General features: G+C 48.4%; 86 protein-coding genes, 6 tRNA genes, 1 rRNA gene and 4 pseudogenes. 83 read left to right on the top strand and 14 right to left on the bottom strand.

What is annotated here, in order from left to right; all coding sequences use genetic code 11:
• Positions 1-12: 12 nt before the first annotated feature.
• Positions 13-774 carry a response regulator transcription factor gene (locus M3194_RS21150; protein WP_285889429.1) on the bottom strand — a complete coding sequence of 254 codons (762 nt, stop codon included), beginning with the start codon at positions 772-774 and terminating at the stop codon, positions 13-15.
• A gap of 260 nt (positions 775-1,034) precedes the next feature.
• On the opposite strand from M3194_RS21150, the gene M3194_RS21145 reads away from it, so the two are divergent.
• The 18 genes from M3194_RS21145 to M3194_RS21060 all read left to right on the top strand — a co-directional run bounded on the left by M3194_RS21145 (position 1,035) and on the right by M3194_RS21060 (position 30,600).
• Complete coding sequence (locus M3194_RS21145) at positions 1,035-2,438, top strand: extracellular solute-binding protein (RefSeq protein ID WP_251656067.1); 1,404 nt, start codon at positions 1,035-1,037, stop codon at positions 2,436-2,438.
• 91 nt (positions 2,439-2,529) lie between these two features.
• On the top strand, positions 2,530-5,430 hold the full coding sequence (locus M3194_RS21140; RefSeq protein ID WP_251656066.1) for an extracellular solute-binding protein: 2,901 nt from the start codon (positions 2,530-2,532) through the stop codon (positions 5,428-5,430).
• 17 nt (positions 5,431-5,447) lie between these two features.
• On the top strand, positions 5,448-6,419 hold the full coding sequence (locus tag M3194_RS21135) for a carbohydrate ABC transporter permease (RefSeq protein WP_251656065.1): 972 nt from the start codon (positions 5,448-5,450) through the stop codon (positions 6,417-6,419).
• Positions 6,420-6,447: 28 nt separating this feature from the next.
• Complete coding sequence (locus tag M3194_RS21130) at positions 6,448-7,293, top strand: carbohydrate ABC transporter permease (protein ID WP_251656064.1); 846 nt, start codon at positions 6,448-6,450, stop codon at positions 7,291-7,293.
• Between the two features lie 16 nt (positions 7,294-7,309).
• Positions 7,310-8,773: a hypothetical protein gene (locus M3194_RS21125; protein ID WP_251656063.1), complete on the top strand. Its 1,464-nt coding sequence runs from the start codon at positions 7,310-7,312 to the stop codon at positions 8,771-8,773.
• Entirely contained in the window at positions 8,745-9,380 is a 636-nt protein-coding gene (locus M3194_RS21120) for a YIP1 family protein (RefSeq protein ID WP_251656062.1), read from the top strand. The genes M3194_RS21125 and M3194_RS21120 overlap by 29 nt, the downstream gene beginning before the upstream one ends.
• 16 nt (positions 9,381-9,396) lie before the next feature.
• Positions 9,397-11,943, top strand: a complete 2,547-nt coding sequence (locus M3194_RS21115) for a DUF5696 domain-containing protein (protein ID WP_251656061.1) — start codon at positions 9,397-9,399, stop codon at positions 11,941-11,943.
• A complete protein-coding gene (locus M3194_RS21110) occupies positions 11,940-12,854 on the top strand; it encodes a carbohydrate ABC transporter permease (RefSeq protein WP_251656060.1) in 915 nt (304 codons plus the stop codon). The genes M3194_RS21115 and M3194_RS21110 overlap by 4 nt, the downstream gene beginning before the upstream one ends.
• Positions 12,855-12,870: 16 nt before the next feature.
• Positions 12,871-13,815: a carbohydrate ABC transporter permease gene (locus tag M3194_RS21105; RefSeq protein ID WP_251656211.1), complete on the top strand. Its 945-nt coding sequence runs from the start codon at positions 12,871-12,873 to the stop codon at positions 13,813-13,815.
• A gap of 84 nt (positions 13,816-13,899) precedes the next feature.
• Positions 13,900-15,093: an endo-1,4-beta-xylanase gene (locus tag M3194_RS21100; protein ID WP_251656059.1), complete on the top strand. Its 1,194-nt coding sequence runs from the start codon at positions 13,900-13,902 to the stop codon at positions 15,091-15,093.
• A gap of 20 nt (positions 15,094-15,113) precedes the next feature.
• Complete coding sequence (locus M3194_RS21095) at positions 15,114-16,331, top strand: SGNH/GDSL hydrolase family protein (protein WP_311291548.1); 1,218 nt, start codon at positions 15,114-15,116, stop codon at positions 16,329-16,331.
• A 234-nt stretch (positions 16,332-16,565) separates the two neighbouring features.
• Positions 16,566-18,362: a cache domain-containing sensor histidine kinase gene (locus M3194_RS21090; RefSeq protein WP_251656058.1), complete on the top strand. Its 1,797-nt coding sequence runs from the start codon at positions 16,566-16,568 to the stop codon at positions 18,360-18,362.
• Positions 18,363-18,378: 16 nt separating this feature from the next.
• The gene (locus tag M3194_RS21085) at positions 18,379-19,989 is read left to right on the top strand and encodes a response regulator (protein WP_251656057.1); all 1,611 of its coding nucleotides are present in this window, start codon (positions 18,379-18,381) and stop codon (positions 19,987-19,989) included.
• A gap of 207 nt (positions 19,990-20,196) precedes the next feature.
• Positions 20,197-21,564, top strand: a complete 1,368-nt coding sequence (locus M3194_RS21080) for an ABC transporter substrate-binding protein (RefSeq protein WP_251656056.1) — start codon at positions 20,197-20,199, stop codon at positions 21,562-21,564.
• A gap of 78 nt (positions 21,565-21,642) precedes the next feature.
• Positions 21,643-22,527: a carbohydrate ABC transporter permease gene (locus M3194_RS21075; protein ID WP_251656055.1), complete on the top strand. Its 885-nt coding sequence runs from the start codon at positions 21,643-21,645 to the stop codon at positions 22,525-22,527.
• Positions 22,528-22,618: 91 nt separating this feature from the next.
• Positions 22,619-23,356: a carbohydrate ABC transporter permease gene (locus tag M3194_RS21070; protein ID WP_251656054.1), complete on the top strand. Its 738-nt coding sequence runs from the start codon at positions 22,619-22,621 to the stop codon at positions 23,354-23,356.
• Between the two features lie 140 nt (positions 23,357-23,496).
• A complete protein-coding gene (locus M3194_RS21065; RefSeq protein ID WP_251656053.1) occupies positions 23,497-28,731 on the top strand; it encodes a cohesin domain-containing protein in 5,235 nt (1,744 codons plus the stop codon).
• Between the two features lie 96 nt (positions 28,732-28,827).
• The gene (locus M3194_RS21060; RefSeq protein WP_251656052.1) at positions 28,828-30,600 is read left to right on the top strand and encodes an S-layer homology domain-containing protein; all 1,773 of its coding nucleotides are present in this window, start codon (positions 28,828-28,830) and stop codon (positions 30,598-30,600) included.
• Between the two features lie 349 nt (positions 30,601-30,949).
• On the opposite strand, the gene M3194_RS21055 is transcribed toward M3194_RS21060, so the two are convergent.
• Positions 30,950-31,156, bottom strand: a complete 207-nt coding sequence (locus tag M3194_RS21055; protein ID WP_251656051.1) for a winged helix-turn-helix domain-containing protein — start codon at positions 31,154-31,156, stop codon at positions 30,950-30,952.
• 400 nt (positions 31,157-31,556) lie between these two features.
• Between M3194_RS21055 and M3194_RS21050 the strand changes: the two genes are divergently transcribed.
• Complete coding sequence (locus M3194_RS21050) at positions 31,557-32,198, top strand: response regulator (RefSeq protein ID WP_251656050.1); 642 nt, start codon at positions 31,557-31,559, stop codon at positions 32,196-32,198.
• Between the two features lie 243 nt (positions 32,199-32,441).
• Here the strand turns inward: M3194_RS21050 and M3194_RS21045 are convergent, their stop codons facing one another.
• Complete coding sequence (locus tag M3194_RS21045; RefSeq protein WP_251656049.1) at positions 32,442-32,639, bottom strand: winged helix-turn-helix transcriptional regulator; 198 nt, start codon at positions 32,637-32,639, stop codon at positions 32,442-32,444.
• Between the two features lie 37 nt (positions 32,640-32,676).
• Between M3194_RS21045 and M3194_RS21040 the strand changes: the two are divergent.
• From M3194_RS21040 to M3194_RS20990, 11 genes and pseudogenes are all read left to right on the top strand, one after another.
• A pseudogene (locus M3194_RS21040) lies at positions 32,677-32,928 on the top strand (nitroreductase family protein); the annotation flags it as partial.
• 199 nt (positions 32,929-33,127) lie between these two features.
• On the top strand, positions 33,128-33,619 hold the full coding sequence (locus tag M3194_RS21035; protein WP_251656048.1) for a MarR family winged helix-turn-helix transcriptional regulator: 492 nt from the start codon (positions 33,128-33,130) through the stop codon (positions 33,617-33,619).
• Between the two features lie 39 nt (positions 33,620-33,658).
• Positions 33,659-34,708, top strand: a complete 1,050-nt coding sequence (locus tag M3194_RS21030; protein ID WP_251656047.1) for an LLM class flavin-dependent oxidoreductase — start codon at positions 33,659-33,661, stop codon at positions 34,706-34,708.
• A 50-nt stretch (positions 34,709-34,758) separates the two neighbouring features.
• Positions 34,759-35,112, top strand: coding sequence for a DoxX family protein (locus M3194_RS21025; protein WP_251656046.1), 354 nt, complete (start codon positions 34,759-34,761; stop codon positions 35,110-35,112).
• A 693-nt stretch (positions 35,113-35,805) separates the two neighbouring features.
• Positions 35,806-37,107 carry an acetamidase/formamidase family protein gene (locus M3194_RS21020; protein WP_251656045.1) on the top strand — a complete coding sequence of 434 codons (1,302 nt, stop codon included), beginning with the start codon at positions 35,806-35,808 and terminating at the stop codon, positions 37,105-37,107.
• 212 nt (positions 37,108-37,319) lie between these two features.
• Positions 37,320-45,617, top strand: coding sequence for a glycoside hydrolase family 94 protein (locus M3194_RS21015; RefSeq protein ID WP_251656044.1), 8,298 nt, complete (start codon positions 37,320-37,322; stop codon positions 45,615-45,617).
• A 524-nt stretch (positions 45,618-46,141) separates the two neighbouring features.
• Positions 46,142-46,606 carry an MEKHLA domain-containing protein gene (locus tag M3194_RS21010; protein WP_251656043.1) on the top strand — a complete coding sequence of 155 codons (465 nt, stop codon included), beginning with the start codon at positions 46,142-46,144 and terminating at the stop codon, positions 46,604-46,606.
• A 79-nt stretch (positions 46,607-46,685) separates the two neighbouring features.
• Entirely contained in the window at positions 46,686-47,504 is an 819-nt protein-coding gene (locus tag M3194_RS21005; protein ID WP_251656042.1) for a C39 family peptidase, read from the top strand.
• A 258-nt stretch (positions 47,505-47,762) separates the two neighbouring features.
• Complete coding sequence (locus tag M3194_RS21000) at positions 47,763-49,694, top strand: fructose-1,6-bisphosphatase (protein WP_251656041.1); 1,932 nt, start codon at positions 47,763-47,765, stop codon at positions 49,692-49,694.
• A 267-nt stretch (positions 49,695-49,961) separates the two neighbouring features.
• A complete protein-coding gene (locus M3194_RS20995) occupies positions 49,962-50,792 on the top strand; it encodes a PPK2 family polyphosphate kinase (protein WP_251656040.1) in 831 nt (276 codons plus the stop codon).
• A 371-nt stretch (positions 50,793-51,163) separates the two neighbouring features.
• A complete protein-coding gene (locus M3194_RS20990) occupies positions 51,164-51,700 on the top strand; it encodes a P-loop nucleotide/nucleoside kinase family protein (RefSeq protein WP_251656039.1) in 537 nt (178 codons plus the stop codon).
• 71 nt (positions 51,701-51,771) lie between these two features.
• Here the strand turns inward: M3194_RS20990 and M3194_RS20985 are convergent, their stop codons facing one another.
• From M3194_RS20985 to M3194_RS20975, 3 genes are all read right to left on the bottom strand, one after another.
• Entirely contained in the window at positions 51,772-52,188 is a 417-nt protein-coding gene (locus M3194_RS20985; RefSeq protein ID WP_251656038.1) for a VOC family protein, read from the bottom strand.
• 367 nt (positions 52,189-52,555) lie between these two features.
• Positions 52,556-52,852 (bottom strand): hypothetical protein, encoded by a 297-nt coding sequence (locus M3194_RS20980; protein ID WP_251656037.1) that lies wholly within the window; start codon positions 52,850-52,852, stop codon positions 52,556-52,558.
• A 20-nt stretch (positions 52,853-52,872) separates the two neighbouring features.
• Positions 52,873-53,040, bottom strand: coding sequence for a hypothetical protein (locus M3194_RS20975; RefSeq protein WP_251656036.1), 168 nt, complete (start codon positions 53,038-53,040; stop codon positions 52,873-52,875).
• A gap of 310 nt (positions 53,041-53,350) precedes the next feature.
• Here M3194_RS20975 and M3194_RS20970 point away from each other — a divergent pair, with 310 nt between their 5' ends.
• The 20 genes from M3194_RS20970 (at position 53,351) to M3194_RS20875 (ending at position 70,806) form a co-directional block, all read left to right on the top strand.
• The gene (locus tag M3194_RS20970; protein ID WP_251656035.1) at positions 53,351-54,325 is read left to right on the top strand and encodes a hypothetical protein; all 975 of its coding nucleotides are present in this window, start codon (positions 53,351-53,353) and stop codon (positions 54,323-54,325) included.
• A complete protein-coding gene (locus M3194_RS20965; protein WP_251656034.1) occupies positions 54,322-57,354 on the top strand; it encodes a DEAD/DEAH box helicase in 3,033 nt (1,010 codons plus the stop codon). Before M3194_RS20970 ends, M3194_RS20965 begins: the two co-directional genes overlap by 4 nt.
• A gap of 389 nt (positions 57,355-57,743) precedes the next feature.
• Complete coding sequence (locus M3194_RS20960; protein ID WP_251656033.1) at positions 57,744-58,238, top strand: DUF6756 family protein; 495 nt, start codon at positions 57,744-57,746, stop codon at positions 58,236-58,238.
• A gap of 74 nt (positions 58,239-58,312) precedes the next feature.
• Positions 58,313-58,807: an SMI1/KNR4 family protein gene (locus M3194_RS20955; protein ID WP_251656210.1), complete on the top strand. Its 495-nt coding sequence runs from the start codon at positions 58,313-58,315 to the stop codon at positions 58,805-58,807.
• 62 nt (positions 58,808-58,869) lie between these two features.
• Positions 58,870-59,346, top strand: a complete 477-nt coding sequence (locus tag M3194_RS20950) for a hypothetical protein (protein WP_251656209.1) — start codon at positions 58,870-58,872, stop codon at positions 59,344-59,346.
• Between the two features lie 1,261 nt (positions 59,347-60,607).
• Positions 60,608-61,450, top strand: a complete 843-nt coding sequence (locus tag M3194_RS20945) for a stalk domain-containing protein (RefSeq protein WP_251656032.1) — start codon at positions 60,608-60,610, stop codon at positions 61,448-61,450.
• Between the two features lie 618 nt (positions 61,451-62,068).
• On the top strand, positions 62,069-62,494 hold the full coding sequence (locus M3194_RS20940; RefSeq protein ID WP_251656031.1) for a PH domain-containing protein: 426 nt from the start codon (positions 62,069-62,071) through the stop codon (positions 62,492-62,494).
• A gap of 551 nt (positions 62,495-63,045) precedes the next feature.
• Positions 63,046-64,002 (top strand): peptide-methionine (S)-S-oxide reductase MsrA, encoded by a 957-nt coding sequence (msrA, locus tag M3194_RS20935; RefSeq protein ID WP_251656030.1) that lies wholly within the window; start codon positions 63,046-63,048, stop codon positions 64,000-64,002.
• A gap of 138 nt (positions 64,003-64,140) precedes the next feature.
• Positions 64,141-65,139, top strand: coding sequence for a phosphotransferase enzyme family protein (locus M3194_RS20930; protein WP_251656029.1), 999 nt, complete (start codon positions 64,141-64,143; stop codon positions 65,137-65,139).
• 134 nt (positions 65,140-65,273) lie between these two features.
• Positions 65,274-65,468: a hypothetical protein gene (locus M3194_RS20925; RefSeq protein ID WP_251656028.1), complete on the top strand. Its 195-nt coding sequence runs from the start codon at positions 65,274-65,276 to the stop codon at positions 65,466-65,468.
• Positions 65,469-66,063: 595 nt separating this feature from the next.
• A complete protein-coding gene (gene murB / locus M3194_RS20920; RefSeq protein ID WP_285889420.1) occupies positions 66,064-66,981 on the top strand; it encodes a UDP-N-acetylmuramate dehydrogenase in 918 nt (305 codons plus the stop codon).
• 1,136 nt (positions 66,982-68,117) lie between these two features.
• Positions 68,118-68,194: transfer RNA gene (locus tag M3194_RS20915), tRNA-Glu, on the top strand.
• Between the two features lie 5 nt (positions 68,195-68,199).
• Positions 68,200-68,275 (top strand) — tRNA-Phe (locus M3194_RS20910).
• A gap of 2 nt (positions 68,276-68,277) precedes the next feature.
• Positions 68,278-68,352, top strand: a tRNA-His gene (locus M3194_RS20905).
• Positions 68,353-68,356: 4 nt separating this feature from the next.
• Positions 68,357-68,430, top strand: a tRNA-Gln gene (locus M3194_RS20900).
• Between the two features lie 95 nt (positions 68,431-68,525).
• Positions 68,526-68,600 (top strand) — tRNA-Lys (locus tag M3194_RS20895).
• 90 nt (positions 68,601-68,690) lie between these two features.
• Positions 68,691-68,767 (top strand) — tRNA-Pro (locus M3194_RS20890).
• Positions 68,768-68,818: 51 nt separating this feature from the next.
• A complete protein-coding gene (locus M3194_RS20885) occupies positions 68,819-69,001 on the top strand; it encodes a hypothetical protein (RefSeq protein WP_251656027.1) in 183 nt (60 codons plus the stop codon).
• Between the two features lie 170 nt (positions 69,002-69,171).
• The gene (locus M3194_RS20880; protein ID WP_251656026.1) at positions 69,172-69,855 is read left to right on the top strand and encodes a ribonuclease H-like YkuK family protein; all 684 of its coding nucleotides are present in this window, start codon (positions 69,172-69,174) and stop codon (positions 69,853-69,855) included.
• A gap of 375 nt (positions 69,856-70,230) precedes the next feature.
• Complete coding sequence (locus M3194_RS20875) at positions 70,231-70,806, top strand: hypothetical protein (protein WP_251656025.1); 576 nt, start codon at positions 70,231-70,233, stop codon at positions 70,804-70,806.
• 89 nt (positions 70,807-70,895) lie between these two features.
• On the opposite strand, the gene M3194_RS20870 is transcribed toward M3194_RS20875, so the two are convergent.
• The gene (locus tag M3194_RS20870) at positions 70,896-71,165 is read right to left on the bottom strand and encodes a hypothetical protein (RefSeq protein WP_251656024.1); all 270 of its coding nucleotides are present in this window, start codon (positions 71,163-71,165) and stop codon (positions 70,896-70,898) included.
• 354 nt (positions 71,166-71,519) lie between these two features.
• On the opposite strand from M3194_RS20870, the gene M3194_RS20865 reads away from it, so the two are divergent.
• The 3 genes from M3194_RS20865 to M3194_RS20855 all read left to right on the top strand — a co-directional run bounded on the left by M3194_RS20865 (position 71,520) and on the right by M3194_RS20855 (position 74,602).
• On the top strand, positions 71,520-72,269 hold the full coding sequence (locus M3194_RS20865) for an isoprenyl transferase (RefSeq protein WP_251656023.1): 750 nt from the start codon (positions 71,520-71,522) through the stop codon (positions 72,267-72,269).
• Positions 72,270-72,637: 368 nt separating this feature from the next.
• Positions 72,638-73,738, top strand: coding sequence for a Gfo/Idh/MocA family protein (locus M3194_RS20860; RefSeq protein ID WP_251656022.1), 1,101 nt, complete (start codon positions 72,638-72,640; stop codon positions 73,736-73,738).
• A 561-nt stretch (positions 73,739-74,299) separates the two neighbouring features.
• Entirely contained in the window at positions 74,300-74,602 is a 303-nt protein-coding gene (locus M3194_RS20855) for a hypothetical protein (RefSeq protein ID WP_251656021.1), read from the top strand.
• A gap of 426 nt (positions 74,603-75,028) precedes the next feature.
• Here M3194_RS20855 and M3194_RS20850 read toward each other — a convergent pair whose 3' ends face one another.
• Positions 75,029-77,431, bottom strand: a complete 2,403-nt coding sequence (locus M3194_RS20850; RefSeq protein WP_251656020.1) for a carbohydrate-binding protein — start codon at positions 77,429-77,431, stop codon at positions 75,029-75,031.
• Positions 77,432-77,499: 68 nt separating this feature from the next.
• Positions 77,500-78,546 carry a glycoside hydrolase family 19 protein gene (locus M3194_RS20845; RefSeq protein WP_251656019.1) on the bottom strand — a complete coding sequence of 349 codons (1,047 nt, stop codon included), beginning with the start codon at positions 78,544-78,546 and terminating at the stop codon, positions 77,500-77,502.
• 411 nt (positions 78,547-78,957) lie between these two features.
• On the opposite strand from M3194_RS20845, the gene M3194_RS20840 reads away from it, so the two are divergent.
• The 19 genes and pseudogenes from M3194_RS20840 (at position 78,958) to M3194_RS31700 (ending at position 98,684) form a co-directional block, all read left to right on the top strand.
• A complete protein-coding gene (locus M3194_RS20840) occupies positions 78,958-79,818 on the top strand; it encodes a LysR family transcriptional regulator (protein ID WP_251656018.1) in 861 nt (286 codons plus the stop codon).
• Positions 79,819-80,105: 287 nt separating this feature from the next.
• Positions 80,106-80,297 (top strand): annotated as a pseudogene (locus M3194_RS20835) (helix-turn-helix domain-containing protein); the annotation flags it as partial.
• A 63-nt stretch (positions 80,298-80,360) separates the two neighbouring features.
• Positions 80,361-81,467, top strand: coding sequence for an MEKHLA domain-containing protein (locus M3194_RS20830; RefSeq protein ID WP_251656207.1), 1,107 nt, complete (start codon positions 80,361-80,363; stop codon positions 81,465-81,467).
• A 97-nt stretch (positions 81,468-81,564) separates the two neighbouring features.
• Entirely contained in the window at positions 81,565-82,326 is a 762-nt protein-coding gene (locus M3194_RS20825; RefSeq protein ID WP_251656017.1) for a GNAT family N-acetyltransferase, read from the top strand.
• A gap of 241 nt (positions 82,327-82,567) precedes the next feature.
• Positions 82,568-83,401 carry a GNAT family N-acetyltransferase gene (locus tag M3194_RS20820; protein ID WP_251656016.1) on the top strand — a complete coding sequence of 278 codons (834 nt, stop codon included), beginning with the start codon at positions 82,568-82,570 and terminating at the stop codon, positions 83,399-83,401.
• Positions 83,402-83,459: 58 nt separating this feature from the next.
• Positions 83,460-88,010, top strand: coding sequence for a discoidin domain-containing protein (locus M3194_RS20815; RefSeq protein ID WP_251656015.1), 4,551 nt, complete (start codon positions 83,460-83,462; stop codon positions 88,008-88,010).
• Positions 88,011-88,037: 27 nt separating this feature from the next.
• Positions 88,038-88,298 (top strand): hypothetical protein, encoded by a 261-nt coding sequence (locus M3194_RS20810; protein ID WP_251656014.1) that lies wholly within the window; start codon positions 88,038-88,040, stop codon positions 88,296-88,298.
• A 29-nt stretch (positions 88,299-88,327) separates the two neighbouring features.
• Positions 88,328-88,467 (top strand): annotated as a pseudogene (locus M3194_RS31705) (peptidase M20); the annotation flags it as partial.
• A 245-nt stretch (positions 88,468-88,712) separates the two neighbouring features.
• Positions 88,713-88,901 (top strand): hypothetical protein, encoded by a 189-nt coding sequence (locus M3194_RS20805; RefSeq protein ID WP_251656013.1) that lies wholly within the window; start codon positions 88,713-88,715, stop codon positions 88,899-88,901.
• Positions 88,902-89,226: 325 nt separating this feature from the next.
• The gene (locus M3194_RS20800; RefSeq protein ID WP_251656012.1) at positions 89,227-91,215 is read left to right on the top strand and encodes an ABC transporter substrate-binding protein; all 1,989 of its coding nucleotides are present in this window, start codon (positions 89,227-89,229) and stop codon (positions 91,213-91,215) included.
• 120 nt (positions 91,216-91,335) lie between these two features.
• The gene (locus tag M3194_RS20795; RefSeq protein WP_251656011.1) at positions 91,336-92,334 is read left to right on the top strand and encodes an ABC transporter permease; all 999 of its coding nucleotides are present in this window, start codon (positions 91,336-91,338) and stop codon (positions 92,332-92,334) included.
• Positions 92,335-92,337: 3 nt separating this feature from the next.
• Positions 92,338-93,474, top strand: coding sequence for an ABC transporter permease (locus tag M3194_RS20790; RefSeq protein WP_251656010.1), 1,137 nt, complete (start codon positions 92,338-92,340; stop codon positions 93,472-93,474).
• A 33-nt stretch (positions 93,475-93,507) separates the two neighbouring features.
• Positions 93,508-94,551, top strand: a complete 1,044-nt coding sequence (locus tag M3194_RS20785) for an ABC transporter ATP-binding protein (RefSeq protein WP_285889417.1) — start codon at positions 93,508-93,510, stop codon at positions 94,549-94,551.
• A 2-nt stretch (positions 94,552-94,553) separates the two neighbouring features.
• A complete protein-coding gene (locus M3194_RS20780; RefSeq protein ID WP_251656009.1) occupies positions 94,554-95,591 on the top strand; it encodes an ABC transporter ATP-binding protein in 1,038 nt (345 codons plus the stop codon).
• Positions 95,563-96,138: an HAD family hydrolase gene (locus M3194_RS20775; RefSeq protein ID WP_251656008.1), complete on the top strand. Its 576-nt coding sequence runs from the start codon at positions 95,563-95,565 to the stop codon at positions 96,136-96,138. The genes M3194_RS20780 and M3194_RS20775 overlap by 29 nt, the downstream gene beginning before the upstream one ends.
• Positions 96,101-97,201: a LacI family DNA-binding transcriptional regulator gene (locus M3194_RS20770; protein WP_251656007.1), complete on the top strand. Its 1,101-nt coding sequence runs from the start codon at positions 96,101-96,103 to the stop codon at positions 97,199-97,201. The genes M3194_RS20775 and M3194_RS20770 overlap by 38 nt, the downstream gene beginning before the upstream one ends.
• The gene (locus tag M3194_RS20765; protein WP_251656006.1) at positions 97,198-97,560 is read left to right on the top strand and encodes a glycerophosphodiester phosphodiesterase; all 363 of its coding nucleotides are present in this window, start codon (positions 97,198-97,200) and stop codon (positions 97,558-97,560) included. Before M3194_RS20770 ends, M3194_RS20765 begins: the two co-directional genes overlap by 4 nt.
• 191 nt (positions 97,561-97,751) lie before the next feature.
• Positions 97,752-98,099 carry a VOC family protein gene (locus M3194_RS20760; RefSeq protein ID WP_251656005.1) on the top strand — a complete coding sequence of 116 codons (348 nt, stop codon included), beginning with the start codon at positions 97,752-97,754 and terminating at the stop codon, positions 98,097-98,099.
• Between the two features lie 102 nt (positions 98,100-98,201).
• Positions 98,202-98,684 carry a CBO0543 family protein gene (locus M3194_RS31700; RefSeq protein ID WP_397334371.1) on the top strand — a complete coding sequence of 161 codons (483 nt, stop codon included), beginning with the start codon at positions 98,202-98,204 and terminating at the stop codon, positions 98,682-98,684.
• Between the two features lie 50 nt (positions 98,685-98,734).
• Here M3194_RS31700 and M3194_RS20755 read toward each other — a convergent pair whose 3' ends face one another.
• Positions 98,735-99,643, bottom strand: a complete 909-nt coding sequence (locus M3194_RS20755; RefSeq protein ID WP_251656004.1) for an AraC family transcriptional regulator — start codon at positions 99,641-99,643, stop codon at positions 98,735-98,737.
• 125 nt (positions 99,644-99,768) lie between these two features.
• On the opposite strand from M3194_RS20755, the gene M3194_RS20750 reads away from it, so the two are divergent.
• From M3194_RS20750 to M3194_RS20725, 6 genes and pseudogenes are all read left to right on the top strand, one after another.
• On the top strand, positions 99,769-100,596 hold the full coding sequence (locus tag M3194_RS20750; protein WP_251656003.1) for a phytanoyl-CoA dioxygenase family protein: 828 nt from the start codon (positions 99,769-99,771) through the stop codon (positions 100,594-100,596).
• 1,391 nt (positions 100,597-101,987) lie between these two features.
• Positions 101,988-103,745, top strand: a complete 1,758-nt coding sequence (locus M3194_RS20745; RefSeq protein WP_251656002.1) for an ABC transporter ATP-binding protein — start codon at positions 101,988-101,990, stop codon at positions 103,743-103,745.
• Positions 103,742-105,535 (top strand): ABC transporter ATP-binding protein, encoded by a 1,794-nt coding sequence (locus M3194_RS20740; RefSeq protein ID WP_251656001.1) that lies wholly within the window; start codon positions 103,742-103,744, stop codon positions 105,533-105,535. Before M3194_RS20745 ends, M3194_RS20740 begins: the two co-directional genes overlap by 4 nt.
• Before the next feature lie 103 nt (positions 105,536-105,638).
• Positions 105,639-105,854, top strand: coding sequence for an NUDIX domain-containing protein (locus M3194_RS20735; RefSeq protein ID WP_251656205.1), 216 nt, complete (start codon positions 105,639-105,641; stop codon positions 105,852-105,854).
• A 368-nt stretch (positions 105,855-106,222) separates the two neighbouring features.
• Positions 106,223-106,552 (top strand): annotated as a pseudogene (locus M3194_RS20730) (carbohydrate ABC transporter permease); the annotation flags it as partial.
• 126 nt (positions 106,553-106,678) lie between these two features.
• Entirely contained in the window at positions 106,679-107,104 is a 426-nt protein-coding gene (locus tag M3194_RS20725) for an NUDIX hydrolase (RefSeq protein WP_251656000.1), read from the top strand.
• Positions 107,105-107,170: 66 nt separating this feature from the next.
• Here M3194_RS20725 and M3194_RS20720 read toward each other — a convergent pair whose 3' ends face one another.
• Entirely contained in the window at positions 107,171-108,457 is a 1,287-nt protein-coding gene (locus M3194_RS20720) for a galactokinase (protein WP_251655999.1), read from the bottom strand.
• A 254-nt stretch (positions 108,458-108,711) separates the two neighbouring features.
• On the opposite strand from M3194_RS20720, the gene M3194_RS20715 reads away from it, so the two are divergent.
• On the top strand, positions 108,712-109,845 hold the full coding sequence (locus tag M3194_RS20715; protein WP_251655998.1) for a serine hydrolase domain-containing protein: 1,134 nt from the start codon (positions 108,712-108,714) through the stop codon (positions 109,843-109,845).
• 151 nt (positions 109,846-109,996) lie between these two features.
• On the opposite strand, the gene M3194_RS20710 is transcribed toward M3194_RS20715, so the two are convergent.
• The 3 genes from M3194_RS20710 to M3194_RS20700 form a co-directional block, all read right to left on the bottom strand.
• A complete protein-coding gene (locus M3194_RS20710; RefSeq protein WP_251655997.1) occupies positions 109,997-110,587 on the bottom strand; it encodes a YjgB family protein in 591 nt (196 codons plus the stop codon).
• A gap of 453 nt (positions 110,588-111,040) precedes the next feature.
• Positions 111,041-112,174 (bottom strand): DNA polymerase III subunit beta, encoded by a 1,134-nt coding sequence (gene dnaN, locus M3194_RS20705; protein ID WP_251655996.1) that lies wholly within the window; start codon positions 112,172-112,174, stop codon positions 111,041-111,043.
• Positions 112,175-112,190: 16 nt separating this feature from the next.
• Positions 112,191-112,433, bottom strand: coding sequence for a ribbon-helix-helix domain-containing protein (locus M3194_RS20700; RefSeq protein ID WP_251655995.1), 243 nt, complete (start codon positions 112,431-112,433; stop codon positions 112,191-112,193).
• A gap of 177 nt (positions 112,434-112,610) precedes the next feature.
• Here M3194_RS20700 and M3194_RS20695 point away from each other — a divergent pair, with 177 nt between their 5' ends.
• The 4 genes from M3194_RS20695 to M3194_RS20680 form a co-directional block, all read left to right on the top strand.
• Positions 112,611-113,522 (top strand): serine hydrolase domain-containing protein, encoded by a 912-nt coding sequence (locus M3194_RS20695; protein ID WP_251655994.1) that lies wholly within the window; start codon positions 112,611-112,613, stop codon positions 113,520-113,522.
• A 39-nt stretch (positions 113,523-113,561) separates the two neighbouring features.
• Positions 113,562-113,990, top strand: a complete 429-nt coding sequence (locus tag M3194_RS20690; RefSeq protein ID WP_251655993.1) for a GNAT family N-acetyltransferase — start codon at positions 113,562-113,564, stop codon at positions 113,988-113,990.
• Positions 113,991-114,107: 117 nt separating this feature from the next.
• A complete protein-coding gene (locus M3194_RS20685) occupies positions 114,108-114,695 on the top strand; it encodes a hypothetical protein (RefSeq protein ID WP_251655992.1) in 588 nt (195 codons plus the stop codon).
• 435 nt (positions 114,696-115,130) lie between these two features.
• Positions 115,131-115,343, top strand: a 16S ribosomal RNA gene (locus M3194_RS20680); the annotation flags it as partial.

Here is a 115,343-nt window from a genome sequence, read left to right as displayed (position 1 = left end):
GCTTACCTAAACTCAGTCGATAAGGAGCGCAACGACCGAGCTTTGCTTGCGGTATTCATTGGCGCTGGCGCCGGTGTACTCCTTGAACTTTTTATAGAACCAGTCGATTTCGGTATAGCCGACTTCATTGGCAATCTCATAGATTCTCATATCCGTCTTCTCCAGAAGAAGCTTGGCTTTCTCCATCCGCTGCTGGAGCAGGTATTCGTTAAATGACATATTTTCCTGCTCTTTAAATTTCTGGCCAAGATAAGCGCAGTTAAAATGCAGCATGCCGGATATTTTTTTGAGCGTAATGTTTTGATGGAGATGCTCTTGGACGTATTGCTTGACGAGATCAATAATCGGCGGGTTATGATGCTTTTTCTTTTCATAGCGAAACGTGAACGGCTGCAGGTGAAGGGGGCGGGCATCAAGCTCTTCCTTCACCTTATTCATGCTTGCTCCCAGAACCTCCGGCCGCACCGGATTCAGAATGTAATCGCTTACTTGAAAGGCTATCGCTTGCCGAAGCAGCTCGAAATCATGGCTGCCTCGCAATAGAATAATAGGGATCCGGCTATGCGTCCGGATGCGTTCGCATAGCTTCATTCCGCTGGCTTGCGAATGTTTGAGATCTATCAGAATAAGGTCGGCATTATAGTTATTCAGAATAACTTCGTCGTCAGAGACCGCATCGGCACGAAACACGAAGCCACACTGCTCCCATGGAATCATAAGTCTGATTTCTTCTCTCGAGTCATTGTCAGAATGAACAAGCAAAGCTCTATACATAAAATCGTACCTCGCTTTCTGTGGGATTGTCTCTGACGATTCATGGTTTTTATTATTGTTCATTATCACGACGGGTGACAATGTGCAATTCTTTATCGATCATCCATTTGTTTACTTCTTGGCCAACCGGTCGTCCGAGAGACCGCGTCATTCCTGGAAACCTATAAATTGACAGGTCATTGACCTATTTAGAGGCAGGTTGTTGGGCAGAAATGTAAGCGCTACACTTTTCCCTGTAAACCAATTTAGGGGGGACCAATGTGCGAGTGAGAAAGACGGTTATGATGCTTTCGACATTGATGTTAGCTGCTTCTTTAACGGCATGCAGCGGCGGCAGCGGCAACAGTAACGGCAACGGAAACGGTAATGGTAATGGCGGAAGTACCGATGCTCCCGCAAGCAACAACGCAGCTGCGAGCAATGCGGCAGCATCCAACAATGCGGGCAATGCCGAAGAGGATGCCTCTTCACCGGAGATGGATTTCGACATGGGAGGCAGAACGATCAAGGTCGTATCCTGGTGGGACATGACCATCGGAGAGGATAATCCGGACAATATCGAGCGCAAAAAGAACCTGGAGGAGCTTGAAAAGAAGCACAACTTCAAAATGGAATACGTCGCGATCGATTACGGCGAATACCAGCAAAAAGTCGTTGCCTCCTTGCTTGCGGGCGAACCAATTGGCGATATCGTGAGATTGGGCAAAAACTATACGATTCCGGCTTTGGTCCAACAGGATCTTTTATGGCCGGTTGACGAATACACGAAAAACACAAAGGTGTTCAATCCGAAGGCTTCCGAATTCATGTCTTATAATGGCCGCGGTTACGCCTTTTCAGAGGGTCAAGGCAATTTGATTACCGGCATTTTCTATAACCGCACCCTGCTGAGCAAGCTTGGCATCAAATCTCCTCAGGAATATGTAAGCGAGGATAACTGGAACTGGGAAACCTTTGCGCAGGTAGCCAAGGAAGCAAACAAGGATACCAACAACGACGGCAAGCTGGATACGTGGGGACTTGCGTCGGCCGGCTTTATGGATCCCGCTCTGGTCTCCAATGAAGCGAGTCTGACCACTGAAGATAAGCAAAATCTCGATGATCCAAAAACCGTCGAGGTATTTAACTTCTTGTCCAAGCTGGCAACCGAGAAGGTGGCTCGTCCAACGGAGGGCGGAGACTGGACGGAACCGGGACAATTTTTCCGCCAAGGCAATACGCTCATGTATGCCGGAGCCATGTATGAGATCGGCGGCTTGAAAACGGATATGAAGGATTACGATATCGGCTTTGTTCCGTTCCCTAAAGGCCCTAGCGCAACCGCGTACCATTCGTCGGAAGCCGCATTCCAGGCCTTGACCATTCCGAAGAGCGTTGAGAATCCGGATCAGCTCATCTATATCTGGGAAAAAATCAACGACATCGACTCCATCTACGATTATGCGGATCAAGCGATGCTTGAGAGCAACTTCACGGACGAGAACGATATCCAAAACGCGCGTGACGCAGGCGCGGGCATGCTGGTGCTTGACAGCGCTACGTTCCCGAAATTCCCTTACTACGAAATGATCGGCGAGCTGACCGCGGGCAATTCGGTATCTACCGTGATTGACACCTATAAAGCGCAGGCTCAGTCCGCTATCGACGAGGTTTATAAGAAGTAACAATTGAAGCTCAAGGGCGGTCCCCATTTGAACGCTCATAATGGGGACTGTTGCTGAAAGCGAAATCTCTTGCCGCAGGAGGGGAGAAGAGTTGAGCAACAAAAGAAGAAAGCGCTACGGAATTGCCATACTGGTTGTGCTCGTATTTTTTTTGTCCATCTGGGCGTTCTACCCTTCGGGTCAGCCGAATAACGGACGCGCTCAGGCGATGGGCGGGTTTCAGGCCATTACCGATTCCGACAATAAAGGCGGCTATAACGATTATCTGAAGGGTTACATGGATGATGACAGACCATCCAAGATCATCCGGATCGAAGGCGAGAGCTTCGCGGATACCGTGGGCGAAGGCTTTGAAGTAGCCGATCGTCCGGAGGGCTTGGAGGGGAAGGCGGTCATTACACCGGACGCGGGTTCCATCAGCTGGGATGTTCCCGTGGACCAAGCGGGCTTGTATAATCTCCGAATTCATTACTACCCGATTGAGGGCAAAAGCTCCGCTATTGAACGCAAGCTATTCATAAATGGCGCGCTGCCTTTTACGGGGGCCGAGGATTTGCTGTTTGACCGGTTATGGGGCAACCGCGATGCCGCAATCAAGCGGGACGACCGGGGCAATGATCTGCGTCCAAGACAGGTTGAGAAGCCGGCGTGGCAGCTAAAGCCATTTATGGACAGCGAAGGCTATTACGAGGAGCCCTATTTGTTTCATTTTGACCAAGGCATGCAGAAGCTTACGCTTGCGGCTTCGCGGGAGCCGATGGCAATCGACTATATCGAGCTGTACCAGGAGAAGACGGTCAAGTCCTATGAGGACGTCAAGAAGGAATATGAAGCGGAAGGCCTGAAGCCTGCCAAGAATCAATCTCTCCTGATTCAGGCTGAGGACGCTGCGCTTAAATCGTCCCCTACGCTTTATCCGCTATCCGACAAATCAAGCCCTGCGGTTATGCCTTATCATGTGTCGAAGATCAGGATTAACGCCATTGGCGGCGTGAACTGGAAGCTGCCTGGGCAGTGGCTGGAGTGGGAAGTGGATGTGAAGGAAGACGGATTGTATCAAATCGCATTAAAAAGAAAACAGGATCAGCTCCGAGGCGTGTACAGCACGCGCAGTCTTATGATTGACGGCGAATATCCGTTTAAGGAAATGAAGCAGATTCCGTTTAATTTCGGTATGGATTGGAAAATGGACGTGATGGGCGGAACGGAGCCCTATTTATTCCATTTAACCAAAGGCAAGCATACGCTTCGTCTGTCCGTATCCCTAGGCGAGATCGCTCCGCTGCTACAGACGATTGAATCCAGCGTCCTGCAGCTTAATGAAATATACAGGAAGATACTGATCATCACTTCTAATTCGCCAGATCCCTATCGCGATTATCAGCTCGAGAAGAGGATTCCGGAGATGACGGAGGTATTCAAAACGCAAGCCGCTACGATAAAAAGCGTGGCCGATTATCTTGAACAGTCCACAGGCGAACAAAGCGATAAGGTCGCGGTGCTTCATACCATGGTGAACCAGCTTGAAGAAATGGCTGCCAAGCCGGAAACGGTGGCCAAACGGCTGACCGCCTTTAAAACCAATGTTGGCGGACTTGGCACATGGATTTTGAACGTGCGCGTTCAGCCACTGACCTTGGATTATTTGATTGTATCCTCGCCGGACGCAGAGCTGCCAAGAGCTCGCGCAACGTTTGGGCAAAAGGTCAAGCATGAGCTTGGAGGTCTCCTCGCTTCGTATACGGAAGACTATGACAGCATTGGCAATACGAAGCAAAGCGATAAATCGATTACGGTGTGGATTACGACCGGCAGAGACCAGGCACAAGTATTAAAAAGCCTGATTGATGAAAGCTTTACGCCGGAATCCAATATTTCCGTCAAGCTGAGGCTTGTTCCGGGCAATATCTTGCTTCCCGCAACCTTGGCCGACGAAGGACCTGATGTGGCCATGCAAATTGGAGAGGACGTGCCGGTCAATTATGCGATGAGGAAAGCGGCGGCGGATTTAACCGGGTTTTCCGATTTCAAGGAAGTGGCCTCGAGGTTCAACGAGAGCGCGCTGGTACCTTACGAATTCGGAAGCGGGATTTACGCCCTGCCGGAGCAGCAGACCTTTCCGATGCTGTTCTACAGGAAGGACGTGCTGGAGGAGATCGGATTAAAGCCACCTCAAACTTGGCAGGACGTCTATAACATGATTTCCGTGCTGCAAAAGCATAATATGGAGTTTTTCCTGCCGATCGACGACGTAACGAACAACGCGACTCTTATTCCGAATGCCACCTACTCCATGATGCTCTACCAGAACAACGGAAAGTTTTATACGGATGACGATAAGAAGAGCGCCCTTGACTCCGACATTTCAATGGAGGTTTTCAAGAAATGGACGCAGTTTTATACCAATTATAAATTCCCGCTAAAGGCGGATTTTCCGAACCGGTTCCGTACCGGCGAAATGCCTATCGGCATTGCGGATTACACGACCTACAACAATTTGACGGTTATGGCTCCCGAAATCAAGGGACTGTGGGATTTCACGGTGGTACCCGGAACGGAAATGCCAGGCGGCGAGGTGAATCATGCGGTCGCCAGCCATACAACCGCGGTGATGATGCTGGAGAATGCGAAGGATAAAGACGCTTCATGGGCGTTTATGAAATGGTGGACCAGCAAGGATACGCAAATTGCGTTCGGACGCGAGATGGAGGGGCTGCTTGGTGAAGCCGCGCGTTACCCGACGGCAAATATCGAAGCGCTGGAAGAGCTGCCATGGCCGGTGAAGGATTATCAAAATCTGGATACCCAGTGGCAATGGGTCAAGGGCATACCGCAAATTCCGGGCGGCTATTTCACGGGGCGCCATTTGGATAACGCTTTCCGTAAAGTCGTGAACGGCAATGAGAATCCTCGCGAAGCGTTATCGGATTATATCTTGTATATCAATGACGAAATCGCGATAAAACGAAAAGAATTCAAATTGCCAAACTAGCCTGGGGGTGAAATCCAATGCCTGAAACCAATCATACCGTATCCGTACCCGTTCCCGCGCCTGATCTCATCCGTCAGCCGGTCAAGGTATCCAAATGGTCTCAAACGTTCAATGAGATCAAACGAAGCAAGCATTATTATGTTTTGATGAGTCCGTATTTGATTATTTTTACCTTATTTACGATTATTCCGGTCGTCTTTTCGATCTGTCTCAGCTTCTTCTATTTCAATATGCTTGAATTTCCGAGATTCGTGGGATGGGACAATTATTCCAGGCTGTTTCTGAATGACGACGTGTTTATGATTGCTTTGCGCAATACCTTTATGTTCGCCGTAATCACGGGGCCCGTCAGTTATTTCGCCTGCTTCTTGTTTGCCTGGATTATTAACGAACTGTCTCCAAAAGTCCGGGCGGTCATGACCTTGATCTTTTACGCGCCGTCGATTTCGGGAAATGTGTATTTCATTTGGCTGATTGTATTTTCCGGCGACCGTTACGGCTATTTGAACGGATTCCTGATTAAATTCGGATTTATATTGGAGCCGATCCAGTGGCTGACGAATGAAAATTATATTCTGACCATCGTCATTATCGTGCAGTTATGGCTCAGTCTGGGTACCAGCTTTCTGGCCTTTATAGCAGGACTTCAGACCATCGATAAGTCATTGGTAGAAGCGGGGACCGTGGACGGCATACGCAACCGGTGGCAGGAGCTGTGGTTCATTACGCTTCCGTCGATGAGACCTCAGTTGTTATTCGGCGCGGTCCTGCAAATTACGGCTTCCTTTGCCGTCGCGGATGTTTCAATTGCGTTAGCCGGTTTCCCAAGCGTGAACTATGCCGCTCATACCATCGTTACGCATCTGATGGATTACGGCACCATCCGCTTTGAAATGGGCTATGCTTCCGCGATTGCCACCGTATTGTTCCTGATCATGGTGGGGGCTAACAAGCTGACCCAGAAGCTTCTTAGAAAGGTCGGTGAGTGAGTTGAACAGTTGGACAGCAGCCTTCCGCATGCAGAAAAAGCTTAATCGTTCGTTTACCGTCAGCTTCCTGTTATTCCTGCTCCTTGCCGTTTTTGGCTTGTTTATGGCTATACCGCTCGTATATGCCATCAATAATGCCTTTAAACCGCTTGATGAGCTGTTTATCTTTCCGCCGCGGATTATGGTCAATAATCCGACGATGGATAACTTCTTTGACCTGTTTGCCCTAATGGGAAATTCCTGGGTCCCGCTGTCCCGGTATATTTCAAATACGCTGGTTATTACGCTGGTGGGAACCTTTGGGCATATACTTTTTGCGTCCGCCGCGGCTTATCCGCTGGCCAAACATAAATTTCCGGGCTCCCAGATCGTATTTTCGGCAGTGGTCTTGTCCCTGATGTTCTCCGGTACGGTTACGGCGATTCCGAACTACATGGTCATGTCCTGGCTCGGCTGGATTAATACGCATTTATCGATTATTATTCCATCCCTCGCTTTTCCGCTGGGGCTATTCCTGATGAAGCAGTTCATGGAACAGATTCCCGATGCGCTGGTGGAGGCGGCCAAGATCGACGGGGCCAGCGAATACCGGATCTATTGGCAGATCGTGATGCCTAACGTAAAGCCGGCCTGGCTGACTCTTATGATTCTGCAATTTCCGATGCTGTGGGGCTCTGACGGGGGCAACTTTATTTACAGCGAGAACCTGAAGACTCTTCACTATGCGCTTGGTCAAATCGCGCTTGGGGGAATTGCGAGGGCAGGGGTTGGCGCCGCCGTTGCGCTTATTCTGATGGTTGTTCCAATTACTCTCTTTATCATCTCTCAGAGCAGTGTCATTCAGACGATGGCAACCTCAGGGATGAAAGAGTAGAAGGGAGTCCTGCTTGATGAAAATACAGAAGAAATTAAGCCTGCTCCTTGCCCTGTCCTTTCTGTTGGGCTTAAGCGCAGGGGGCAATAAGGTAATGGCCGCGGATGGCGCGGAATCCTACAATTATTCGTATTGGGGGTTAACGACCGCTGCGCCGGCCGCTTACCAGGCTAACGGCTTGTGGAACGGCGAAAGCACGGGGGCCGGCGCTTTTAAAGAACCAGGCGATTTCCACGTAACGGGAGACAAGCAAATATACGTTCTCGATTCCGGACATAACCGCATTGTTGTGCTTGACGAGAAGCTGCAGCCTGTGCAAACGATCCGTTCGTTTGCGCGCGACGGGAAAGAGGAGACGTTCAACAATCCGCAGGGACTGTTCGTCACGGACAGCAAGGAGCTTGTGGTAGCGGACACCGGCAATAAACGGATCGTTCAGCTGGATCGGAATAACAAGCTGGTAAAGGTAATCGATGCTCCCAAATCCGATTTGCTCTCCGAGAAATTCGATTTTCAGCCGGTCCGCGTCGTCGTCGATAAAGCGCAGCGGATATACGTTATGTCGGCCGGAGTTTACGACGGGTTTATGGAGTTTAGTCCCGATGGCACCTTTACCTCGTTTGTCGGGGCGAACCGGGTATCCTTTAATCCCACCGATTACTTATGGAAGATGCTGTCGACCAAAGCGCAGCGAAGCCAGATGGTGATGTTCACGCCTACCGAGTTCACGAATCTGGACATCGATCAAGAGGGCTTTATCTACGCCACGAATGGCCAAGACAGCGGAAATGTCAAAAAGCTGAATGCCCAGGGCAATGATATTTTGCGGAGGAACGGCTATTTCGCCCCGGAAGGCGATATCCGCTACATGAGCGCGACCGGTCCGTCACGGCTGATCGACATTGACGTAGGCGACAGCGAGATGTATTCCATCCTCGACGGCAAGCGCGGCCGGGTCTTCACTTATGACGGAGACGGCCATTTGCTGTACGTGTTTGGCGGGCTTGGCAATCAAATGGGACAGTTTAATACGCCAGTTGCCATAGAGCGGCTTGGCGATGAATTCCTTGTTCTGGATAAAGCGCTCGGCGAAATCACGGTATTTGAGACCACCGAATACGGCCGCACGCTTAATGAGGCGGTAAGAGCCTATTACAATGGCGATGAGAATAAAGCTTATGAGCTGTATCAAGAAACGATCAGCATGAATGCCAATCTGGAATTTGCCTATGCGGGCATAGGCAAAGCGCTGCTGCGGCAGGGCGATTATCGCGAGGCCATGAAATATTTCAAGAAAAGCATGGACCAGAAGGGGTATTCCAAGGCGTTCCTGCTCTATCGGAAGGAAGTGCTGCGAGAGTACTTCCCGGGCATTATGACGGGAATGGTGCTGCTTATTATCTGTTGGTTCGGAGTCGGCAAATACCGGAAACGGAGAGGAGGGAAAAAGGTTGCCTTCATTAAGCAGAGAGCTGTATAAATATCCGCTGTATCTCATTTTTCACCCGTTTAACGGCTTCTGGGAGTTAAAGTATGAGCGCAGCCGGAAGCTGAATTTGATCATCTCCTTCTCCATTTTGTTTCTGCTGATCGTGATGAAAATCACGCAGACGCAATACAGCGGATTCGTCGTCCGCATCGTATATCCGGACAGTATCAACAGTTTCATGGAATGCTTGTACGTGGTTGTGCCCGTCCTGTTCTGGTGCATTGCCAACTGGTCGCTGACCACTCTGATGGACGGGGAGGGCAAATTTGTCGATATCTTTACCTCGACCTGCTTTGCCCTGGTGCCTCTGCTCATTATTCAGCTGCCTTGGATCGGTCTGAGCAACCTGATTTCGCTCGAAGAAGCGTCCTTCTATCATTTTTTTAACAGCGTTTCCGTCATGTGGTGTGCGTATCTCCTGTTTGTCGGCAATATGACCGTGCAGCAATATTCGCCGTCAAAGACGATCGGGACGATTCTTCTCACCGTTGCGGCAATGGCTTTTATGGCGTTCTTATGTTTATTGTTCTTTAGTTTAATACAGCAGATGGTTGCTTTCGTACAGGTCATACACCAAGAAATCGTGCTCAGGCGTTAGGGAGGAGGCTCTTAATATGAATAAGACAAGAATAAGCCTGCTGACCGGGTGCTGTCTGGTTGCGATGATGCTTGCCGGATGCTCGGATTCCCTAGCAGGCAAGCAGACGGATGAAGCCGAACAAGCGATGACGGCATTCGCGAAGGGCAAAGCCTTAAGCGCGTCCTTCTCGGACTCCCGCCTAACGGATATGAAAGGGGTAGCGGAGAATGAGCTGCTTCGTTTATTCGCGGATGAACAGACCGGCGCAATTGCCGTACTAGACAAGAAAAGCGGGGATATTTGGCGCAGCAATCCTCCGGACGGCAGCGAGGATCCCATTGCCGCAGGCGTGAACAAGGATTTGCTGTCGTCCCAGATCAAGCTGGATTTCTATAACAGCTTCGGACAGCTGAATTCGATTAATTCCTATACGGACAGCGTGATGAACAAACAGATCCATATGGAGAAGCTTCCTAATGGGCTGCGCGTGACTTATCAATTCGGCAAGGTGGAAAAGACGCTCGAGGACATGCCCAAGATGATCGGCACGGCGCGGTTTGAGGCATTAAGCAAAAAGCTGGACAAAACCGGGCAGCGCGCATTAAAAATCGCTTACAAAGAAAACAAGGAAAAGACGGCTTACGAAAGAAACGACAGCGCGTTAAACGGGCTTCAGCTGGACCGGGCATTAAAAGCCATCGAAGCGGCCGGTTATACGGAGGAAGACCTTAAGGAGGATATGGAGGAGCTGCATTTCTCCCAGGAGAAAACCGCGCCGAGAATTTTTACAGCAGCCATTGCGTACACCCTCGACGGCAGCAGTCTTGTTGCTTCGGTTCCCGTGGCAGATATTCAGTATCCCGAAGAGTATCCGGTCAACAGCGTATCCTTCCTTAATTTCTTCGGAGCTGGCGGAACGGAAGAGAAAGGATCGATGCTGGTTCCGGACGGCTCCGGTGCATTGATTACCTTCAACAGCGGGAAGACCCGCTACCCGTCCTATCAGCAGGTTGTCTACGGGCAGGACAATACGATGGCAAGAACGGAGGATGCCGCAAGGGAAGAGGCGGTTCGGCTTCCGGTATTCGGCATTCTTAGAGGGAACAGCGCATTCCTCGGCGTTATTGAGCAAGGGGAATCCGTTGCGACGATTAACGCGGACATCAGCGGCCGATTGAACAGCTATAATTACGTTTATCCCAGCTTTAATGTCATCAATAAAGGCCAGGTGACGCTGGATGCGAACGGCCAGCAGCGATCGCTTCCCAAGTTCCAGGAAAATCCGATGAAGTCCGATTTCGTAGTCCGGTATGCCTTCCTAAGCGGAGAAGATGCCAGCTATCAGGGAATGGCGAATTATTACCGGGAGTATTTGATGCAAAACAAAGCTCTTCCCGCTCGGCATAAGGGTTCGGAGAAGGATGATATACCTTTCTATCTGCAGCTGGATGGCAGTATTTCCGACAGGAAGCATTTCATCGGCATCCCTTACAGGGCTCTTGAACCCTTAACGACCTTCAGCGAGGCAAAGGATATCGTGAATCAAATGAACCAGCTGGATGTTCATCATATTAAGCTGAAGTACGCGGGCTGGTTTAACGGCGGGCTTGATCATAAAGTACCCCGCACGATTTCCGTTGACGACGAGATTGGCGGAAGCAAAGGGCTGAAAGAGTTCGTATCGTTTGCTGCCGCGAGCGGCGTCACCCTATTTCCGGATGTAGCCGTGCTGACGGCCAACACCGGCTCCGATTTTAACGAATCCAAGTCCGCATCCAGAACGCTTAGAGGGGATCCGGCGGTACAGTATCCTGTAGATCTGGCTTTAAACCGGCGCGACATCTCCAAATCGCCGTCTTATATCGTATCGCCGCGGCTTGTCGAAAGCTATGTGGATTCGGCTTTGAAGGGTCTCGGCAAATACGACGTACAGGGCATTTCGGTGCGGGATCTCGCGGATCAGTTGAACAGCGATTACCGGAAGCATAATCAAATCGATCGGACGGAATCCGAGCAGATCTCCGAAGCGGCTCTTGGTAAGCTGCAAAGCTATCAGGTAATGGGCAACGGCGGCAACGCCTACGCTCTAGCCTATCTATCGGACATTACGAACGCGCCGATGGGCAACAGCGGCTTTAAGCTGGAGGATGAAGAAATCCCGTTCTATCAAATGGTTGTTCGCGGCAACGTGGAGTATACGGGTGCGCCTTACAATCTGTCGAATTATACGAATGAGAAGCAGTACGTTCTGAAATCTCTGGAATATGGCGCCAACGTTTATTTCGAATGGATCTATGAACCGAACTACGCGATCAAGGACACGGATCATAACGAATTGTACGCCGTGAACTATAAGCTGTGGATGGATAAGGCGGCAAGCATGTATCAGGAAATTAACAAGGTGCTGAAGAACGTCCGGAACGAGCCGATTACCGGTCACGAGAAGCTGCAGGCCGGCGTGTATAAGACGGTATACGGCAATGGCATGTATGTCATTGTCAACTATAACGGCTCTCAAGTAAATGCGGACGGCAGGACGATTGAGGCCGAGAGCTACGTGACAGGTGGTGGACCATTTTGAAACCGATAATAAAGCTCGGCATGAAGCACCGTACGTATGCGGAGCAAAAGGCGCTGCTGGGATTTCTGTTTGTGCTGCCTTGGCTGCTTGGGTTTATCTTTTTCTTTGTTACTCCCTTGATTAATTCGTTCCGGTATAGCCTAAGCAAGATTGAAGCGAATTCATCGGGCATCAAAACCAGCTATATCGGCTTTGAAAACTATATCAACGCGTTAACCGTAAATACGAGCTTTAACCGTACCTTGACGGAGTCCATCATCGACATGGTCGTTAACGTCCCGCTAATCGTGATTTTTAGCTTGTTCCTGGCGGTTCTCCTGAATCAGAAGTTTATCGGCCGCTCGATTGCCCGCTCGATCTTCTTCCTGCCCGTTATTCTGGCTTCGGGGGTAATCATGACGCTGGAGACCTCCAGTCTGGTTCAAGCGGTTAACGATCAGAACCAGGGCTCCGGCGGCGCCATTCATGCGCTGGGAGCCTATGAGTTGGCGGGTCTCATGGAGGCCGCGGGCGTGAGCGAAAGCATCGTGAACTATTTGACTGGCGCTGTGGAACGAATCTACCAGATCGTCAGTCAATCCGGCGTGCAGATTCTGATCTTCCTGGCCGGGATACAGACGATTTCCCCGCAGCTGTACGAAGCCTCCAAGATGGAAGGGGCGACGGGCTACGAGGCTTTCTGGAAGATTACCTTCCCGATGGTCAGCCCGCTTATTCTCGTCAATATGATCTATACCATTATCGATTCTTTCTCGAGAAACGAGATGACGGATTTGATCAAAGAGACGGGCTTTACCAATTTCGATTTTGGACTAAGCTCGGCCATGGCTTGGCTTTATTTTGTATCGATCATGCTCATCCTGCTTATTAGCTCGTATATCGTTTCGAAGAAGGTCTTCTACCAAGAATAGAAAGCGGGTGAATCCGTTGATCCTAGCCCGATTGTTATCGGTTGAAAGCTGGAAGCGCTGGCTTTGGTCTTTTGTTAGACTTGTCCTGATAGCCGGACTATCATTTGTTATCCTATTTCCGATTATTCAGAAGATATCTACCGCGATAAAAGCAAAAACCGATCTCTATTCGCCGATTGTCGTTTGGATACCGGAGCATTATTCCCTTGAAAACTTTAAGAACGCCATATCCATTATGGATTACTGGAAAACGCTGCTTAATACGTTTACTTTGTCGGCGACAACGACGATCCTGACCGCCATTTCCTGCGCGCTTGCGGGATATGCCTTTGCAAGACTGAAATTCAAAGGGAGCAACCTGCTGTTTGCGGGCGTCATTCTGACCATTATGGTACCGCCGACAACGATCCTGATTCCGATGTACCTGAATCTGAAGGATTTTACTCTGATGGGCTTGATCCCTCTTATTACGGGAAAATCCGTTAATCTATTAAATTCGTATTGGCCGTTTATCCTCACGTCCATTACGGCGAATTCCTTAAAGGCCGGATTATATATCTTTATTTTCCGCCAGTTCTTCCGCGGAATACCGCGGGAGGTGGAGGAAGCCGCTTATATGGACGGGGCAAGCGTTGGTCAGACGTTCCTGCGGATTATGCTGCCGAACGCGGTTCCATCCATTATTACGGTATTGCTGTTCTCTTTTGTCTGGCAGTGGAACGACAGCTTCTTTACGACAACTTATCTGACCTCGAGCAATGTCATGTCAACGCAGCTGGCTTCCTTGCCTTACAACCTTTCTATTATTCTCGGCAACGACGCCTCCGCGAAGGATCCGTTCTATTTGAGCATGGTGCAGGATACGGGGATTCTGCTGGCGATTCTTCCTCTTATTATTTTGTATCTGTTCGTGCAGAGATACTTCGTCGAAAGCATTGAGCGAACGGGACTTGTCGGGTAATAGATTGTTATCAAGGCGATAAGAGCTGCCTCTATCCGCGGTGAGGGTAGAGGTTTTCTCATTTCAATAGAAAGCAGGTTGAATATGCATCCCTATCGAAAGAGTTCTACGATTATATTTTCCGTAACCGTTCTGGCAGCGGTCGTTCTGATGCTTGTATTGAGCAAAGCCGAACAACCGGCAGGGACTGCCGAAGCTCCCGCCCATTCCGCGGAGCAAGCCGCATCGCCTTCGGTACAAACGGATATACCGTCGCTGGCGGATTCGTACAAGGAAGACTTTGCAATCGGAGCTGCGCTTGAGCCGGACCAAACGGGCGGATTGCCGGCCGATCTCATGAAGAAGCATGTCAATATGATCGTCGCGGAAAATGCGATGAAGCCTGCTTCCATTCAACCCGCAGAGGGACAATTCAATTGGGACCAGGCCGATCGCATCGTTGCTTTCGCCAAATCGAGCCGCATGGCTGTCCGCTTCCATACGCTCGTATGGCACAGTCAGGTACCGGACTGGTTCTTTTTGGACGCTGACGGGAAGCCGATGACAGACGAGACGGATGCCAAGAAGCGGGAAGCAAACAAGATGCTACTGCTCGGCCGTCTGGATGCTCATATCCGGGCCGTCGTCGGGCGGTACAAGGATGACATTACTTATTGGGATGTCGTCAACGAAGTCATCGAGCCGGCAGATCCAGACGGCATGCGAAACAGCAGCTGGTATAAAATCACGGGGACGGACTATATCGCAACAGCCTTCCGCGCCGCGCGGGAAGCAGGAGGGCCGGGAATTAAGCTGTATATCAACGACTATGGGACGGATGATCCCAGAAAGCGGGACCGCCTGTATGAGTTGGTGAAAGAGATGTTGGATAAAGGCGTTCCCATTGACGGCGTTGGCCATCAGACCCACATCAGCATTTATAGCCCGTCCATTTTGAATATTGTGGATTCCATGAAGATGTTCAAGGAGCTGGGGCTGGACAACCAGATTACCGAGCTTGATATGAGCATCTACAACTGGAACGATCGAACCGACTACGGTGATCAAGTGCCGGAAGAGATTTTACGGAAGCAAGCTGAACGTTTCAAGGAATTGTTCGAAGCGCTCCGGTCAAACAAAGGACTTGTCAGCGCCGTTGTATTCTGGGGAATTGCGGATAGTCATACCTGGCTCAGCACCTTTCCGATCGCGCGAACGGAAGCTCCGCTTCTATTCGACAAGCAGCTCCAGGCAAAGCCGGCATTTTGGGCAATTGTGGATCCGTCAAAGCTTAAATAACGTAACGGGAGGGAATAAGCATGAAGGAGAAAATAAAGGCGACCGTTGGGACCGTTGATTATTACTCGGAGAATTATAGAGAGATGATTGCTAGGTCGCTGCTAGACAAAGGCAACAATAAAAGACTCAAAGCAGCTATTGCCAAAGCCAAGAAAGGCGACGATGTTACGCTTGCCTTCATCGGCGGCTCCATCACGCATGGGGCGGGAGCGGATCCCCTTCACACGGGCTGTTACGCTTACCGCACGTATGAAGCCTTCAAAGAAAGATTCGGAATAAACGGCGGCGATCATATCCGCTTCATCAAGGCGGGAGTTGGAGGCACGCCTTCCGAGCTGGGGATGATTCGATATGACCGAGATGTTTGCCGAGACGGCGCGGCTCAGCCGGATATTGTAGTCATCGAGTTCGCTGTCAACGACGCCGATGATGAGACGAAAGGCGTTTGTTACGAGAGCCTCGTATTGAAAGCTCTTGCCTCGGGCAGCGAACCGGCCGTTGTTCTGCTGTTCAGCGTGTTTGAGAACGATTGGAATTTGCAGGACCGTCTTTCTCTTGTCGGCAAGCATTACGGGCTGCCTATGGTCAGCGTGAAGGATGCGGTGACAGAACAGTTTTACAAGTCTCCGGAAGAAGGCCAAGTCATTGCCAAAGAGTCATTTTTCAGCGATATTTATCATCCGACCAATGCGGGGCACACCATCATGGCCGATTGTTTAAGCTGGCTTTTCTCGGAAACCGACCGCGACGAAATAAAGCAAGTGGATATAAACCTTAATAAGCCTCCCGTGTTCGGCAATGATTTCGTTAATGTTCGACTGCTGGACCGGAATCATAATCGGGAGCTGGCCGGGATCACGGAAGGGAGCTTTCATGAGGCCGATACTGATCTGCAGTTCGCGGAAGTGGATGACCATCCATATGGCACGCCACAGTTTCCTTTCAATTGGATGCGTACACCGGAAAGCGGCAGCGAGAGCTTCATGATGAAGATTCATAGCAAAAGCCTGCTCCTTATCTATAAAAATTCCGGAGGCGATGATTTCGGAAACGCGGAGGTCTGGGTTGACGGAAAGCTTGCGAGATTGGCGGAAGCTCACGCCGTCCGGTGGACGCGCTGCCATGCCGTTATTTTGTACCGGGAGCTTGAGGCAAGAGAGCATGCGGTGGAAATCAAAATGGCGGCAGGACAGGAGAACAAGCGGTTTACGATACTGGGCTTCGGTTTTGTTCAGTAACAGGTGCATGGTATTGAATAGTATTCGAAGGACGGCGGCGGAATACATTCCTGCGCTGTCCTTTTTTACCTAAATAAATCGTGACTTGCAAATATTTCATGCTATTCTTAATAGTACATCCCCACACAAATATCTACTTGTTATGCGTTATTTCTACGCACTCCACAACTTTTTACATCATGCTTGTTTCACAATCATTCTTGTCTTATTAAAGAGAAAGGAAGTAATCGCGAGATGAAGGGTTTCTCGAAGTATATAGGCGGGATTTCCATTAAAAATAAAATATTCATATCGAATATTTTAATCATTGTCGTATTTATTTCCACCCAATCGATCTTTGCCAACACGATTTCGCAGAAGGCCATTATTGAGAAAGCAACAAATAACTCGTCCCGGGAGCTTGTGCTCATCAAAAACAATCTTCAAACCTTGCTATCCTCCATTGAAGACTATTCCAAAATTCTGGCCAGCGATTACCGATTGCAGAACGCCCTCTATTACGATTACTTAATAAATAACGAACCCTATGCAGTCAAGCCGGTTGAAGGCTTAAATCACCTTTCGATGAATAAAACCTTATCGGAGACGATCAGCAACATTGTGGAGCCCAACACCAAAATCAAAGCGGTCAGCATCCTTACCTCCAATCAACATTGGGTGGATGTTGGATTTGCGGACAACGCCTACGCTTCACGTGTATTCGGTTACGGTTACGGGGCAGATGACCGGACTTATTTGCCCATTTGGACAGGCTTGATCAAGTTCAGATTCTTATACGAAGGGGAAGACAACGTATTTGCGGTTTCCAAAACGGTTATTCACAAGGATACCGGGAAAACGATCGGCCGAATTTTTTTGTACGTGAAAGAAACGACCATCGCTTCCATTTACGAGGAAGGGAAAAATAAGGGCGGTGAATTTTATATCATCGATTCTGACGGGAGAGTTATTTCCGCGCAGAATAAAGCGATGTTATACCGGAATTTCAAGGAAGCCGCCTCCATAAGCATCCCCGAAGACGGTAAAGACGCAAGCTTCACGCAAGGCAGCGGAAGTCAGGAAATGCTGATACTCACCCACCGCTTCGAACCGCTCAATTGGACGATTGTAAGCGCTATCCCCATGGGTGAAATTACTTCGGAGCGAAAGGAAATCAATCAATTGATAATCGGGATCGGCGCAGCGTGCTTGCTGCTGGCATTAATGGTCTCCTTCCTATTGTCGCGATCGATTACCCGCCCCATCTTCCGGCTTGCCAAGACAATGAGAGAAATCCGGACCGGGAAGATGCAAGTCAGAAGCTCGTACCAATCAACGGACGAGATCGGATATTTAAGCGAGGGCTTCAATAATTTAATGGATCGCATTGAAGGGCTTATTGCCGAGAACGTCGAGAAACAAAGGACAAAGGCCGAGATCGAGTTTAAATTGCTGCAATCGCAAGTGAAACCTCACTTTTTGTACAATACGGTGGAAACGATTATTTCGCTCATTAAGCTGGGGTTGGGAAAGCAGGCCATAACGGCGGCCCAATACATGGCTAATTTCTATAAGATCTCGTTAAGCAAAGGCAGCGATATTATATCCATCGGCGAAGAGATGCGTTTAACGGAAAGCTATTTGGAAATTCAGCAGCTGCGTTACGTGGAATACATGGCTTATACGATGGAAATCGACGATGAAATATTGAATTATTCCATACCGAAGCTGACCCTGCAGCCCATCGTGGAGAATGCCATCTATCACGGGTTGAAGCTCAAAACGGAAAAAGGCATCATTCGCATTACCGGAAGGCGTAGCGGCAACACGGTGGAAATCGAAATTTACGATAACGGGGCTGGCATGCAGAAGAATCAAACCCAGGCGATCATGGCAGGATCCGGCGCTCCCGATGAAGCCGGCGGTTTCGGGATCAGAAGCGTATCCAATCGGATCCGAATGCTGTACGGAGACAGATACGGACTGCAAGTTGAAAGCGAATACGGCGTTTACACGAAAATTATCATCATTCTGCCTCTTCGTCATCAATAGAACTGGAGGAAAGAACATGTACAAAGTGCTTATCGTCGATGACGAATATTACTTCAGGCAAGCCTTGAAGATTTCGCTGCCATGGAGTGAGCTGGGCTTTCAAATCGCGGGGGAAGCCAAAAACGGGGCGGAAGCGCTGGAGCTGATGCCCGAGGTGGAGCCGGATGTCGTATTGGTCGATATGAATATGCCGATCATGGACGGTTTGGAATTTATACATAAGGCCAAGGAAATTGGCGGGAAAACAAAATTCCTAGTGTTATCGGGACACAGCGAATTCGCGTATGCCAGACAGGCCGTGCAGCTTGGCGTCTTTAATTACGTGCTGAAACCCATTAACGAAGAAGAGCTCCAAGGCTCCTTGCTGGCTATGAAGGAGCTGATACGAACGGAGCGCAGGGGCGAGCTTGAGTTGGACGATTTAAGAAAGCAGGCAAGCGAAGGCTTGTCCGTCAGGAAGGAGCAGGTTCTGAACGGCTGGCTGCGCGGCAGCGGCCAAGATACCTCTGAATCTGAACGGGATCAACTAAGAGAAATGGGAATAAAGCTGGAAGGCATGCATTATCGGGCGGTTGTCGTTGATCTGGATCCAAGCGAGGATCGGAATTACGAGGACAGTAGTATGCCGATACGCCAAGCCAAGATGCAAGAGATTGCTCAACGCCATATGCAAAGCTGGTTTCCGTGCGCTTGCTGTCACGATCAAGACGCGCGTCTAGTTCTGATCATCGGATCGCCTGAAGGAGATTTCAACGGCCTCGAAACGATCTGCGAACGGATTCGATTAAACATACAGAACGACTTGGCGAGTACGGTAACGATTGGTTTAGGGAATGGCCGCGAATCGTTCAGGTCTATCTCGGCGTCATACAAAGAAGCGTTAATTGCCTTGAAGAATCGGTTTGTATGGGGCGGCAACAAGGTGTTCGTACATTCCTTGCTGGCGGAAACCGAGATAAAAGCCGGATTGTTCTCGGTGGAAAAAAGAAGCGGCTTGCTGATGTTCATGAGAGTCGGAAATTTGTCCGAGACGGAAGAGTGGCTCTCTCGTTTTTTTCAAGATGCCCGCGTTCAAAAGGCTTCCATGGAAATGCTGCTTCTCGCGGGAATCGAAATCGTATCCACCTGCCTTGAATTTTTGGCCGAAGGATCGCAAAGCTTCGAGGATGTCTTCCGAGATACGACGCAGCCCGATATGATCCAGCACGTTCAGCGGATGAAAACCATCAGCGAGCTGGAGGACTGGATACGTACTACGATTCTGAGAGCCATGGATCATGTGCATAGCCGCAAAACCAATAGAGCCGTCAAAGTCATAGAGGAGGTTAAAACGTACATTTCGAGGCACTACGGCAATGAGGAATTGCGAATCGAAGATATCGCGAGAAGCGTTCATATGAATTACAATCATCTTTGCTTCGTGTTCAAAAAGGAAACGACCTCTACGATCAACGACTACCTGACGGAAGTACGGATCATGAAAGCAAAAGAGCTGTTTGATCAAGGAGAGAAGGTTATCCAAAGCGTAGCGAACAAGGTGGGATACGCGGACGCCAACTATTTCAGCAAATGCTTCAAAAAGCAGATGGGAATCACGCCTAGCAAATACGTGAATCAAATCCGATAGTCTATACTTCCGTGCAGGCGTTCGAGGAAAGTGAAAACTTTACCTCTATCGTCTATTTTTTTGCCGATAATTTTACTGCCGGCCCGAGAATACTCTCTGTACGAAATGTAGAAAGATTCGTAAAATTAGCTCAAGGTTAAGGTTGGTACCGCTTACAACGGCAAGAATTAACCGATATCCGTTTCGACAAATAGGGGAGGTAAAACAATGGTAACGAAGACAAAGGCAGCGGCCATGATCCTTATGGCAAGTACACTACTGGTTTCATCGGCATGCGGCAGCGGGAACAACACAAATGCCAGCAAGCCGTCCAACAATCCGTCGCCCTCGGCAGCAAGCACGGAAGATAATAAGGAGACTGCGGCGCCGGACGGCAAAAAAATCAAAATGAGAGTCATAACGATTACGACGGACGAGAACCGCAATAACATCATGGAAAAATTCATCAAGCCTAACATTGCCGCAGCGCTTCCCAATCTTGAAGTGGAGTTTGAACCAGGCGGCGGCGGCGAGGATATGGCAAACAAATTGAAGACTTTGAATTCATCCGGGGATATGCCCGACGTATTCTGGAGCGATGCGGGCTACTTTACCCCGCTGAAGAACACGGGCAGCATTCTGGATCTGACGCCTTATATTTCCAAAGACGGCTTTATAGACAAATATGCGGTGCCGGATGCGCTAAAGCATGTCGATAACGGAATTTACAGCTTATCCTCCGGAGCCGACACGTATTTCACCCCCGTTATCTTCTACCATAAAGACATGTTTGAGGAAGCGGGAGTTAAAGTGCCTACCACCTTTGATGAGCTGATTCAAATCTCGAAGACGCTTAAGAGCAAGGGCATGGTTCCGGCCGTGACTCCAGGCAAGGACGGATGGGGGCCGAAGCTCTTCATGCTGCAGCAAATGATTCAAATCGGGGACCCGCAGGCGATGGCGGACCTCGTCAGCAACAAAACGGACTTTGCCAATCCATCCGTCAAGGAAGGAGCGGCCCGCATAGAGACGATGGTCAAGGAAGGCGTGTTTCCAGACGGCATTGCCAACTTGGATTACGGTCCGGCGATGGAGATGTTTACGTCCAAAAAGGCGGCAATGCTAATGATGTTTACATGGGAGCTGCCGAATCTGGCAAAAGACGAAACGGTTGATTTCTTCCCGTTCCCAAGCGCGAGCGACAAGTATGATCCTGCGCAGACCGTACAGTTCTGGGGTTCACCGGTTAACGGCTATGCGGTAAACGGCAAAACCGAGCACCCGGAAGAAGCCGTCAAGCTTGCCGAATTCCTGGCCATGGCGGATGCGCTATACTTTGAAACTACGGGAGCGCCAATATCCTTGCAGACCGGCAATCAAGCAAATAACAGAAGCCCGCTCATGCAGAAGTTCGTGGATTGGTATAATCCGATTCCTAATAAAATCGCGTCCTTTGCTCTTAATTCGATAGATGCGAGAACCTCTGCCGAAGTGTCTACGCAAGGAGCGAACCTATTGACGGGCGAATACGCTGCCGAAGATTTCAATGCCGCGATGAACAAGATTTGGGCCGAGAATACGTGGTTTAAAGAGTAAAAAAAGAGGCGATAACGCTAAATCCCCTTCGGCTGAACCCGGGGGGATTTAGACACAAAATAAACGGTGGAGAGAGCGATGAACAAGTACTTTAGCACCAAAATTTCCATATTTGTGTTTGCTGCCCCGGCCTTGCTGCTATTTACCGTATTCTGCGTATACCCCTTGCTGCCGGAGATCTGGATGAGCTTGCATAAGCATGACGGGTTTCAAAATTTGGGTTTTGTCGGATTGGATAATTACATGGACGTGATGGCTTCGCCGTCGTTTTGGACCGCACATAAAAATACGTATCTTATTGTAGCCATCTCCTTATTGCTTGGGCTGCCTCTATCCATGATGCTATCGCTTTTTATGGATGCCCAAACCCCAAGGTTTCGTCGATTCTTCAAGACGGCGGCGATGTTCCCCGCGATCTTGTCGGTCACGGTGGTTGCCCAGATCTGGCTGGCATTCTACGAACCGAATTGGGGATTGTTTAACAGCATACTCGATTCGCTTGGTCTGAGCTCCTGGACGCATTCGTGGTTGACGGAAAAGAAAACGGTCATGCCCAGCATCGGGCTGACATTTCTGTGGCAATATATTGGTCTCAACGCGATGCTGTTTTATACGGGAATCAAGACCATTCCCAAAAGCTACTATGAAGCGGCCTTGATCGACGGCGCCAACTTTGTGCAGGTTAGCTTGCGAATTACGATCCCCTTGCTGCAGAATGTCATCAAATACGTACTTATTCTGTCTACGTTAGGCTCGATGGCTTTCTATTCGCATGTGCGAGTCATGACGGCGGGAGGCCCGGGCGACACATCGAGGACGGTCATCTACCAGATGTATTATACGGCATTCGATACTTCCGAGTTCGGCAAAGGCACCGCAATCGCCGTTATCTTTATTCTGGAATGCCTATTGATCTCCTTTGTCATCCAAAGGTACGTAGCCAGGGAAAAACTAGAGTTTTAAGCGAGGGGGGAGTCTTCTGAAAGTATTAAGTCGGGTGTTTTGGGTAGCCGTCGGGTGCACGTTTTTGTTTCCCTTGTACTGGATGGTAACGATGTCGGTAAAGTCCAAAAGCGAAGCTTACGAGAATCCTTTTGGCATACCGTCTTCCTTGGATTGGCTGAACTTCAGCGAAGCGTTGTCCAAATATCATTTTTATACGTATTTCGAGAACAGCTTGATCTATACGGCAGGCACCATTGTCTTAACGTTGGCAGCGGGAAGCATGCTTGCTTATTGTCTCAGCCGCATGGAGTGGAAATTCAATTCCGCGATGCTGTTCTATGTATCGATGGGTTTAATCGTCCCGATCGAGGTCGTCGTTATTCCGTTATTCCAGCTGGTTAAAGCTCTGCATATCAAGAATAGCTATTTAGGTCTTATCTTGCCGTATTCCGGCTTTGCCATCGCTTCCTGCGTGCTGATGCTGTATGCCTTTCTCCGTTCGTTGCCCAAGGAGCTCGAGGAAGCGGCATGCATAGACGGAGCGAATGTCTATCAAACGTATATAAGAATCATATTCCCAATCGTGATGCCGGCGCTGGTGACGCAATGCGTCCTTATCTTCATTCGGATATGGAACGAATTCCCGCTAGCTTTTATTATTGCATCCAAGGACCAGTTCCGACCGCTTACCGTGGGATTGCTAGGTTTCTTTGTCAACGTGGGAGTGACGGATTGGGGGTTGATCGGCGCGAGCATGCTGCTGTCGAGCCTGCCTATGATCATCGTATATTTGGTAGGCAACGAGAAGATCGAAAATGCTTTGACTGCGGGGGCTATTTTGAAGTAAACACGAAGAAAGAGGAGGGGTCATGGTTCAATAAACGAAATGCATTTATTTATTGATAAATAAAAAGTGGAAGCATGTACTCTACCGCTCAGGCTTATGCAGTTATGTGTAGTTTATTTTACTTACATCCAAGGAGGTTTATGGAAGTGAGAAAAAGAGCATTCATTTGGCTTATGACTTTCGTAATGGTATTTTCCATGCTGCCACTTTCAAATTCGGTAGTCTCGGCTGACAGTACGCCAAGTACGACGATCTATGTGGCCGCTAGCGGCAATGATAACACGGGTGACGGAACAAAAGAAAAGCCGTACAAAACGGTTGCCAAGGCAAAAGAAGTCGTAAGGACGCTGCCTAAGACCGGCGGCGATATCGTCGTTCAAATTGCGGATGGATTTTATTCGCTTGATGAAACCTTGACTTTTAGCAAGGAGGATTCCGGAAGCGCAAGCAGCACGGTTCGTTATGAAGCGGCACCGGGTGCGAAGCCGGTAATCAGCGGTGGCGAAATGCTGGAAAAAGGCGTATGGACAGAAGCGGTTGGCCTTACCCAGACGGGTGGCTTAAAGGCGTATAAAACGACTCTTAACCGGAACGAAAAGCTGCGAGCGATCTATGTAAACGATAAGCGCGCCAACATGACGCTTAGCCCGCAAATCGTTTCGGCTAACAGAACCGTTACCGGAACCCCCACGGTCAGCTTTACTTCGGCAGATAACCCTTGGGCGTGGCAGAACGGCAGCAATATCCGGGCGGGTATCGTATTTGATGCCAGCGTAGGTCTGACGACGGAAACGAAAAACCCCCAAAACATCGAAGCCGAAAGCATGGGCGGCTCCACCGCCAGATGGGCGAGACCCTTCGTCACCTTCGCGTCGATCGAACAGGCGCCGGCAGCGAGCAACAAACCAGGCGGCATCATGCTCCGGTTCCAGATGCCGTATGGGGCGATATCGCAGTCTTTGAGTAATAACACGCAATACAATCCAGGCAACAATCAAGTTATCCGCAATGCTTTCGAGTTCTTCAACAAACGCGGAGATTTCTATTTCGACCAGGCGGAAAGCACGCTCTATTACATCCCGCTTGTTGGCGAGGACATCAATACCGCCGACGTCGTCATTCCAAAGCTTGAGACGGTTCTCGACATAAGAGGAATTCCGGTAGGAGACCGGTTGAATCCTATTGAGGGCTCGGATGACGGACGCGTCGAGAACGTAACCTTTAACGGGCTGACTTTTGCCCATACGGACTACAAACTGTTTGAATTGACGGGCACCTATACCCTTAGCGACGGAACCGGTCCGGTAACGACCAGCTCCCGCGGCTACGCATCCGTACAAGGCTCAATCGTGAACAAAGTTTACTTCCCGAGCAGCATCAACTGGCATGAGACATTCTACCGAGGATACGACATACCGCCTGCGGTCGTTATGATCAACGCGGCGAGGAACATTAAGGTACTGAACGGCGAGATCGGGCTTGCCGGCTTTAACGGCATTCACGTGGAAAACGATGTCAAGGATATCGAAGTTACGGGCAACTATATCGTGGATACGCTCGCTTCCGGCATCGTAATCGGACATCCCCAGCATATCTATGAGAACGATGAGCCGATTAAGCAGGAATCCAGCGTTTCGGTCTCTGGCACGCCGATAAGGAACTGGGCCGGCGTTAATAAGGAAAAGTTTGCGGCGGGTACGGAAGCCGTACCGGAGAATATTTACATCACCAATAACTTTTTGTACAGAACGTGCTACGGATTCCCTGGCGCCAACGCGCTAGCCTCTTTCTACACAACGAACATGCAGGTCCTGCACAACTACATTTATGACACCACTTACGGCGCCATGAGCATCGGCTGGGGCTGGGACGAGTATGACGGGTTCGGCTTTACGGCCCAAGGTACGAACAAGACCGGCGGCCCTTACCATGGTACGCACGAAACGAGCATCGCAAGGTCTCCAGTCATTTCAACAACCTCGAGAAATAACAAAATAAACTATAACCGGATAGAGGAAATTTGCACGGTAGTAAACGACTCCGGAGCCATTTACTCGCTGGGACGCCAAGGCGATCCGGGCAATTTGCCGGGCGGAGGAACGTGGGACACCGTCAACAATTTGACTAACGACCCCGTCACCGACAAGAATAGCAACTGGAATCCCGACAACTGGACGAATTTCACCGAGATGAACTACAACTTCCTTAACCCGAATCCAACGGATAAACCTACAACCTCCAACAACTGGACAAACGGATTCCATCCCGACGAAGGCAGCACGTTCATCAAAATGCTTGGCAACGTCGTGCAGTCTAAGCTCTCCCATGCCGCAGGACAAAGCCGTCTTTTTGAATTTAACAACTGGAAGCGCAAGAGTGATATGATTGCCGCCCAAGGCTACGTGGACGGGAATAACAACCAGAATGGCGCTCCTAGGATTATTAACGACAATTACAAAAGCGAAGCCCGCATTTGGCCGGTTAAGGGCAACGAAATCGTTCTGAATTCGGGCCTTACGAACGAATACGCCCATATGATCCCAAGAAGCCTCATTTCCGATACCGAGTTTGAGCTGGCTTCCAACGTCATCATGGGTAAAGGCGAAAAGCTGAACCGCAGAGGTCTGCTAAATGCCGAGGACACGGTCTGGCTCGCGCCTGCGAACACAACGGTCTTCAACGAAGGCAATAAGATGACTAAAGCTGCCGGCAACGAAAAGTCAATCAAAGCTCCGTCTGCCGCGGGTGAATACAAACTCTATATCCAATACGGAGACGGCAGAAATACGGCCACTTCCAAGTATACGGTATACGTCGATCAGAACGCGTCGGCGATCAATGTGACGGATGGGGAAAATTACGAAGTTTCAGCGGTAAGGCCTCTTGAACTGACTTTGAGCAAAGACTACACCTATACGCTGAGCGGCAATCCCGTTATGAGCGGGTACAAAATCGCCACCGAAGGAAGCTGGACCTTGATCGCCAGCACGCCGACGGAGCCGAATTCCATCATCGTCAACTTTACCACGACCGTATCGGTGGCCAACAGGCTGCTCCCGGCGGATGTATCGGTAGCTCCTGGCGGGCAAGTGAGATTTGCTCTCGATTTGGATGACTCGACTAAAAAGATATGGATATCCTCGTCGAGCGGCGGACATTTCGACGGAGGTGACGATGAAACCGTAGCTTCCGGCGACATGCTCGGTATGACAGCGCCAATGCTGCCTGGTCCGTACATTATTTACGTACTGGCGGCAGACGGCGAAGTATTGAGTCAGTCGCACGCTCGCGTTGTGGTGAGCGACAAGACGCCTGCCGATATTCCTAGAAACGGTCTTGATTTATGGCTAAAAGCCGATGAAGGCGTGGAAAAAGATAGCAGCGGCAACGTAACCGGATGGACCAATATGGGAAGCGTCCCGGCAAAGCTTGTCCCGGCGAACGTTCCCGGCAGCGGCGGCGATAATCTTGGAACACCAACCGGCAACCCTGCTTTAAAGAAGGATGTATACGACTATGTGGAATTCGCCGCGAACTCAAGACCGCTGAAAGCTGCGGGCTTTAAAGATTATAACGGCAGCACGCAGATGACGATATACACGCTTGTTAGACCAACAACCACTGCCAACAACTCCAGCGACCAAAATGGCCTTGTCTATTTCGGATTAAACGAGGCTTACCAAACATGGGCTGCCAACGACGGCTGGAGCGGCATTAATCTCGGCGTGGGAACAAACCGAGTTAACATCCGTTTTGGTAACGCGGATGGAAGCGTATCGGGCGGCGGGCAGCAAATTGCGACAACGGCAACGGACGGCCTGGTCAGCGTTCGTGCTCAGCTAGACGGAACCAACAGAGCCGTTTACGTAGATAACAACGTCATCGGTACCCCTGGGACCAATGCCAAGGCGCTTACAGGGAACAAATCTGATCTTGGCGTAGGCTACTCGATGGCGGCCGCAACTCCTTACCGCTTCATGGGCAGAGTCGCACAGATTCTGATCTACGACAGGGTGCTGACAGCTGACGAAATTTCGAAAGTAGAAGCTTACTTTAACGAAGTCAAAGCCGGTCGCGGCGGTTCCGCGAACCCTATTACCCCGGTAGCGGTCGACAAAACGCTGCTGACCTCCTTCATAGGGACTGTCAACAACCTGGACGATACGATTTATACACTCGATTCATGGAACACTTTTGCAAGCGCTTTAAGCGAGGCTCAAGCTGCCGTTGCGAATAGCGGAATCGGGCAGGAAGCAGCGGACAATTCCTATTACGCGCTGCGCAGCGCCTTCAAAGCGCTTCAACTGGCCGAGGAGCTGGAGATTTCCGGCGAAGCCGGCGCGACCTCCATTGCGACGAAAGACGGCACGCTGCAAATGCTCGCAAGAGTGCCCGTCGTTTGGTCGGTAACCGCAGAGGACGGTTCGGAGACCACTGCGGCGATCATCAGCGAGACGGGATTGCTGTCGGCCAAAAAGAACGGCGTCGTGAAAGTAACGGCGAAAGCCGTCGGCTCCAGCTTGAGCGGCAGCGCGCTGATTACAATCAGCGGTCAAGAAGGCGCGCTGCTGAGCGGACCGGCTTCCGTTGTATCCGGGGAAGCATTCAAATTAAACTTTGGCTTGAACAACTTGACGTCGGACGTTTATGCAATCGATCTGACCGTTCGTTACGACCCTGCGAAGGTGGAATACGTGTCGGGGATCTCTCTGGTAGACGGGTTCTCGATCGTGCTTGACCAGGCAGGCACTTCGGGCGGCGAAGCCAACATCCGATTCCTTGCGGCAGGCGCGGGCCAGGCCATTTCCAATACCGATAAACTGCTCGAGCTGAGCTTCAAGGCCAAAACCGCCGATGCGACTGTTGAGCTTAACGCCATCACGGTCGAAAACGTAATCATCTCGGACGGCGTCACAGAAACGCCGGTAAGCTCGACCAGCCATAATGTCACGATCGAGGTTACCGACAAGACGGCTCTGAGAGCGGCCATTGCCACGGCCGACAGCCGTTTGACCGCTGCGATAGAAGGTTCGTTCCTTGGACAATATGCGTCCGGATCGAAAGCATTGCTGCAAACGAAGCTTGCTGCAGCCAACGCCTCACTAGCCGATCCAACCCTGTCCCAGGCAGGAATTGAAGAAGCGGTAACGCAGTTAACGGCTGCAATATCCGAATTCGACGGATCGTTAAAAACGCTGTCCGGAGCAAGCGCGTTGACCATCGGAGATTTGGCGGTCATCGGAAGATATTACGGGCAGAGCAACGCGGACGTCAACTGGCCGCTGTACAAGGCGCTCGGCATTACAACGCCGCGTCCGATCGGGGTGCAGGATCTGGCGGCGGTCGCTTACCGCATCATGGGAAATCCGCAGTAAACGAATCTGGTCCATCATTTAACGATAGGCAAATTAGTTCGGGAGGAGGCGCTTATGCGCCTTCCTCCCCTATCCATTTGGAAAGGATGTTGGCGAATGATACATACAAAAAGGAGATCTGCGCTGAGAAAGATCCAATTCGTCTGCTTAAGTCTACTGCTAACCAGCTCGATTCTATTAGGCGGGTTTTCCTTTGCGGCTGATGTCGCTTACGCCGCTCCGTCGTACACGCTTTCCGTTTCGAACAATGAGCCGGTCACCGGCCGTGAAGTGAGAGTTCAAGTGATCGGCCAGGAGCTGTCCGATGTGTACGCGACGGAGCTTCAAGCAACGTTCGACACCGATCATTTGCGATTCAAAAGCGCATCCAGCGACCGATTCGACTATGCCGTTGCGCCTGCCGTAAAAGGCAGCCAAATTGTATTGGCGTTTACGAAAGTCGGACCGATATCCGGAGAGTCCGGAACGGTCGTGCTGGCTGAAATGGTATTTGAGGCAACGGCATTGGGAAGCGGAACGGTCGAGCTGAAAAAAGTAAAAACCGTGGACAGCGCAATGAACGTCGCCGATCACGACGCGAACGCGATTGCGAGCTTGAAGGTGGTTGCTGCGCCGAACGATCCGGGCCCGGGCACCAATCCGGGAAGCAATGGAGGCTCCGGAGGTGATACGCCTGCCGTCATTACCGAAGAAGGCGGCAAAATCGTGATCAAGCCGACGCCAAAAGTCGACGGCTCAACGGGCCGGGTCGCATGGAAAATCGACGAATCGACCTGGTTGAAGGCTGTCGCCAAGGCGACGGCAGCGGGCGGGGGACTCAAAAAGATTCAATTGGCATTAACCGCGGTGCCAGACAGCACCTCTCACGCGTTGGAACTGCCTGCTGTGGCATTTAGTGCTTCCGCCGAGGTCGTGCAAATCGAAATTTCCACGCCGCTCAGCACGGTAACGGTGCCAAGCAACATGTTCTTGGGCGGCAAGCTGTCTTCGGGCGATATCGAATTTCTCATCCAGGAAGCCAACATCGGAGGGTTGGACGAAAAACTGCGCGCCAAAATCGGCGATCGTCCCGTTATCGATTTGAGCGTTCGCAGCGGCGGACAGGAGATTTCATGGAGCAATCCGAACGCGCCGGCAACGATCAGCATCCCTTATAGTCCGACAGCGGAGGAAAAGGCAAATCCCGAGCATATTACGGTCTGGTCTATTGACGGGCAAGGAAACGCGATCGCGGTACCAAGCGGCCGATACGATGCGGCGACAGGGTCTGTGTTGCTCCAGGCCACGCATTTCGGCAAATTTGCCGTCGTATTTGTGCAAAAGACGTTCGATGACCTGGGCAAATTCGCTTGGGCCAATTCGGCCATTGAGGTGATGGCTTCCAAAGGGATCGTAAGCGGCGTTTCCGCGACCGAATATCGGCCGGGGGCTTCCGTGAGCCGTGCGGATTTTGCGTTGCTGCTCGTCAGAACGATGGGCCTGCAGGGGGCGAAGGGCGAGGCGTTTTCGGATGTGTCGGATAACGCCTATTATGCCGAAGCGGTAGCTGTTTTGCGCGGCATGGGCATCGCCACCGGCACTGGCGACAATCTGTTCCGTCCAAACGATGCCATTTCGAGGCAGGATATGATGGTACTGATCGCCAAAGCGCTCTCATATGTGAAGAAAGCCGTACCTGCGCCTGCGGAACCTTTAAGCGGCTTCACGGATGCCGGCAGCATCGCCGGTTATGCCAAGGACAGCGTTGCCGGACTGATTCATGCGGGTTTGGTAACCGGCGCGAATCAGAGCATTAATCCAAATGCTTGGACGACGCGGGCGGAAACGGCCGTGTTGATGCATCGCTTGTACAATTATTTTTATAAGTAAGCACGGTGTTTACCGACTTCGTAACGCTATAAAATGAACGGTAACGATTGTTAAGTAGGACGCTTCTGGTCTAATACCAGAAGCGTCCTATTCATTTTATCTCATCTATTGAATGTTTGACGGTCAATAAAATTCTACTCTTGTTGCATCCGTCTATTTGCTTCGACTAATTTGTCTTGCATTTCATTATCCTCTCGTACAAGCTTAGCGCCATTTAACATGACGTAAGCGCCACCGCATAGAAATAGTCCTCCTAAAATAAACCAATACAGCATTTCGATTGCCCCTATCGCTAGTTGGTATTATACGGGGTCACGCAGAATATATCCGATACCCCATATGGTTTGAATCATGTTGCGTGAAACTGCTCCTCCTTCCACACCACATGAAATAACTGCTCCTTCATTAATACAACATTGGGATTACTAGCCATGTATGAGAGCAATTCATATTCCTTCAGCGAGAAATGAACAGGTTTACGGTCCGCAAGAATTCTATGCGCGGATGGTTCAATAATCAGATGAGAAAGCTTAATTAATTTCCTGTCTCTGGTCATTAAATCGTTAGTTCTCCTAGCCTTGTAGCGTCTTATGATTGCTTGGATGCGTAGTTATCACGAGCAACAATGAGAATTTATGTTTCGGATTTTAACAAATAGTTAATCACTTCCTTGTCCTTGCGTACCTGCATAATCATTATGCGAAACAAATCAAAAAACAAGAATAACTCAATAGGGCTATATAAATGGAGGGATGTTACAGACCTTTGAACAATAGAAGCACTCACCGTAAACTGGAACTGAACAATTCATAAGATTCAAATTATGTTCAAATTATCGGACCTGCTTTAGCTCTATCGAGTCATGTGAAGCTCTTCAAAGTCGGGCACAATGATAGTTATATAAGTTGTAATGAGTAGAGTTGATTGATTAGAAGAGTGGAGGTTCATCAAGAACAATGACGCAGCCAATACGTGTATTAATAGTAGATGATCACAGTCATGCACGTGAGGGAATGAAGGTCATTTTAAGTTCAAATCCCATCTTTGAGTTAGTTGGGGAGGCGGAGAACGGCGTGGAAGCTATTCAACTCACAGACATATGGATGCCGGATTTAATTCTAATGGATATTAACATGAAAGGTATGGATGGGTTAGATGCTACGAAGGCCATTAAGTCTCGTTTTCCCTACGTTAAGATTGTTATGGTTACGGTATCAGATGATATCACGCATTTATTCGAAGCCTTAAAAAAAGGGGCGCAGGGCTATTTGCTCAAAAATTTATATCCCGGAGCTTGGCATGAGTATTTAATAGCAGTCATTTTTGACGAAGCACCGTTATCCAAAGAACTAGCGCTGCGTATTCTGCAAGAATTCGCCCACAAGGATACTCCCAGAGTATTCAGCGATCCATTAACGCCAAGAGAACAAGAAATATTACGCTGGGTTGCCCGTGGAGCTTCCAATCGTGAGATCGCAGATAATTTGAGCATTTCCGAACATACCGTTAAGAATCACTTGAAAAATATATTACAAAAGCTGCATATGGATAACCGCGTTCAATTAGCAAGGTATGCGTATGAACAGGGGTATAAATAAAAGGGGATATGAATGATTATGAAGAGGACTCGAGCCATTGTGCTAATGGCTATTGACGACTATTACGTATCCTTAGTAAAGGTGAAGGCGGGATGCCTTCCTTTGAAAAACGATTAAGTGAGGAACAATTAGATGCGCTAGCTGTTTGGTTAGCATCTAAAAAATAATAGTAGTTATTATTTCAAACAGGCAACCGCCAAAATGGTTGCCTGTTTGAAGTTTCCCAAGGCATTCTTGATTTGGTTATTTTGCTGAGGAGGCTGACGCCGATTGGTTTTGGTGCTTTTTGTATTCCTCTCCCCACAACATGACGGAGTCTAGAATGGGTTTGAGCTGCAAGCCGATATCGCTCAATGCATATTCAACCTTTGGCGGTATTTGGGAATAGACGGTTCGCTCTACAATGCCGTAATCCTCCAGTATTCGCAGCTGTTTGGTCAATGTAGCATGTGTAATGTCTGGAAATAAGCGTTGAATTTCATTGCAAGCCTATATTGCATTAGGCAATATGATGACAGCTGCAGCGTTAATCGGCATTGATTCATGCCCAATTGAGGGATTTGATTATGTGGAAGTTGATCGCAAGCTGGCAGATGAAGACCTGCTGGAGAACGGAAACTTTCAAAGTGCTGTTATGATGGCCTTAGGCTACCGGCAAGAAGAACAGATTCAGATGACGAACAAGAATAATGAGCTCATTTTAGTTAGATGCCTAAGATTCAGCAGTTGAATGATTCCAGAATGACAGAAACAGCTCATGGATATCAGCAACCGTTATTTAATAGATAGAGGTTAAAATGTAGAAGAGAGCCGGCGAAATTTTTCGCCGGCTCATTTTATAGGTTGACATATTAATATCCTATAATTAGAATAACTAGTACTAGGATATTATTTTTAAATAGATAAAGTAGATAGGAGGTTGAGGGTTGTTGACAGATCGTGATGCCGATGGAATGGAGCTTGATTTAAAGCTGATACGAGTACTAAGAAACATGGTGAAAGAATTATATACGAGCTTGGAGCAGGACATTGACACCTACGGCCTCAGTATAGAAACCTTTCAAATTTTGGAGCTTCTCTATCATAAAGGGCCACAGCCTATTCAGAAAATTAGCGACACTTTCTCAATACCAAGCGGAAGTATCACCTACGTTGTAGATAAGCTTGAGAAGAAGGGGCTCGTGGAACGGCTTCCTATCCCAGGTGACCGTCGAAAAACTAATGTTACGTTAACGAGTGAGGGGAGGAGCTATTTTGATAACATCTTCCCCAACCATGCTCGATTGATCTCTGACAATTTATCCTTTGCTACGGGAGAAGAGAAGCTCGAGCTTATACGCGTGTTGAAGAAAATTGGTTATGGAATTAAAAATCGTGAAGGTCCTGCAACTACTGAGGAATCCGATCCTAAAAGAAAATAATTTCTACTAGATAATGTTACTAACAAGGAGGACTTAATCATGGAAATAGGTGTTGATACTTTTGTCGAAACGACTCCGGATGCTCACACGGGAGAAGTGATCAGTCATGCTGAGCGATTGCGTCAGGTTGTAGAGGAAATTGTTCTTGCGGATCAGGTAGGGCTAGATATATTTGGGGTCGGAGAGCATCATCGCAAGGAATTTGGGGATTCTGCTACCGCCGTCATTTTAGCGGCAGCGGCGCCAATGACTAAAAGGATCCGTTTGACGAGCTCGGTAACCGTACTTTCTGCTGCAGATCCTGTCCGCTTATTCCAGCAATTTGCCACGCTTGATGGTTTATCGAACGGACGAGCTGAGATTATCGCGGGTCGAGGCTCTATGGTTGATGCGTTCCCGCTGTTTGGTTATGATTTAAAAGATTATGACCAGCTTTATGAAGAGAAATTAGAGCTCTTGTTAAAGTTGAGGGAATCAGAGAAAGTGACTTGGAAAGGAGGGTTCCGACCAGCCTTTACGAACCTCGGCGTATACCCTCGTCCTGTGCAAAGCCGTTTGCCCGTATGGATTGGCAGCGGAGGAAGTCCGGAGTCGGTTATCCGGGCCGGTGAACTTGGATTGCCGCTTGTCCTGGCGATTATTGGCGGGAGCCCATTGCGATTCGCACCGCTCGTACCACTTTATAAAAAGGCTGCGGCACTTGCGGGACATGATGTATCAAAATTAAAAATAGCCGTGCATTCACTTGGCTATGTTGGCGAAAGCAATTCGCTTGCGGTCGAGAAGTATTTTCCGTCTACCCAAGCCTCGTTTAATTATTTTGCGAGAGAGCGCGGTTGGGGCCAATATACCCGTTCACAATTCGATGACAGCCGCACCTTGGAGGGCGCATTGTATGTCGGAGACTCCGAAACGGTAGCCAATAAAATTATTTTCATGAGCAAGCACTTAGGATTTACGCGATTCTTCCTGCATTTGCCCGTTGGTACGATGCCGCATGAGGATGTATTGAAGGCGATAGAGCTGTTAGGCAAGGAAGTAGCTCCGCGAGTTCGCGAAGAGGTCGCCAAATGGGACGGCAATAAGTAAGAACAAGAGTAATTAATATATTTACGGAGAGAAACAAGGGAGAGAAAGTCATGCAAATTTCGTCCATTATTCTTCAGGCTATTTTAGGTTTAGGCTTCCTTATGTTCGGGTTTATGAAATTTCGGTCACAACAAATGGTTGAAGGTTTCCAGCATTATGGATATCCCGGCTGGTTTAGAATTCTGACAGGAATTATAGAAGTCATTTCCGCGATATTGGTTATTGCGGGCATTTGGAATGAAACATTAGCCGCCTGGGGCAGTTTAATTATTATTGTTACGATGCTTGGGGCCATCTTCACGCATCTGAGAATTAATGACAGTATGAAGCAGATGACGATGCCTATCTTATTATTCCTTATCGGCGTGGCTGTATTTCTGATTAATATCGATTATTTAATCTAACAAACAAGAGCTGCATGATTTGTAAAAATTTATAAATATAAACGTAAATGACAAAATTATATTCGGGAGCTGCCTCATGGCAACTCCCTTTTTATTTTCGAAACTTTCAATTAGTTGCCCAGATGCTAATCTACCGTGTAGTTCCGGTTTCCGTGAGATTGACCTGAACGTTCATACCGACCTTCATTAGGGGATATTTGCGCATCCAGTCTTCTTCATTCCAATTTTGTTGTGTTCGAATTGTTTTTTTAGAATGCGGAGATATTCATCTGTATAATTTCCTTAAATTCTCTTATTTTACAGTTAAACGAAAATCAGAGGATTCCCTAAATTCCTCCCCCTGTTTAGGGATTGCATTCATGCGAAATACTTCCTTTAACTTCAACTTTTTGTACCCAAATCAAAATAGCAGGTAATAATTACAGGTTATATTGTTCTGTTTTTCCTCAGCATTTATGCAGAAATTTTCGCATCATTGCGGCGTAAACGTCAGATGCTCGGGAATAGCTTACTCGTGAAAGGAATAGTAATAAGTAGATTTGCAGTAAACGCAGGTCTCCAATAAATGTGTCTTGTATCCCGTCGCCGGTCCGATTAAAATGAGCTCACGGAGGAAAGATGAAAGCGCAACCATTTCTTCCGTCATCAATAGGCTAAACCAATCTTTTAATAGATAGGGGAGACATAAAGCCAATGAAGAAAGCCGTAGACACTTTGTTCGTGAATACCTACACAGATGGCGTATTGGATCCGGCAAAACCGATGTTAGGTCCCGTGAGAGACGGCGGATACATCGTTGCCAATACGGCGCCAGGATGCTGGGGGCCGATGATTACGCCCGGACTTAAAGGCGGTCATGAGGTAACGACCCCGATATTCGTGGAAGGCGCGGAAGTGGGCGACGCAATCGTCATCAAAATTAAATCGATCCAAGTCACCTCGATCGCCACAGCTTCGGGGAACGACAAGCCGATTGAAGGCCGCTTCCTTGGGGATCCATTCGTAGCGGGAAAATGTCCTTCCTGCGGCACTTTGAATCCCGACAGCGTCATAGAAGGCATTGGACAAGAAGCGGTCCGATGCGCATTCTGCGGCGCCGATATTACGCCTTTCCACTTCACGAATGCCTATACGATGACTTTCGACGATCAAGGGCAGGTTGGCGTCACGGTCCCTAAGGAAGCCGCCGAGAAAATCGCCCGGGGCGGGCATCATTATATGCAAATACCTGAAGGATCCATCCAGAACCCGATCGTCACGTTTGCGCCGCATGATCTAGTCGGCGTTGTCTCGCGTATGCGGCCATTTATCGGCCAATTGGGTACTACGCCATCCAAAGCGATACCGGACTCGCACAATGCCGGCGATTTCGGCTCATTTCTGATCGGGGCACCACACGCGTATGCGGTAACCCAGGAAGAGCTGGACGAGCACCGCACGGATGGTCACCTGGATAACAGCCGCGTTCGCGCTGGCGCTACATTGATATGCCCGGTCAAGGTACCCGGCGGCGGCGTTTACTTAGGCGACGTTCATGCGATGCAGGGTGACGGTGAAATTGCCGGCCATACGGCAGACGTCTCCGCAATCGTACATCTTCAGGTCAAGGTGCTGAAGAACGCTCAGCTCGAGGGGCCAATTCTGCTGCCGAACGAAGAGGATCTGCCGTACACGGCCAAGCCTCTTTCCACCTCCGAGAAGCGTTCGGCTGCTGTGCTTGCTGCCCAGTGGGGCATGAAGGAAGTTGAAGCCTCCTTACCGCTGTCAGTCGTGGGCTCGGGTCCGAATTTGAATGCGGCAACCGATAACGGTCTATCCCGCGCTGCCAAGCTGTTCAACGTAACGGTGCCTGAAATCATGAACCGTGCCACGATTGCCGGCTCGATTGAGATCGCCCGCCATCCGGGCGTCGTCACCGTAACCTTCCAAGCGCCGCGGCATTATCTGGAACAGGCGAAGCTTGCTGAGATCGTGGAGGAGCAATACGGAGAGTAAAAGTGTCTTAGAATAGTATTTTCAGGCTTGAAAACTACCAGATGCCGGCTCTAAAAGGCATCTGGTTTTTTGTCGTTCGGGAATAAGTTGAAAGGAATCATATATAAAAGCCCTCTAAAATGGCAATGATTAGATGGTCCAAGCTTTCTGAAAGAACCGGACGAAAAGTACGTTTGCTAAATTCTAACCTATTTCTTCCGGAGGAACCATTCATGCCTACCACAACTGAACAACTCAGAGAGCGCGCGCACGAGCTAGCGCTCCAGCAACAGATCAAGTCCGCTGCCGGCCGGTCAGGTTATATAAAAAGACAAATAGAAACCGACACATCCAGTATCCGAGCTCTCGTCGGTTTACTGCAGGACGCGCCAGTCGGCTGCGGTCAGCAAGCCGAGGAATGGCTGTTAGACAATGCGGAGTTCATCGAGGAACAAGTACTGAACGTGAAGCTGCATCTGTCGGAGTCAGCGCTTATCCATGTGCCTCGACTGCGTGGAGAAGAACGATTGCGTATCCACGCGCTTTGTTTGGAATATTTGGAACAAGTGGACGGTATTCTTGACGAGCGAACGCTGCTGGCTTTCCTTAACGCATATCAGGAAATATCCGCACTAACGCTGGCCGAGACCCGGTTGATTCCGGTCATGCTCAAGGTATCGCTTATTGGAAAGATCGCAGAAACCATGGCATTGGTCCGGGAAAGGCGGGAAGTATGCAGTCAGGTGCAGCAGCTGTTAAAGCAGATAGAACCGGCCAGACTAAACGCCGAAACGATTGGCACGCTACTTGAGCAAGCGGGTCAGATCCAGCCGTTGTCCGGTCCATGGGCCGCGCATCTTATTAGCCATCTGCGGGAATGGTCGGGCGATTCGGATGCCGTACGCGAATGGCTCGTTTGCACATACGAGAACGGCTCGGATGATCTTGACCGAATTGTCACGTACGAAGCCAAGCTCCAAGTTGTCTATCAGGTAAAAGCAGGCAACCTCATTACGAGCCTGCGCAGCAACGAACGCAGGAACTGGGAGGAGCTGTTCGAGGAGATCAGTCTGCTCGACCGCACCATGCGCGAGGATGTGACGGGACTATACCCCCGCCTGGATACATCCAGCAGGAATGGGATCTTAAATCGGATCGCGGATATTGCCAGACGCCTGCGAGTACCGGAGAGTCTCGTTGCTGCCCAATCGCTCGCGCTTGCGAAGGATGCTTATGAACACGGCTCCGCGAATCCGTTACGGATAGAGAACAAAGCTACGGGAGAAGAGCAGCCGCAAGAAGAGCTAGGCCGTCAAGCATTTGCTGCCTATTACGTATTTGAGCCGGCAGGCGTAACCCGCTTGATTCAAGCGTTGAAAAAGTGCAGCCAGCCGCGGACGATGCCGCTTAAGGGCTTAGTCAGAAGCGCGCCCACGAACTATTTCTCCTCTTGGCTGGCGCTGTTCATGCTGCTGCTGGTCGCCGCGGCAGCTTGGGTCATCGATTGGAATTCCCTATCGACCGCAGGCCTTGCGGCGGTCATTCTTGCTCTTCTGTTCCCCATAAGCGAGTGGGTGATGACTGGCCTAAACTTTGGGATTGAGCGAATCTGTCGGGTCAAGCCGCTGCTGCGGTTCGACTATTCGAGCGGGATTGAGGCGGAAGCTGCGACAATGGTTGTCATACCGGCTATATGGTCGACGGTCCAAGAAGTGGAGGAGCTTGCCGATCGGCTCGAGATCCACTATCTAGGCAATCGGGACCCGAATATTCATTACGCGTTGCTCGGCGATTTCGCCGATGCGAGAGAAGAAAGCCTTCCGTCGGACGAATTGCTTATCGCCGCGGTCAAAGCCCGTATCGACCGCTTGAACCGCATGTACAGAGACAGTGGCACAACCTTTCATTACTACCAACGATCCAGACAGTGGAACTCCGGCGAAGGCGTGTTCATGGGCTGGGAACGAAAAAGGGGTAAGCTGGTCGAGTTCGTGAATTTGTTGCGCGGCAGCGGAGAAACCAGCTATACGGTAACGCATGGCGACCGTAAGGTCCTGCCCGATATTCGCTACATCATCACTTTGGATGCCGACACCCAGCTTCCGATCGGAAGCGCGCAGCGGCTGATCGGCACGCTGCATTTTCCCTACAACCGGCCTCGCTTAAACAAGGCGGGTTCTCGGGTAGTGGAAGGATACGGCGTCCTGCAGCCCCGTATCGGCACCAGCCACGAATCGGCCATGCGCTCTCGGCTGGCTCATTTCTGGTCCGATCCGGGCATCGATCCTTATGCTTTTGCGGTCTCCGATCCGTACCAAGACGCGTTCGGTACCGGCATCTTTACGGGGAAAGGGATTTTCGACGTCAACGTTTTCGCACAATTGCTTGGCGAGCGCATTCCGGACAATACCGTGCTTAGCCATGATTTGCTCGAAGGCGGATTTCTGCGGGCGGCGCTCGTGTCCGACATTGAGTTAATCGAAGAGCATCCGTCCACCTTTCTATCTTTCCAAAAACGGATGCATCGATGGGTTCGAGGGGATTGGCAGCTCCTGTGCTGGCTCCGTACCAGTCTGTGCGACCGGCGGGGAGATCTGCGGCCGATTGATCTGTCTCTGCTCACAAGGTGGCAGATCATCGACAACCTGCGGCGGAGCTTACTGCCTATTGCGATGTTCGTGCTGTTCGCGCTGGCCGTGACCATATTGCCCGGTTACCCGGCGCGCTGGCTTGCATTCTTGTTCCTTACTCTGCTGCTGCCCTTGATCAGGCAGCTTGCCATTATGAATTCGGCGGGAACGCAACCAAAGCACATGTTGTCGACACTGGTAATGGCGGGCATCGGATTCTGGACGCTTCCGTTTCAGACAGCCGTGTTGCTGGACGCCATCGTCAAGACGCTTTACCGCATGGCCATTAGCAAGCGCAGGATGCTGGAATGGACCAGCTTCTCGCAGACGGAACGCAGCCAAGCTCAAGCGCAGCGCCGCATGATGATTCTTGGCGGCAGAGGGGGCTTCTTCCTGATCCTGCTGTTCGCGGCCGTGGTTGTCCTGCAGCCGATCAGTGCTCTTCTGTGGTTTGGGCTGGCCCTTTGTCTCTTCTGGGTGCTTGCCCCGGTTGCGGTACGCTGGCTTGATCAACCCGTTCTCAAGCCGGAGCCGCCGCTTGAAGCCGGTGACGCGGAGCGGATGCGCATCTTGGCGAAGGAGATTTGGCAGTTCTACGAGGACTTTGCGGGGAAAGAGGATCACTTTCTTCCGCCGGACAACGTGCAGATCGAACCTGCGAACGGCGTTGCGCACAGAACATCGCCTACCAATATCGGGTTCCTGCTAACGGCAGCCTTGGCCGCGAGAGAGCTGGATTTCATCACAACGCCGATGCTCGTGGAACGGCTTGAGCGTACAGTAGGCGTGATCGAGCGGATGGAGAAGTGGAACGGCCATTTGTACAATTGGTACGACACCTCAACGCTGGAGCTGCTTCGTCCGGCCTATGTCTCGACGGTGGATTCCGGCAATTTCGTGGCCAGCCTGATGACGGTTAAGCAGGGGCTGATTCGCTGGCTTCAGAAGGACGGGTGGGGCAAAGGTTCCCGTCGGCGCGGGCAAGCTCAATTAGCGGCCGTCGGCACGGAGTTTGCCGTCGAACTGGACCGCACTCATCCGGAGGAAATCTACGGCGCGCGACAAGCTACCCCGCCTGTCAAGCCAGATGAGCCGTCGCATGCAACGACCGGTTGGATCGTCAATGGTTATGAACTTGTCGACCGTTTGGAACGACTGATCGTCTCGACAGATTTCGGGCAGCTCTACGACGACAAGGCTAGGCTGTTCGTGCTCGGCTACCATGCCGATTCGGGTCAAAAGGAAACGATTCTCTACGATTTGCTCGCATCGGAAGCACGGCAAACAAGCTTCGTTGCCATTGCGCTCGGTCAAATTTCGGTCTCCCACTGGCTGGCGCTTGGCCGCACGGCCAAGCTGCAGGGCGGGCACGCGACGCTGATTTCTTGGTCCGGCACGATGTTTGAATACATGATGCCTTGGCTGATCATGCGAACATATCCGGGTACGGTATGGGACAGTACCTACCGCGGCGTCGTGCAGCGTCAGATCGCGTACGCCACGGGACGAAGCGTGCCCTTTGGCATTTCGGAATCAGGCTATTATGCGTACGACTATCAGCTGAATTACCAATATCGCGCATTTGGCGTGCCGGGGCTAGGATTCAAGCGCGGGCTTGAGGAAGACACGGTCATAGCGCCGTATGCCACGATCATGGCGCTTCCGTTCGCGCTGCGCGAAGGACTGCAAAACTTGGAGCGCTTGGATCAGCTCGGCATGCGAGGAGAATACGGCTATTACGAGGCCATCGACTTCACCGCTCACCGTATGCCGCAGGGGGAGAGCCACAAGATTATCCGCAGTTTCATGGCGCATCACCAAGGCATGAGCCTGCTTACGCTTGCCAACATGCTGGTGCCGTCTTGCATGATCAACTACTTTCATGCCGATAAACGCGTTCAGGCCGCCGAGCTGCTGCTGATCGAGCGGATTCCGCAGAAGACGGCGCTCCTCAATCGGGAATTGCCGGGCAGGTCGCGTAGCGGCGGCGTAACCAAGTTGCAGCAGAACGACCCGCTGCGCGAATTCGCGGAGGTGCCGGCGCCTTTGCCTGAGGCGAACGTTCATGGGAACGGTTCGCTGACGACAGTCCTGACGGAAACGGGCAGCGGCTTCATCCGGTATAACGGGCTGGATTTGACGCGCTGGCGGGAAGATCCGGTGATGGATCCTTGGGGCAGCTTCATCTATGTTCGGGACGTGGAGAAGAATGTCAGTTGGTCCCCAACTTACTTGCCATGCCGCAAGAAGGCGGAGCGGGTGAGCGTGCAGTTTCGTAAGGAGCGGACGACGTTCCTCCGCGAGGATGACGGGCTGCAGACGAAGCTGGAGGTGACCGTATCGACCGAGCATAATGCGGAAGTGCGCCGGCTGACGTTGACCAACACGACGCAGGAGGCCCTAATTATCGAAATAACGACGTACATGGAACTAGCCATGGCGGCGCACAACGCGGACAAGGCTCATCCCTCCTTTACGAAGCTTTTCGTTCAAACGGAGTTTGCTTCGGAGGCGCAATGTCTGCTAGCCCGCAAACGCCCGCGTAATGATGACGAGACGCCCCTTTGGGCTTTTCACACGCTTCGGGTTGACGAGGAGCAAGGAGCAGCCGAATTCGAGACTGACCGCGCAGCGTTTATCGGCAGAGGGCATACGCTTGCCAATCCGCGCGGACTGACTGCCCGGCTAGGCGGTACCTTCGGTGCCGTTGCCGATCCGGCGTTTATCATGCGTAAGCGAGTGCATGTAGAGCCGGGCAAGCAGATCAGCCTGACAGCCGTGACCGGTGCAGCCGAGAGCAAAAAACAGGCGCTTGAAATCATTTCGCAGCTGTCGTCCGCCGAGCAGGCGGAACGAACCTTCCAGATGGCATGGACGCGAAGCCAAATCGATCTGCAGCATTTACGCATCAGCGAGCAGGATGCGTCCGCTTACCAGCTGCTGGCCGGACGGATCCTGTTCGCATCGCCGCTTCGGCCAGAGCAGGAAACAAGCATCTCCGCGAATAGGAAAGGGCAGCCGGGCTTATGGGCGCATGGCGTCTCCGGCGACAGGCCGATCGCGTTGGTAAGCGTCTCAGAGACGTCAAGCCTGCCATTCATGAATAAACTCCTTGTCGGCTACGAATATTTGCGCCGGAAAGGGCTTAGCTTTGATCTCGTGATTTGGAACGAGTCCTCTGGCGGTTATCAGCAGGAGCTTCGCGAAGCGCTGCTGCGGATGATCGAGCAGAACGTGCATAACGTTAACAATGGCGCCGGCGTTCATATCGTCGCGGCATCCGAGCAGTCGGATGAGGACAAGTTCCTCTTGTTCGCCGCGGCGCGGCTGCTGCTGCATGCGGAAGGAGCAAGTCTAAGAGCACAGCTCCTGCCTCGCGAGTCCGGGAGCGAGCAATTACCCGAACTGGTGCCCATTGCGCCGACGAACCTTTATTCCGACAAGCCTTCGCGGGACGAGGGCACGGGTCTGTTCTTCAACGGATACGGTGGATTCTCGGCGGATGGAAGCGAGTACCGGATTGTGCTTCGCAACGGGCAGCATCTGCCCGCTCCTTGGATCAACGTGGTTGCAAACGAGAATTTCGGCTTCTTGGCTTCCGAGCTGTACACCGGGCAAACCTGGTGGAGCAACAGCCGAGAGTGCAAGCTAACGCCTTGGTCCAACGATCCCGCACTGGATCCGCCTGGCGAAGCTGTCTATATTCGGGATGAAGGGAGCGGCGAATATTGGGGCCTGACGCCATCTCGTAAGCTGGACTCGAAGACGGTGTATACCGTATCTCACGGACAAGGCTATTCGCGCTACGAGCACGAGAGTCATGGTCTGTCGCATGAGATGACGGTGTTTGTCCCTCTGAACGATCCCGTTAAGATCATTCGGCTGCGTTTGACGAATGATACGAGCGACATACGGAAACTGTCCGTGACCTACTACGCCGAGTGGGTTATCGGTGTGAATCGGGAAGAGAACGCCTCGAACATCGTTACGGAATGGGATCCGGAGCATCATGTCCTGCTTGCACGAAACACCTATCAGGAGACGTTCCGCAAGGCGACGCCATTCCTTGCCATGCATCCGCGGACATTAGAAGCCAGCCAATCCTGGACGGGAAGCCGGTTGTCATTCATCGGTCGTGACGGTGACTTGGAAGATCCGGCCGCAATGCGCAAAACACATCTTTCGGGAGAGACGGGACCTGTACATGATGCCTGCGGAGCAATTCAAGGCGTCGTATCGCTCGAACCCGGCGAGGAGGGCGTTGTCTATATTCTGCTTGGCTGCGGCGATTCCCGTGATTCCTCGACTAAGCTGGCCCAAAAGTACAGCGAAGCGGACGCCTGCGAACAGGCTTATCAGGATGCGCGCGCCTTCTGGAAAGACATAAACGGCACGATCCAAGTTGCTACGCCTTCGGCCGAAATGGATATCATGCTGAACAACTGGCTGCTCTATCAGTCATTGTCCTGCCGGATGTGGGCTCGTACGGCGTTCTATCAGGCGGGAGGCGCCTTCGGGTTCCGGGATCAGCTTCAGGATTCTTTGTCCATGCTGCATGTCCGGCCGGAAATGACAAGGGCGCAGATCATTCGCCATGCCTCGCACCAGTATCGCGAAGGGGATGTACAGCATTGGTGGCACGAAGAGACGCACCGGGGTATCCGCACGAGATTTTCGGATGATCTGCTTTGGCTGCCATATGCTGTTGTCCGGTATGTGGAGCAAACGGAGGATGAGAGCATTTTAACGGAAATGGCTCCTTTCCTGCAGAGTGAGCTCCTGAAGGAAGACGAGCACGAACGCTACGAAGAGACGGTTCTGTCGGAGGAGAACGGGACGATACTCGAGCACTGCTTCCGCGCGATTGATCGGGCGCTTCGCTTCGGCGAACACGGATTGCCGCTTATGGGAATTGGGGATTGGAACGACGGAATGAGCAATATCGGTCCTCTTGGGCGCGGCGAGAGCGTATGGCTGGGCTGGTTCCTGGGCGAAGTCCTGAGCGGCATTGCCGGAATCTGCGAGCGGTATGGCGAGCCGAGTCGCGCTGAACGTTACCTGAGCGCGCGAAGCAAGCTTGCGAAAGACATGCAGGAAGCAGCCTGGGACGGAAATTGGTACCGCCGCGCGTTCACCGACTCCGGAGAGTGGCTCGGATCCGTTCGCAATGCGGAATGCCGCATTGACGCTATCGCCCAATCCTGGTCGGTTATATCCGGGATGGCGCCGAAGGAACGCGCGCTTCAGGCGATGCACTCCTTCGACAGGGAGCTGGTCGATAGACATCTTGCCGTCGCGCATATTTTGACGCCTCCATTTGACAAGACCAAGCCTAGCCCGGGATATATCCAAGCTTATCCGCCGGGCATTCGGGAAAATGGAGGTCAATATACGCATGGTGTCATCTGGAGCATTGTAGCGTGGAGCATACTCGGGGATGGGGACAAGGCTTTCGAGCTGTTCCATATGTTCAACCCGATCACGCACACAAAGTCCTCGTTTGACGCCCGCACCTACGTCGGGGAGCCCTACGCGATGTCGGCCGACGTCTATACGGAACAGCCGCATCGCGGACATGCGGGCTGGACGTGGTACACCGGCGCCGCGGGCTGGATGTACCAAGCGGGAATCGAGTGGATAATAGGACTGAAGAGAAGGGGAGAAAAGCTTCTGATCCAGCCCTGCATCCCTGCGGAATGGCCGGAATTTACCGTTACGTATACGTACAAACATACGGCGTACCGAATCATCGTCCGCAATCCGTCGCGCAAATCCGGCGGCTGCACAACGTTGAGGATCGACGGAAAAGAAACCGAGCTCAGCATGAATCTTATGGGCGAAATCCCGTTTATCACGCTGGAGGACGACCAATTGGAGCATGTGGTTGAACTGACTTTATAGCTCGTTTGCAGGGATTATGGATATGCCGGCATTCACAAGCGAATGATGTAAGGAAAAGGCCGCATTCTTGCGGCCTTTTTCTTGTTACGGGCGTGGTGTAGCGCAGAGCTTAATTCTTAAAAATAATTCAATTAGAATTCGAAGGCGGCCGGTGACAATTGGCTGCCTTTTCATATTTGCATTTCAAGCGAATTTTGCGAAATTCCATAAATTATATAATCAAATTTATATTTACCTTATTATTTTGTGATTTGTTGTCCATGTCATTAAATCTTACACTAATTACACGGTTAATATATATAACTTCTGATAGATAAGAGGTGATGCGCGTTTTCAATTCTAAGATTTTTGATGAATAAAAAAGGAGAGGTACCTTTTATGAAGATCGTTGCAATCGGAGGGGACACGCATTGGTGGTCTATCTCTGATCTGCATCGTTTTATGGCCGACACGGCCTTACGAAAATAACTATCCTACATCAACGCGAGTATCTACCATCGAATCAATTGGATAGGAGAACGAAAATGAAACTTACCGGAATTGGGGCGACAAACGAACATGCCCGCTTAATCATCGAAAGCTACGAGCGCTTAACCGGAAAGAAGCTTATAGAAGGAGAAGAAGCAGTGCCAGGCAAGGAATTGGAATGGCTGTATCAATTGCCTTTCGTCGTATTGTCTCACGGACGGGAGCCGGATCCGGTACTAAATTTCGGCAACCTGACAGCTCAGAAGCTGTGGGAGATGGATTGGGCTACGTTTACGGACACGCCATCGCGATTGACGGCCGAACCGATGGAACGGGGGGAACGTGACCGCTTTCTGAGAATTGTCGATGAGCAAGGTTTCGTCGACAATTACACCGGTATTCGGATTTCCAGCACCGGCATTAGATTTTATATTGTGAATGCGACCGTATGGAATCTCATCGACGAGAATGGGAATAACCATGGACAAGCTGCTACGTTCCAAGAGCACAAGTATATTTAAATACGATTTTCTAAACGGGAAATGGACATTATGGTGATCCGCAATGGAACAAGTTAATAACCGAGGGGAAAAGATAATAATGGCAACTAAACTCATAACAACCTTGTCGCTTAATCCATCCGTCGTCGACCCTAACGTTATGGCCATGCAGAAGCGGCTTAATGCGCTGGGATATACGGACTCTACCGGGAAAGCTCTTACGACGGACGGCCGTTTTGGACCCGGTACTTTGTATGCTGTAAATGCCTTCAAAACGAACAACAATCTGGGCAATACGGGTCTTGCTGCCGGCGAAATCGGTGACCAATCCTGGCAGGCGTTGTTTTCCGATGCAGCGGTTAAATCGGGTGCAGGCAAAAAAACACTGGTATATTTCAGTCAGGAAGATCCTAAATGGGCTGGAATCCTGTACTCCACGCATGACGACAAAACTCAAACAATAGGAACGTCGGCTTGCGGACCCACGTCCGCGGCTATGGCCATCTCTGCTTTAACTGATGACACCGTGCTTCCCCCTGTAGCGGCTGATTACGCTGTGAAGCACGGATACCGCACCTACAATGACGGTACGGCGTGGGGCTTTTTCGCTGATTTCTGCAAACTCCATGGGTTAAAGTGCCAGCAGACCGGAAGCTTTGATGTTGTGAAAGCAGCATTGCAAGAGGATGTCATGGCGATCGCTACGATGGGTCCCGGACACTTTACGGGCGGCGGACATTATGTCTTGATAGTGGGCAAGTCCGGAGCAGACTTCGAAGTATATGATCCTAATCCTGACAACACAAAGTATGGACCGGACGGGTTGATTAATCAGGGAGTGCGCAATGACGGGAAGGTCGTAGCGAAGGAATCGGTATTCCGAAAAGAAGCGAAGCAGTATTGGATCATTAGCAAGTAGTCAGCTGGCTGCCTCCAACTAAGCGAAGAATGGACGGGACACGCGGGTTGAATTAGCCTGATGCTATGTCACAAAAAAGATGACTTCTCTGTTCTATGAGGAGTCATCTTTTTTGTATTCCTCCCTGGAAATGTACGCTTTATTAAAGCTAACGGATAGCGCGGGAAGTTTCAGTTATAATAGCTGTTAGTAAGTGAATCAAGGGAAACCCGGAGAACACATGTATACATAACCATAGCCTTGAAGGAGGACATCTGTTTGGATGCGCAGTTTCTAGATTTATTGGCCCTGAAATACGACACGGAAGAAAAGGTTGTAACAGAAATCATCAACCTTGAAGCGATCAACAATCTTCCCAAGGGAACCGAGCACTTTGTTAGTGATTTGCATGGGGAATTTCAAGCATTTCAGCATGTGCTTAGGAACGGTTCGGGTACCGTCAAAGAGAAAATCAAAGCCTTGTTCCGCGAGCTTTGGACGGATCATGAAATCAATGATTTTGCGGCATTAGTGTATTACCCGGAAGAAAAAATTCAGCTGGTTAAAGGAGAACTGTGCAATAAACAAGAGTTGAACCGATGGTACAGACAAACGATTGAACATATGCTTAAGCTCATATCTTATGCTTCCTCCAAATATACTCGCTCTAAATTGCGCAATGCTCTGCCGGAGCAGTTTGTATATATTGTAGAGGAGCTTTTGTACAAGACGGATTCGACCAACAATAAGGACCCTTATTATGAGGAAATATATCGGCAAATTATCTCCTTGGGTCAGGCGGACAAGCTTATTATCGGGCTTGCTTATACGACCCAGCGCCTGGTGGTTGACCATCTTCACGTGGTGGGGGATATCTATGACCGGGGGCCGGAACCCGATAAAATTATGGATACCTTGATCAACTACCATTCTGTAGACATTCAGTGGGGGAATCATGATGTCCTGTGGATAGGCGCCTATGCGGGTTCTCTCGTCTGTCTTGCGAATATTATCCGAATCTGCGCCAGATACGACAATCTGGACATCATCGAAGACGTATACGGCATCAATCTTCGCCCACTGCTGACCTTGGCGGAGAAATACTACGATGACAATCCGGCCTTTAGACCGAAGCTGCAGAGTGACCATAATGGTTCGGAGCAGGAAATTCTTCAAATCACGAAAATTCATCAAGCCATTGCCATGATCCAGTTTAAGCTTGAAATCCCGATTATCAAGAGACGCCCGTACTTTAATATGTCTGAACGGCTATTGCTTGAGCAGATCGATTACGACAAATCTGAAATCAAGATCGGAGGAAAAACGTACCGACTGGAAAACACCTGCTTCGCAACCGTAAATCCGCGGCAGCCCGAACAATTGCTGGAGGAAGAACAGCAGGTGATGGAAAAGCTGCTGTTCTCCGTTCAGCATTCCGAAAAGCTTGCCAGACATATGAATTTTCTTATGAAGAAGGGCAGCCTTTATTTGAAATATAACGGGAATTTGTTGTTTCACGGCTGTATTCCCTTGGATGAAGAGGGAAACATGGAAGAAATGCAGATCGAAGACAAGACGTATTCGGGTCGCAAGCTTCTTGATGTTTTGGAGCAATATTTACGTTACGCCTTTGCGCATCCGGAAGAGACGGACGATCTGGCTACGGATATGGTATGGTACATATGGACCGGGGAATGTTCCTCGCTCTTTGGTAAGAAAGAAATGACTACCTTTGAACGGTACTTTATCCTAGATAAAGAAATCTATAAGGAGAGAAAAAATCCGTATTACCAAATGCGCGAAAATGAGGAGATCTGCCGAAAAATTCTGCAGGAGTTCGATATGAATCCGGATCATGGACATATCATTAACGGCCATACGCCGGTTAAAGAGATTCGCGGAGAGAATCCCGTTAAGGCAAACGGGAAAATGGTTGTCATTGACGGCGGCTTCTCCAAAGCCTATCAATCCACAACGGGGATCGCCGGATATACCTTGTTGTATAATTCCTTTGGGATGCAGCTGGTTGCCCATCAGAAATTTAATTCAAAAGAAGAAGTGTTATATAACGGAACGGACGTATTGTCTGTAAAGAGGCTGGTGGACAAGGAGCTGAAGCGGAAGCTGGTGAGGGAAACCAATGTCGGGGAGAAGCTGCTGCAGAAAATTTCAAATTTGAAAAATCTTTTGGAATATCGCTACATGAAATGAACCAACTGCTGCCAGCGGCGTGACGCTAAAGATCAGAGGGAAAGTAGAAATATTCATTAAAATCCGCGAATTGCGCGGATTTTTTGTTTTTAGGATGATAACAACCCGCAGAATACCTACGACCAGATTGTGGGATAATGATCTATAAAAAATGCATCCACAAGGATTCATTTTCAAGGTTATTCGGAAAACTAATCGAATTGCAGGGTTTTGATGCTAACGTCTCGAATATTTCCCGAGAATTAAGAGTGTCTGAGGAGGTGTCCCATGTTGAAAAACTATAGGCTGACCAAAGCAGTCAAACGCGGGTTGAGCCATTTCGATCCGAACGATACAGGCGGCTTTGTAAGCAAAGAAGAGATTCAAGATGAGTTTGAACACATGGAACGGAAGCTTCGCAATCTGCAGGAAAAGTTGTTTGCCTCGAAGACGAATGCCGTGCTCGTGTTGTTCCAAGGGATGGATTGCAGCGGGAAGGACGGCGTCATCAAGAAGGTACTTTCCAATCTGAATCCCCAGGGCTTTCGAGCGGAGAGCTTTAAGAAACCGACACTTGAAGAGTCTGCTCATGACTTCTTATGGAGAACGCATAAGGTTGTCCCTGCCAAAGGCCATATTTCCGCATTTAATCGTTCTTATTATGAAGAGGTGTTAATTACCCGGGTGCACGGCTTGATAAAGGACGAGGAAGCATCAATTCGGATGAAGCATATACGTCATTTCGAGAAGCTTCTAACGAATAATGGCGTCTTGCTGATCAAAATTTTCCTGCATATTTCGCCTGAATTTCAGCTCGAGAAAATCCGCGAACGGCTGAGCAACCCGGAGAAGCTATGGAAATTCGATCCAAGCGATCTGAGCGAGCGGCAATACTGGAATTCATACATTGAGGCATACGAAGATGCCTTCCGGTGTACGGCAACCAATCATGCTCCGTGGCATATCGTCCCGGCCAATGAACGATGGTTCCGCGATTACTTGGTGCTCCGGATTATCTTAAGTTCCCTGGAGAAGTTGGAGCTCTCATATCCAGAGCCGGACATCGAGACACAAAAGCTACTGGAGCAACTTCAAGTTAACGACCCCTTGTCCAAATAGTTGGAGGGCTTGGAAAATCAATACGCTGACGGGAACGATAGATCGATATATACAGAGGCAGCCGGAAAACGGCTGCCTTTTGATTTAAGACAGTTTTCCATCTTGTGATAGAATATGGAAGATTAATTAATGGTGATTTCTGGGTGCGGTACACGGTATTACGAGCGTTTCGATCGGTTTGTTTTCACTAATAGCGTGCTCTCAGTAACCCGGCCATAGCCGTTCATTTTGCCCTTTGGGGGCTTGAAAACACAGGAAATCAACAGGGTTGATTCATGATTTAATGAAATATTCATTAGTGCTAACCGTAAGCGATAGTGCATTCGCGGTTACCTCGGAGCAACGGGGCCACTTAACTATGGGAGAAGTCTATGTCAAAAATCATTTTATTTAGAGGGAAGTCTGCAACTGGAAAATCAACATTATCGAATGAGATCAGTAGGAGACTGAAGTTGGTCGTACTGCATAAGGACGATCTTTATGATGCATCTGCTTGTGTTGTCCAAGAACATAGTTCAAGAAACAAATTATGCTTTGACTTCCTATTTAGACTGTTACAAACAGTAATTGACTCCGATGCAAGCATCATTCTTGATTTCGGTTTTAATAATAATGACGATGTACTGGGTTTAGACCAATGGGTGAAGGAAAAAGGGGGAGAGTTAAAGATCATTCATTGTATATGTAGTGATGAAACAATTTGGTCAAAACGTCTGGTTGAACGTAGTGAAAATCCCTTGCCAAATCAATTAATTACGAATTTATCCGATCTAAACGAATATTACAGAAATTTACCAACCTTTTTTCTCGAAAATGAATTGGTCCTGGATACGGTTAATGAATTAGAATCACTGATTGACCAAGCCGAGAAGTTTATCCTTGCGGGTCCTGAAAGAATGAATATCTGAGTCTAATGAAAAAGAGATGGCGTCACAAGACACCATCCCTGCGTATGATGAAACGAACAATCTCAAAATCCTTATCCCTGCGGGATCGCACTTTCATCCATAAAGCCGATTTCCCATTGATGACCGTCTAGGTCCAGGAAGCTTCTCTGATACATGAAGCCGAGATCTTGTGTATCTTTTGCAATATTGCCACCTGCTTCAACTGCGCTGTTAACTAACTTGTCCACTTTTTCGCGGCTCTCGACCATCAATGCAATTAAGACTTCGGTCGTTTTGGATGCATCGGAAATCTCTTTGTTGGTGAAGGTCTTAAAATATTCTTCAACCAACAACATAGCGTTAATATTTTCTCCGATGACCATACAGGTTGCTTTGTCGTCAGTAAAGTTTGGGTTGAATTCAAAACCTACCGCGGTGAAAAACTCCATGGATTTCTGCAGGTCTTTTACTGGAAAATTAACAAACATACTTTTGGCTGTTTCTGCCATTCCGATCACCTCAAGTACACAGTAGCATTATGATAAATTAAATGTCAAATCATTTGGAATATTGTTGTACCTTGAGTGTTTCTAGTGCTAACTCGCCATTTTTCTAAAAGTTTTAGACAGTCTAATAGAAGGGGAATATCACAAGAGTATGCAGCATTGGTGAATCAGAAAGTGGTAAGTCACGGATACCTTGCTGCGTAAAGCTGTCGTACGACAAGAGCATCAACACAACGGAAGTCGTCAGCCAGAGACAAGAACCTCTGTTAGTAAAACAACGATTAGTTTGTCCAGTTTGATCCGTTGGAGAACGTACGGCCGAATTTTTAGGAGTTCGGGTTCGCGGGTGGAATAGCTGGTATAATAGAGTTTAAGAATACATAACGATGTAACCGGGAGTAAACGGATTATGGAATTGGACTACATGCTGGATGACGGAGCGTGGCGGCTGCTGCTGGAGGGTGTCGCCGCGCGCTTTGACGAACTGACAATCATACGGGGGTTTCAATACTATAAACAGGGACGGGTCGAGGAACTGGCGCTCCGCGATGACGGCGTGCATGTGGACGCGCGCGTCAAGGATAACCGAATGTACGACGTCGCCGTCGATCTGAATGATCTTGCGGCGAGCGAATGCGCCTGCTCCGCAAACCGCGCCTGCACGCACATGGCCGCTGCCCTGATGCGCTACGCGGAGCTGTGCGGCCGGCCAATCCAGTCGCTTGCTAACGCGCGGAGTGCCTTGAAGAGCACGTCCCCCGGCAGCAAGCCTGGCACGGCGTCGGACAACGGACGCGGCGGTACCCGCGCCGGCACCGAAGGAGCAGCCGCGAAAATGCCATTTCCGGCTGGCAACGTTGGCGAAGACGCGAATTACAGCGCTGCACCGACGGCCCCTCGTCCCGACCGGCCGATCTTAACGGAGGGGGAGTTGACCGAGCTCCCCGTGGTCAAATGGCATGAGCGGTTCCAGGCGCGCCGAGGACCGGCTCACCTGCACCTCCGCACGGCGCAGGAGGCAGGCGAGCTGCTCGCCGACCTGCAGGCGATGCGGCCCGCGCTGCCATGGGCGCTGGAGCAATTGTTCACGCTCCATGCTCTGCTGTTCGTGATGGAGCGGATAGTCAAGCCGGACCATACGGACTGGCGCCAATCGGGCCTGTTCATGGGTTACCATACTCAGCTCGCGCTGGACGGGTTGCGCGGCCAGGCGCTGAGCCTGCTAGAGGACAAGCTGGCGCTGGCAGGCGACAGTTCGGCGTACTGGGACCGGCTGATGGAGACGGCAGATTTCCTCCGAGAGCGCATGCTGACCGAGGATAAGACGCTTGGCTGCTTCGCGACGCTCTATGCTTCGCTGTGGCTGCAATGGCTCAGTCCTGGCTCGGCAGGAAATGCCTTGCTGTACGAGGAGGAACTGCGAAAGCTGGAGGCTGCGGAAGCGGAGCTCGGCCCGACCCTGTCGCGACAGCCGTGGACGCTGGCGCAATGCCTGCTTCTGCTCTACCTGGCGCGAGACTCGGAAGCGCTGGCGCTGCTCGCCCGTGGCGGGAGCAAGCTGATACTGAAGCCGGAGCATCTCGCGCCGCTGCTAAGCGTCCTAGAGCGGTCAAAGCAATGGGCGCGGCTGCGCGATTGGCTCGCGGAGACCGGCCCGCTGCTCGCCGGCTTACGCGGCGAAGAACTAGCTCTTTACGGTGACTATTGGGCGGCTGTCGTAACGCAGATGCCGGAGGCAGAGCCGGCGATGTGGCTTACGCTTCAAGCGATGCTGCCGTATTCGCGCACTATATATGAGGACGCGTTGGCGGCGCACGGCAGGTGGGATCGCTGGATAGACCTGCAGATGTGTATGGGCCAGGATCCGCTGTCGTTTCGCGTGACAGCGCTGAAGCCGGTCGAGAAGGAAGCGCCGGAGCTGCTGCTGCCTTTCTATCATCAAGCGGTGGAACGATACGTGCTGCAAAAGAACCGAGACGGCTATAAAGCGGCGACTAAGCTTCTGAAACGGCTTGCCAAGCTGTACGCGCGGCTGAAGCGTGACGAGCGATGGGAGCAGTTCCTCGCCTTGTTCGCGAGCAGGAACAGCCGGCTGCGGGCGCTGCAGGAAGAGCTGCGCAAAGGAGGATTGCTGTCATGAACGCATACGCCGATACGCTCACGATTCAAGCGAGCCTGACCGAACAGGGGGACGCCCTAATCTTCGGCGTGGACGCCTCCGGCTACGCGCCAGGGCTGCTCGTCAAACAGCGGCTGTTCGCGCGGCACGAGCCGTCGTATTACGGCACGGAGCTCGAGATCGAGAAGCTGCGGGACGAGCTGGAGCTCATCGTGCTGCCTGCGGAGATGGTCGTGCCGTTCTTCGCCGATCCCGGACTGCTGCCGATGCACATGACCTGGCGGCTCGAAGGCGACGCTGCACGGCTCGCCGCGCTTGCCCCGGCGCTGGAGCGCTGCGTCGCGGAGCGCAGGTTCATCCCGAGCTTCGAGGCCAACAAGTCCGGGAAGCTGAGGTGGACCTGGGAAGCAGAGGCACTCGACGCGAAGACCCGTTTGGAGCTTCGCGCGCTCAAGGACGAACCGGGCGGTTGGAATGATGAAGTCCATAACGCGGATGATTCGGACACTGCCTTTCAGGCCAGCCTTGCTGCCGCGTTCTCCGCGACTGTGTTTCAGCGCCATTACGGCACGGAAGAAGCCGCCGGGGATCTGCGACGGGACTTTCCGCTGCTGTTCGCCCGCGACCGAGCCGCGGTGACCGCGGGCCTAGATGAGCGCGGCTGGCTCGTTGCAGTCGGCTGGAAGGCTGACATGCTGCCGTTCCGGCCGCTCCTTCAATTGCTGGAGCCGGAGGACGCCGAAGCCGGCGGCTGGCACCTCGTGCTCCTGCTGCAAGATAAGCTTGATCCGGCGAAGCTCGCGCCAATTCGTTTGGCAGCGGACGGCGAAGCTTCCGGAACCTGGCCTTCCGGCTGGACGCCGCACGTTCGCGAGCGCTCCGCGGCCTGGCTTGCGCATCTGCGGGCAAGCCTGCCCGCGGACCGTCTGGCCGGCAGTCCCACGGATGTGCTGAACGCTCCGCTGTCGGATGACGACGCGTGGCGCTTCTTAACCGCGGCCAGCCAGCGCCTTTTGACCGCTGGCTGGCAGGTGCTGCTGCCCGCCTGGTGGGAAGAGGCGAGCCGCAAAAAGCCTCGCCTGCGCGCGAAGGTTCGCCCCGGCGAGGATGAAGGGAAAAGCTCGGGCGGGGGACGGTCCTACTTCGGCCTCGACGCGCTGATCGAATTCGACTGGCGCGTATCCATAGGAGACACGGACCTCAGCGAAGCAGAGTTCCGGGAGCTGGTTGCCCGCGGCGAGCGGCTCGTGCAGTTCCGCGGCCAATGGGTACCGCTTGATCCCGCCCTGCTGGCGCAGATCCGCAAGGCGATGGCTGGCGTCGATCCGCGGCGCGGTCTGTCCTTCCAGGACTTGCTTCAGCTTCAATTACGAAGTAATCGTGGCTTCTTCACGACGGCTGCAGCGGGCAAGGATGGGGAAGGCGGCGCAGCGGAGAATGGTGAGGACGACGGAGAGCTGGAGGTGGACGTCGAGCTCAATGCCCACCTGTCGACGCTCATGGGGCAGCTGACGCAGCAGACGGATTGGCCGTCAGTTCCCGTGCCCCAAGCGCTCCATGCGGAGCTGCGGAATTATCAGCGCGACGGCTTCTCGTGGCTTGCGTTTTTGCGCCGGTTTGGGCTCGGCGCCGTTCTGGCCGACGATATGGGACTAGGCAAGACGATTCAGTTCATCACGTATTTGCTGCACGTCGCCGAGGAAGCGGCCGCGAACGGAGAACGACGTCCAGCCCTGCTGATCTGCCCGACCTCGGTGCTCGGCAACTGGCAGAAGGAGGTTCGCCGCTTCGCGCCGTCGCTGCGCATCCTGCTCCACTATGGCGGCAAGCGGCTCGGCAGCGACGCGTTCTATGAGGAAGCTGCTAAATCCGATCTCGTACTGACCTCGTACGCGACGTCGACGCTGGACCAAGAGCTGCTCGGCAGTTATACGTGGTCGGCGATTTGCCTCGACGAGGCGCAGAACATCAAGAATGCCGGCACGAAGCAGGCCATGGCGGTCAAGAGCTTCCCCGCGCGACATCGCATCGCTCTTACGGGCACGCCGATCGAGAACAAGCTCGCAGAGCTGTGGTCGATCTATGATTTTACTAATCCGGGCTATCTTGGCACCGCACGAGTCTTCGCCGAGAGGTTTGGCCAAGCGATCGAACGCGAACGCGACGAGAAGCGGACGCAGGAGCTGCAACGGCTCGTGAAGCCGTTCATGCTCCGGCGCAAAAAGAAGGATCCGAACATTATGCTGGACTTGCCGGAGAAGAACGAGATGAAGACGTATATCCATCTCACCGGTGAGCAGAGCGCGCTTTACGAGCAGACCGTCAAGGAGCTGATGGACGAGGTCAAGAAGCTGGAAGGCATTCAGCGCAAAGGCGCGATCCTCTCCGCATTGACGCGGCTGAAGCAGCTATGCGACCATCCCGTGCTGTTCACGAAGGAAGCCGTGCCGGTGCCGGAGGACGAGCGCGAGGAAGCCGCCGAATCGGCGATGCTCATCGGAAGATCCGCGAAGCTGGAACGGCTGCTCGACCTCGTGAAGGAGCTGCGCGAGGAGGGCGAGCGCTGCCTGATCTTCACGCAGTACATCGGCATGGGCGAAATGCTGCAACGCGTGCTCGGCCGGGAGCTTGGTGAGCCCGTCCTGTACCTGCACGGCGGCTCCTCTAAGACGGCGCGCGACCGGATGATCGAGCAATTCCAATCCAGGGAGCTGCCTGCCGATGAGCAGCCGAACGTGTTCATCCTGTCGATCAAGGCAGGCGGAGTCGGGCTTAATCTGACTGCGGCGAACCACGTTTTCCATTTCGACCGCTGGTGGAACCCCGCCGTGGAGAACCAGGCGACGGACCGCGCCTACCGGATGGGCCAGACGCGCGACGTGCAGGTGCACAAGTTCATCTCGCTCGGCACGCTGGAGGAGCGGATCGACGAGATGCTCGAGAGCAAGCAGCAGCTGAGCGACGACGTTATCACGAGCTCGGAAGGCTGGATTACGGAGCTGTCGACGGACGCATTGCGCGACCTGTTCACGCTGCGGCGCGATTGGTAAGGAGGAAACGGCTGACGCAGGAAAGCAAGCCCTGTACGAGCCGCACGAGCGCTTTTCACTACGGTGATTAGTACGGTTATCTAATCAAAGCTTACAGCTCCTCCGTTGAAAAGATTCGCTTCAGTAATAAAGGAAGGTCTGCCGTTCAATGCAATTGATCCTTAGATCTTTATGCTAGCGGAGAAAAATGATTAAGAACAGTATGATAGCAGCCGTGCATGTGAACTGCACCTCCATTGTTAGTCGTGTCTAACAAATGGGGTGCAGTTCAATGAAGTACGGCTGCTTTTTGTTGAACGAAGGGCAGTTTAACGTAATGATTGACCCTTAAAGGTTACCTAGTTTGTGGTAAAATACAGGAAAAAGTGACAGACGGGGATGGTTTCAAAATGGACCACTTATCTATCCGAGATGAAATAGGAGCACTAATTAAATCACAAAAAAATCATGAGTACTTTACTGAAGTAAACAAGAATTGGTGGAAACCTGTTATCCAAAAAATAGAGGAGAGGTTCATTAAGAAACAATGCCATACAAATAGTTTGCATTGGGGTTGGTTGAGACTTAAGGAGCCACAGCATTTACTTAGACTTGTTGATCCATCGGAAAAATATATAGAGTACTTTGTTGGTGATGATAGGTTATGGTTTATTGTAGAGGACTATAAAGATAAAATGTGGCTATATGAAGGAGATACTAATTTCATAATAAAGAAGGTTATACCTCAACTTATGCATCTAAGGGAGTATTATTTAGTTTCCAAAAAATACGAATGGTTATTATGCGTTAGCCATCATGATATTGTGTATGGAACAGGTTTTGAGGTAGTAAATAAAATGAAACAATTTGAGCAAGAGAACTCAGAAGAAATTATTAGAGATTAATTGTTTTTGTGTTAAAGAACTAGGAGATTAAGCAATCGGGAAACGAGAGTAGAACAAGAGAGGAATGATGAGGTCTGAATGACATAGATGCCTTATTAAGACAAATAGCTAGCTCACCCCACTGTAAAGTTGAACCCGCAAAAGGTATACCAGAAACGGAAGGTAACAGCCTCCCAGCTGATCTAAAACATTTTTATGAACTTTGCGGCGGTATAAAGCTTTTTGATAACAAGGATTATGAATGCCATATCGTACCTCCTCTCGAGTTCGTATTATCTAATCCGGTCATTGTGGGAGAACAAGTTGAGGAAGACATTTCATCCAGTTGGTACATAGTGGCTCATGATGGAAATGGCGATTACATTTCAATTGATTTGCATCCGAATCGATTAGGAAAATGTTACGATAGTTTTTGGGATACACATGCAGTTGTGGGAGACTGTCCTGTAATAGCCAGAACATTCACTGAATTGCTTAATCGATTGGTTCAAAATAATGGTGAACATTGGTATTGGCTGAGAGAGGATTTTCAATCGCTCGGAGATGCTTATGATGACACTGGGCTTTAAGCTATCGGGAACTTTAGTTCAGAACAGTAAATGGCAGTGAATCGGCGGATCAGTTGCCAAAAGTGGGTGCAGGCTTGGAAATAAACAAAATGGAAGTAATAAAAATGAAAAGTAAATATTGCGACAATGAGCACTACTGTATAGTAGTTGACGGGAACCCTCTTGATTCTTTACTTCAATCTATTAATTCAGAGGAGGATTACGAAGGCTTGATCCCAACTATTTTAGATTGGATAGATGAACCTAGAGAAAAGTCTCTTGTCTTAAGTCGATATAGATCACCGGAACAGATTGTAATGCTCCCAATATTAATGTGTCCAGATGACTGTGATCTATGGTGTACTTTGGTTGTTGTAGAGGTTGTAAAAGAAGGCAGCTTCATCAAGTGGAACAGAATTGGATTAGACAGAAGTACTAGAGAGGAATTAATCAATGGCTATGAGTGCATAGGAACAAGAGTCGATTGGTTTGCCGATTTTCAAAGCATGACATTTAAACAAGATGAGTACTACGCTCAGCTAAAAAAGTTACTGCACTAACGGGATACGTAAGTTGAACTTTCGTTTCGTAAGCTAGGAGAGGTATTCGTGGATTTGGAACTAGGTAAACACTACAGGATCATTTTCTTGAATGGAACGAAGATAGTTGGTGAACTTACTTATATAAAACGGCAAGGTATTGAAATATATTCACTTTGGATTGATATAGGAAGACAACCTGTGTACATTTCTTATTGTGACGTTAAGGAGACTGTACAAATTGATAATTATGAAAATGAGTCAAGGCATTAAGCTATAGGAGAACATTAGTTTAAACAAAGACCGACAGTAGATCAGAGATCCGCAGCCGGTTTTTTGTTGAAGTAAAGGACAGGGTAGTTCCAATATGTGGTATTATCAATTCGGTATAAATATATATTGAACTATTTAAAAATTAAGGGAGTGAAAATCTGCTGAATACCCTGAACAAAAGTAAATCGCAAAAGGTTAGCTATTTTATTTTTAGTATTTTAGTAGGTTATTTTATTGTACCTTTATTACTCTTTTGTCTTTTAAGCTCATCAGATTCGGGTTTTATAGGTGAGTATAATTTGAGGAATGCTTTAATCTATGGATTCTCTGCGCTTGTATTAATGATTGTATTTTATTTAACCCTTAGAAGTTTGGCGAAAATTAACAAGAATCTTTCATACTATAGCATTGGTGTAGTTATCTTGACTATATAGTTAGTAACAGGGATTCAAATATACATAAGTCATTATTTTTTTATCTATAGAAAAAATCAGAAGGTGACTTAACTAGTTCAGAATTATTTGAACTGATCGATAAACTATCTTTATGAATCAAGTATTAAAGTAGAAACAAAAGATTTGAAATCTTTTATATTTTTTGGTTGGAGCAAAATCAAAAGGGTTATTGAGTGTACGCCTTATTAAATATGCGAGAAAGTTAACTTTATTAGATATATTTCAGGAGAATATTAGATGAGCTCATTCCGGCACAGGAATTTCGAGATTCAACTAACGGGTAGTTTAGTCCCAATTAAAGGGAAATGGATTTTAATAACGAATAATACTGTAGATTGATATAAGGTGCTTATTAAGTGTGGGGAATTTCCTATGTGACTATGGCAATCTACTCTCATCTGTACATAGAAACTAAATGATAGACTGAAAAATAAAGATGAAGACTGAAGACTAGGAAACAAAGTTGTACCTGAGAAATTAAATTATTACACTGTTCATGCTCCATAAACTTACGCTAATCCGGTACACCATAAATCAACTGGGAAGTGATATTGTTGAAATCTTTAATCATTAAAGGGATATTAATTGCTATATTTTCTTTTCTTTATATGCCTTCAGAAACAACTTTCGCCTCCGATTCAAAGGAAACGTCCATAAGAATCATCGTTAATGAAACGGCCATCGTTTTTTGCGACGCGAAACCTTTCTATGATAAAAACGGCAGGGTGCAGGTTCCGCTCCGTTTTGTAAGTGAGGCGATGGGGGCCAAAGTACAATGGGACGGCATAACAAGGAAAGTAACTGTCACTTTAGGTGGGGATCAAATTGAATTGAGTATTGGCAAGCAGTCATACACCTTAAACGGACAGCAATTTCAAATGGATACTTCTTCAATAGTGAATGATGGTACAACGTTTGTACCGATTCGGTTTGTTGGCCAAGCTTTAGGAGCATTGGTAACCTTTGATACTTTGCATAATACGATACATATTGAAACTGCCAACCATGATGAAAACCATGAGCAAATATCTATAAATGAAGATGGGAAATCAATCTACAATGGATTTATAATTGATTTGGAACCAGACTCGAAGTTACTTGTAAGTAAAGGTCTCTACGATACTTATGGCAGCGAATATACGCTACTGAATATTGAGGTAACATTTAATAAAATGGATACCGATACAGACTACAAAAAGCAATATAAAGATGTCGAAGAGATCCTGTTGCAGAAGGTGGATTCAGAAGTAGTGGCCGCAGTGATGAAATATCTTAGTGCAAAGTCAACTGCTGAGGACGTGCTTCCCCCTAAAGAATTTAAGGATACTAATTATAAGGTTATTGTTTCGTCAAGAATGATAGATGACAATATAAACATTTTTGTTTTTAAGAATTAATTCTATTAGACCTGTTCCTAAACGAAACGACGATGTGATTCAACTAACGGAAGACGTTAGTTCAAATAAATGACTAGGAAAAGGCTGCCGGTACTGATCGGCAGCTTCTTTACGCTAAAAGGGTAGTTACCGCAACTATCCATATATTTGAATCGCAATAAGTTTGGAGGTGGTACCACTGTTTTACAACATGACTAAACGGTTATCGTATTTCATAATAATAATCGGAATAATGTTGATTATCTTCGGGTTGTGGCAATACATGCCAAGGTCAATATCATCAGAGACACCAGATAGTGTATTTATGTCAATAATTGCGAAAAGAGTAGCATTTCCTATTATGGGTCTCATATTAACTGTTATTGGTTATACGTTTTTGAAATTTGTTCGTGAAAATGAAGAACAAACGCAATTGCTTAGAAATGAGCTAATTCGGTTAACAAAAGTAGTTGAACAAATACAGAGGAAGCCATAACTTACAAATTACTCAGTAGCAAAAGCTACGCTAACGGCAGACGTTAAAAGAGGAGTTAGGAAGGGTACTTATAGAAGAAAGAGAATAGAACATGAGTCACTTATCATTTTCAATACAATTTTACAATATCTGGAGGTATTTTAATGGGGATTTTCAATGGTTTTTTAGGGAATTACTCTGAAGTTTCTGTACAAGAGTTGCAAAATCAATATGGGGCTTATCTGATGCCTGACGAGAAAATATTAATGGGCTTTAAGTTAGTACGAGATGCATTTGTGTTTACGGATGACAGGTTAATGCTTATTGATCATCAAGGTGTTACTGGCAAGAAAACAAGAGTAGCATCCATTAACTTGAATGCTATTTATGAAGTAACATTGGAAACTGGGGGAACTGGTTTTGACGATAGTGAAATTACCATTCATTATATTAGCTCACCATACTATAAAACGAACAATGTCCAAACCTCACATTATAAATTTGAATTTGGAAAGAAATTTAACGTTCAACCGATATATGTAACTTTACTGTCAATCGCTCATGAGAATAATAAACGTTTAAATGGATAACAAGTCGTATCAGGCCAACCAGAGAATTCTGGTTGGCCTTCTTTAAAGTGCACAGCTCCTTAGACATTTGACTCGGGTATTTCGCCGTAAAGTAATGGGTAGTTATGAAGAATATCTTATGTAAGTGAAGATGGGGGAGCTATGTGGAAGACGAATGGTTTTGCCCAGCGGTAAAAGCTCATGGCTTATGTTGGAAATATTTCTTCGCTGGACGTGGCGGACCCACAGATACTTCAGACAAATTACGAGAATGGATTAAACGAACGGGGGCTTTCAAGGATTTAGATGAATTCCAAGCGGTTTGCGAAGCTTGCGAGGATGTAAAACCGCTATTCTCATTGGGCACTTCTGCAATAGCGCGGACCCATCAATGCAAGTTGGCAAGAACTTGATCTCATTTCACACAGAACATACAATGTGTCTAATAAGTACGGCAGAAATAGTGGTATGAGAATGAGTCACTGCTATGTCGGGGTCAGAACCACAAAGCGACTCCTAGTACAGAATGGCCAAATCCTTCGATAATCTATATTGGTGGTGTATAAGTAATAATGGATAACTCAAATCAGAGGACAGAGATCGCTACATTTGCAGGAGGCTGTTTCTGGTGCATGGTGCAGCCGTTCGACAAACTTCCCGGGATTGTTTCTGTTGTTTCCGGTTATACAGGTGGGCATACCATAAATCCGACTTACGAAGAAGTCGGTACGGAAACGACAGGACATGTCGAAGCTGTTCAAATTGCATTTCAGCCTGAGTTGTTTCCTTATGAGCGACTGCTTGATATTTATTGGCAGCTAATTGATCCCACTGATCACGGCGGACAATTCGGGGACCGTGGCTCATCATACCGAACTGCGATATTTGTACATAATGAAGCACAGCGAAAGAAGGCAGAATCCTCTAAGCAAGCATTGAAGAAGAGCAAACGATTCAAGAAGCCTATTTTGACCGAGATCATACCTGCGATGCAATTCTTTCCTGCAGAGGATGTGCATCAGGATTATTACAATACGCACCGAAGATCCTACAATTTGTATCATGACGGCAGCGGACGAAAAGAATTCTTCGAACGAAGTTGGAATACGAAGAAAGACAAGGATCAACTGCGACAGCAGTTAACGGAGCTGCAATATAACGTTACGCAGAATAGGGAGACAGAGCCTGCGTTTCAGAACACATATTGGAATAACGAACGTGAGGGGCTTTATGTCGATGTCATAAACGGCGATCCGTTGTTCAGCTCCAGAGACAAGTACGATGCGAGAACCGGCTGGCCGACCTTCTCAAAGCCCATCGAAGAGGGCTGGATTCGAAAAGAACCCGATCTAAGTAACGGTAAGGTCCGAACGGCGCTTTGCGGTCGAATATCCAAATCGTTTTTGGGCCACTTAGTCCAAGATAGTAACCAGCCTCAATACCGCATCAATTCCGCTTCTTTACGCTTTATTCCGGTAGAACAATTGGAGACGGAAGGGTATGGCCGCTATGTGCCCTATTTTACATAAACAACATCAAACAAGTACGCAAAACGACCATTGTCGGACGACAAGAACATATATACAACGAAATTTAATGAGGATATTGATCTAACGAGAGCCAAGAGATGAATATACATCTCCATTTAATCGTTGAAAGGATAGCACATGACTAAAGAATTAAATGAGCATTGGGCAGCGGAGATCGCGGCGCATCTTAGGGATCGGTTCGGACTATCCGTAAGAGAAATAGTGCCTATCCATAAGGGCTGGCTCAATGTGAAGTGGAAGATGGTAACCGGTGATGAACCGATATTTGTGAAGTATTACCATCCGGATCGCTACAAGCTGCATACGCATCCTGAAAGAAGAAGTGCAATCGAGAAGACACTTCAATTACAGCAAGGGTTGAGCATAGCCGGAATACCATGCCCAGGGGTTTATTCATACAACGCGCAGTTCATTCAGGAAACTCGATCGGGGTTATTTTATACGGTGCTTGATTGGGTGGATGGTCATAACGCTCAAGCAGGATACTTAAATTCAGCTCAAATGTATGAATTAGGCATGGCAACCGGGCGAATGCATAATTGGCTGCGATTCATTCCACCTTTGAATAAACCAGCTTGGAGGCCGGACAGAGAGGCCTATTTGCGTGAGTGGCAAGAGAATTGGGACAAGGCGCAAGAGGCGGGAGATCGAATAGTATGTGAGTGGCTTATACGTTCAGAGGCCATTGTGACTACATTGGATTTTCGTATATTCGATCCATGTCCGACCGGATGGTTGCATGGGGATTTATGGGTAGATAACCTATTGCTGCACGAGCACGGATTGGTTGGAATTGTTGATTTTGACCGTATGACGATGGCTTATCCGGAAATTGATGTGGCCCGTGCCATCTTATCAGGTTCATTGCGGGACGGTCAGATCCAGATAGAGTCTGCTCGAGCTTTTATGGATGGATACCGCAGCCATTCAGAAATTCCGGGAGGCGTGCTCACCCGGGCTATGCGCATGCTTTATTTGCTTGAATCAATTTGGTGGCTACGTACGGAGGTTCGTGCTGAAAGTGAACTTCGAGGATTACTAGGTCGGTTTATCCATGAAATTCATTGGGTCGAAAATAATTGGAGAACGCTTTCGGAGCAATTAGATTCATTGTGATCATTTCATTAACGGGAGATGTTAGTTGAGAACTAAATGGCAGCTGATCCGTGATTCTCCCGCTTTACTAATACAAAAGGGATATTCTCCAAATCCGTATTTGAAAGGCATGCAGGTTAATTACGCAGGAAGCGTTGATTTTAGCCGCGCATATTTTGAATGAACAACAAGGGAGCCAGGCAATTGTCTGGTTCCCAATTTTGCCGGGTGAGATTGGATTAGTATTGCTTGGAGGAGCTACTTTCGGCTTGCTTTTGTACATTGCAATTGGCATTTCAAATTTGAATAAAGCACAATCTTCATCTCCGAAAAGCGACAAAGAGTTGTAAGTGCTTTTTAAAGTGTTAAGCTTCCTCGAAATGATTAAATTTCCTCACTCAGACTCTCGTTGGGGAACTGAGTATGCATAAATAAATCTTATCTAACAGAACTAATCAATTCATGAAACCATTAATAAATAGATAATAAGGTTTGGCAATTGTATGGTGTATCGAATATAATATTAAGGCCCAAAACTAAATAAACTAAAAATGTTAGCTGCCTTTAAGGCGGCTTCATTTCATTAACGAGAAGGATATTTCAATAATATGGTAAGTTCAGTTATTAGTATCTTCCGCTTACTGAGCTCGTTCATGAGTGATAATGTAGAGTATAAAGGATTGTGGGGTAAGGCATAAGTTATTTCAAACTTTAGACGAATACAAAGGCTGATCATCCTTTCTTCACAAATAAGAGAGGCCTTGAGTATAAAGAAATAAAAAAGAGTAAATCAATTGCTTTGACGATTGTTCTTTAAAAGACGGCAGACGTCTGAAATTCTTCACTGATCTCGGAATTCCGCGCGTGCGCATATACATAAAGCATCCCCGTTGACCATACCTGTGGGAAGCTGGGGATTTTTCTAGAAATAAGGGAGAGAAAATAATGAATATGAAGCAAATCATACATCAGTTGATTCCACAAGCCACTGTCACATGCAACGAGTCGTTACAGCCTTACACGTACACCAGAACGGGAGGACCTGCGGAAATACTGATTAAACCAAGCACGTATGAAGACATCGAGAAAATCGTTATATTTGCATCCAGTCATAAAATCCCGCTTACGATTCTAGGGAATGGCTCTAATGTCATTGTAAGAGACGGGGGAATTAAAGGTATCGTTCTCCTATTAACAACCTTGCAGGAAATAAAGAAAGAAGATGATAAGATTATCGCTCAAGCCGGCGTGCCAATTATTGAGGTATCTCGCTACGCACTTGATCAAGGCTTAACTGGATTGGAGTTCTGCTGTGGTGTGCCCGGGACCGTAGGCGGTGCGATATTTATGAACGCCGGTTGTTATGGGGGGGAGATGAGGGATGTTGTAGAGAGCGTTCTCGTCATCAACTCAGAAGGAGTTCTTCAACGACTCACAAACGACATGCTGGAATTCGATTATCGGAAGAGTTGCATCTCCAAGCATAACTATATCGTGTTGGAAGCTGTATTTCAGCTGCGTCCAGGCATAAAGTTAGAGATTGAACGGAAAATGGAGGAGCTAACCCGTCTAAGGGAAGAAAAGCAACCTCTTGAATTCCCGTCATGTGGAAGTGTATTCAAACGTCCTCCTGGCCATTTTGCAGGGCAATTGATTCAAGAAAGTGGTTTGAAAGGGGAAATGATCGGCGGTGTGCAGGTATCGACTAAGCATGCCGGCTTTATGGTTAACGTGAATGAAGGTACAGCAACAGACTATATCCGGTTAATCGAACGGGTTAAAACGAAGGTGCACGAGAAATTTAATATATCGTTAGAGCCAGAGGTTAGAATTATCGGAGAGTCATTGGAAGAACAAATTTGATATTCATCGCTTAGAAATACGAGAGGGATTTAATAATAAATTATTTTCATCGTTGACGACAAGAAAATCAATGGTTTATTATGTCATTATCACAGAAGCGAGAAGAAAGGAGACGGTTGGAGATGATTAACAAACCAATTTATTCATTTGCGGAATTGGAACCACAGTGGAACTCTGATTTAGGTTGCCACTTTATTTCCTGTAATCATATGCACCATCCGTCATCAGATCCTTTCTTTGAGGGAATGTAGTTTCCTGATTAACTGCAGGAATACGTATATATCCTTCGGACGATAGGGCTGCTGCGGCAGTCTTTTTTTGTCTCGATAGTTTGTCTGTATCGAGCAGAAAAAGGCTAGAAGCTAGGTAGCCCTTATTATTTTTTAACTAATGAAAGTTAATCATTTGAAAAAATACAAAAAAGTGGTTGACAGAGGATTTTGAAGGTGTTATCCTGAGTAACATCAAGAGGCAAACAAAATTTCGTTTAGAAAGGAAGGTGTAGGGACATGAAAAAGTTTTTCGAACAGCTCCAATCAATCTTTAATCCAATGGCGTTATCAAATAATGAGCTCAAACCGTGGGACGGCATTCAATATTCCTATCACCAACTTCATAAACGAAGTCTTTGCATACGCTTAGGACGATCCAACAGGTTGTGTTTCACATCCTAGCTGGCGGTCAGTCTATATAGTGATTATGTGAAGACTACTTGTTGCCAAGTGGTCTTTTTCTATGCCTGAATGGCAATAGGAAAGGATCTAGGTAGAGCAGTCTTTTTTTTATCCATGAATGCGAATGTATGTTTGCAATTATGAAGAATCCCAATGGCTGCTTTAAGAGATGCAGGATTTAACAATTGAAAGGGAAAGGGTGAAGAAAATGAAAAGTCTGGACATTGCAGTTCAACCGAAAAAACAATGGTTCAATCATCAAGAGAGAATTACGGTGCTCTTTAGTTTCTTATACCCAATAACCCTTTTAGAGGTAGTCGATACACGTTTCATCGAATGAATCCACCGGAAAGTTAAATGGTAGGTTATTTCGAGACATTATTGAAACGTTTATGGGCTACCAAGTTTCCGGCCATTCCATCTTAAGCTGATGGATTCCGGTGATAAGGCAGCTTTTTTTATGGCGCATTCGGCAAGTGGTTAAGCCACAGGACTTTCACTCCTGCATTCGTCGGGTTCGAATCCCACATGCGTCACCAAATTCGGTTGGATAGCTCAGCAGGTAGAGCGATGGCTTGAAAAGCCATGCGTCAGTGGTTTGATTCCACTTCCAACCACCATGGAGGTCATGGCGAAATGGCCAAGGCGACGGGTTGTGGCCCCGTTATCGCCGGTTCGATTCCGGTTGATCTCCCCAATATTGCCCCTTAGCCAAGCGGTAAGGCAGCGGTCTTTGACTCCGCGATCTCAGGTTCGAGTCCTGAAGGGGTAGCCAACCCACAGCTGTGATTGGAATGCAGACAGATCGCACTTAAAACGCGATGTCCTTAGGACGTGAGGGTTCAAGTCCCTCCAGCTGCACCATCATACGGGCTCGTAGCTCAGCGGTAGAGCAACCGACTCTTAATCGGAAGGTCGAAGGTTCAATCCCTTCCGGGCCTACCAATATGGAATAGCTATGGATAGGAAGTATCAGATAGGCTGCTGATTGGGTAGCTGACAGATTAATGGGTAGCACCCAATCCTATCCGCCATAGGGATGTAGCTCAATTTGGGAGAGCACGTGGTTTGGGACCATGAGGTCGCAGGTTCAAGTCCTGTCATCCCTACCATAAATAATACCGAGAGAATCAAAAAAACATAAACAAAAAGGAGCTCATTTAATGGCAAAGAGTAATGCAAAGAAGAATAGAGAAAGACTGGTTAAGCAAGGAAAGCTCGATCCCTCAGTGCTGCGTGGCAGTTGGCACGGCGTTAACCACCAGATGAAAGTAATCCCAAATAAGAAGAAGAACGTCAAACCTCTAGATTATGATTACAATCGAGCCTACAATCTCCTTGCGTAGTAGCCCGGCAGGAAATAGGTACATGTAACGCTAGGCTGTTCGTTATTGTAAGTTGGATTGTAGTCGTAGCCGAGGAGTTTAGGCGATGATTACTTAAGAAATATTTTTCACTATGGAGCTATTGGTAAAAGAACTCGTATGTCTTCCTCCAGTATCGGGGCATAGTTCAGATGGCCGGTAACGGCGTGGGGGTTCAAATCCCTCTATCCCCACCAAAAACTCAAAATAGAAAGGAAGAAACCTACCTTGCGTTACAGGTGAACCTTATGAAAAGACCAAGAAAATTTGCATTGCTTCATGAAATGAAATTCCGGAATGTTTCCCATACGAATCTTCGTCTTGATGACGTGTTCGATCGTATCAAGGATTTTATGACCGCAGATCCCGGGAGAGCTTATAATCTATTCATTGGGACGGATGCACAAGTACACAGAGGCTATACGAAGTTTATCACTTCAATCACCATTCACCGGTTGGGAAATGGGGCATGGTTCTGCTACCGCCAAGTCATAATTCCAAGAGAGATCAAATCTCTGCAAGAGAAGCTCAGTAAGGAAACTCAGCTCAGCCAAGAAATCGCGGCGTATTTTGATGGTGCAAAGCGAGAAACACTCGAGGATATTGTGATCCCACACATCTACCATGGATCAAATTTTGAATTTTATGTAGATATCGATGCAGGTACCGATGAAGTGGAAAATAAAACATCGAAGTATGTGGCTGAGATGGTCGGGAGAGTGGAAGCAATGGGATTGTCTGCGCGGGTTAAGCCTGAAGCCGTAGGTGCTTCTGCCGTTTCTAATCGATATACCAAAACGCCGTATCGCGGTTCCGTCATGCCGGCATTTGGATGAACCGATAAACAACTTATTCTCATCCATATGGGGAATAGGTTGTTTTTCATTATGCGCAAAAAAATACCTTCTTCTATACCGATCAGGGAGCGGGTTCAATGTATTTAATAGGAGAGATTTCGGAATGGCTTCCGTTCTCCTGTAGATACTTTACACAATGGAAATGAAATAAGGAACTATCTAATATTGAGAACTGATTTTTTTATGGCTAGCTAATGTTTGATCTTCATATTTCGTTCCTCGTATAATAAATACATGAAGGCTTTAATCCACCCAATCTTTTGGAGTTGGCTCGGGATGATGACCAATCTACTAATCTATTAATAAGATTCGATTTATCGTATATAAATTACATAATATGGAGAGGGTAGTAAATTGAATAAAAAGACTGTAAGTATGACTGCTATTATTCTTACGTTCGGTTTGGTGTTTCTTTATCTTGTCCTTGGCTTATATAGATATGATAATTTGAATCAGACCCCAGTGAAAATAAATAGAATTACAGGTGAAACATGGCTTTTGAGTGATGCCGGTGTTTGGATGAACCATAATGCTATAGAGGAACAGAAGAAAGCAAATGAAGAAGCAGATGTAAAAATGAAGGATATTCCTAAAATATCTTTAATTCCACTTATTGAAAATCTAGATATCTATCCTACTGATAGTCAAAGCGTAAAGGCTAGAAAAGTCCAAAATAACATTATTTACGTTGGTGAAGGGGCAACGGCAACAATAGATGCTGCTGTACAAAAACTAGATATTTGGTGGGACAACTATAATATCGATACTATAAGGATAACAATAAACGGTCGGGATTTGGGAGCTAGTGAAACAACGATAGATGGAAATTATTTTTATTCGAATGTGGAATTCAATAGCGGTGTTAATCAAATTGTAATACAAACCTCTCGCGGCACATATAAGTATTTCGTCAAATATGATGACATATAGGAATCATCCAGGAGCAGCTTGCCACCAATGGCAGGTTGCTTTCTTTTTGTTGGGAAAGGCTACCCTATAGGCAAGTCTTATTTTTGTTTCTATAAAGCGTTTGCCACAATTGCACCCAATATAAAGGTCATCATGGCCACTCCAATCCATACGCCAAGGAACCGGTAGCGAACACCTTGCCGTCTGTAGTTAATGATGTTCACGATGCAATAAAGGACGATTGTGAAGAATATAGCTGATATGCCGATTTTGGCTGCCCGTTCAGGATTATCGAAAAGAAGGCAAAAGCCGATGATTACTGAAGTAATAAGAGCACCAAAGCCAGCAAAGCGGAAAGGGGATTTATTAGAAACCTGCATGATTATTTTCTCCTATCTTGTTATATGGGATAGACATAATTAGATTGATGTCGGATGACAAAAACATTGTAACATTGTCAAGCTATATAGATTGTTGCTTTTTTAATTTATGTTATCGATTCTTGTCAAAATGAAATGAAGAACATTGTAACAATCCCGAGAAGATCATTCATTGGCCAACTGCAGACAACAAAAGCAGTGACAGTTTTATTAGACTAAGTGGGCTATTGCTCAGCAACATGACAGTAGCGGAGCATTATGTACGGCTGTTTTTTGTTGTGCTAAGGGCAGCTGAGTTCCAATATGTGGTATTATTATATCTATTAAGCTAAGGCTTTTTAAGGAGGATTTAGCGTGAATTGGTTAAAATTGAAACGTGGAGTAAGAAATAACCTTAACAATAAAATAGACTGGAATGACAATATTCCGAAACACATTGCAATCATGATGGATGGGAATGGGCGATGGGCAAGCCGTAAGGGATTACCGAGGTCTGCTGGTCATTACGCTGGAATGCAAGCAATGCGTAAAACAATAAGCATATGTCATAAAATCGGAATCCATACTTTAACGTTATATGCTTTTTCAACCGAAAACTGGAAACGACCTAAAGATGAAGTTGAATATATTATTAGTTTGGTGAATGTATTTGCACAAGAGAAAAATATTCGTGACTTGATTGAGAACAACATAAGGGTCGATTTTATTGGAGATATATCTAAATTTCCTGAAGAAACGCAGCAAGCTATGAATAGTGTCTCAAATCAAACTCAGGGGAACACTGGACTCCAAGTTTTTTTTGCAATGAATTACGGAGGGAAAAGCGACATACTTCAAGCTGTAAAATTTATAGTGATCACAAAGAAGTCAGATGAAATAACCGAAGAGCTCTTTGAACAGTTTCTCTATACTAGACAAAATCCTTCTCCCGATCTGCTTATTAGAACAAGCGGGGAGAAAAGGCTAAGTAATTTTTTACTTTGGCAGTCCGCCTATTCAGAACTCTGGTTCACTAACGAAATGTGGCCAGACTTTAATGAGGAACTTCTATTTACTGCAATTTTGGATTATCAAAATCGAATGAAGAGAAGTAAAGTGTTATAAGCATCATTATAACAACCGTCCGCTGTCTCTCGATATAGTCCCACGAGTTGCATTAAAGAGAGAGAGGATTATATGAAAATCCTAAAAGAGTTTAGTAATGTAGCTATTTGGTTAATGCTCTTTCTTATTTTTTTGTTTTTTTTATTTTTAACTATTGCTTCAATAATCCTGGCTATCTATTCATTCCAGAGTGATATATAAAGCATGAATGGTTAGAACTAAGTGCAGCTTTGGTGAATTTGGGTTACCGTAATATAAATGAGGATTGGGATAACATGATCCATTAATGCTAAGTGTAGGCGGACGTTATAAGAAGTTAGGGACTCGATGTTAATCGAAGCTAATATTTGCTTAAGGCGGTGAAATTGATGGGAAAACCTATAAAATTCAGCATCATAGGCGGTGGAAGCTTCCGAGCACAATATTTTCTTAGAATTGCGCAGGCCCTTCCAGAGCAATTTTGCGTTAGCGGAATGGTAATTCGTGATGAAAGCAAAGGCAAGTACATGGAAGAGTTGTGGAAAGTGACTTCTTACCGGACGCTGGATCAGCTTTTGGCAAATGAACAACCGGACTTTGTTGTACTATCAATCCCTGCATCTGCCGCTATCGATTATATGCTGCAACTGGCAGAACGAGGAATTCCAGTACTTACGGAAACGCCGCCTGCACCTAACCTGGAAGGTTTATTGCAGCTGCACGAGAAGCTTACCCTTCAAGGCGCGCGAATTCAAGTCGCCGAACAATACCAGTATCATCCTATACAGGAAGCTCGACATGAGATTATTAAGTCCGGACAGTTAGGCAAGGTTAACCAAGTAACCGTATCTATATCTCATTTATATCATGCGGTTAGCTTAATTCGGAAAATGTTAGGAGTTCGATTTGAAGAAGTCACCATAAAGGGAATGAGGTTTGAGTCCGATTGGGTCGCGGGACCGAATCGGAGCGGTGAGCCTACAGAAGATAAATTAATTAAGTCAGAGAGAGATTTGGCTTGGCTGGATTTTGGCGGAAAGCTGGGGATTTATGATTTCACCAAGGATCAGCATCGTTCATGGACCCGTTCGAACCATTTATGCGTGCGGGGGGAGCGGGGAGAAATATTCGATAATCGGATTAGCATACAAGATCCTTCTTGCACGCAGATACAAATGGATTTAAAGCGAATCAATAAAGGTGAGTATGAGAACGCGGAAGGTTACTTCCTTAAAGGAATCATGGCTGGAGAACGATGGGTATACGAAAATCCCTGCATGCCTGCAAGGCTCTATGACGATGAAATTGCAATTGCAGTTTGTTTGAAAAAGATGGCGGTGTATGCCGAAGGAGGGCCTGGATTTTATGGTCTTCCGGAAGCTTCACAGGATCACTATATTGGACTGCTGATTGATCAGGCTATTAGAACGGGGGAGACAGTAGTATCCATTCGACAACCATGGGCCGATTTAAAATCACAATTTTCCTAAGTATACAGAACGACAGCAACCACACATTAGACAGCACCCCAAATGTTAGACATGACTAACAATGGAGGTGCTGTTTTTTAACTTATTACAGTAAATGTTCAATCTCTGCTAACCCATTTTATAGTGATCAGAATCACAAATTTCACAAAGTCATGAACCGATAAACTATGTAGGAGAACACAATACACAACCCGAATGAAACAACAGAGAGAGGTCTGTTCTGATTCCATGTCCTAAATCCATTAGCAATATACAATATTATAAGTGAACAAAGCGAGATATAAACATTTCTCCAAATGATTATCGATAGAAGTACAGCTAAAGCAGTTAAACAATATATAACTGTGAACCAAAGTGGATACTTCGAGAAGTATTTTTTTATCATCTTCTCCTCCATAATCTGTAATTTTGTAATTAACATAGCACATGAGCCCCAGATAAAATAGCCACCATCGATAATTTTTTCTTTTTCTTAATTAATAGTGGTTTATACTATGGTTATTGGTGAACTACAATAAATAAGAAGTCTAAAACATACTTCAAAATGAGGTAATGAGAGAAATGCAAACAAACGTATGGATTCCGATATCAAACATAAGCGACGCTGAAAAAATATGGAGCGGTACAAGGATAAGATTATTTAATGTTGGATTAAATGTGACAAATAAAGAGAACGACTATTATGATTATCTCGTATCGTACATCTACGATAATGATGATCTTCTGCAGTTAACGAACTTATCTCAAGGCAAAGCCGGGAATATTTTATGTGTGATTCCAAAAGATAAGCCAAATCATTATTCAATGGGTAAATCATTAAAGGAAATGGTGGGCTTAGAAAATACTTATGTGTGCTTTGAGTAGAAAGATATGAAAGAATATATTATCTCAAAATGCGTGGCCGATAATTAATTGCTCCCGCTTTTTGTAAGTGGTCCGAAGCTTAATTTAGTAATGTGATTCTATTTGAATGAAGGATGGTATCCGTGAAGAAAAACTTAGGAATACCCATTTATTTGCTTATCATCTCAGTCATTATAGCAAGACAAGCCATTATGGATTACCGCCATGATAGATTTGGGTTTACTTTAGGAGTTTTAGCTAACTTTTCCTTGCTGATTTTTTCGGCATTCCTTATTCTCTCGAATCGAAAAAAGACGATGGGCTAGTTGAAATAGATATAGTGGCTAGGAACGTTTATCGGGAATACTTGGAGAATTTAACTCAAAAATAAACCGCCTTCATGACGAAGGCGGTTTATTGCGTCTTCAATACCGACACGTTAGGCTTTTATTTTCTTACAAGCTCGAAATCGTCAAACGCTGCCCAGTTGCCGGCATTAGCGTCGCTCCAGACACCGATCTCAATTCGGCCATTAGTTACATTGATGGTATCAATCGTGTATCTCGTATAATTGACGACGGGATGGCTTCCGATAACCGCTTGAACCTCCGCGGCGCCATAATTTTTCGCATACAGATGGAGAGCCTTATGTCCGCCGCCTGATCTGGCCCATACGCTGACGGAATAGACTCCGTTTGGCACGGCCAGTGATTGAGACGTAAGCTGCTGATACGATCCAGCGCCCCAATGAGTCAGCTTATAGCTGCCCGTGCGCGGTTTGTCTTCATCCGCTTTACACGCTAATTCGGCACCGCTATGCCATTCCGTCCAACCCTCCAAATGACCGGTTTCAAATCCAGGATTCTTTATCAAATTTGTCGGCTGCTGAGTTGCGGGCTGTTGATTCGTAAATTGAATCCAATTCAGATTAAATCCCGGTCCTGCGGCGTAAGCACGCAACGTCTTCTGACCTGCGCTGAGACTTACTTCGCCGCTCACGATCTTCCATTCTTGCCATCCTCCCGTATTAGGAACGGGTATTGTGCTTAATACGGTATCGCCTAATTTCAGCTGGAGAGATCCGGTATTGACTTGACTCGCGACACTTAGCTCTACCTTATAAGTCCCTGCAGCAGCTACATGCACGGCGTAATCCATCCAATCTCCTGCTTCAATCCATCCAACATTTAATCCACCGCCGGCATCCTTCGTGTTCTCCAGCTGCACGCCGCTCATTGCGCTGTATTGTTCAGCCTCTATCCTGCCAGGAATAGGCTTATAGTTAACGGCGGTTATTCCGCCGATTCTCTTCAACTTCTGATCCAAATACAGCGATTGCGGAGAGAGATTTCCTCCTGTTCCTATGCCCTCCACAAAATCCTGCGGCGCGGATCGCTCCGAAGAAGGTACATTGAATTCTACGCCGCTGGCTGCGCCGCGGGTGCCAATCACATAACCTCGGCCGAATTGTTTGGATTTCACAATAGCCGACTGCCCGGGGGCATAAGCGACGCCGTTTGTATTCCATATGGCCGATTGCGATGTGGTCCAGCCATGCTCCACGGTTCCGTAAGGCCGGTAGATCGCTTCAATATAATCCCCGTTCAGGGTCATATTGTCGAGAAGATTCGCCATGCTTAAATACATATGGAAGTCTGTCGCCAGCCGCGGTTTGTTTGATGTACAGTCATAAATGACATTGCCGCTGGTCCACATATATTGGAACGTAAAGTTATGTCTGCCGAGGGTAGCTGCGGCATGCTGTACCAAATTATCTTCGCCCTGCATTAAGTAGAGATACCCGTTCCCGCCTTCTCCCTTATACTGCGGCTTCTGAAAATGGGTGTTCTGAACCGTTACCGCTCGGGACTGATACAATACGATCCCGTGAGAGAGCAAATGGACATCACTCGTGTTGGAAGAAGGCTTGAAGCTGTCCACCTCGTGAATCCAGCTGTTTTTCACATATGAAAAACCAATCGCTTTAGAGGCATGCACCTCATAGGCAGAGGTTCCCGCCTTCTTATAATCCAGATCTCCCCAAGTGGAGCCAGCGTGTTGCTTCATGCCGATGGATAATTGCTCAATCCCGATCTCCGACAGCATTTCTCCAACTTTGAACACCCTTGCCTTGTCTCTTGTCTTGAGAGAATAACGGATTGGAATATCTACCGTAAGCGTACCCGCTGCCGTGTCGATTGCCGTGATTTTGCGGTAGAAGGCGGGTCCTTTAACAGCTGCAGCGTTCCACTTGCCCGACATCCCATGTTCAGCAATGAAAGCATCCGTAGCATCGGAATGCAGTACGATAAAATCATTCGCGTTATACCCGCTGACGCTGCTTACAGGAATAACGGTCGCCATAGGATTTACGTCGCTTCGGATAGGCGTCGGCGCGTTAGTGGGGGTTAGCCAGTCAGCGGAGTGGGCGGGAGCTACGCGAATGATCGATTTCTCCCGCATATTTGTTGCGTCATTGTAAATGAAAGTTGCGGTTTTGCCGGCCCCCCGCAGAACGACATTGTTATTTTTAATCCACAGCGCACTTGAGCTTGTCCCTTGCGGGTGAACGCGGTATGTACCTGCGGGTAAATAAACGATACCTCCGCCTGCAGCGCCTGCCGCATTGATCGCATTCTGGATGGCTGCCGTCGAGTCTGCTTTTCCGCTGGGGTCTGCTCCGTATTGCGTTACGACATTATGGACGGAGCCGGGAGGCGTTGATGGAATCTGCTTTTCACCTCTCCAATAACCGGCATAGGAAAAGTCTTGAAGAAAGCTTCCTTGGGTATCTTTATAGCCGGGTGTCCAATTCTCCGGATATAGTGAGCTTCGCCATGTTTGAGCCATTGCTGGACCTCTTTCTCTTGCCATTCAGCAAGCAAGATTTAATCGTATATCGTTGATAGGATAGGGGATTAGCAAGAAAGATGATTGCCTGGACTTACGCCGAGGATGGCGCAAATTTTCTTGTACTGCTCAACTCGGTTAGGCACCGCGCCGCCGCCTCCGCGGTTACACTCCAATGCTCCGTTAATGGTACGAATGGTTTCACCGAATCCTTTTGATTGAACCATAGCATTATGGCAGGTCATCGTGCCGGCACCGGTCTGGGTATTCCAGAACCACAATGCTGTCTTCATCGCAACGGAAGGGTCCTGCGCAACTAGATCCGGATTTGACAGCAGCGGAAGGCCAAGTGCCTCGCCAGCGGCTCCATAATTGTAGTTCCAGCTGATCTGCAAGGGACCGCGGCCATAATATTGCTTGCCGGGAACGACTTTATATTTGCTGTTATAGTCGAAATAGTGGTTGTAGTTCGCCTTGTTCGCTTCAACGATGTGGTACAGTCCGCCTGTCTCGTGATGAATGTTGGCGAGGAAGGCAGCGGCTTCTTGACGTTCAATCGTATGGCCGCCCGTTTTGGCGAAAGCAGGGTAAGCGCTGGTAGCAGCCACTAATCCGGCATAAGTGTAGAAACGGTTGCGGCCGGGGAAGATTTGATTGAATTGCTGTTCAGTAACTACGAATCCGTTAGAAGGCTGCGCTGGAGGGCTTGCCGGAGTTTGATTTTGCTGAGCGGTTATAATAAATTCTTCCCAGCCCGAAGCTGCAGGCCTATTCGCATAAAGAACGCCATCCTCGTTCAGATCGGCGCATACGTACAGATTGTTAGCCACTGCTTGCAGGGCAATCTTTCCATTGCCGCGATCAATTCTCTTGAATTTCTCCCAAGCTTGAATCGTTGTTGCTCTTGCAATCAGCTTCGTCTTTTCATTCAAATCAGCCGTAACGTATTTGTTATTGGCAGAGGACAGGAAAGAGATCGTACCATCGGAATTGCTAATTACGTTAAAGGTTTCCCATCCCTTAGCCGCTGTCCGATTAGCTATTAGCGGGCTAGCTCCTTGATCTTCGGCTGAGACATAGTTGTTGCTGAATGCGGATTTTATGACAGATAACATGATTTTACCTCCTAAATAGTGGAATGAAAGAATTGCATCATCGAATGAATTGTAGGTTCAGAAATTCTTTTATACAAATAATGAAATAATAAATTATTTATCATTAAATTTATAAGTGAGGAATTTCACTGTATCTTAATATCCTATTTAAGGAATATATATTTCGAGTAAGTCAATATTCCTAATAAAAACATAGTTACATTAGGAAAAGTTGGCATATTATCTATTCTGATGTAGGCCAATAGGTATGGAGGGGCTAAAACTCCGACGTTTGGTTCATTTTTGGAATATGAAATGAATACATCGGATGTAACTGAGGGAATTCTAAGAAAATGCCGATTCGTATTTGTAGTCGTACGGTTTATTTGCGTAGTTGAGAATATGGAAAAGTTATGAGGGATGAATATGAGAATGGAATGGTTGGAGGCCTTTCGGCAAACTGCGGAGTTGAAGAGTTTGACCAAAGCGAGCGAATCCTTACATATTAGTCAACCTGCATTAAGCAAGCAAATCCGCAATTTGGAGATTGAACTGGGAGCCCAATTATTAACCCGTTCGTCCATCGGAGTGACTTTAACTCCGGCTGGCCAGATTTTGTTTGAAAGAAGCAAAAATATCATTAACGAAATGAATGTAACCAAGCGAGAAATAGCCCTTATTCAAGACGAAGGAAAAGTTGATCTAACGATTGGTTCTTGGCCAAGTATCGCAACGATATTTCTCCCCATGCGAATCGCTGGCAATCAGCAGTCAAAGCCCAAATTGGACGTAAAAACCCGTGTGTTTTATTGTTTTTACGATTTATTGACTAATTTGGACAACGGCATTCTCGACGCCGCCTTATTTGATGATAGAGGAGTGAAGCATTCCTATTACACGGAGCCGGTATTTACGGAAAAGTTTTTTTTATTTGTTAATGTAAAGCACCCTGTTTTCGGAGACAAAGAGGAAGTAAGGTTTGATGAGATTAAGAATGAAACCTTTGTGATGCTGCCCGAAGGCTGTGATGTAAGGATGCTGGTGGAGGATGAATTTACCGCAAGAAATGGAACGCTGAACATCTCGTTAGAGATCGAGTTGGGGCAAAGCATTCTAGGTTATATCCATGCCGGTTTGGGAATTTCCATATTGCCTGAAATCTTTATTATCCAGATGAAGGACACCATAAAAGCCATCCCTATTACGGATTTTGGAATCATGCGTCAAATCTCCGTTATTACCCGAGAAAAATCCATTAGCAAACAGCTGCTGGGCTTTATTTTTAACCAGTAAGCATGGAGTCATTCTTCGCTTCGGCAATCCCAAATTAAATGTGATCGTAACTTCCCCTAAAGCTAAACCTCTTAAACTATCGTTCAACCAGGCTGCAGCCTCATAACCATTTGTTATACCCCGCCTAACATAACGCTAGTACAATCCCCAGCTATGCAATGTTACAGTAAAGCTACTATTAAAGGGATATAAATAGATTTCATAAAAAATTTTATCAATCCTTCATGATTTCCTAATTTGTTGGATATGTGAGAGAACCTTACAATTAAATTTATTATGAATTATTGATGGAAGGAGTAGTTATGGTTGATTTTGAATGGTACCGAAGCTTTATTGCCATTTATAAACACAATTCGGTTTCAGAGGCTGCCAAGACCCGGATCATGACTCAGCCGGCGATGAGCCAGCATCTCGCCTCGCTTGAAGCCAGAGTTGGCGAACAACTGTTCTCTCGAACTTCACGAAAATTAGTTCCAACCGAGCGCGGTAAGCAGCTCTATTCTCATCTTGCCCCTCATATAGAGGCCCTAGAGGAGAAAACGATGGAATTAAAACATAATTTGTCTCCACTAATGAACACGATAAAAATCGGCACAATGCCGGAGTTGTTTACGGAGAAAGTGATGGCTTCATTGTCTCAGATGGAATTTCATACCGTCTCCTATTTTGGCGATGCCGAACAATTGTTGGAGCTGCTGAAAGAAGATCGCGTGGATATCATTCTAACGAGCAAGAAATTTGTGACGCCAGGCATTGAGTATGTGCGGTTTATGCAGGAAAGCTTTGTCGTTGTTGCCCCATATGAAACCGTTGTGCCGGATTTTACTCATTTGAAGGATATGGAGTGCTGGCTCTCGGAGCAACGATGGATTAGCTATGGTCTCGAACTGCCTATTATTAGAAAGTACTGGAAAGAATTTTTCAAGAAAGGCCCGCTGATTAATCCCGTGCATGTTATACCAAGCTTGCCCTTAATATTAAGAGCGATTGAGGAAGGGGCGGGAATAAGCTTGCTTCCCACCTATATGCTGAAGAATCAGAAGGTGAAAAAGCCTAGGTGGAAATTCGTTTTTGAACACATGACCGTACATAACGATCTGTTGATTGGAATCAAATCCAAGCATAAGCACGTTCCGGTCATTAATGAATTCATTAAATGTCTATGCGAGCAAAACAAGCACAAGATCAAAGAGCTTACCGGAATCGGAGCAACAAACGAGTATGCTCAATTAATCATAGATAGCTACGAGCGTTTAACGGGGAAGATGCTCTTAGGTGAGAAGGCGATGCCAGGCAAGGAATTTGATCAGCTGTATCACGCCGGGCTTGTCGTTCTGACTCATGGGCGGGAAGCGGATCCTGTTCTTCATTTTGGCAATCTTGCGGCCCAGGAACTGTGGGAAATGGATTGGAGCACTTTTATCGGGACTCCGTCTAGATGGACGACCGAGCCGGTGGAGAGGGAGGAGCGCGAGCGCTTCCTTAGCCTTGCAGGTGATAACGGCTTTATCGATAATTATACGGGAATCCGGATCTCCAGCACGGGGCGAAGATTTTACGTGATCGAGGCTACGGTGTGGAATCTAATCGACGAGAAAGGCAATAATCATGGGCAAGCTGCCGCTTTTCGAAAATACCGATACGTTTAATTAAGATAAACCTTTGGCGAATCTCTAGCATCGGTATCCATAGATTGCAATTTTTTTATGAACAAGGAGAATGCTTTTGACTAGTAACAGGAAACAATTGATTGTCGATAATTATATTCATGCTTATGAGAAGCTGAGCAAGTGGAGCGGGTTGTTCTCATTCGTTCAAACCGAACGCATTCAGCGTTGCGAATCCCCTATTTCATTTGGTCTAATTAATAGCGTATTAACCTATAAACGTTCAGAAACCAAAGATCCAGTGGAAGAAGTTAAAGAAATTGAAGATGCATATGCCAAGCAAGGAATGAAGCTCCATTGGTTGACTTATTCCCATGAACCTGATGAACTCGTTGAAAAGGCTTTGCTCGTTAACGAGTTTCAGCCAATCGAAGAGATGACCGGGTTCGGATTAGCATTGGAAAAATGGTCTTCCGATCTCCATATTCAAGGATTTGAGGTCGGAGCCGTTCAAACAGAGACAGAAATTGAAACCTACCGGAAGATAGCTCTTGCCGGCTTTGGTATTCCGGATAATTTGGCGGATATTTTTTGCAAAATCTTCGTAGACGGCCCTTTTCAAGACAAGTCTATTCAACATTATGTAGCCTATATGGAAGGCGAGCCGGTAACTACCGTCACGACGTTCAAGGAGGATGGGGTTGTAGGCATTTATAATGTTGCAACGCCAGAGGCTCACCGTCGAAGAGGCTATGCCAGAACGGCTCTTGCCGAAGTGCTGCGCGAAGTGCAGAAGCAAGGAGCACAACAAGCGGTCATTATTGCTACTCCGATGGCAGCGAGTGTTTATCCATCTGTTGGATTCAAGGAAGAATTGACCATTCAATTATTTTCGAAGTAATTCTTATAAATCACGTTACTGGACAATACGATTATTTTTTTCTTATTCGAAGGCGGTCGGCGAAAAAACTGGCGGCCTTTTTATATTCGCAATAATAATCAATACTTCCATAAAACATATAATCAAATTTATATTTTCCTTATCATTTCGTAATTTGTTGTGGATGTAATAAAATCTTACACTAATCAATGCGGATTCATGTCTGTACATTTTAATAGAAGATAAAAGGAGAGAAACAAAAATGGAAACAGCCCTTGACAGTCATGTCCATATCGCGATTGAAAAGGTTGAACAAGAGGCATGGTTTGATTTGTTTGCCGCTGCAGCTGACAGCAAGGTTCAGAATTCGAGCGTTTCAAGTATGCGTTTGGGTACGAATATTGCTCTTGCAGATCCCGGAACGCCAATATCCGAATTCAATCGAGTTCTTGGTTTGGGGATTGAAAAGCCTGCAAGCGAAGCGGATTTGGCACAAGCAACTACATGGATGAGGGAACATGCAGCCCCGTCCTTTGCTTTGCAAATTGCACCAACCGCGCTTCCCAGTAACCTTGAAAAGATCATTCAAGCAAATGGATTTTATCGTACCGGTAACGGATGGGCGAAATATTACCGGGATGCAGCGCCCGCGGAAAGTCATCCCATGCCGTCAACGCTTGAAGTTAAGCTGATGCTTCCCCAACATGCCGCAGACTTTGGACATGTGGTGCATGCCGGATTCGGATTGCCGGAATCAATGATTCCATGGTTTTCGGCATTGGTCGGACGTCCGAAATGGAGCGTTTACGTAGCATACGAGAGTCATGTTCCCGTTGCTTGCGGGGCGATGTTTATCGATAAGAATTGGGCATGGTTCGGGATAGATGCCACCTTGCCCGAATATCGCGGACGGGGAGCCCAGAATGCGTTAATTAAGCAACGGATTACCGACGGGATTGCAGCAGGCGTGATCGGATTCACCGCGGAAACGGGACAACCGTCAGAGGGAGAAGAGGACAATAACAAGTCCTACTGTAACTACCACCGAGCTGCGTTTAAGAGATTGTACATTCGTCCGAATTATGTAACGAAGTAATCGTTTTTCCGGTATGCCCATAAATGTTCATGTTCGTTCTTACAAAAGGAGAGAAGAAATGTTTGCTGCAATGCGAAAAAAACGCCTTCGCTGGTTTCATGCCATAACAGCCATTCTGGTATTGCTTGGCAGTGTGCCGTTATTGTCCGGGCTGCAGGTACAAGCGGCCGAAGCGGAAAGCAATCTATTGTCCATGAACCGTTCGATTTACGCTTCGTCCTCGCTTGGAGGCAATACGCCGGATTTGGCCGTCGACGGCGACGTGAATAGCCGTTGGGAGAGTGTCTGGAAGAAGGATCCGCAGTGGATTTATGTGGATCTGGGAGCTGCTGCAAGCCTCAGTAAAGTTGTAGTTAATTGGGAGAATGCTTATTCTAACGCTTATACCATTCAGGTCTCCGATGACGAGGAGAGCTGGCAAGACCTAACACCAATTATTCAGGGAAAACCAGGTGAGATTGCAATTTCTGTCTCCGGTACCGGACGCTACGTTCGTCTCTTCAGTTACGAACGCGCCCTGCAGCCTTACGGAATATCCATTCGCGAATTCAGCGTATACGGATCTGGCGGTTTGGGCGGCCCGCCTCAACCCGCGGCTCCGAATCTGGCGCTCAATCATCCGGTAACCGTCTCTTCTTTGGAAATCGACGAGCCTAGCAAATCGGCCGAAGATAAAGCCAAAATGAAAGAAATCAATTATCTGGCTAATAATGCCACAGACGGAAATAAGGACTCCCGCTGGTCTTCCATCTACAAGGATAAGGAATGGCTCTATGTAGACTTGGGACAGATTAGCGAAATTGGCAGCGTGTCGATGAATTGGGAAGCCGCTTTTGGTCGGGCTTACGACATTCAGGTATCGGACGATGCCACGCATTGGACGACTATATACCGTCAGCTTAACGGCAACGGAGGCAAAGAAACGATTCCGGTCTATGCCAAAGCCCGTTATGTGAAATTAGCCGGCATCGCGCGCGGAAGCTACAACGGCTATTCGTTGTTCGAGTTCGAAGTGCGTGCTTACCGTGAAGGGGATCCGAAGCCGGCGCATGAGATTCCGGCTATTCCGAATGCCACTGCCGTTCAAGTAGGAGCAGGCAGCTACGAACAGAATGATATTACGCAATTAGAACCGAAGAATCCGACTTACCGCACCTCCAATATTACATCGCCGATACCTTCGAACGATTGGTGGCAGTCGATTCTCGTCTCCAATCTTGGCGACGGCAACAGCCTTATTACGCTGCCTCTGAAGAATTGGTATACCAAGCAGGGACTCGCTGTATTGAATCCCGGCGCCGGCTTTCCGCATGGCGATTCCATCGACGCCGATGGCGATCCGGACTTATACCTGACTAGCAATAATATGAACCCGGCGAACATGGAGACGAAAATCTCCGGTTATGGCGATTATTCCGCCAGCGTGATCCTCAGCGATGACGATACGTCAAAGATGCGCACGACCTTTGTCAAAGGATCTCCATTCCTGTACAACGCGTATGAAAATCCGGATGCCGTTACTTTACAATCGCCGGCAATGACCCGATTGTTTGATGATAACAACAATCCGGTGCTGGTGAATGACGGCGACGTGTATACGGCTGACCATATCGGTTTGGAAGTAACCAATAAGGATAAAGCGCCAACGCCTCAAACCTTCGTGCGCCATTACGGCATTTTTGTGCCTGAAGGAACAACCTTCCGGAAGCTGGGCAACACGATCAAGATCAAGCTAGGCTCTGGAGAAGATTACTTATCTCTTGCGGTGCTTCCTTCCGCAGACGAGCTCGGCATGTATTATCAGCATGCTTATGCCTTTGTGACCGATACGAAGGTCGACTACCATTTTGATGAACAGACATCTATGGTAACGACAAACTTTAAGACGTCCACGGAGCTAAAGCGTCCAGGGTTTTCGCCGGATACGATTATGACCATGCTGCCCCATCAATGGAAAATTTCAGATACACCTCTTACTGATCTGAGTTATCCGTCGATTCGAGGCACCATGAAAGTAACGGTTGGCAATTCCTTTACCACGTCGGATCGCTTTAACGGCCTGATTCCGCAGTTCGTCGAGCCAAACGACCCGACTTATTCCCGCGCCCAGCTCGTCGCATATCTGGATCAACTGGATGCCGATGTCGCTAAAGGCGTGATGGTCGATGATCCTTATTGGCAGGGCAAAAAACTGCATCCGCTCGCTCTGGCAGTGTTGATCAGCGACCAGCTTGGCGATAGCGAACGAAGAGACCGTTATCTGGCTTCGCTTAGAACGATTTTGACCGACTGGTACACCTACACGCCGGAAGAGAAGCTTCATGCTTATTACTTTCACTACTCCGATTATTGGGGTTCACTGATGGCTTACCATAGCGGATTTGGTCTTAACACCGGTTTGACGGACCACCATTTCACGTATGGGTACTATATTTTTGCCTCGGCCGTATTGGCCACTTATGACAAGGAGTTTCAGCGTGACTATGGAGGTATGGTCGAAACGCTGATCCGGGACTACGCGAATCCGTCCAGAACCGATGCCCAGTTCCCATGGTTCCGAAATTTTGACCCGTACGAAGGTCATTCCTGGGCGGGAGGTTATGCCGATAACCACAGCGGCAACAACCAGGAAGCTGCCGGCGAATCGTTGTTCGGCTGGGTTGGCGAATATATGTGGGGATTGGTTACCGATAACGATACGTACCGAGATGCGGGAATATGGGGCTTCACGACCGAGGAGAAAGCGGTTGAGCAGTACTGGTTTAACTATGACGGCGATAACTGGGTGGAAGGCTACAACCATGCCACCGCGGGTCAGGTTTACGGCAGCGCGACTGCATTTACCACCTTCTTTAACGGAGATCCGGAATATGTCTACGGCATTCACTGGCTGCCGCCCGCGGAGTGGATGACCTACTACGGACGTCAGCCGGAGAAGGCCGCCGCGTTGTATGAAGGCTTGATTAGCGAGATCGATGGCGGGCAGGAGCGAGCCTGGTATCACATCATCTGGCCATTTGAATCGATCAGCGATCCTGAAGCCGTACTGAACAAGTGGGATACCACGCACATACAGCAAAATGAAGCGTTTAACGCCTACTGGTTTGTGCACAGCATGGCATCACTTGGCCATCGGAGCGCCGATATTTGGGCTGATGACCCGGCAGTAACCGTATACGAGAAAGACGGAGTATATACGGCGCAAATTTGGAATCCTTCGGAAAGCGCCAAAACCATTCATTTCTTTAATCAAGATGGGGCTGCAGGCTCCGCAACCGTGTACGCCAACGCGCTCGTATCGGTTAACCCGCTGAAGAACACTGTTCTTGACGGCCCGGATCCCTCCCAAGGGATTAAGTACTTGGATCGTTCCGCATGGGAGATCAAAGCTTCCAAAACAGGAGAGTCTCTCAAGCATCTGACAGACAGCGATCTGTCGACGCGGTGGTCGTCTGGCAAAACGCAGGCCGCAGGCGACTGGCTGCAACTCGACTTGGGCGCCGAGCAAAGCTTCGATACTTTGTTCATGAACTCGGGCATGAATTGGAACGATTACGCGCACGGGTATGACGTATACGTTTCCAAGAACGGAGAAGATTGGGGCGAACCTGTCGCCTCCGGAAACGGCACATCGCCGAGCATAGCGGTATCGCTTCCGGAACAAAAAGCCCGGTTTGTCAAGATCGTCCTGACCGAGGACAACAACAGCTGGTGGTCCATCTCTGAAGTCAAGATCGCCCAATTCGGGAAACCGTCTGCCGAAGCACCGACTGATATAACAGGCCCGTTAGACCGTTCGGTCTGGACGGTTACGGCTTCCTCTACGCAGGGAAATGATGCTGCGGCTAACATGCTGGACGGAGATCACAACACTCGTTGGACAACTGGCCAAAACCAAAGAAGCGGCGATTGGCTGCAACTTGATTTGGGCGAGGCGAAAAGCTTTGATACGGTTACTTTGAGTTCGGGAAGTTCCGCGAGTGACTATATGCGGGGTTATCAGCTATTTGTTTCCGCCGACGGGGAACATTGGGGAACGGCAGTAGCCGGCGATATAGGAGAAGCCGGAACGACTATAATCAGTCTCCCGGTTCAGCATGCCCGATACATCCGGATCGTCCAAATCGGTGATGCCGATAAATGGTGGTCTATAGCCGAGCTGAACGCATTCAATTACGGTATAGGAAAACAAAAACCGCTCGAGCCCGGCAACTGGACCGTGACAGCTTCTTCGACGGCTGGAGGGGAGAGTGCTCAGGCTATGCTGGACGGCAATCCGGATACACGCTGGTCGACGGGCAGCGAACAGAAGAACGGTGATTATATCAAGCTCGATCTAGGCGCTGATCAAACGTTTAATCAGGTTGTATTGGATAGTGGCCGCAGCTATGAAGACTACATGAAAGGTTACGAGGTATATGCATCGGATGATGGCGAGAGCTGGGGCCAGCCAGTGGCTTCGGGAGCAGGAACGGGACCATTGGTTATGATAACCTTCCCGCAGCAACAAGCGCGTTATATGAAGGTTAAGCAGACAGGCGTAGATCCGCATTGGTGGTCCATTTCCGAGCTGCGTCTCTTTACGTCGGATCATTTGCTAAATGACTGAGACATCAAGTAAGGAGTTATGTAATCTATGAGCTATGAGCGTTATTTTTCAGAGAATCAAGATCGACATCTATCCGAACTAAAGGAGATTCTCGCTATTCCCAGCGTATCGGCGTTATCCGGGCATCGTCCCGATATGCTGAGGGCTGCCAAATGGTTTGCGGATCAACTCGTGAGTGTCGGCATGGAGCATGTTGAGATACACGCTACAAACGGATTTCCGATTGTGACGGGTGATTACTTGCACGCGCCAGGCAAGCCCACCGTACTCGTCTACGGTCGTTCTTAAGCAGGAAGGAACGCTTCCGGTCAATATCAACCCGTATCTTTAAGGCACCGGTCGTGTTGATGGGATTCGGCCTGCCTGACGAGAATTTGCATGCTCCCAATGAGCATCTCAATCTCGAAAACTTTGAAAGGGACTTTTGACAATCACATCCTTCTTGAATAAGCTCTGAATATTCGTTCTAGACTTTATAGCTCCGAACTTTTTGTTGAAGCCTAGAGAAGTATGACAAATATGCATTCGTACAAGCACTATGGTTGCTATTTTCATAGATTATTCTATCTTATATTTTGGGGGAGTGATCTCATGGCCCTAACCGTAGAGTGCGCATTACGACAGATTGCCAGACTTTCGAGGAAATTAGCCAAGGACGTGCCATTTCGAAAAAAAGTCGAAGATCTTATCGGAGACAATGAATTGAGCAAGAATCAAAAAGTGATCAGAATGAGAGCGTTGCTGAAATCGGCCGGGTTCAAATCTCCCAGCCGCGTGCAATTCCTTGATGATCTTGAAACGGGCATGGTTGTCGTCTCTTATAATGCCCGTGATACTAGATTGCAAATCAATACAACCGTGTCCTTCACTTTCGCGCTGCAGCCGGGGTAACGAGCGAGAAGCTCCGGTTATCGGCATCTTCAAGACGGAGAAAATAACTTTCGATCTTAAACCTCCCTATTCAGGGAGGTTTTTTAAGTTGCCTGCAAGAAAGTGAAGCGCTTTATATTTTATTTCGACGGAGCCATTAAACCGCTTTAATAGATGACATTCTTTCAAAAAAAGCGCATACAATTTACAAAAAATTAACAAAATTTAAACCGGTTTAATTGGTTACGGAGGTGAGCGGTCGCTTTTCATGGCAGCCTAGAATTGACTTAAGGCAAGAAGGAAAGCACATTCGAAGCAAACATAGTTCACGAATGGAGGGGTTTAGTTGAGGAGACAGAGGAAGCTTCTGATCGTTCTATTAGTCATCATTTCTATTATCGCGGCAGGGTGTACGAATAATAGCAATTCGCCTGCGCCGTCGGACGCGCCGGCGAAGCCGAGCAACGACAATAAAGCCGTTGACGTAGGCAAGGGTGGTGGCGGTTCGGATACGGCAGCAGCCAAAGAAGCGCCGATGCTCGCCAAGCTCGTGGCAGACGGCTCGCTGCCGCCGCTTGCGGAACGCTTACCGGTTCAGGCAGACGTCATGGTGGAACCCGTTGTTGACCAAATCGGACAATACGGCGGCGACTGGACGATGGCATGGACGGGCCCGGGCGACAAGTGGTCCGTCGGGCAGCCGACAGAGGAGGCGTTATTCCGCTTCAACAAGGACGGCAGCGGCGTTGAGCCGAACGTAGCCAAAAGCTATGAAGTCAACGAAAATTCGACCGAGTTTACCATTCATCTCAGGGAAGGCATGAAATGGTCCGACGGCGAGCCTTTTACGGCGAATGACGTGCTGTTCTATTGGGAGCACATGCTGACGAAGGAAACCTTCGGCAAGGCGATCTACGATGCTTATTACTCGGTTGATCCGGTTACCGGCGATAAAGCGCTGGCTACCGTCACGAAGGTGGATGATTATACGTTTAAGGTCGTTCACAAATACCCAAGCGTACAGTTCCTCGAACGCGTCGCGATTGACAACAAGTGGTTTTTCGCGCCGGCCCATTTCCATGAGAAGATCCTCCCCGAGCTTGTCGGCGAGGACAAAGCGCTGGAGATCGCGAAGCAGTGGGGCTTCGAGGACACGACCGCGTTCCTGAAGGAAACCGGTTATTATTACTGGCTTTATTCGCAAATTCCGACGCTCCGCCCATGGGTGGCCAAGAACGATCCTAACAGCGACCAGTTTATTATGGAGCGGAACCCGTACTATTGGAAAACCGATCCGGAAGGCAATCAGTTGCCGTATATGGATCGAATCGTCGCGACTAAGATCCAGGATCCGAGCCAACGGGTTCTCGGTACTCTGGCAGGCGACTTTAACTTATCCACGTTTGGAGCGCAAGACTTCACCGTGCTGAAGGAAAACGAGAAGAAAGGGGATTACCGCGTTATCGCCTGGCAGCAACCGGCTTGGATGACCTCGGGTATTCAGCTCAATCAAACCATAGACGATCCTAACCTTCGGAAATTGTTCCAGGACATCCGATTTAGGGAAGCGCTTTCCCTTGGGGTTAACCGCACCGAAATTACGGAGATCGTGACAAACGGCATCGCCGATCCGATTCAAGCGTCTGTCCAGGAAGGTCTTGTCGGCTACCAGGAAGGATGGGCGGATCAATGGTCGGCCTTCGATCCGGAGCGGGCGAACGCGCTGCTTGACGAGATCGGATTAACGAAGCGCGACAAGAGCAACTTCCGGTTGTTCCCCGACGGAAAAGACGTGACTCTCACGATTATGGACTCCTCCGAGGATAGCGCCAATTACACCGAGCTCCTCAAGAAATATTACGAGGACATGGGGATTAAGACAAACGTGAAGCTCGTGGATCAAGCAACGCTGCAGGAGCTGAAATATTCGAATCAGGTGCCGGTGAGCATCGAGAACATCTCCGTCGTAAACGTTGCTTATCGTCCCGATGCGCTCGTACCGCTTCGGGTCTTGACTCCATGGTATGGGCAATACGGCTTGTACGTTTCGTCCGGAGGCAAGGAAGGCATTAAGCCGGAGGGCGACGTAGCCAAGATTCTCGAGTATTGGGATCAGATAAAAGCGGCAGGAACAACCGAAGAGATTAACCGGCTCGGTGACGAGATCGTCAAGCTTCATATGAAAAACCAATGGGTGATTGGTTATGCCGGCCCGACGCCAACCTTGATCGCCGCATCAAACAAGATGGGCAACGTTCCGGAGGATCTGATCTGGGCCGACGAATTCCGTTCGCTTGGCGCAGCCCATCCCGCGCAATTCTATTTGAAGCCGTAACCGTTATTTCTCATGCTTGCCGCAAGGAGAGAGCAGAAGCTCCCCCTTGCGGCGGCGTGTTCATTCTAAAGACATTCGCGTAAGCGACGCAGAATGGTCAAAGGGAGGAGAGGATAACAGGTGCTACAGTATACGTTGAAGCGTATTTTATTGGCTATTCCGGTCGTGTTCTTTATCTCCGTTATCGTGTTCTACATTATACAGCTGCCGCCCGGCGATTACGTATCCAATTACGCGGCTGAAGCGTCAGTTGCCGGGGAGGTATTCACGCAGGCAGACATGGATGCGATGCGGGCGGATCTTGGACTTGACCGTCCCGTTTACGAACAGTACTTCATATGGATCAAGGACATCGTATTTTACGGAGATTTTGGTTTCTCCTTTAACTATAACAAGCCTGTGTTGGCCGTCATCGAGCAATATATGGGCCTTACGTTGACCGTATCCCTGGTCACGATGGCGTTTCAATATCTCGTGGCGATTCCGATTGGCATTTACTGCGCGGTCAAGCAATATTCGATAGGCGATTATTTCTTCTCGGGGCTGAGCTTTCTCGGGATGGCGACGCCGCATTTTCTGATGGCGGTCATTCTGATGTTCCTTTCCTATACATGGTTCGGCGACCCGCTGCTCGGCTTGTTCTCCGCCGAATACGTGAATGCGCCGTGGTCGATGGACAAGGCGATTGATCTGGCGAAGCATATGGTCATTCCCGTCATCGTTATCGGGCTGTCCGGAACGGCGGATCTGATTCGCGTCATGCGGGGACAGATGCTGGATGAGCTCAATAAGCCAAACGTGGTTACGGCAAGGGCGAAAGGCTTGTCGGAGAGAAAGATTTTGTTCAAGTACCCGACGCGCGCGGCACTGAACCCGATTGTCAGCACGTTCGGCTGGTCTCTGACGTCGATTTTCACCGGATCTACGATTACGGCGATTGTCTTGAACCTGCCGATTCAAGGGCCGGTCATGTTTAATGCCTTGCTTGGACAGGACATGTATCTGGCCGGGACTTGGCTGCTGTTCATGGCGCTCTTGACGGTGCTCGGAACCTTGATATCGGACATATTGCTAGCGTGGCTGGATCCAAAAATTCGCACAGAATTCAGGGGAACGTAGCCTATGAGACGATTCGGAAAACGACAAGCGGCTGCCGCCGAGCCGGCCATGGACAAGGATGCGAATTACAGCTCGCAATGGCGACTCATATACGTACGGTTCAAGAAGCATAAGCTCGCCCGGATCAGTCTGGTCGTGCTGGCGCTCCTCTACGCTGGAGCCTTATTCGCCCAATTTCTAGCGCCTTACGGGCTGGAGAACTACGACAGCAAATACGTGAACGCGCCGCCGATGAAGCTCCGATTCGTCGACGCGGAAGGGAAGTTCCACATCCAGCCGTTCGTGTACGGGCTGAAGTCGGGACGCGATCCGGAGACTATGCGCAAAGTTTTCACATCCGACACGGAGAAGAAGTATTCGCTGCAATTTTTCGTCAAAGGGGAGAAGTACAAATTTCTTGGCCTCGTGCCTTCATCCACGCACTTGATTGGCGTTAAGGAGCCAGGACGTCTATTTCTTCTTGGCACGGATGCGCTGGGAAGGGACTTGTTTTCCCGTATTTTGCTAGGAAGCCAGGTGTCGTTAAGCATTCCTCTCGTTGGGGTCGGCATCAGCTTTGTATTAGGTTTGATTATTGGAGGCGCGTCCGGCTATTTCGGTGGCTGGCTGGATGCGGTCATTCAAAGGGTCATCGAAATTATTCGTTCCTTCCCGACGCTGCCGTTATGGATGGCGTTGTCAGCGGCAATTCCTCCGCGTATTCCGGTCGTCCGAATGTACTTCTACATCGTTATTATCTTCGCGTTCATAGAATGGACGGGGCTGGCGAGGGTCGTAAGGGGCAAGTTTATTTCCCTCAAAAACGAAGATTACGTCGTAGCGGCCAAAATTGCGGGCGTCAGCGACACGAAAATCATCGTGAAACATCTGCTGCCCGGCTTTATCAGCTATCTGGTCGTTGCCACTACGCTTGCTATACCCGGCATGATTCTGGCGGAGACGGCGATGAGCTTCCTCGGACTTGGCATTCGTTCCCCCGCCACCAGCTGGGGCGTGCTGCTGCAGGAAGCGCAGAAGATCGACAATATCGCATTGTATCCGTGGAAAATCATTCCTCTTGGCACGGTTATTCTTACCGTATTAACGTTCAACTTTCTTGGCGACGGCTTGCGCGACGCGGCGGATCCGTACAAAAGGTAGGTCAAAATTCAAGGTTATAGCGAGGGGATACCTATGACAGCTGAGACCGTTCAACCGCAGCAGCCGCTTCTCCGTGTTCAGGACCTGAAAATTCGGATCCAGATGGACAACGGAGTAATGAATGCCGTGGACGGGGTCGATTTTGAAATCCGCAAAGGAAAAACGTTGGGCCTCGTTGGCGAATCAGGCTGCGGCAAAAGCTTGACGAGCCGCGCGCTTATCGGCATTAATCCGAAGGAATGCGAGACATCGGGGACGATCGCGTACCGGTCGTCCCAAGAGCCCGAGGCGAAGGGGGAGGCGCTTGATCTGCTTGCGCTGGACCCTAACGGCCGGAAGATCCGTTCCATTCGCGGAAGGAAAATCGCCATGATCTTTCAAGAGCCGATGACCGCGTTCTCGCCAATGTACACGATCGGGAATCAAATCATGGAAGCGATTCTGATCCACCGGACCAAAAACAAAAAGGAAGCAAAGAAGCTGGCGCTCGAGATGCTGGGCAAGGTCGGCATATCTGACCAGGAGAAGCGGTTTGACCAATATCCGCATGAGTTCTCCGGCGGCATGCGCCAGCGGGCGATGATCTCGATGGCGTTGTCGTGCAACCCCGAGCTGCTTATCGCCGATGAACCGACGACAGCGCTGGATGTGACGATTCAAGCCCAGGTGCTGGAGCTGATGAAGCGGCTGCAGCAGGAATTCGGCATGGCGATTCTGCTGGTGACGCATGATTTGGGGATCATCGCGGAAATGTGCGACGAAGTAGCCGTCATGTATCTTGGCAAAATCGTCGAGCAGGCGCCAATGAAGGAGATCTTCCGTAATCCGAAGCACCCGTATACGAAAGGGCTTCTTCGCTCCATGCCAAGGTTAGGCGGCAATAAAGCAAAAAGGCTGGAATCGATCGAAGGCTCGGTTCCGATCCCGGTCAATATGCCCCCGATGTGCGGCTTCTACGACCGCTGCAAGGACCGGATCGAAGGTGTATGCAATAGGCAGTCCGTACCGGCAACGCAAATTTCCGATACCCACACGGTCAGATGCTTCCTGTATTCGGACCAGAAGGGAGGGCAATAACGGTGGCAAAGCCCATATTGGAAATTAAAAATCTCAATAAGGAGTTTAAAGTTAAGTCCAAGAAGGCGCTGTTTGCCAAGCCGGCATCCGTGCGCGTGCTGCAGGATATTTCCTTTCATCTGATGGAAGGAGAGACGCTCAGCATCGTTGGCGAATCGGGCTGCGGCAAGACAACGCTCGGCCGCTGCATCGTCAGGGGCATGAATGCCTCATCCGGCGAAGTCGTGTACCGCACGGAGGTCGGGGAGTCCGTTGATTTCCTGAAGCTGAAAGGCGCCGAGTCGAAAAGGTTCAGAAAAGACATTCAGATGATTTTCCAGGATCCGTATTCGTCGCTAAGCCCGAGGATGAGCGTATTCGATATTATTTCCGAGCCGCTGATCGCAAATTTCAAGCTGCCTAAAGCAGAAGTGGAGCGGAAAGTGGCGGCCATCGCGGAGAAAACGGGTTTAAACGTCAGCTACCTTAAACGTTATCCGCATGCTTTCTCCGGCGGGCAGCGGCAGCGGATCGCCATTGCGCGGGCGCTGATTACCCAGCCGAGACTGATCGTATGCGACGAAGCGGTATCCGCGCTGGACGTGTCGATTCAAGCTCAGATCATAAATCTATTGAAGGATCTGCAAGAGCAATATAAAATCACGTATATATTCATCTCTCACGATCTATCGATCGTAGAGAACATCTCGGACCGCGTGGCCGTCATGCATCTGGGCAAGGTAGTCGAAATGGCCGGCGTTGACTCCATGTTCAAGCAGCCCAGACATCCGTATACCGAGGCGCTTCTCTCCGCCGTGCCGCAGCCGGATCCGGATCTGAAGAAAGAGCGGATCGTTCTGGAAGGCGAGGTGCCGAATCCGGCGAATCCACCGAGCGGCTGTCATTTTCATCCTCGCTGCGGATACAAGACGGAGAGATGCGTGAAGGAAGTTCCCGCGTTGCGGGAAATCGGAGACAACCATATGGCGGCTTGCCATTACGCGGAACAATTGACATTAAGGGGTGCAAAGCATGAACGGGGAACAAGCGATGAACAATGATGCGAAAGAACTTATTATTTTCCTAGATTGCGGGGATACGATTATCGACGAAGGCACAGAGGTGCGGGACGAGTACGGAACGGTTATAGAGGGTAATGTCATTCCCGGAGCCGACGAGATGATCAGAACGCTGGCTGAGCGCGGGTACCGTCTGGCGATTGTGGCTGACGGTCTTGCCCAATCGTTCAAAAATTTGCTCACGCTAAACGGCCTTTACGATTATTTCGAAGTATTGATCTATTCCGAACAGTTGAAGGTCGAGAAGCCGAGCCCGCGCATGTTCAAGGCGGCCATGGGAGCCATGGAGCTTGGCGAACAAGATCTAAGCAGGATCATCATGGTCGGCAACAACCTGTCGCGCGACGTCAGGGGTGCCAATCAGGCCGGTATAACGAGCGTGCATCTGAACTGGACCTCGCGCTATCCGAAAACATCGCTTGAATCCTTGGAACGGCCGGATTATACGATAGCAGAGCCGCTTGAGCTCGTGGAACTGGCGGAGCGCTTGAATGAAGAGCTCGCATCGAAGAAGCGGGTTCAGGCTTGAAGGGACGCAACGTCTAGCTATGGCCAAAATCGATGACGTGGCGCGCTTGGCCGGTGTATCCAAAGGAACTGTCTCCAACGTGTTTAGTCAGAAGAGGCCAACCAGCAAGCAAGTGACCGAAAGGGTGCTTCAAGCGTCGAAGGCATTGAATTATGTTCCGAATCACATAGCAAGAAGCCTCGTGACGAAGAAGACCATGGCGATCGGGCTTACCATCCCGCACGGCAACTTCTTTTTCAGCGCTTTTCACAACCAGTTCATTAACGGCGTCGTGCTTGAGGCTTCCCGGTTCGGTTATAGAGTACTGCTCGATATGCTGCCGGTGTTGGAGGTGAAGACGCCATCCCTCGCCAGCTACCCGATCGACGGCGCGATTGTGCTCGGGCCGACGGAGGAGGATGAGCGGATTCACTTGCTTGATCAAAGCGAGATTCCGTTCGTCACGGTCGGCAAAATTTTCAACTCGCGGGTAAAGGATGCGCCTACGGTTAACAATGACAACGCGCGGATCGTGCATGACATCTGCGATTACCTGATTGCCAGAGGGCATGCGAATCTCATGTTCCTGAATGCAGCGGATAGGATGACCGTTTCCACGGAGAGGAAAGCGGCATTTATCGAAGCGCTGGCGAAGCATCGGCTCGTCATGCGGGAATGGATGCATCATTGCAAGCCCCATATCCAATCGGAGCAATATCTGCATTATGGCTACGCGGAGACCATCCGTGTCATTCGGGAGAGCGGAGAGAGGGTGACGGCGATTATTGCGGACGACGACAGAGTGGCCTTCAACGCCATGAAAGCCATTAAGGATTTGGGTCTCCGCATTCCCGAGGATATTTCGCTGTTCGTCATTTGCGGCGATCTGTCGATGATGCGCCAGACGATGCCGCCGCTGACCGGAATGGACCTGCAGCCCTCCGAGCTGGGCGCGCAGTCCGTCAAGCTGCTTATGCATAAGCTCGGCAGCAACAAAGGCTATTATCCGGATCATATGATTGTTGCGAGCAAAATCGTAGAGGGAGCTTCATGCTCTGCGATAGAAGGAGAGTGGTCAAGTTGAAACGGCCAATGATAGGCGCCCATACGGGCAGCGGCGCAAGTCCGGACAACACTCTTCCTTCGTTCATGGAAGGCATCCGAAGCGGGGCGGATATCGTGGAGGTGGACGTGCATGCCGAGGTAGACGGGACGGCGGTTCTCCTGCATGACGATTCACCCTATCTGCTGACCCACACGTTCGAGCAGTTGAACCGGCCCGACATGCGGCGGCGCCTGAACCCGGCTTACGAGGAGCATGAGATCGCGACGCCGGAGCAAATCCTGCAGCTATCGGATCGTCTTGGCACGAAGCTTAATATCGATTTGAAATCGGCGGCCAGCATCGAACCGGCCGTTAAAAAAGAAACTGCCGGAAGCTAGATAGGGCGGTTTCTTTTTTTGTTGAGACAAGGCGAATGCATGCTCCTTCACGTAGAAGCACCATCCAATAAGCGGCTGTTATTATTGTTGGAATAAGGGCAGTATGTTGAGAAGGAACTCAAAAATCAATCTCGAATATCTCAATGGGATCGGATGAATAAGAATGAGATAGAAGACAGGAGTTAGATACGATGATAAAGGGTTTTGGAGGCATATTCTGGAGAACGGGAAATCTTGAAGTTGTGAAAAAATGGTACAGCGAAGCGTTGGGGATTGAAATCGGGGATTGGAATGGGACTGTGATCAAACCCCAATCCGGAAATGAGACGATCTTTTCGTTTTTTACCGAAGATGACAGCTATTTTCCGACCGATCAACAAGTGATGTTAAATTTCCAAGTACATAATCTAGACCAAACGATTAAGCATCTGGAACACATTGGCGTACCTCTTGCCAAGAACAAGGAAGCCAGCGAATATGGACAATTTATTTGGATTAAAGATCCTGAAGGCCGATTAATCGAGCTTTGGGAGAAATAAGAAGGACAAATAGGCTGTCGGTCATAAGATCGGCTGCCTCTTCGTCTTTTTAGGATGATTTTGGTGAATACTGTATGTAAAATGAGCAGGTAAGGTGTAATTATGATCTTTAACATTATTGTTGGCTTTATCATTCCTTGGCTATGCTTCGTTGCAGCGCGGCTTCCAAATAAAATAAAGCTGGCTCTTCGCGTTTTTCCAATCAGCTCGTTAATCGCGTTTCTTCTCAATGACTTTTTTGTCAAGCATGGCTTCTGGATTGTTAAGCCGATAGTGGAAACGAATGAATCTTATTCGGCGATACCGTTTAATCTAGGATTGTATCCGGTGTGGGGAATATTCCTCATCTACGTTATTGAAAGGCGCATTTGGTCTCCGATTATATTTATCTGTATTTGGAGTATAGGAATTACTTGTGCGGAGTATGTTCTTGTCGTAATGGGAAGGGTGATCTATGATAATGGCTGGCATATAGCCTGGACGCTAATCTCCTACATTGCGGCATTCTCAGTTGTATATTTGTACTGCAAATTCGCTAGGTTTGAAATTGGAATCTCTAACAATGACAGCAGCAGCCGATCCTAGAATCAGCTGCTTTTTTTGCGTGAAGTTTAGCGCAAGAATTACCTTTCATATTACTCAAATAGGGTATGAGACGGCTTGCGGTGAGCGGCTCTCCATTGGCTTGGGGTTATGCCGGTAACCTTCTTAAATACCGTGCTGAAATGCTGGCTCGTCTTGAATTCTAGACCTAAAGCGACGCGGGTAATGGCAATATCGGAGTGCGTTAACAGCTGCGCGGCGTATTCTACACGTGATCGCTCCACGAAGGAGGAAGGCGACTGGCCGAAGCTCTCCCGGAACAATCGGTAAAAATGGGATTCACTTACCCCTATCGCGGCTGCGATGTCCCGGTTGTTCCAATGCTTCTCGGGATTTCGCTGAATATTTTCCGTAACGGAACGCAAGGCAGCTTGCAAATCCTCCGGAATCTGCAATTCAGGCGAAGGCTCGGTCATGTTAAGAATAAGATCGAGCACAAGATGCCGGACCTTCAGATTAAGCCATGGCTGCGCTTCCGTTTGAAGAGTCTGCCGCAGCCTGCGGAAGCTAATTTTCAACTGGGCATTGGTCCGCAAGATTCTTGGCAGGCTTTGCAATTTGTCTATGACAGCGGCGGTTTCACTTTCGCTAAGACCAAGCCACGAGGAGCCTGTTAAAGGCATTCTTACGATCATCCACCAGATCGAGCAGGGCTCCATATAGTCCATTCGCGCCCGGTGAGGCTCATTCGGACGGGTATGAAACATTTCTCCGGCTCTTGTCTCATAGTATTGTTCATTGACCTCCCAAGTAACTTTCCCGCTTTCCGTCAGCACGAATTCAAAGGCTCCGTCATGCTCATGATGCGACAATCTCATCGCTTCCGTGGAATGATCATGGCCAAGCATGAGCAGCTCGGGAACTTGGCTCACATTGGATTTGTCGCTGGTATTATCCGCTTCGTATACCCATCGTCCAGAACGGCTTTTCCCAGATTTCATCAGCAGGTCTCCTTGTGTCAAATCATATCTATGTATAAGATCCTATTCGATAGTTTCCGGGAAGTCAAAGCCTATCTAAGCTGATATCTTATAAGGGTAAATACAACGCCAAGCGATGAGGTGGAATGATGGGATTTATTCCTTATGATGTGACGGAACAGGATAAGTTGGATTTTGAACGCGACGGCTATTGGATCAGCCCTAAGCTGATTGATGACGAGACGATTGAAAAGCTTCGCCAGGCGCACGAGCGGATATGGTCATCCGATTTCGACGGCGATGGCTATCCGATGCATGACATTCGTATTCCCGAGAATGATTTGGCGCTGCGCAAACACGATAACGGCTGGTGGATTAACGACGAGGTTCGAAGCGTTGTAACCCATCCGGATTTAGGGCGTATGTCCGCTGAGCTGCTTGATGAATCCTCTATCAGGCTTTGGCATGATCAGATTATTTACAAGCCAAGCGCCGCAGGTCAGGAGACGAGGCTTGGCAATGTGGGCTGGCATCAGGATTACGCCTTCTGGAGATGCAGCAGTACAACGAATATGGTAACGGTCTGGATTGCCCTGCAGGATACAGATTTGAACAACGGGGGGATGAGGACGATCCTAGGCTCTCACAAATGGGGAGTTGTTGAAGGCAGCGCTACTTTTTTTGAGCAGGATTTGGATGGCCTTAAGGAGAAATTCGCCAGAGGCGAATGGAATGATGAACCGTGTATTTTGAAGGCTGGCCAAGCCAGCTTCCACCACGGTCTAACGTTCCACGGCTCGGGTCCGAATCTATCCGAGCATCCACGGCTATCCATTGTCGCCCATTTGATGCCGGGCGATACGGTGTATAAGTCTGGCAGAGGCAGACATGACAATGTTCGTCTGCTTGGTCCCCGTCCATACGACGGCCAGCCTTTCAATAATGACTATTTCCCTCTGCTTTACAGCAAATAAGCCAGGCGGAAGGAAGGGCCAATGCCCTTCCTTTTTTTATGTGCGAGAGGCAGGAAACAGTCAGAGTCCATCCAATATAAGATTTGGAAGACTATTTGTGATGCTGCTTGAGATAATGGGGTATATGTTTCCTGTAAGATTAGAATGAAAGGCTATGGACCTTTAGCAAAAATAAACAATTTGGCTTAGACGTTAAAAGCTGCCGATAAAGATCAGCGGCTTTATTGCGTTAATGGGGCCATAAAGCAGGGCAGCGGCGGGTTAACTCGATTATGTGGTACTATTAAAACTAGTATTCGAGTTTAGAAGGCTGGTTTAATTCTTCAAATCTATCAGACCATAGTTGAAAATAAAGGCATTAAAGCGGACGCTCCAACAACCTACGCGTGGACTCCTAATCTAGATATACCGGGATCGTACTGCAAAAACGGGCGATACGATTTTTTAGATGAACTAGGAAATAGCGTGGCAAGCTATGAAATATATTCATTGCTGCAAGCATTTCCCGCCACAACATTAGCCGGTTATTCCAAGTATTTGCTTTATAACGGCTCCGAGAACCAATGGTTTGAGTTTGAGGGTTCTGCAAGCATCTCTATTGAGCATTTCATTCATATGGCGTCTAAGCACGACTTGATAAAGGTGATTAGTAATACGGTAGCGTAACCAAATGCTACAAATTTATGATTACTGTTTAGAAAGGGCTGAACACGATAAGCTATGAAATTGCAAAGAATAGGTGTGCCATTGGTTATTCTCTTTCTGTTGGCAGCTTCGTTCTATTTCCTAAATACGAGAGTTTGGGTTGATAAGTACGTCATTAAAGATGACACAATCGTATTCGAGAATAATTATTACGTATACGATACATCCGATACAGATCATATAGGAAAGAGAATCGGCATTGTTTGTTTTGAAGGAAGAAAAAGAGGAATCACCGATTACATTTGGCCTGAGTGGGTGTATGAGTACAAAGGCGATAGCCTTCATAATCGTATTTTTGTAAGAGGATTAATGGATATAGGGGATACTTATATCAAGATGTAAAGATTTTGAAGGAATTAGAGAATCTAATCTAGGAAGAGATGAACGCGTCATCCATATTCTGGTTGACGCTATTCGTGAGCCCGTGATATAGTTTCATTATTCGAATTCTAATTAATTACTAAAAGGAGGTCGCCCGTATGGCAAGCCCAGTTGTTCCATTCCAATCCAACTTCATAAGCTTGTATCCACTGGCTGACCCTGTCGTGCGTATGCGTTAATTTCCCCTACATACCTCACTCCAGGCGGTTGCGCCTGGAGTTTTTTATATGTTCTTCTCCAGGTCCCGTCTGCACGATTTCGGTTCGCCGCGATTGATTTAAGTCAGAAAGGGGCTCTTCACTACCATGCCGCAAATATCAAAACAACAACCATTACCATCCATGTCCTGGCTTCTCCAATACCTTCGCCCAGTCAAATGGCGAATGCTGACGCTGATGCTCTTGCTGCTGTCTACGACAGCGCTCCAGCTTCTGAACCCGCAGATCGTCCAGCGCTTCATCGATCAGGCGACCGGTTCGGGCAGCGTCTCCAGCCTGCTGTCGTTGGCGGGGTTATATCTCGCCGTTGCCGTGCTTAGTCAGCTGCTCACGGTGTTGGTTGACTACCTGGGGAACGATATTTCCTGGCGTGCGACCAACCGAATTCGAGCAAACCTGCTCAAGCACGCTTTGCGGCTGGACATGCGATTCCACAACGTAAAGACGCCTGGTGAAATGATTGAACGAATCGATGGCGACGTGACGCATATGTCGAATTTCTTCTCCATGTTCATCGCCAAGATCTTCGGCAGTTTTGTCCTGCTCGCGGGTATTCTCGGTTATATGTTCGTCTACAACTGGCAGATTGCCGCAACGATGACTATCTTTACCTGCTTATCCGTTGGCGTTATGTTCGGAATCCGCGATATAGGCGTGAGAGCCTCTCAATCCGAGCGGCAAGCGAACGCTGCCCTCTTCGGATTGATTGAGGAACGGATCGCGGGCATTGAAGACGTACAAGCGAACGGCGGAGTACCGCGTCTGATGAATCGCTATCACCGGGCGATGAGGTCGGTCTTTCTGGCCGGCCGCAAGGCTTGGATGCTGCGCGTTATGCCTTGGAATGTTACGGTCGTGATGTTCACAATTACCGTCACTATCGTGCTAATGATGAGTGTCCGCATGTATCTTCAGGGGCAGATAACACTCGGCATGCTTTTCCTCTTTTTTCAATACACGCAAATGTTGAATGAACCGATTGAACAGCTCGGCGATCAGCTGCAGGAGTTCCAGAAAGCGAAGTCCGGCATGCGCCGCGCCCATGAGCTGCTCACGCTGCAAAGCGAAATCTCGGATGGAGATGACGACGAACTGCCGCAAGGTCCGCTGTCCGTTTCGTTCGAGGGGGTAAACTTCAGTTATAACGAAGACCAGCGTATCCTGCATGACATCAGCTTCAAGCTGAAGTCCGGGGAGCGTCTCGGCCTCATCGGACGGACCGGCAGCGGAAAGTCGAGTATCAGTCGGTTGTTGCTTCGTCTCTATAATTTGGACAGCGGCGTTATTAGGGTAGGAGATGTGGACATCCGTACGCTGCGTCTGGCATCGCTATATCGCAGGATCGGCATGGTTACGCAGGACGTGCAGCTATTCGACGGCACGCTCCGCGACAACTTATCGCTGTTTGATCCGAATCTCTCGGACCAAAAAATACTTGAAACGACAGAGCGGCTGGGATTGCGGCCTTGGATCGAGGCGATGCCCCAAGGGCTCGACTCGCGTCTCTCTGCCGGAGGAGCATCGCTCTCCGCGGGGGAAGCGCAGCTGTTCGCGCTGACGCGGGTGTTCCTGACGCAGCCGAGTCTGGTCATTCTCGACGAACCGTCCTCGAGACTTGATGCCGCAACGGAGGCAATCCTGCAGACGGCTGTGGATCAACTGCTGGAGAGTTGCACGGGTATCGTAATCGCCCATCGTCTGGACACGCTGGACAAAGTCGACAAGATCATGGTGCTGCGCGATGGCCGCATCATCGAGTTCGGCAAGCGAGCTGCTTTGGCGCAAGATCCGTCCTCGGAATATGCCCGGCTGCTGCGAGCCAACCGACAGGAGGAATTGGCATGACCGTTACGCAATTCATGGGGAAATTGTTTCGTTACAACCCCGTTCTATATCTTGTTAATGGACTGTTATGGGGAGCCTTCCACGCAATGCCCGTCGGTATTGGGCTTGGGATGAAATGGTTCTTCGACAGGGCAACGACCCAGTCTCACGATTATCTATGGCTCGCTTTACCTCTGATCGTCGTCGCACTTATTCGATTCACCAGAGTCGGAACGTTTTTTATCGCTTTTTTCGAATGGGTGACGTATATCTATCACCTTCAGGCTTTACTGCGCCGTAATATGCTGGCCGGAATCATGCGCTGGCCCGGTCGCAACTTGCCGGCTTCTCCAGGTGAAGCGATGACCCGTTTCCGGGAAGACGTGGACGAAGTCGTTGAATACGTGGAATCCTGGGTCGACTTCTGGGGCCGCGTGATCTACGCCGTCACTTGCATCGTTATCATGGCCCGCATCAATTGGCAGATCACGATAGTGGCTATTCTGCCGCTAGTTGTCGTCACCTTGTTTAACAACCTCTCCGGTAACCGGGCCAGGCGCTATTCTCAACTGAACCGGGAAGCGACCGGGCGGATCACCGGCTTTATCGCGGAAACCTTCGGCGCGGTGCAAGCAGTGAAGCTTGGACAAGCGGAGGATCATGTGCTAAACCGGTTTCTTCAGCTTAACGAGAGCCGGAGGAAAGCGGCCTTGAGGGATAACCTATTCAAACAATGGATGAAATCGTTGAATCAGCATGTGCTCAGCATCTGTACCGGCGTCATTCTCCTGATGTGTGCCGCAGAGATGAAGGAAGGCCGCTTCACCGTCGGCGATATTGCGCTCTTCACGTCTTATCTAAGCACTTTCGCATTTAGCGTTTCATTGTTCGGCTATATGGTCTTCCAACACAAGCGGCTGCGCGTCGCGCTCGACAGGATGCGGGTCCTATTCCGCCCGGGCGAAGAGGATCGCATTGCGGAGCATAGCGAGATTCATTTATATGGCGATCCTCCGGAGACGAAAGCTTCGGATAAGAGTGAGAATGAACGGCTGCAAAGCCTTGAAGTCCGTGGACTGTCCTATACGTATCCGAACTCGGAGAATGGCATCCGGGACGTCGGTTTCCGCCTGGATCGCGGTAAGTTCCTGGTCGTGACCGGCCGGATCGGCTCAGGCAAATCAACGCTCATCCGCACGCTCCTCGGCCTTTTGCCGAAATCGGACGGCACCATTCTATGGAACGGGCAGTTGATAGAAGACCCGGCAGCCTACTTGAAGCCGCCTAGAACGTCTTATACGCCGCAAGTACCACGCTTGTTCAGCGATACGCTCGGCGAGAATATTACGCAAGGCAGTCCCGTCCCGCCGGAGGCGCTCGATCGCGCGATCCGTCTGGCCGTTATGGAGCAGGATCTTCGAACTCTGGAGAACGGGCTCGAAACGTTCGTTGGCCCTCGCGGCGTCATGCTCTCCGGCGGACAGATACAGCGTGCCGCCACGGCTAGGATGCTTTTGACGCAGTCTGACGTCTTCCTGTTTGACGATTTATCCAGCGCGCTGGACGTTGAGACGGAGAAAGTATTGTGGGAGAGGTTGTTCCGGGAGCAGGACGTGACCTGCATCGCGGTGTCCCATCGAAGAGCGGCGCTAGCGCGTGCGGATCACATTCTCGTGATGAAGGACGGACGGATCGAAGCCGAAGGCTCGTTGTCCGAATTGTTGGCAAGCAGCAAGGAGATGCAGCTTCTGTGGCGAGGTGAGGAGTCGAAAGAGGACCTCGAGGAAGAAGAGGCCGAGCAACCGGTTTGAGGTTAATGCCGTGCGTTTCCCTATTTTGGAGGAGAAGCACGGTTTTTTACGTGATTGCGCTTGAGAAATTTGTGCTGTCTGAGAGGTGTCGTAATTGAGTGGTATGGAGCATTGGCATCGGCATTTAGGCGTATACGGGATTTGTTTGAATGAGGAGAAGCTGTTGGTCATTCGAAAGGGAGGCGGTCCGTATTTCGGGCGGTATGACCTGCCTGGAGGCACTGTTGAAGCGAATGAATCATTAGTAGGAGCTATGCATAGAGAGTTTCTCGAAGAAACGGGTCTCAGCAATAGAAATTATAGAAAATTTGGGTGTTAGCGATTATTTAATCCCCTATGAACTTCCTAAAAGAGGCACTTCCCACATACATCATGTAGCCGTATTTTATCTGGTGCAAATGAAGGAGGGCACACTTGCGCTTTCTCCTAAGAAATTCGAAGGACAAGATTCACTAGGCGCATTATGGATGCCGCTTAATGAAATAACGAGGGACAAGGCATCTCCACTCGTTCTTCAGGTCATTGAATGGTTAGAAACGAGGCAAATATCCTGTGCGTTCAAAAGATTGGATGATTGGTTTACGTTAAAATAACAGCGGCGGAAGCCCAGAAAGTTCATATTCATAGAGAACGACTATGATGATGATAGAAATTACGATATTGATAGATACATGCCAATTTCATTATATGTTTCGGATCTTTATTCCCGTCTCCCTGCCGATTATGGCTGTCATGACCCTCTTTTACGGAGTGGGACATTGGAACTCCTATATGGATGCCTTGATTTATTTGCGTACCCGCGACCTCTATCCGCTACAGCTTGTGCTGCAGGAGATTCTTATTACGAACAGTACGGACTCCATGATGTCGACCGTAGCCGATGTGGAAAGGGCTTGATTACGGAAACTATTCAATACGCAACGATTATCGTAGCGACGGTTCCCATCCTGCTGCTGTATCCGTTTCTGCAACGGTACTTCATTAAAAGGCGTAATGCTCGGGTCCATTAAAGAATAAATAGGAGCCAAGGAATACTAGTAGTTTTAAGTCGCCTAGCTGCGGCTTATTCGAAAAGAAAATGGTTCTCCTCTAAGATACCTGTTAGTGAAAAAATAAAAGGCAAGCTATAGGGAGGACGACGAAATGACTCCAAAACATATAGTTTCTGCAGCAGCTATTGTAGTTAACGAACGTGACGAGATTTTACTGATTAAGGGGCCAAAACGAGGATGGGAAATGCCTGGAGGGCAGGTTGAAGAAGGAGAATCATTGAAAGAAGCGGCGATAAGGGAAACAAAGGAAGAGAGCGGCATAGATATTGAAGTGACAAAGTTTTGCGGTGTTTTTCAAAACGTAGGCAGCAGCATTTGCAACACTTTATTTTTAGGCAGACCGGTTGGCGGAGCGTTAACAACTACCTCTGAATCTTTAGAAGTAGGATTTTTCCCAATCGAAACTGCATTAGAGATGGTAAGCTGGGGGAATTTTAGACAAAGAATCGAGCTTTGCTTAAATGAAGAAAGTCATCCCTTTTACGTTGAATTTTCCATTCCGCTGAAGGATTGCTAGGGGACAAGATATAATATGGCAGCCGATCGAAGGATCAGCTGCCATTTTCTTGAAGATCCATCAAACCTACAGGAGCGTATTCAAGCAGATCGCGCCAATCTCGCGCACGCGGATCTTGAACAGCTCCGTGCCAGTCGTACGACCGATTAGCTCCCGGTATTCCGCTACCGCTTCATGCGGCAGAACGGCAAGAATGACACCGGCGAAGCCGCCGCCGTGTACCCTGCAGGCACCGTCGCCTAACCGTTCGATCAATCGTTCGGTTATAGCAAGGGTAAGCGCGATTCCCTGTTCACGCGACACCGATTCTTGGTAGATGTTCTGCAGCCATTTCCAAGAGGAATTGCCCGAAGCGGTAATATGTTTCAGCACGTTCTGCCACTCGCCAGCCTTAATTGCCTCTACCTGCCGCCCAACGCGGTCATTTTCGTCCAGGAAATGCAGCGCCCGCAGCACTGCCCGATCACCGGCGGTTTCGCGAAGTTCCGCGAGCCGGCCATAGATCATCTCCGCCGTCAAATCGCGACATACCTCTACACCAAAGGCATTTGCCACCGCCCGCATCTCGTCGGGAATCGAAGCATAATCCTTCGTCAAGTCAGCGTGATTGCCGCCGGTGCTGACAATGACAAGGCTGTAACCCGCTGCTTCAAAGGTACCTGGAATGCGCTCAATCTGAGGCTCTGTCGGCTCCTTGAAATCGATGGTGATCATGCCGCCATGCGAGCAAGCCATCTGGTCGAGCATCCCCGACGGCTTGTTCCAATAAAGATTCTCGGCATATTTGCCGATGCGCGACATCATGACCGCATCCATCTCTCCGTTGTTATACAACGTACTTAGAATCTGGCAGATCAGAATTTCGAAAGATGCGGAGGAGCTTAGGCCTGACGCCGGAAGCACGTTACTGCTGACAGTGGCGTTAAATCCGCCGATCTGATACCCGTGCTGCTGGAAACCGCGTGCAATGCCGCGGATCAGAGCAGCCGTACCGCCTTCGCCTGACTGAGGCTCCAGATCATCTAGATGGATGACGGACATGCCAGGATATCCTTCGGAAATGACGGAGATGATACCGGTGTCCACGGAAGCTGCAGCCGCAATCGTGTCTAACTGAATACTAGCCGCCAGCACCTTTCCGTTGTTATGGTCCGTATGATTGCCGCCAATCTCCGTGCGGCCCGGCGCACTGAAGTAGTTCAACGACTCTGCTTTACCATATTGCGTACGATATCCTTCCACTAACTTGCGGTACCTGTCAATCTGCTGCTCTCTTTCCTCGCTGCCGTACATTTGATCTAGCAGCTGTTGTGCCTGAGCCGAATGGAATAACTGCTCGAATTGATCGTTCATCGGGAATGATCCTCCTAGTTCTAACGGTTAGAGTAGTAGTTATCTTGTCCATTGTACCAAAAGCAGCGTTTATAAACAGGATATTTATGAAAGCCTGTACCGCGGACAATTAGAATCCATTTATCAGGTAAAAGTATTGGACTAGAAGAGTAGTTTTAGACCGGCCCCGTTATGTACGCTAAGCATTGGGATTTGCAGGAATAGCCTCCCTGTACAATAATGAAAGGGAGACTTTTAGTAGAGGATGAGGAATTATGAACTTCGCACCGCTATCCCGATTCATCGACCGCATCACCGACTGGCGCATCCCATGGGCGGAAGTGCTTGTTATATATCGCAATGAAACGGTTTTCCGCTATCGGGCCGGCTATGCCGATCTGGAAGCGAAAACGCCGATTGACGAGGACAGCATGATCTATCTCTATTCGCTTACGAAAATACTGACTTGCACGGCCGCTCTTCAGTTGGTTGAAAAAGGAGCGATGCTGCTCGGCGATCCTATCTCCGACTATTTGCCAGAGTTCGCCGAAGTGGCGGTGCGAAAAAAGCAGACGGACGATGAAGCTGCTACGGAGTTGTCGGAGCGTCCAATCACGGTTCGCGACCTGTTTACGATGACGGCAGGCTTTTCATACGATCTCGCTTCGCGTTCCATACGGGAGGCAGCGGAGCGCACGGACGGACGGCTGCCGACCCGCGAATTTGCTCTGGCTCTTGCGAAGGAGCCGTTGCAGTTCGTGCCGGGCACCCGTTGGAACTACAGTCTATGCCATGACGTTCTTGCAGCTCTTGTGGAGGAGGTCGACGGTAGGAAGTTTAGTACATACGTGCGCGAAGAAATTACCGATCCGCTAGGCATGCTCGACACGGGCTTCTACCTATCTGAAGCGCAACACAGCCGTCTTGCGCCGATGTATCAATATAGTGATGAGCTTGAAAAGGCTGTTCGAATGGATGGAGACTGGTACCGAATCGGCACGGAATTCGAGAGCGGCGGGGCAGGCCTTCTGTCAACGGTAAGCGATTATTCACTGTTCCTGAACATGCTGACGAATCGCGGGATAAGCCCGGAAGGCGTGCGCATCCTGTCAAATGCCAGCGTGGATCTGATGAGAGCGGACCATCTGACCGAGCAAACGCGGGGCGATTACAATTGGGCGCATCATGCCGGCTATGGCTATGGTCTTGGCGTGAGAACCCATATTTCAAATGCGGGCAGCGGCTCCCTGAGCCCGCTCGGCGAATTCGGCTGGAGCGGCGCGGCCGGCAGCTTCGCGATCATCGATCCCGAGTCGCAGCTGACCGTCATGTATGCGCAGCATTTGGTGAACAATCAAGAGCCATTCGTTCATCCCCGATTGAAAAATATCGTGTATTCCTGCCTTTAAAAACGTGGGACAGATGTACTATGGAACGTTATGGGGGAACGACCATCATAGATGTTGCGGTATTTTTAATAAAGATCTTAAATTGACATAAAGGCAGCTGATCGGAGGATCAGCTGCCTTTATGTTTATATATGGTTAATTGCAAGGGAATTTACTTGATCGTTTTGTTCACTAGGTTAATATGATTTAATCCTTTTCCGTTCGTACCGTCAAAGATGAATTCCAGTTGGTACTTGCCACGGACATAAGTGACTTTCTTTTGTACGGTCTTGCCAGACTTAATCACGACTGACTGATTCGGAGTTCCCCAGTGCTGAACCAGCATTTGAACAGTTATTCCGCCCAAGTTGGTATCACGCTCAACATTTGTTCCGAAGTAGCGCATTTCCTTGATTTTGCCCAGCTTATAGCTAATCGCATATCCAGGATGACCCATTTCCGCATGGTAAACATCAAAGTCGTCGGAATCCTTGGCAGGGGATTCGGCTTGTCCAATTGTCTTGATGACCGACTGACGAGTAGTTGAACCGATTGTAAAATCATGGAAATTCGGGAATTGGCCTTTGAGTGCAGGCTTATAGAAGCTCATTAGCGTTTGATAAGCTTTCGTATGTGCATCGACCGGAGCGGCACTATGTGCTGCTGCTGCGTACGACGGGACGGCTCCTGCGACAGTTAAAGCTAAAGTTCCAGCGGTTACCGAAGCTACCACTATTTTTTTCATGGATGTATAAAATTTCATTTGTTTTACCTCCTCAAGGTGTCGGATAATCTTACCCGTTCAAGTTGCACTGATTCTGACGCATGCATTGCGTAAATTGTTGCATGCAAAATAAAATTGAAAATGTTACCATGTATACTGGTCTGCAAATCATTCATCGTATTTCATTTATGTAAGGGCAGGAGTGTTAAGAGGACTCGGCAGAATTGAAGCATGTATTTTGGATACTAAAATTTATTAAGCAGGTGGAAGAATGGAGCTAGTCGAAGTATTTGCTGGAAGTGAAACGAGATTTTTATGAACTGCTTGATGTAGGCATTTCAACGGGATCCTTGTCCGTGTCAATTTATTGAGCTGGAGAAAATCAGAAGTACTTCCATGAGATTGATTGCGAACAGAGCGAGCTATCAAATGAAAAATTCAATTATGAATCACTTATCAGAAGAACTAATACGCTTCCACTGGCAAGTTTGATTAATGATGCGTTCTAACAGGCGTAATTAAGTAAAGGGTATTCATAGATGAGTTGGATGGAAGTACGACAATAGGGCTGTTGTTCCCTGAATAACGTATTTGAACGCTAGCAGTATCCATATTTCGAAGGATATCGATAAGATATTTGCCGTTTAGCGAAAAGATAAATTCTTTACCCTTCATCTCTATTAAAGGTACTTCATTCTCTACTTCCCCAATTTCAGCTGTTTTGGATATTATTTGCAATTTATCAGCAGCAGCGGACATTTTTATTATACAAGCGTTTGCTAATACGCAAGCACATTCAACTGCGGTTAACAGCCCTCTTTTATCAACTGAAATCTCACACTGATAAGCTTGCGGAATAAGATTATTTACGGGCGGGAAAATCCCATCAATAAGAGCAGACTCCACTTTAAGTCCATGGGTTGAAAATTGTATCCGGTTATCTCTCACCGCAATTTCGGTTGGCTCATCTCCATCACTTAGCATTGTTGATATTTCATAAAGGTTCTTTGCCGGAATAATTGCGTTAAAACGGTGATTTGCCTCATTTTCTATGTGTATAGTCCGGGAGGCAAGGCGCACTCCGTCAGTAGCTGTTAGGTTCAGGGAATTATTAAGACAAGCAAGGGAGACCCCGTTTAAAACCGGTCTGGCTTCGGAAGTGGAAGCCACTATCGCGGTTTGTTTAATTGTTGATTTAAACATTGCATTGCTAATTCGCAGCTTTATACCAGAAGAATGTCGTTCACGATCTGGAATTGTGGGAAAGTCTGCGGGATCCATGCCACATAAACTTATTCGAAAATGACCCGACATGACTGTCAATATGGAGTTCTCCAACATTTCAAGCTTAATCGATTCGGAATGCAGCTTGCGAATAACATCGTAGAAATATCGTGATGGAATAACGACAGAGCCGGTACTTTCAATCTTTATAGAGATTCCGTCACTTGGAATCATGGATTGCACAGTCATGCTCGTATTGCTTGCCGTGAGAAAAAGACCATCTTTATGAGCCTGGATATGAATTCCTCTGAGTAAGGGGAGGGGATGGTTGCTCGCGGCTACGGCTTTTATAACATGCTGCACAGCTTTTATAAGGGTATCTTTCGTGATTTCAACCAGCATAGGCCTCACCTAACCTCTAATTAGATTCATTTGAATAATGGGACTCCAGGATGTTGCGGATTACTTCTGACCGTGATCGGTTATGATCTGTGCACTCTTTTTCGATTTCCGCCCAAACTTCATCGGATAGAGTTAACGATACCTTCTTTGTTACGCCTATGCTTTTTCTTCCGGAGCCTTCTCGATGACCTCCTTTCGTAAACACGAAGCCTAACTGGCCTTCTTTATTGGAAACTCCAACTTTAATATCATTGTCCATAATATCGCCCCGTCACTTTTGATTAAGGTTACTTAAATCAATATGAATATGTAATTATCGTAGCATAACAAGTTTGGCATGGCAATATTTTCAACATTTCATTTGAAAATGGAAAGGATTTCTTCAAGCTTTAACGAACATCTATGCTCTGAATAGATTTGAGAAGGTGGGCTGTCGATGGAATTTCCTGTGGTGGAATCGCAAGGTGAAAAGTTTGAACCGCTAGCTGCCTATGTTAGAGAAATGACACAAAGCTTTGGAGCATCAGCGGCATCATTAATAGTCATCCAAAACGACCGAATTGTACTGGAGCAATATGAAGGGTCTCATCATCACAAAAAAGGCGCTGTCACCTTATCGGAGCAGTCCCTCTTTAATATTTATTCGGTTAGAAAAACGTATGTTTGTTTAGCGATGGCGATGGCTGCCTTGGAAAATAACATTCCATTCGCCACGTCCGTTCATGAAATAGTCAATGAATTGGAAGCGGGCGAATTAAGTGACTTAACATTAGGTGATCTTGCAATGGCAACCGGCCCTAAATATTTTGGCAAGCAACGGATTGAACGGGAGGGTATACAAGGCTTAGTGGTCAGAGCTCTAACAGGGAAGGTTATTTCGGAGTATCTCCAGGAGAAGGTGTTTAATCGCTTGGGCATGAAGGGTACGGAATGGGCAAGCGTTCCTCATCGTAATTTGGTGTGCGACTATACTTCACCAGATCAATTCGCTCTTGTGAGGTTAGAGTCTACGAACGGTCATGAACGGAACCTGTACACCAGTGCGAGAGATTTGGCCACTTGGGGATATCTGCATTTAAAAAAAGGATGCATTGACGGTAATCGGATTATGCCGGACAGCCTGTTCAGCCTTACTTATGAATTAAAAGAAAAGCATCCATCCAAGCGAATTTTGGGATGGTATCATCAGGATGATGGGTACTATGCATCAGGGGCGGCTGGTTGTCATTGCGTCGTTCTGCCTGAACATAATGCGGTAGGTATTCGAATGTTGAACAAATATACAAGTGATTATAAGGACGATCAAATTGCTTTTAATCGTTTGCTGTCGCAGTGCTTATCGAAATAATTGTTCGAATGTGGATATTCATCGAAAGCGAGGATCATCATGCCCAATAATGCGGAAATATCCTTCGGGAATGAAGAAGAAAGTGCTTATATTCGAAAAAGGCTGATTGCATTTAATGCGGAACATGTTCCCGATTTTTTAAGTTCGCGTTATGAGGAAATAAATCTAGCCATTAAAGACGAGACTGGCAAGGTCATTGGAGGGATGCTTTCAACCCTATGCTGGAATTGGATTGAAGTAGAAATTCTGTGGGTGGAAGAGTCTCTAAGGGGACAAGGATACGGGACAAAGCTGTTAGATCAAATAGAGCAGATTGCAAAGGAAAAAGGCTGTACCTTTATCAAATTGAATACCTTCAGCTTCCAAGCTCCACCGTTCTATCTCAAGAATGGCTATGAACAAGTTGCCGTGTTCGAAGAAGCCCCGATTGGAAGTAATCATTATTATTTTAAGAAAACGATTTTGTGATTGAATATAATTTGATTCATTTCCCTCACGAATTGAAGGTGTGGAAAGACCGAACTCTTTTATAGACTTGTGTAACTATTTACCAATTGGTTGCGTCTGTAAAAAGAGGTGAATCGAATGAAAAAATTCATTTTAATGATGAGCAGTTTTCTATTACTGTTTGGATCAGTTATTTTCATATACCCTACACGAGCGATGGCCTGTTCATGTGCAGCACTCCCAAACATACAGGAACAACTTCAGAGAAAAACCGCCGTTTTTTCGGGAAAAGTAGAGTCTATTAAAGAACCAAGCAGAAATAGAATGTTTTCTTCGGCTGATGCGGTTAAGGTTGTATTATCTGTGAATGAAATATGGAAAGGTGAATTAGGAACCGAAGCCACTGTATATACAGCAGTAAGCTCTGAAAGCTGTGGTTACGAAGGGTTTAGAGTAGGAGAAACATACATTGTATATGCTTCCGGAGAAATAAACCATTTAGAAACGGGTCGTTGTGAAGGAACCAAGCAGTTAGCTTCAGCAGAAAAGGATATGAAGGAATTAGGGGATGGGGTTTCTCCAACAAGACTAAAATCCCATTCACCACCCGAGTTGAAGTCATCAGAGAAAAGCACATTTGGTACTGTTACTCCATTAATCATTGTGATTGTGGTCGCGATCTTTATTCTTGCATTCTTTCTTAGAAAGAGAAGGAGCAGATTTTAAAATAGTGAAAAAACGGGTAAACATAATGGATTGCCCGTTTTTTTTGTAAGGGGATCAGAGTAACCTGTTACTACTACAAGGAATTGAGCGCGCATGCAACTTGAAATTCTTAATAGTAAATTATTACCTGTTGAAATCTAAAAAACAATCGTGCTATATTATAACTCCGGCCGAGAGAGAAACGCGGTTGGGACGGAAAGCTAAGATATCATCGATTGATAGAAATATATTTGATGAAAATTAATGCTTGACACAAAATTCAATAACGTGATAAGATATGCAGCGTTGTTGAAAAAAATTGTTCTTTGAAAACTGAACAACGAGCAAAACTGCCCCGTTAGAAATAACGGAAAAGCGATAAAACAAGTTTGAGCAAGTCAAACAAAACCAAGGAGTTTTTGAGGATCGGTTTCCATCGATCAACGAAAACGCCATTTCATGGAGAGTTTGATCCTGGCTCAGGACGAACGCTGGCGGCGTGCCTAATACATGCAAGTCGAGCGGATCTTGTTCTTCGGGATAAGATTAGCGGCGGACGGGTGAGTAACACGTGGGTAACCTGCCCATAAGACTGGGATAACATTCGGAAACGAATGCTAATACCGGATACGCGAATCGGTCGCATGGCCGAATCGGGAAAGGCGGAGC

This window comes from Paenibacillus glycanilyticus (assembly GCF_023715145.1).
Taxonomy (GTDB): domain Bacteria; phylum Bacillota; class Bacilli; order Paenibacillales; family Paenibacillaceae; genus Pristimantibacillus; species Pristimantibacillus glycanilyticus_A.
The sequence above is the reverse complement of the archived record's forward strand: the minus strand, read 5'-3'. Positions and strand labels throughout refer to the sequence as shown.

Excerpts from the sequence above, each read along its gene's own strand:
- M3194_RS21065 (WP_251656053.1), top strand. The coding sequence starts at position 23,497 with ATGGAAGTGAGAAAAAGAGCATTCATTTGGCTTATGACTTTCGTAATG.
- M3194_RS21070 (WP_251656054.1), top strand. The coding sequence starts at position 22,619 with ATGTCGGTAAAGTCCAAAAGCGAAGCTTACGAGAATCCTTTTGGCATA.
- M3194_RS21100 (WP_251656059.1), top strand. The coding sequence starts at position 13,900 with ATGCATCCCTATCGAAAGAGTTCTACGATTATATTTTCCGTAACCGTT.
- M3194_RS20885 (WP_251656027.1), top strand. The coding sequence starts at position 68,819 with ATGGCAAAGAGTAATGCAAAGAAGAATAGAGAAAGACTGGTTAAGCAA.
- M3194_RS20855 (WP_251656021.1), top strand. The coding sequence starts at position 74,300 with ATGCAAACAAACGTATGGATTCCGATATCAAACATAAGCGACGCTGAA.
- M3194_RS31700 (WP_397334371.1), top strand. The coding sequence starts at position 98,202 with ATGATCTTTAACATTATTGTTGGCTTTATCATTCCTTGGCTATGCTTC.
- M3194_RS20695 (WP_251655994.1), top strand. The coding sequence starts at position 112,611 with ATGGAATTTCCTGTGGTGGAATCGCAAGGTGAAAAGTTTGAACCGCTA.
- M3194_RS20685 (WP_251655992.1), top strand. The coding sequence starts at position 114,108 with ATGAAAAAATTCATTTTAATGATGAGCAGTTTTCTATTACTGTTTGGA.
- M3194_RS20995 (WP_251656040.1), top strand. The coding sequence starts at position 49,962 with ATGTTGAAAAACTATAGGCTGACCAAAGCAGTCAAACGCGGGTTGAGC.
- M3194_RS20845 (WP_251656019.1), bottom strand. The coding sequence starts at position 78,546 with ATGTTATCTGTCATAAAATCCGCATTCAGCAACAACTATGTCTCAGCC.
- M3194_RS20860 (WP_251656022.1), top strand. The coding sequence starts at position 72,638 with ATGGGAAAACCTATAAAATTCAGCATCATAGGCGGTGGAAGCTTCCGA.
- msrA (WP_251656030.1), top strand. The coding sequence starts at position 63,046 with ATGGATAACTCAAATCAGAGGACAGAGATCGCTACATTTGCAGGAGGC.
- M3194_RS21030 (WP_251656047.1), top strand. The coding sequence starts at position 33,659 with ATGGAAATAGGTGTTGATACTTTTGTCGAAACGACTCCGGATGCTCAC.
- M3194_RS20990 (WP_251656039.1), top strand. The coding sequence starts at position 51,164 with ATGTCAAAAATCATTTTATTTAGAGGGAAGTCTGCAACTGGAAAATCA.
- M3194_RS20880 (WP_251656026.1), top strand. The coding sequence starts at position 69,172 with ATGGCCGGTAACGGCGTGGGGGTTCAAATCCCTCTATCCCCACCAAAA.
- M3194_RS20700 (WP_251655995.1), bottom strand. The coding sequence starts at position 112,433 with ATGGACAATGATATTAAAGTTGGAGTTTCCAATAAAGAAGGCCAGTTA.
- M3194_RS21025 (WP_251656046.1), top strand. The coding sequence starts at position 34,759 with ATGCAAATTTCGTCCATTATTCTTCAGGCTATTTTAGGTTTAGGCTTC.
- dnaN (WP_251655996.1), bottom strand. The coding sequence starts at position 112,174 with ATGCTGGTTGAAATCACGAAAGATACCCTTATAAAAGCTGTGCAGCAT.
- M3194_RS20810 (WP_251656014.1), top strand. The coding sequence starts at position 88,038 with ATGAGCTATGAGCGTTATTTTTCAGAGAATCAAGATCGACATCTATCC.
- M3194_RS20735 (WP_251656205.1), top strand. The coding sequence starts at position 105,639 with ATGGAGCATTGGCATCGGCATTTAGGCGTATACGGGATTTGTTTGAAT.
- M3194_RS20820 (WP_251656016.1), top strand. The coding sequence starts at position 82,568 with ATGGAAACAGCCCTTGACAGTCATGTCCATATCGCGATTGAAAAGGTT.
- M3194_RS20715 (WP_251655998.1), top strand. The coding sequence starts at position 108,712 with ATGAACTTCGCACCGCTATCCCGATTCATCGACCGCATCACCGACTGG.
- M3194_RS21135 (WP_251656065.1), top strand. The coding sequence starts at position 5,448 with ATGCCTGAAACCAATCATACCGTATCCGTACCCGTTCCCGCGCCTGAT.
- M3194_RS21080 (WP_251656056.1), top strand. The coding sequence starts at position 20,197 with ATGGTAACGAAGACAAAGGCAGCGGCCATGATCCTTATGGCAAGTACA.
- M3194_RS21015 (WP_251656044.1), top strand. The coding sequence starts at position 37,320 with ATGCCTACCACAACTGAACAACTCAGAGAGCGCGCGCACGAGCTAGCG.
- M3194_RS20775 (WP_251656008.1), top strand. The coding sequence starts at position 95,563 with ATGAACGGGGAACAAGCGATGAACAATGATGCGAAAGAACTTATTATT.
- M3194_RS20725 (WP_251656000.1), top strand. The coding sequence starts at position 106,679 with ATGACTCCAAAACATATAGTTTCTGCAGCAGCTATTGTAGTTAACGAA.
- M3194_RS20750 (WP_251656003.1), top strand. The coding sequence starts at position 99,769 with ATGATGGGATTTATTCCTTATGATGTGACGGAACAGGATAAGTTGGAT.
- M3194_RS20830 (WP_251656207.1), top strand. The coding sequence starts at position 80,361 with ATGGAATTAAAACATAATTTGTCTCCACTAATGAACACGATAAAAATC.
- M3194_RS20760 (WP_251656005.1), top strand. The coding sequence starts at position 97,752 with ATGATAAAGGGTTTTGGAGGCATATTCTGGAGAACGGGAAATCTTGAA.
- M3194_RS20850 (WP_251656020.1), bottom strand. The coding sequence starts at position 77,431 with ATGGCTCAAACATGGCGAAGCTCACTATATCCGGAGAATTGGACACCC.
- M3194_RS20940 (WP_251656031.1), top strand. The coding sequence starts at position 62,069 with ATGGGGATTTTCAATGGTTTTTTAGGGAATTACTCTGAAGTTTCTGTA.
- M3194_RS21055 (WP_251656051.1), bottom strand. The coding sequence starts at position 31,156 with ATGACCAGAGACAGGAAATTAATTAAGCTTTCTCATCTGATTATTGAA.
- M3194_RS20790 (WP_251656010.1), top strand. The coding sequence starts at position 92,338 with ATGAGACGATTCGGAAAACGACAAGCGGCTGCCGCCGAGCCGGCCATG.
- M3194_RS21125 (WP_251656063.1), top strand. The coding sequence starts at position 7,310 with ATGAAAATACAGAAGAAATTAAGCCTGCTCCTTGCCCTGTCCTTTCTG.
- M3194_RS20710 (WP_251655997.1), bottom strand. The coding sequence starts at position 110,587 with ATGAAATTTTATACATCCATGAAAAAAATAGTGGTAGCTTCGGTAACC.
- M3194_RS20970 (WP_251656035.1), top strand. The coding sequence starts at position 53,351 with ATGGGTTACCATACTCAGCTCGCGCTGGACGGGTTGCGCGGCCAGGCG.
- M3194_RS21050 (WP_251656050.1), top strand. The coding sequence starts at position 31,557 with ATGACGCAGCCAATACGTGTATTAATAGTAGATGATCACAGTCATGCA.
- M3194_RS21115 (WP_251656061.1), top strand. The coding sequence starts at position 9,397 with ATGAATAAGACAAGAATAAGCCTGCTGACCGGGTGCTGTCTGGTTGCG.
- M3194_RS21130 (WP_251656064.1), top strand. The coding sequence starts at position 6,448 with ATGCAGAAAAAGCTTAATCGTTCGTTTACCGTCAGCTTCCTGTTATTC.
- M3194_RS21010 (WP_251656043.1), top strand. The coding sequence starts at position 46,142 with ATGAAACTTACCGGAATTGGGGCGACAAACGAACATGCCCGCTTAATC.
- murB (WP_285889420.1), top strand. The coding sequence starts at position 66,064 with ATGAATATGAAGCAAATCATACATCAGTTGATTCCACAAGCCACTGTC.
- M3194_RS21150 (WP_285889429.1), bottom strand. The coding sequence starts at position 774 with ATGTATAGAGCTTTGCTTGTTCATTCTGACAATGACTCGAGAGAAGAA.
- M3194_RS20965 (WP_251656034.1), top strand. The coding sequence starts at position 54,322 with ATGAACGCATACGCCGATACGCTCACGATTCAAGCGAGCCTGACCGAA.
- M3194_RS21060 (WP_251656052.1), top strand. The coding sequence starts at position 28,828 with ATGATACATACAAAAAGGAGATCTGCGCTGAGAAAGATCCAATTCGTC.
- M3194_RS20740 (WP_251656001.1), top strand. The coding sequence starts at position 103,742 with ATGACCGTTACGCAATTCATGGGGAAATTGTTTCGTTACAACCCCGTT.
- M3194_RS21005 (WP_251656042.1), top strand. The coding sequence starts at position 46,686 with ATGGCAACTAAACTCATAACAACCTTGTCGCTTAATCCATCCGTCGTC.
- M3194_RS21085 (WP_251656057.1), top strand. The coding sequence starts at position 18,379 with ATGTACAAAGTGCTTATCGTCGATGACGAATATTACTTCAGGCAAGCC.
- M3194_RS21090 (WP_251656058.1), top strand. The coding sequence starts at position 16,566 with ATGAAGGGTTTCTCGAAGTATATAGGCGGGATTTCCATTAAAAATAAA.
- M3194_RS20785 (WP_285889417.1), top strand. The coding sequence starts at position 93,508 with ATGACAGCTGAGACCGTTCAACCGCAGCAGCCGCTTCTCCGTGTTCAG.
- M3194_RS20745 (WP_251656002.1), top strand. The coding sequence starts at position 101,988 with ATGCCGCAAATATCAAAACAACAACCATTACCATCCATGTCCTGGCTT.
- M3194_RS20960 (WP_251656033.1), top strand. The coding sequence starts at position 57,744 with ATGGACCACTTATCTATCCGAGATGAAATAGGAGCACTAATTAAATCA.
- M3194_RS20985 (WP_251656038.1), bottom strand. The coding sequence starts at position 52,188 with ATGGCAGAAACAGCCAAAAGTATGTTTGTTAATTTTCCAGTAAAAGAC.
- M3194_RS21075 (WP_251656055.1), top strand. The coding sequence starts at position 21,643 with ATGAACAAGTACTTTAGCACCAAAATTTCCATATTTGTGTTTGCTGCC.
- M3194_RS20815 (WP_251656015.1), top strand. The coding sequence starts at position 83,460 with ATGTTTGCTGCAATGCGAAAAAAACGCCTTCGCTGGTTTCATGCCATA.
- M3194_RS20840 (WP_251656018.1), top strand. The coding sequence starts at position 78,958 with ATGGAATGGTTGGAGGCCTTTCGGCAAACTGCGGAGTTGAAGAGTTTG.
- M3194_RS20770 (WP_251656007.1), top strand. The coding sequence starts at position 96,101 with ATGAAGAGCTCGCATCGAAGAAGCGGGTTCAGGCTTGAAGGGACGCAA.
- M3194_RS21095 (WP_311291548.1), top strand. The coding sequence starts at position 15,114 with ATGAAGGAGAAAATAAAGGCGACCGTTGGGACCGTTGATTATTACTCG.
- M3194_RS20720 (WP_251655999.1), bottom strand. The coding sequence starts at position 108,457 with ATGAACGATCAATTCGAGCAGTTATTCCATTCGGCTCAGGCACAACAG.
- M3194_RS20690 (WP_251655993.1), top strand. The coding sequence starts at position 113,562 with ATGCCCAATAATGCGGAAATATCCTTCGGGAATGAAGAAGAAAGTGCT.
- M3194_RS20930 (WP_251656029.1), top strand. The coding sequence starts at position 64,141 with ATGACTAAAGAATTAAATGAGCATTGGGCAGCGGAGATCGCGGCGCAT.
- M3194_RS21020 (WP_251656045.1), top strand. The coding sequence starts at position 35,806 with ATGAAGAAAGCCGTAGACACTTTGTTCGTGAATACCTACACAGATGGC.
- M3194_RS20755 (WP_251656004.1), bottom strand. The coding sequence starts at position 99,643 with ATGAAATCTGGGAAAAGCCGTTCTGGACGATGGGTATACGAAGCGGAT.
- M3194_RS20870 (WP_251656024.1), bottom strand. The coding sequence starts at position 71,165 with ATGCAGGTTTCTAATAAATCCCCTTTCCGCTTTGCTGGCTTTGGTGCT.